This is a genomic window from Shewanella septentrionalis (genome assembly GCF_025370265.1).
GTDB lineage: Bacteria > Pseudomonadota > Gammaproteobacteria > Enterobacterales > Shewanellaceae > Shewanella > Shewanella hafniensis.
In genome coordinates this window covers 1-103,611 of the sequence record NZ_JAMTCC010000019.1, presented here as the reverse complement: position 1 = coordinate 103,611, position 103,611 = coordinate 1, and the positions used below count along the sequence as shown (strand labels likewise).

At 46.3% G+C, this 103,611-nt stretch carries 82 protein-coding genes, 2 tRNA genes and 1 pseudogene; 30 read left to right on the top strand and 55 right to left on the bottom strand.

What is annotated here, in order from left to right:
* The coding region (locus tag NE536_RS12640; RefSeq protein ID WP_261272901.1) for a hypothetical protein at window positions 1-181 on the top strand (181 nt) is incomplete at its 5' end.
* Window positions 182-306: 125 nt separating this feature from the next.
* Here NE536_RS12640 and NE536_RS12635 read toward each other — a convergent pair.
* The 8 genes from NE536_RS12635 to NE536_RS12600 all read right to left on the bottom strand — a co-directional run bounded on the left by NE536_RS12635 (window position 307) and on the right by NE536_RS12600 (window position 10,012).
* The gene (locus NE536_RS12635) at window positions 307-1,761 is read right to left on the bottom strand and encodes a methyl-accepting chemotaxis protein (RefSeq protein WP_261272900.1); all 1,455 of its coding nucleotides are present in this window, start codon (window positions 1,759-1,761) and stop codon (window positions 307-309) included.
* 104 nt (window positions 1,762-1,865) lie between these two features.
* Window positions 1,866-2,357, bottom strand: a complete 492-nt coding sequence (locus tag NE536_RS12630) for a DUF1097 domain-containing protein (RefSeq protein ID WP_261272899.1) — start codon at window positions 2,355-2,357, stop codon at window positions 1,866-1,868.
* 211 nt (window positions 2,358-2,568) lie between these two features.
* Window positions 2,569-4,815: a xanthine dehydrogenase family protein molybdopterin-binding subunit gene (locus NE536_RS12625; protein WP_261272898.1), complete on the bottom strand. Its 2,247-nt coding sequence runs from the start codon at window positions 4,813-4,815 to the stop codon at window positions 2,569-2,571.
* Between the two features lies 1 nt (window position 4,816).
* Window positions 4,817-5,335, bottom strand: a complete 519-nt coding sequence (locus NE536_RS12620; RefSeq protein ID WP_259574797.1) for a (2Fe-2S)-binding protein — start codon at window positions 5,333-5,335, stop codon at window positions 4,817-4,819.
* Between the two features lie 3 nt (window positions 5,336-5,338).
* Window positions 5,339-6,076 carry a nucleotidyltransferase family protein gene (locus tag NE536_RS12615; protein WP_261272897.1) on the bottom strand — a complete coding sequence of 246 codons (738 nt, stop codon included), beginning with the start codon at window positions 6,074-6,076 and terminating at the stop codon, window positions 5,339-5,341.
* Window positions 6,076-7,092 carry an XdhC family protein gene (locus tag NE536_RS12610; RefSeq protein WP_261272896.1) on the bottom strand — a complete coding sequence of 339 codons (1,017 nt, stop codon included), beginning with the start codon at window positions 7,090-7,092 and terminating at the stop codon, window positions 6,076-6,078. Before NE536_RS12610 ends, NE536_RS12615 begins: the two co-directional genes overlap by 1 nt.
* A gap of 389 nt (window positions 7,093-7,481) precedes the next feature.
* Window positions 7,482-9,221, bottom strand: a complete 1,740-nt coding sequence (locus NE536_RS12605) for a methyl-accepting chemotaxis protein (protein WP_261272895.1) — start codon at window positions 9,219-9,221, stop codon at window positions 7,482-7,484.
* A 146-nt stretch (window positions 9,222-9,367) separates the two neighbouring features.
* A complete protein-coding gene (locus tag NE536_RS12600) occupies window positions 9,368-10,012 on the bottom strand; it encodes an MBL fold metallo-hydrolase (RefSeq protein ID WP_261272894.1) in 645 nt (214 codons plus the stop codon).
* A gap of 255 nt (window positions 10,013-10,267) precedes the next feature.
* On the opposite strand from NE536_RS12600, the gene NE536_RS12595 reads away from it, so the two are divergent.
* Window positions 10,268-11,557, top strand: coding sequence for an alpha/beta hydrolase (locus tag NE536_RS12595; protein WP_261272893.1), 1,290 nt, complete (start codon window positions 10,268-10,270; stop codon window positions 11,555-11,557).
* Window positions 11,558-11,772: 215 nt separating this feature from the next.
* On the opposite strand, the gene NE536_RS12590 is transcribed toward NE536_RS12595, so the two are convergent.
* Genes NE536_RS12590 through NE536_RS12580 form a run of 3 tightly spaced genes read right to left on the bottom strand, consistent with a single transcriptional unit; the run spans window position 11,773 to window position 15,430 of the window.
* Entirely contained in the window at window positions 11,773-12,156 is a 384-nt protein-coding gene (locus NE536_RS12590; protein ID WP_261272892.1) for a cytochrome c3 family protein, read from the bottom strand.
* Between the two features lie 42 nt (window positions 12,157-12,198).
* Entirely contained in the window at window positions 12,199-13,836 is a 1,638-nt protein-coding gene (locus NE536_RS12585; RefSeq protein WP_261272891.1) for an HAL/PAL/TAL family ammonia-lyase, read from the bottom strand.
* Between the two features lie 40 nt (window positions 13,837-13,876).
* On the bottom strand, window positions 13,877-15,430 hold the full coding sequence (locus tag NE536_RS12580) for a flavocytochrome c (RefSeq protein ID WP_261272890.1): 1,554 nt from the start codon (window positions 15,428-15,430) through the stop codon (window positions 13,877-13,879).
* A gap of 165 nt (window positions 15,431-15,595) precedes the next feature.
* Between NE536_RS12580 and NE536_RS12575 the strand changes: the two genes are divergently transcribed.
* Window positions 15,596-17,122: a sigma-54 interaction domain-containing protein gene (locus NE536_RS12575; protein ID WP_261272889.1), complete on the top strand. Its 1,527-nt coding sequence runs from the start codon at window positions 15,596-15,598 to the stop codon at window positions 17,120-17,122.
* 113 nt (window positions 17,123-17,235) lie between these two features.
* Here NE536_RS12575 and NE536_RS12570 read toward each other — a convergent pair whose 3' ends face one another.
* Together NE536_RS12570 and NE536_RS12565 are read right to left on the bottom strand one after the other, a co-directional pair.
* Window positions 17,236-18,405 carry a porin gene (locus tag NE536_RS12570; RefSeq protein WP_261272888.1) on the bottom strand — a complete coding sequence of 390 codons (1,170 nt, stop codon included), beginning with the start codon at window positions 18,403-18,405 and terminating at the stop codon, window positions 17,236-17,238.
* 248 nt (window positions 18,406-18,653) lie between these two features.
* Complete coding sequence (locus tag NE536_RS12565) at window positions 18,654-20,780, bottom strand: DNA topoisomerase III (RefSeq protein WP_261272887.1); 2,127 nt, start codon at window positions 20,778-20,780, stop codon at window positions 18,654-18,656.
* A 166-nt stretch (window positions 20,781-20,946) separates the two neighbouring features.
* On the opposite strand from NE536_RS12565, the gene NE536_RS12560 reads away from it, so the two are divergent.
* The gene (locus tag NE536_RS12560; protein WP_220590613.1) at window positions 20,947-21,234 is read left to right on the top strand and encodes a hypothetical protein; all 288 of its coding nucleotides are present in this window, start codon (window positions 20,947-20,949) and stop codon (window positions 21,232-21,234) included.
* A gap of 216 nt (window positions 21,235-21,450) precedes the next feature.
* Here the strand turns inward: NE536_RS12560 and purF are convergent, their stop codons facing one another.
* The 9 genes from purF to fabB all read right to left on the bottom strand — a co-directional run bounded on the left by purF (window position 21,451) and on the right by fabB (window position 33,928).
* Entirely contained in the window at window positions 21,451-22,965 is a 1,515-nt protein-coding gene (gene purF / locus NE536_RS12555) for an amidophosphoribosyltransferase (protein WP_261272886.1), read from the bottom strand.
* A gap of 57 nt (window positions 22,966-23,022) precedes the next feature.
* Window positions 23,023-23,511, bottom strand: a complete 489-nt coding sequence (locus tag NE536_RS12550) for a CvpA family protein (RefSeq protein ID WP_261272885.1) — start codon at window positions 23,509-23,511, stop codon at window positions 23,023-23,025.
* 115 nt (window positions 23,512-23,626) lie between these two features.
* The gene (dedD, locus tag NE536_RS12545) at window positions 23,627-24,379 is read right to left on the bottom strand and encodes a cell division protein DedD (protein ID WP_126491655.1); all 753 of its coding nucleotides are present in this window, start codon (window positions 24,377-24,379) and stop codon (window positions 23,627-23,629) included.
* Complete coding sequence (gene folC, locus NE536_RS12540) at window positions 24,372-25,643, bottom strand: bifunctional tetrahydrofolate synthase/dihydrofolate synthase (RefSeq protein ID WP_261272884.1); 1,272 nt, start codon at window positions 25,641-25,643, stop codon at window positions 24,372-24,374. Before folC ends, dedD begins: the two co-directional genes overlap by 8 nt.
* 214 nt (window positions 25,644-25,857) lie before the next feature.
* On the bottom strand, window positions 25,858-26,643 hold the full coding sequence (gene truA, locus NE536_RS12535; protein WP_261272883.1) for a tRNA pseudouridine(38-40) synthase TruA: 786 nt from the start codon (window positions 26,641-26,643) through the stop codon (window positions 25,858-25,860).
* 102 nt (window positions 26,644-26,745) lie between these two features.
* Complete coding sequence (locus NE536_RS12530; protein WP_261272882.1) at window positions 26,746-30,228, bottom strand: FimV/HubP family polar landmark protein; 3,483 nt, start codon at window positions 30,226-30,228, stop codon at window positions 26,746-26,748.
* 178 nt (window positions 30,229-30,406) lie between these two features.
* Window positions 30,407-31,423 (bottom strand): aspartate-semialdehyde dehydrogenase, encoded by a 1,017-nt coding sequence (locus tag NE536_RS12525; protein ID WP_106650935.1) that lies wholly within the window; start codon window positions 31,421-31,423, stop codon window positions 30,407-30,409.
* A gap of 2 nt (window positions 31,424-31,425) precedes the next feature.
* Window positions 31,426-32,556 (bottom strand): 4-phosphoerythronate dehydrogenase, encoded by a 1,131-nt coding sequence (locus NE536_RS12520; RefSeq protein ID WP_261272881.1) that lies wholly within the window; start codon window positions 32,554-32,556, stop codon window positions 31,426-31,428.
* Between the two features lie 160 nt (window positions 32,557-32,716).
* A complete protein-coding gene (gene fabB, locus NE536_RS12515; protein ID WP_037391053.1) occupies window positions 32,717-33,928 on the bottom strand; it encodes a beta-ketoacyl-ACP synthase I in 1,212 nt (403 codons plus the stop codon).
* 138 nt (window positions 33,929-34,066) lie between these two features.
* Here fabB and mnmC1 point away from each other — a divergent pair, with 138 nt between their 5' ends.
* Window positions 34,067-36,193, top strand: a complete 2,127-nt coding sequence (gene mnmC1 / locus NE536_RS12510; protein WP_261272880.1) for an FAD-dependent 5-carboxymethylaminomethyl-2-thiouridine(34) oxidoreductase MnmC1 — start codon at window positions 34,067-34,069, stop codon at window positions 36,191-36,193.
* A gap of 95 nt (window positions 36,194-36,288) precedes the next feature.
* Here mnmC1 and NE536_RS12505 read toward each other — a convergent pair whose 3' ends face one another.
* The 6 genes from NE536_RS12505 to prmB form a co-directional block, all read right to left on the bottom strand.
* Window positions 36,289-37,065: an RNA methyltransferase gene (locus tag NE536_RS12505; protein ID WP_261272879.1), complete on the bottom strand. Its 777-nt coding sequence runs from the start codon at window positions 37,063-37,065 to the stop codon at window positions 36,289-36,291.
* Window positions 37,055-37,339 (bottom strand): YfcL family protein, encoded by a 285-nt coding sequence (locus NE536_RS12500; RefSeq protein ID WP_261272878.1) that lies wholly within the window; start codon window positions 37,337-37,339, stop codon window positions 37,055-37,057. The genes NE536_RS12505 and NE536_RS12500 overlap by 11 nt, the downstream gene beginning before the upstream one ends.
* Window positions 37,340-37,343: 4 nt before the next feature.
* Window positions 37,344-38,522, bottom strand: a complete 1,179-nt coding sequence (locus NE536_RS12495; RefSeq protein ID WP_261272877.1) for an ATP-NAD kinase family protein — start codon at window positions 38,520-38,522, stop codon at window positions 37,344-37,346.
* Window positions 38,523-38,621: 99 nt separating this feature from the next.
* Window positions 38,622-39,797: an MFS transporter gene (locus NE536_RS12490; RefSeq protein WP_006085470.1), complete on the bottom strand. Its 1,176-nt coding sequence runs from the start codon at window positions 39,795-39,797 to the stop codon at window positions 38,622-38,624.
* A 104-nt stretch (window positions 39,798-39,901) separates the two neighbouring features.
* Window positions 39,902-40,996 carry a chorismate synthase gene (gene aroC / locus NE536_RS12485; RefSeq protein WP_006082233.1) on the bottom strand — a complete coding sequence of 365 codons (1,095 nt, stop codon included), beginning with the start codon at window positions 40,994-40,996 and terminating at the stop codon, window positions 39,902-39,904.
* A 124-nt stretch (window positions 40,997-41,120) separates the two neighbouring features.
* The gene (gene prmB / locus NE536_RS12480; RefSeq protein WP_261272876.1) at window positions 41,121-42,065 is read right to left on the bottom strand and encodes a 50S ribosomal protein L3 N(5)-glutamine methyltransferase; all 945 of its coding nucleotides are present in this window, start codon (window positions 42,063-42,065) and stop codon (window positions 41,121-41,123) included.
* 80 nt (window positions 42,066-42,145) lie between these two features.
* On the opposite strand from prmB, the gene smrB reads away from it, so the two are divergent.
* On the top strand, window positions 42,146-42,676 hold the full coding sequence (gene smrB, locus NE536_RS12475) for an endonuclease SmrB (RefSeq protein ID WP_261272875.1): 531 nt from the start codon (window positions 42,146-42,148) through the stop codon (window positions 42,674-42,676).
* A gap of 114 nt (window positions 42,677-42,790) precedes the next feature.
* Here smrB and sixA read toward each other — a convergent pair whose 3' ends face one another.
* Complete coding sequence (sixA, locus tag NE536_RS12470) at window positions 42,791-43,261, bottom strand: phosphohistidine phosphatase SixA (RefSeq protein WP_006082236.1); 471 nt, start codon at window positions 43,259-43,261, stop codon at window positions 42,791-42,793.
* 169 nt (window positions 43,262-43,430) lie between these two features.
* Between sixA and NE536_RS12465 the strand changes: the two genes are divergently transcribed.
* The 3 genes from NE536_RS12465 to NE536_RS12455 all read left to right on the top strand — a co-directional run bounded on the left by NE536_RS12465 (window position 43,431) and on the right by NE536_RS12455 (window position 51,487).
* Entirely contained in the window at window positions 43,431-46,220 is a 2,790-nt protein-coding gene (locus NE536_RS12465) for an insulinase family protein (protein WP_261272874.1), read from the top strand.
* A gap of 283 nt (window positions 46,221-46,503) precedes the next feature.
* Window positions 46,504-50,736: an EAL domain-containing protein gene (locus tag NE536_RS12460; RefSeq protein WP_261272873.1), complete on the top strand. Its 4,233-nt coding sequence runs from the start codon at window positions 46,504-46,506 to the stop codon at window positions 50,734-50,736.
* Between the two features lie 109 nt (window positions 50,737-50,845).
* Window positions 50,846-51,487: a hypothetical protein gene (locus NE536_RS12455; RefSeq protein ID WP_261272872.1), complete on the top strand. Its 642-nt coding sequence runs from the start codon at window positions 50,846-50,848 to the stop codon at window positions 51,485-51,487.
* Window positions 51,488-51,778: 291 nt separating this feature from the next.
* On the opposite strand, the gene NE536_RS12450 is transcribed toward NE536_RS12455, so the two are convergent.
* The 3 genes from NE536_RS12450 to fadI form a co-directional block, all read right to left on the bottom strand.
* Window positions 51,779-51,979 (bottom strand): hypothetical protein, encoded by a 201-nt coding sequence (locus tag NE536_RS12450; RefSeq protein WP_261272871.1) that lies wholly within the window; start codon window positions 51,977-51,979, stop codon window positions 51,779-51,781.
* A gap of 427 nt (window positions 51,980-52,406) precedes the next feature.
* A complete protein-coding gene (gene fadJ, locus NE536_RS12445) occupies window positions 52,407-54,527 on the bottom strand; it encodes a fatty acid oxidation complex subunit alpha FadJ (protein WP_261272870.1) in 2,121 nt (706 codons plus the stop codon).
* Between the two features lie 5 nt (window positions 54,528-54,532).
* Window positions 54,533-55,843 (bottom strand): acetyl-CoA C-acyltransferase FadI, encoded by a 1,311-nt coding sequence (fadI, locus tag NE536_RS12440; RefSeq protein WP_006082247.1) that lies wholly within the window; start codon window positions 55,841-55,843, stop codon window positions 54,533-54,535.
* Between the two features lie 262 nt (window positions 55,844-56,105).
* On the opposite strand from fadI, the gene NE536_RS12435 reads away from it, so the two are divergent.
* The 16 genes from NE536_RS12435 to NE536_RS12360 all read left to right on the top strand — a co-directional run bounded on the left by NE536_RS12435 (window position 56,106) and on the right by NE536_RS12360 (window position 74,823).
* Window positions 56,106-57,062 carry an AAA family ATPase gene (locus NE536_RS12435; RefSeq protein ID WP_006082248.1) on the top strand — a complete coding sequence of 319 codons (957 nt, stop codon included), beginning with the start codon at window positions 56,106-56,108 and terminating at the stop codon, window positions 57,060-57,062.
* A 24-nt stretch (window positions 57,063-57,086) separates the two neighbouring features.
* Window positions 57,087-58,040, top strand: a complete 954-nt coding sequence (locus NE536_RS12430) for a DUF58 domain-containing protein (RefSeq protein ID WP_063884751.1) — start codon at window positions 57,087-57,089, stop codon at window positions 58,038-58,040.
* A gap of 2 nt (window positions 58,041-58,042) precedes the next feature.
* Complete coding sequence (locus NE536_RS12425; protein WP_261272869.1) at window positions 58,043-58,699, top strand: DUF4381 domain-containing protein; 657 nt, start codon at window positions 58,043-58,045, stop codon at window positions 58,697-58,699.
* Window positions 58,693-59,712: a vWA domain-containing protein gene (locus tag NE536_RS12420; RefSeq protein WP_261272868.1), complete on the top strand. Its 1,020-nt coding sequence runs from the start codon at window positions 58,693-58,695 to the stop codon at window positions 59,710-59,712. The genes NE536_RS12425 and NE536_RS12420 overlap by 7 nt, the downstream gene beginning before the upstream one ends.
* Window positions 59,712-61,850, top strand: a complete 2,139-nt coding sequence (locus tag NE536_RS12415; protein WP_261272867.1) for a vWA domain-containing protein — start codon at window positions 59,712-59,714, stop codon at window positions 61,848-61,850. Before NE536_RS12420 ends, NE536_RS12415 begins: the two co-directional genes overlap by 1 nt.
* The gene (locus NE536_RS12410; RefSeq protein WP_261272866.1) at window positions 61,844-63,586 is read left to right on the top strand and encodes a BatD family protein; all 1,743 of its coding nucleotides are present in this window, start codon (window positions 61,844-61,846) and stop codon (window positions 63,584-63,586) included. The genes NE536_RS12415 and NE536_RS12410 overlap by 7 nt, the downstream gene beginning before the upstream one ends.
* A 72-nt stretch (window positions 63,587-63,658) precedes the next feature.
* Entirely contained in the window at window positions 63,659-64,222 is a 564-nt protein-coding gene (locus NE536_RS12405) for a sigma-70 family RNA polymerase sigma factor (protein ID WP_106650953.1), read from the top strand.
* Window positions 64,215-64,919 (top strand): DUF3379 domain-containing protein, encoded by a 705-nt coding sequence (locus NE536_RS12400; protein ID WP_261272865.1) that lies wholly within the window; start codon window positions 64,215-64,217, stop codon window positions 64,917-64,919. The genes NE536_RS12405 and NE536_RS12400 overlap by 8 nt, the downstream gene beginning before the upstream one ends.
* 157 nt (window positions 64,920-65,076) lie before the next feature.
* Window positions 65,077-66,528, top strand: a complete 1,452-nt coding sequence (gene putP / locus NE536_RS12395; protein WP_261272864.1) for a sodium/proline symporter PutP — start codon at window positions 65,077-65,079, stop codon at window positions 66,526-66,528.
* Between the two features lie 353 nt (window positions 66,529-66,881).
* Entirely contained in the window at window positions 66,882-68,177 is a 1,296-nt protein-coding gene (locus tag NE536_RS12390) for an OmpP1/FadL family transporter (protein WP_261272863.1), read from the top strand.
* Window positions 68,178-68,279: 102 nt separating this feature from the next.
* Window positions 68,280-68,666: a VOC family protein gene (locus NE536_RS12385; protein ID WP_261272862.1), complete on the top strand. Its 387-nt coding sequence runs from the start codon at window positions 68,280-68,282 to the stop codon at window positions 68,664-68,666.
* Between the two features lie 172 nt (window positions 68,667-68,838).
* Complete coding sequence (locus NE536_RS12380) at window positions 68,839-69,555, top strand: SIMPL domain-containing protein (RefSeq protein WP_261272861.1); 717 nt, start codon at window positions 68,839-68,841, stop codon at window positions 69,553-69,555.
* 171 nt (window positions 69,556-69,726) lie between these two features.
* The gene (locus NE536_RS12375) at window positions 69,727-70,740 is read left to right on the top strand and encodes an efflux RND transporter periplasmic adaptor subunit (protein ID WP_261272860.1); all 1,014 of its coding nucleotides are present in this window, start codon (window positions 69,727-69,729) and stop codon (window positions 70,738-70,740) included.
* 36 nt (window positions 70,741-70,776) lie between these two features.
* A complete protein-coding gene (locus NE536_RS12370) occupies window positions 70,777-74,025 on the top strand; it encodes an efflux RND transporter permease subunit (protein WP_261272859.1) in 3,249 nt (1,082 codons plus the stop codon).
* Window positions 74,026-74,068: 43 nt separating this feature from the next.
* Window positions 74,069-74,281 (top strand): YgaP family membrane protein, encoded by a 213-nt coding sequence (locus NE536_RS12365; protein ID WP_006082265.1) that lies wholly within the window; start codon window positions 74,069-74,071, stop codon window positions 74,279-74,281.
* A gap of 125 nt (window positions 74,282-74,406) precedes the next feature.
* On the top strand, window positions 74,407-74,823 hold the full coding sequence (locus NE536_RS12360; protein WP_261272858.1) for a rhodanese-like domain-containing protein: 417 nt from the start codon (window positions 74,407-74,409) through the stop codon (window positions 74,821-74,823).
* Between the two features lie 338 nt (window positions 74,824-75,161).
* On the opposite strand, the gene NE536_RS12355 is transcribed toward NE536_RS12360, so the two are convergent.
* On the bottom strand, window positions 75,162-75,653 hold the full coding sequence (locus NE536_RS12355) for a GNAT family N-acetyltransferase (protein ID WP_107948222.1): 492 nt from the start codon (window positions 75,651-75,653) through the stop codon (window positions 75,162-75,164).
* Between the two features lie 1,015 nt (window positions 75,654-76,668).
* Between NE536_RS12355 and NE536_RS12350 the strand changes: the two genes are divergently transcribed.
* Window positions 76,669-79,128, top strand: coding sequence for a S8 family serine peptidase (locus NE536_RS12350; protein ID WP_261272857.1), 2,460 nt, complete (start codon window positions 76,669-76,671; stop codon window positions 79,126-79,128).
* A gap of 84 nt (window positions 79,129-79,212) precedes the next feature.
* Here NE536_RS12350 and NE536_RS12345 read toward each other — a convergent pair whose 3' ends face one another.
* The 10 genes from NE536_RS12345 to NE536_RS12300 all read right to left on the bottom strand — a co-directional run bounded on the left by NE536_RS12345 (window position 79,213) and on the right by NE536_RS12300 (window position 87,685).
* Window positions 79,213-79,755 (bottom strand): YaeQ family protein, encoded by a 543-nt coding sequence (locus tag NE536_RS12345; RefSeq protein WP_063884738.1) that lies wholly within the window; start codon window positions 79,753-79,755, stop codon window positions 79,213-79,215.
* 159 nt (window positions 79,756-79,914) lie between these two features.
* Complete coding sequence (locus NE536_RS12340; protein ID WP_107948226.1) at window positions 79,915-80,826, bottom strand: precorrin-2 dehydrogenase/sirohydrochlorin ferrochelatase family protein; 912 nt, start codon at window positions 80,824-80,826, stop codon at window positions 79,915-79,917.
* 19 nt (window positions 80,827-80,845) lie between these two features.
* Window positions 80,846-81,205: a rhodanese-like domain-containing protein gene (locus NE536_RS12335; protein ID WP_006082272.1), complete on the bottom strand. Its 360-nt coding sequence runs from the start codon at window positions 81,203-81,205 to the stop codon at window positions 80,846-80,848.
* Window positions 81,206-81,333: 128 nt separating this feature from the next.
* On the bottom strand, window positions 81,334-81,651 hold the full coding sequence (locus NE536_RS12330; protein WP_006082273.1) for a putative signal transducing protein: 318 nt from the start codon (window positions 81,649-81,651) through the stop codon (window positions 81,334-81,336).
* A gap of 234 nt (window positions 81,652-81,885) precedes the next feature.
* The gene (gene secF, locus NE536_RS12325; protein ID WP_006082274.1) at window positions 81,886-82,833 is read right to left on the bottom strand and encodes a protein translocase subunit SecF; all 948 of its coding nucleotides are present in this window, start codon (window positions 82,831-82,833) and stop codon (window positions 81,886-81,888) included.
* Window positions 82,834-82,845: 12 nt separating this feature from the next.
* On the bottom strand, window positions 82,846-84,696 hold the full coding sequence (gene secD, locus NE536_RS12320) for a protein translocase subunit SecD (protein ID WP_106650964.1): 1,851 nt from the start codon (window positions 84,694-84,696) through the stop codon (window positions 82,846-82,848).
* Between the two features lie 17 nt (window positions 84,697-84,713).
* A complete protein-coding gene (gene yajC, locus NE536_RS12315) occupies window positions 84,714-85,046 on the bottom strand; it encodes a preprotein translocase subunit YajC (protein ID WP_007649452.1) in 333 nt (110 codons plus the stop codon).
* 26 nt (window positions 85,047-85,072) lie between these two features.
* On the bottom strand, window positions 85,073-86,197 hold the full coding sequence (gene tgt, locus NE536_RS12310; RefSeq protein WP_006082277.1) for a tRNA guanosine(34) transglycosylase Tgt: 1,125 nt from the start codon (window positions 86,195-86,197) through the stop codon (window positions 85,073-85,075).
* 162 nt (window positions 86,198-86,359) lie between these two features.
* The gene (queA, locus tag NE536_RS12305; RefSeq protein WP_261272856.1) at window positions 86,360-87,397 is read right to left on the bottom strand and encodes a tRNA preQ1(34) S-adenosylmethionine ribosyltransferase-isomerase QueA; all 1,038 of its coding nucleotides are present in this window, start codon (window positions 87,395-87,397) and stop codon (window positions 86,360-86,362) included.
* A 63-nt stretch (window positions 87,398-87,460) separates the two neighbouring features.
* Window positions 87,461-87,685 (bottom strand): hypothetical protein, encoded by a 225-nt coding sequence (locus NE536_RS12300; protein ID WP_106650967.1) that lies wholly within the window; start codon window positions 87,683-87,685, stop codon window positions 87,461-87,463.
* Between the two features lie 106 nt (window positions 87,686-87,791).
* Here NE536_RS12300 and NE536_RS12295 point away from each other — a divergent pair, with 106 nt between their 5' ends.
* Both NE536_RS12295 and NE536_RS12290 read left to right on the top strand, forming a co-directional pair.
* On the top strand, window positions 87,792-88,415 hold the full coding sequence (locus NE536_RS12295) for an acyl carrier protein phosphodiesterase (RefSeq protein WP_261272855.1): 624 nt from the start codon (window positions 87,792-87,794) through the stop codon (window positions 88,413-88,415).
* 75 nt (window positions 88,416-88,490) lie between these two features.
* Entirely contained in the window at window positions 88,491-89,162 is a 672-nt protein-coding gene (locus NE536_RS12290; RefSeq protein WP_261272854.1) for an RluA family pseudouridine synthase, read from the top strand.
* A 97-nt stretch (window positions 89,163-89,259) separates the two neighbouring features.
* Here NE536_RS12290 and NE536_RS12285 read toward each other — a convergent pair whose 3' ends face one another.
* The 3 genes from NE536_RS12285 to NE536_RS12275 form a co-directional block, all read right to left on the bottom strand.
* Complete coding sequence (locus NE536_RS12285) at window positions 89,260-89,700, bottom strand: hypothetical protein (RefSeq protein ID WP_106650969.1); 441 nt, start codon at window positions 89,698-89,700, stop codon at window positions 89,260-89,262.
* A gap of 390 nt (window positions 89,701-90,090) precedes the next feature.
* The gene (locus NE536_RS12280) at window positions 90,091-90,558 is read right to left on the bottom strand and encodes a DUF3617 domain-containing protein (protein ID WP_261272853.1); all 468 of its coding nucleotides are present in this window, start codon (window positions 90,556-90,558) and stop codon (window positions 90,091-90,093) included.
* A 143-nt stretch (window positions 90,559-90,701) separates the two neighbouring features.
* Window positions 90,702-91,196 (bottom strand): DUF4279 domain-containing protein, encoded by a 495-nt coding sequence (locus NE536_RS12275; protein ID WP_261272852.1) that lies wholly within the window; start codon window positions 91,194-91,196, stop codon window positions 90,702-90,704.
* 593 nt (window positions 91,197-91,789) lie between these two features.
* Between NE536_RS12275 and NE536_RS12270 the strand changes: the two genes are divergently transcribed.
* Complete coding sequence (locus tag NE536_RS12270) at window positions 91,790-93,169, top strand: Gfo/Idh/MocA family oxidoreductase (RefSeq protein ID WP_261272851.1); 1,380 nt, start codon at window positions 91,790-91,792, stop codon at window positions 93,167-93,169.
* A 179-nt stretch (window positions 93,170-93,348) separates the two neighbouring features.
* Here the strand turns inward: NE536_RS12270 and NE536_RS12265 are convergent, their stop codons facing one another.
* The 7 genes and pseudogenes from NE536_RS12265 to NE536_RS12235 form a co-directional block, all read right to left on the bottom strand.
* Complete coding sequence (locus NE536_RS12265; RefSeq protein WP_261272850.1) at window positions 93,349-93,873, bottom strand: CIA30 family protein; 525 nt, start codon at window positions 93,871-93,873, stop codon at window positions 93,349-93,351.
* A gap of 75 nt (window positions 93,874-93,948) precedes the next feature.
* A complete protein-coding gene (sstT, locus tag NE536_RS12260; protein WP_006082286.1) occupies window positions 93,949-95,175 on the bottom strand; it encodes a serine/threonine transporter SstT in 1,227 nt (408 codons plus the stop codon).
* 174 nt (window positions 95,176-95,349) lie between these two features.
* Entirely contained in the window at window positions 95,350-96,246 is an 897-nt protein-coding gene (locus NE536_RS12255) for a chemotaxis protein CheV (protein WP_106650974.1), read from the bottom strand.
* A 139-nt stretch (window positions 96,247-96,385) separates the two neighbouring features.
* Window positions 96,386-96,856 carry a phosphatase domain-containing protein gene (locus NE536_RS12250; protein ID WP_261272849.1) on the bottom strand — a complete coding sequence of 157 codons (471 nt, stop codon included), beginning with the start codon at window positions 96,854-96,856 and terminating at the stop codon, window positions 96,386-96,388.
* 72 nt (window positions 96,857-96,928) lie between these two features.
* Window positions 96,929-98,212, bottom strand: coding sequence for a DEAD/DEAH box helicase (locus tag NE536_RS12245; protein WP_261272848.1), 1,284 nt, complete (start codon window positions 98,210-98,212; stop codon window positions 96,929-96,931).
* 47 nt (window positions 98,213-98,259) lie between these two features.
* On the bottom strand, window positions 98,260-98,817 hold the full coding sequence (locus NE536_RS12240; RefSeq protein ID WP_261272847.1) for a methylated-DNA--[protein]-cysteine S-methyltransferase: 558 nt from the start codon (window positions 98,815-98,817) through the stop codon (window positions 98,260-98,262).
* A gap of 128 nt (window positions 98,818-98,945) precedes the next feature.
* Window positions 98,946-100,643, bottom strand: a pseudogene (locus NE536_RS12235) (Ada metal-binding domain-containing protein).
* Between the two features lie 172 nt (window positions 100,644-100,815).
* Here NE536_RS12235 and NE536_RS12230 point away from each other — a divergent pair.
* On the top strand, window positions 100,816-102,645 hold the full coding sequence (locus NE536_RS12230) for an ABC transporter ATP-binding protein (protein WP_261272846.1): 1,830 nt from the start codon (window positions 100,816-100,818) through the stop codon (window positions 102,643-102,645).
* Window positions 102,646-103,239: 594 nt separating this feature from the next.
* On the opposite strand, the gene NE536_RS12225 is transcribed toward NE536_RS12230, so the two are convergent.
* Window positions 103,240-103,315, bottom strand: a tRNA-Glu gene (locus NE536_RS12225).
* A gap of 132 nt (window positions 103,316-103,447) precedes the next feature.
* Window positions 103,448-103,523, bottom strand: a tRNA-Ala gene (locus NE536_RS12220).
* Between the last annotated feature and the right edge of the window lie 88 nt (window positions 103,524-103,611).

The following is a 103,611-nucleotide window of genomic DNA, read 5'->3' as shown; positions in this document are numbered from 1 at the left end:
CTTGCGAGCTTCTCAACTCTATCCATATTCACTTCTAATATCTTACTCAAAACATTTGCCGGATGATTTCCAAGCAAAAATGTGCAATCACGAGGTTAGTACAACGCAGTTAAACATTAAGAAACATTCGCTTGGAAGCGATGAAGAAACTGAGAAAAGCGGTTTAATAAATGCTTTATAAACTCTTAGTAAAAATGGCAGGTACGTAAAAGATAGCCGCCATTCTTATTTAATAATTAAGCCTTGCAAGAAAAACCAATGCGTATAGCTGCAATTGCACTAAAGGTAACAACAAAGCGTAACATCTTAGTCAGTGCGGTACTGCTTTAAAATGCCATCTAACTCGACCGAAGCATGGTGCAGATCATTGGCTAAGGTCACACTGCGCTGGGCCGTTTGTTTGATAGTTTCCGACTGATGGCGGATTTCATTCAATTGTCCGGCAATATCGCGAGCGGCGACACTCTGCTCTTCCGCCGAGGCGGCAATTTGGCTGCTCATATCAAATACCGCATTGACCGATTGCGCCATGCCTTGGACATCATCACCGACGGCGATGATCGCGCTGCGGCCTTCATCGGCCTGATCGACTATCTCCATGGTAATGCTAGATAAACGACTCGTGCCAGATTGTAAGCCTTCAATCATAGACTGAATTTCTACCGTGGCCTGTTGAGTTCGGCCCGCTAAGGTGCGCACTTCATCGGCGACCACGGCAAAACCACGACCCTGCTCACCGGCACGCGCCGCTTCAATGGCCGCATTTAGGGCTAACAAGTTAGTTTGCTGCGAAATACTGTTAATCGTCGTGACCACGGCATCGATACTCGCCGCATCCTTGGACAATTGTTCCACCGATGAAAACGCCGCGCCAATCTTAGTTGAAAGTAAACCAATACTGTCCACTGTGTGGCTAATTCGCCCACGACTGGCCGACATTTGGGTTGAGTTTTCTTTAGTCTGCAGCGAAGTGTTGCTCGCGTTGATAGAGACTTCTTCAATCGCTGAAGTCATTTGCGCCATCGCCACAGCAACGGAATCGAGGAATTGATGTTGGAAACCAATCAGCTCATCACTGGTGGCCGCCTGTTGATTAAATTCATCGGATGCTAATGACAAGGTTTGTGCATTTTTACCAATGGCCGACACCATTTCACTCATGTTATCGGCGCAGCGGTCGATTTCACGGGCAATCAAACTGAAATCGTCAGTGCCAAAGAAGTTTAATCTAAAGCTCAAATCACCATCGGCTAAGCGTTTGATGGCTAAGTACATATCCCACAAGCCACCGCCGAGTGAGGTCGAAATCCAGTAACTCAGTTGGAATAAGGGCAACAAGCCCACTAATGCTAACCAGAACATAAAGTTAGCATCGCTACGCGCATCGGCTTCCCACTCATGAACATTCTGCGTCAGTTGTAAGGCTTGCATGCCTGACACGCTGGCGCTGGCCGTCACTTTATCCCCTTGACGCTGCGCTTCACTTTGCCTTGAGGTCACAGTTAACCCGTATTGATTGGCAAATTGTGACAGAGCATCAGCTTCTAGCTTTTGCGCCGTGGCAACTTGCGCTAAGGTATCGACGCTTGCTTGAACGCGGGCAATAGAAGCTTGCTCGACGTTTCGGTGCGCGTGTTGATAGTTGACGAGTGCCACGGCGGCCGTGATCAGCGCCACCATAGAACACACTACCCAAAACTTTCCGTTGAGACTGAACTTGATCAATATGGCATCAATGGTGCGAAACTGGATTTGTTTCATCTTGATAATTCCTAAGAACAAAATGCTATTTGGCACTAAATCAGCATTATAGCCCAGATCGCTTCGACAGCTATGTCAGTAATAAGATCTGAGCAGGTATTATGCTAATCCGCGCTAGCCACTTGACTACGCGTGGCGGCAGACCACTTTTGTGTCAAGGTAACCAACTGCCCCGTTAACAGGCTCATGCTAAAACCTAATAAGCCACCAATGATCAACGACGGCACGACATTGGCCACATCACCCGCCATGGAAAAGGTAGTGCAACAGCCAATAAATGCGCCGGGAATAAAGCTAAGCTTTTGATAACTTGCCTGTAAACACATGGCCGAAGTGGCTATGCCGGTAAAAATATACCCAAATACGGGCGAAATAAAAAAGCTGCTACCCGAGATAATGAGCCAAGCCCAAAACACACCGGACAGATTCGTGCACCACGCCATCATCACGCCTTGAAAACCAGCCTTGGGTTGAGCGAAAAAAGTGCTGCAACCTAAAAAGCCAATCCAAGTGACCAGATGAAAGGCATCTGCAACGCCACACCAAATAGCCGCCAATAGGCCGGCAGAAATAGCGACTTGCCAACGATTTTCCATGGATGACCCCTTTATAATTCTATTCACGGAAGTTTATCTGTTAGTTAAATTACCTCTATTCTGGTAACAAAAACCTGATCTATTGCTAATTTTCGGCATTAATGCCCGTAAAATCGCTAACAAGCAAATTTTTTGTGGTAAAAAAACGAAAAAAGCGCTTATTAGGCGCTTTTTTGTTCAAACGGCGTTCAGTTAACTCTCTTGCCGTCACTTACACTCGCAATAGTTTACTCACGGGAAGATCGCGGATCCTCTGCCCCGTCGCCGCAAAAATTGCATTGGTTAAACTTGGGGCAACGGGCGGAACACCTGGCTCACCTACGCCTGCAGGCGCAGCATCGGACTCAATAATGATGATCTCAATATCGGGTGTTTGGGGGATCCGCAGCAAAGGATAATCGTGGAAATTCGATTGCTGTACTTTGCCCTCTTTGTAAGTGATTTCCCCCATCAAGGCTAAACTCAGGCCAAATACAATCGCGCCTTCAGTCTGGGCTTTTACCCTATCTGGATTGACTATCGTGCCCGCATCGATAGCAGCGATGGCATTCAGCACTTTAAGCTGTTTATCCTCACTCACTTCCACCAGCATGGCCACGGCGACATAACTGACAAAACTGCGGTGTACGGCAAACCCCCAGCCCTGATTTTTACCCGCCTTAGGCGCCTTAGCTTGGGCTTTTTCGACCGCGTCGATTACCCCAAAATAGCGGCTCACGTCCACGGGATGACGATCAAGATCTTCGCCATAGTTGCCATATTTAAACTGTTGGTCGGTAAAGGTCTCACGCCTTGCTTCACCTAACAGGCTACGCCACATTGCAGGGCAAGAAACCTGAGAACGATGAGCCATTTCATCGACAAAACTGCCGACACTAAAACCGTGCTGAATGTTACACACAGAGCGCATCCAACCAATACGGCTATGCGCCTGCGCTTTTACCGCTTCGTATCTTAAATTCGGCAAACCAAAGGGTACATCCACAAAGCCTAAATCCAACTCACCGCCAGAGGGATATTCCACCCCTTCGGCAAAGGTTGAACTGATTGATGGGAATCCCGTACGGGCTAAAAGCGCGGTCGGTTTGTTATTGGCATCGAACAGCGCCTGATAGGACTGGGCGCTGATAGCATGGTAGTAACCGTTTTGGATCTCATCCTCGCGGCTCCAACTCACTTTAATTGGACGCTTGAATTGCTTCGATAACAGCGCGGCTTCAACGCTAAAATCAGGTTTAGATTTACGCCCAAAACCACCACCCAATAGGGTGACATTCACTTTAATCGCATCTTCTTCCATACCCAGCGCAGCGGCCACATTTTGCTGTGTACTTTGCGGCGTTTGGGTCGACGCCCAGATTTCACAGCCCTTTTCAGTGACATGGGCGGTGGCAACGGGCGGCTCGATAGAAGAATGAATTAAATAAGGCACGGTATAAACCGCCTTTAACGTATTCGCCTCGGGCCAGTTTTTGATTTCATCACCAGCTTGACGCACGACATTACCGCTTTGCTGTACCCGCTCGACCAGTGACTTCAAATAAAGACTTGAATCATGCTGACTGTTGTCGGCCTGAGTCCAAGTGACTTTTAAGGCTTTGCGGCCTTCGAGGGCACTCCAAGTGTTTGTGGCGATAACAGCAACGCCGCCCAAAGCCTGAAACGCGGGTGCGCCCTTAGCGGCGGGCAAACGATACACATCTAATACACCGGCCACCTTGCGCGCCGCAGTATCGTCCAAGCTTGCCACATCGCTGCCAAGCACGGGCGGACGCATGATGCTGGCGTAGAGCATGCCATCGAGTTTGATATCGTAACCATAAATCGCGCTGCCGCTTAACATGGCATCCATATCAACGATTTGGCGTGATGCGCCAATCTGCTTGAAATCTTTAACCTCTTTAAAGGTTAACGACTCAACGGCGGGGACTGGCTGCTTTGATGCGGCTAACGCTAACTCGCCGAACTTGGCCGAGCGACCCGATTTAGCATGCAAGACTTTATGGTCGGCGGTATGCACCTCGCTCACGGGGACTTTCCAGCGCGCAGCGGCGGCTTGCTCTAGCATGGTTCTTGCCATCGCCCCCATCTGACGCATGCGGTCGTAATTTTCGCGAATACTGCGGCTACCGTCAGTGTTTTGGCTGGCATAACGTTTATCGGCTAAGCCTTGAATGGGGACGATTTTATCCCAATCCGCTTCTAACTCTTCGGCTAAGACTTGCAGAATGCCGGTTCTGATCCCTTGTCCCATCTCGGAGCGATGGCAAGTGAGGTACACTTTATCGTCTTCACCAATGGCAATAAACAGATTCAGCCGCGCTTCTTTATCCTGCGCCAGCGCCATGGGGCTCCAAGTTAATCCACTCGCCCCTAATGCTAATCCGCCACCCACTGCGCCAAACAGTTTTAACACATCGCGGCGGCTGATATTTTCTACGGCAGTAAAAGTACTCATATTAGCCCTCCTGTTTGGCATAGTTTTGCAGTGCCGCTTTAATCCGCGGGTATGTGCCGCAGCGGCAGATATTACCCGACATGGCCGAGTTAATTTGTTCTTCAGAAGGTTTCGGATGCTGCGCCACTAACGCCGCAGCCGACATCAGTTGGCCCGCCTGACAATAGCCGCACTGGGGCACGTTATGTTCGGCCCAAGCATTTTTAAGCTTTTGATTATCCAGCCCTTCAATTGTTGTCAGTCGTTTTCCCTGTGCCTGCCCCAAACTGGTTAAGCAAGCGCGTACGGGTTGGCCGTCTAAATGCACAGTGCAAGCACCGCATAGCCCTGCACCGCAGCCATATTTAGTGCCCGTGAGCCCTAAAATATCCCGTAGTGCCCACAGGATGGGCATTTTAGGATCGGCATCTAAGGTAAATGATTTACCGTTGATGGTCAGTGTTTGATTAGAAAGTGTCTGAGAGGAAGCGGCGGTATTCGCTTCCTTGACGACTGCTTTGGTTGATAAAACTTCTGCCATAACTCACTCCTTAAGTGCCAACCACGACGCAAGATCGGCTTGGGTATCAATATCAATTGCGGCGCGGGGTAGTGTTATAGCGACTAACGCTCCCTGCTGTGCTTGTTGTTTTAAAATAGATTTCGCCCCGCGATCACCACTCAAGTGGGTGAACAAAGGCAATGTAGAGGCATTAAAAATAGCAGGTACACCTAAATCATCCAAATAATCGGCGGCAACGTCTTTACCCGTTTCATGCCATGTCAAAATCAGTTGGCGATAATCATCGGCGCTCAAGGCCACTTGGTCAGCGAGCGTTAGCAGCATGGCATCAAAGCCTTGCTCCTTAGCATAACTTGCCGCCAAACTCACTGAGGATGCCAAACCCGTGTGCCACTGTGGATTAATTAAAACATCAAAGAAGTGGCGGGAATGAAGTTCGGCTAATAATGGCTGTAATACGTGCTGATGAGCACCGAGTATGACTAACAAAGGCGCATATTGGGGCGAATGTGTGTCTTGGCGCTCCAAATCTAAATCTTGGCAATGAAGCTGTTGTAAACGCTCAATATGGGTGCAAATGATGGCTTGTTCGCGAGTTTCTGTAGCGCTAAGTGATGGTACAAGCTGCGCTAACTTAACCCCCTCAAAGCGCTTACTTTCACCCGCCGCAAGTACCACGATCAACAGCCGCTTGGATGAACGTGGCGTTTGCTCTGCCAACGTTAGCTCTGCCGACTTTGGCACTGGCGGCAATGTCATCAACGCATTATCTCATCGAGATGTTGTAAGGTCGCGCCATGGAGTACGCCGTGGCATTGGGCCAAAATACTTAACGCCACTGCGCTCGGTAACTCGCCGCCAAGGGCAAGCCCTGCGGGGGCAGAAAACACCCCAGAAAATGATTCAGTACTCAGCCCTGCCATCCCAAGCACTTTATCCCGTCGATGGGCAGGGCCAAGCAAGGCGACATAGGCGAGTGGATGGGCTTGAATGACCTTCAATGCCGCAGCATCTAAGCCCAAGTTATGATTCATCACCACAGCACAATCCAATTGAGCGATATGATTCGCAGTTAATTCCCCCGCGGTAAGTTTCACGATATGGGCATGGGGGAAATCCGCCGCTCTGGCATAGGCGGTACGACCATCAAAAACCGTCACTTGCCAGCCTAATGTATCGGCCATGGCGGCAATGGGCTTAGCGTCGATACCACCGCCAAAAATGCCAAGGTGGAATCTCGGTCTCAGCGGAATAATCAGCGATTCTCCCGCCTCTTGGGTGAAGACGCCTGTGCGGACAAAATCGCTGGCGGGGAACGGTTTCAACGCTTCGGGGTAGAAAGCGGCTTGATATTGGCGCGCATCCGTCCCCGCTTTGACTAATGGCAGTTGATAAAAACCCGACCGACCGTGGCGAAATGCCTGTACTAGCTCAACCAAACCAAGATCATGATTCTCTTTTAAGAGTGGGATCAACATGATATCCACTATGCCGCCACAGCCGAGTCGATAGCTGGCATCAGACTCATCGCTCGCGTCATAGGTCACGCACGTGACTTGCTTTGTCTGCATGGCCTTTTGGGCATGACGGCGGAGATCGGCTTCTAAACAGCCGCCACTTAACATACCCACGCCTTGACCGAACTCATGGAACAACATCATGGCGCCGGGTTTGCGATAGGCCGAGCCTTGAATTTGGGTGATCACCGCAAGCACCCAAGCGTCATCCGCCAGCGGTAACCAATGCTCTAGTAAATCTTCGATTTGGTGATCCATCCGCAAGGACTCCATTGGGTTAGGGATATTTGAAAAGACTTAATGCACTTTTTACTGTCGACACTATCGAAACAAATAACCGTCGAAACTAAAAACTGTCAAAACTAAAACGATCACTGGTTAAGATCGCTGATGAATATCACAGCTATCGACGTCTATTTTGTTATCAAGGTTTGATGCGAGTTTCATTTGTCGATAAAAACAGCTTCGCCAAACGCTCGGCATTAAACACATGGGCAACCACGTTAGCAAAGGCGTGTGCGTATTGAAAGGAGTAATAGATTTCAAAAAGTGTCGAAGCAGAAAATATGTTCAGGGGAGGTTTAGAAAGGGAAGGATTGACGTCCATGTCTTGAGTGGCGTTCGTTCAAATATCAACCACATCTCATCTAAAACTGATATTCCCCCGCCTTAGTGCGCAGTATCTGGGATTGATTGTCTAGGCTAATGGAGGTCGATTCTATCTGTTCGATAATCTGTGATACTTCACGGGAATTATCGCGGATCACCATCATACTCGAAGCGATTTCTTTAGAAACCAAGGACTGTTCCTCAGTTGAAGCGGCAACCTGAGTATTGATCCCATGAATCGCTTCCGTACTATGACGAATATCCTCAAATACAGCCACGATACGTTGCAGCTCTACCCCCGCCTTTTGCATAAGCGTCGCCGCTTGAGTCACAGATGTACCCACTTGATTTGTACGACTCTGAAGGCTTGCGACAATATCATCGATTTCCTTGGTGGAATCTTGGGTGCGCTGGGCTAGTGATCTAACCTCATCGGCCACCACAGCGAAACCTCGCCCTTGCTCACCGGCCCTTGCGGCTTCAATCGCGGCATTCAGTGCCAGCAAATTCGTCTGCTCTGCAATCGCCTTAATCACACTCAACACATTACTGACTTGGGTACTTTCGTTCACTAAATGCGACATAGAGTCTTGAGTATTGGTAAACTCAGTTTCCAATACCGACATGGCTTTCAACGCTTCCGATACCGTCTGTTTACCCACAGTAACATGCGCTTCATTTTCAGCGGCGCGACTTTCAGCGTTCGACGTGCTCTCACTCACATGCACTAAGGTCGTGGTCATTTCTTCCATCGCACTGGCGCTGGCATCCAGTTCTCTCGCCACCCGATTTGAGCTTTCACGCGAAACTTGAATGGATGCCTTGGTTTGCTTCGCTAAATCAGCGACCTCTTTTGCAATACCATCCGTTGTCGATAAGGAACTGGCAAGGGAAGAGATAAACAAGTTGATTTGATTAACGATTTCGCCAATCTCTCCCTGAGTGGTGACAGAGATCCGCCGCGCAAGATTTTTAGATCGCTGAATGTCGAGCAACTCACTACAGGTCTGCACTAAGGGAGTCACAATCCGGCTCTTAACGATAATGAATCCACCAACGGCCGCTAAAATCACGATAAATAACACGAACTGAGACCAGTTTAATGCCGCATGTAGGGAGTCGAGACGACCATTAACTTCACCATCGGTACGTTTATCCAACGCCGTAAAGAACTCATCAATCGGCTGCATGATCTTGGCTTTTTCTCTATGGTATTGGTCGCTATGTAATAACTCCCTCGCCATGGTTAAGTTCGGCTCGCCTTTTATCGTGTAGGTTTGGGTGTTGGGGTCCATAAAGATACCTTTGACGGCATTCATGGCTTTCACTTCGAGGGCGACTAACGCATCTGAGTTTTTTTGGGCTTGTTCGAGGAAACGGAATTCTTCATCGGAAAAACCAAGGGACTTCATTTGCTCTTTTATAGCAATTCTCGCGCCGTCTGGCTTTGGCTTATCGCCATAACTCAGTACCAAATCCCAATAAATCTGATGGTACTTTTCGGGTCTGGGTTTCTCACCATTACGGATAGCCAAAATATCCATATACATTTTTTCGTATTTTTCATCACCAGTGACGGCGTAGGTACGGGCGAGACGTGTTAAGTCATCGGAACCTTGCCTTAATTCATCGGCAAGTTGATAGGACTGATATCGGATGCTGGCGGCATCATTAAAGAGATCGATTTTAGACTTCACATTGAAGCTCAGTGCCGCAGAAATCACGGCACTCGCGACTATGGTCGAAAATACCACACTCATCATGGTTTTTGTTTTCATACTTACCCCAATAGACGGAAGAACTGCTTTAAGTCTAGAAGGAAAATCAGAAAACATCGGTAAAAGTGGGACAATCAATGGAAATAATCATTTGATTTGCGAGTGATTATCGCTCACAAATCAAACAGTTCTTAATGACGTGACACTTAGAGTAAAAGTTGGTCCGCGACAAAGGGATTATGCTCGCGCTCTTCACCAAAGGTCGATATAGGACCATGCCCCGGAATAAATTCGACGTCGACGCCTAAGGCCCACAGTTTTTCGGTGATCGAGTGAATTAAATCCTGATGATTTGATTGAGGAAAATCGGTGCGACCGATTGAACTTCTAAACAAAATATCCCCCACCCACGCTAACTTAGATTGGGCAGAGAAAAGGGCAATGTGTCCCGGCGTATGCCCAGGGCAATGCAGCACAGACAAGCTTTGCTCACCCACTTGCACGTTATCGCCGTCCTGCAGGTATTGATCCGGTTCAAAGGCATCGCAATGGGGAAAACCGAAGTTTTGGCTTTGCTTAGGTAAGTTTTCAATCCAGAATTTATCGGCGATATGCGGCCCAATAATCGGCACATTGGTGGCTTGCGCTAAGGCCTTTGCCCCACCAACATGATCGATATGCCCATGGGTAAGGATAATTTTGTCGAGGACGAGTCCAAGTTTCGTCACTTCGTTTTGGATCCTGTCAATATTGCCACCAGGATCCACGACTGCAGCTAGCTTGGTTTTTTCACACCAGATCAAGCTGCAATTTTGCTGAAAAGGTGTCACTGGAATAATCTGATACTTCATAGCTTCAATCTCGTGTTATCCATAAGCGATAGATTACGCTAAGAAACTCATCATGGCTCAAATTTATAATGGAAAAATTGATCTTCACCAAAAGCTAATCAAATAATCCTAGCTTGTAGCATAAACTATTTGGTCTATACCCAAGGTAGTTGAAGATACGAGTTTCAACTAGCCTAGGTTGCTGCATCTTCAGGTTATTTGGGTATACAATCTGCCAATCACAATAACATGATCCTCTGCCATTAAGGTTGTTTGATGAAACCCGATATTATTCTCGCCGGAGTGCTGGCAAAGAAACATACTTTTACCTTGCCCCTCAACTATCAAAATCCGATTGCAGAGCAAATCCAAGTGTTTGCCAGAGAACTCTGTAGTCCAGAAAACAAAGATAAAAAGCTACCTTATATCGTGTTTTTCCAAGGCGGCCCGGGATTTGCAGCCATGCGCCCCGCCAGCAACAGCGGCTGGATCCGCCGCGCATTAAAAGAATATCGGGTGTTATTACTCGATCAACGCGGCACAGGCTTATCAACACCGATTAATTACCAAAGCCTGCAACACTTAGAGCCCGCAGCTCAAGCTGAGTATCTGAGCCATTTCAGGGCTGACAATATTATTCGAGATGCCGAGACGATTCGTGCCCAGCTTTGCCCCGCCGATAAATGGGCGATTCTTGGCCAAAGTTTCGGGGGATTTTGCGTATTACATTATTTAAGCGCCGCCCCTCAAGGTGTCAGCGAAGCCTATATTACAGGTGGCATACCGTCATTAACCCGCAGCGCCGATGATGTCTATCTTGCGACTTATCAACGCGTACTGGCGAAGAATAAACAATTTTTCCAACGCTTCCACGATGCCCAACATTTAGTCACTCGCTTAGCAAAACACTTGCTTGAAAACGAAGTGTATTTAGCAACGGGAGAACGCCTCACTGTTGAAATGTTGCAGCTGCTGGGTATTAATATCGGAATGGAGCAAGGTCCTGAATCGGTTTATTATTTACTTGAGCAGACCTTAATCAACACAGCTTCTGGGACAGTCGTGAACCCGTTATTTTTAAATCATTTCGGTCAAATGCTCGATTACAACACTAACCCGATTTTTGCCCTGCTGCATGAGGCGATCTACTGCCAACACTCGGCTTCACAATGGGCGGCACACAGAGTGAGGCAACAATTCCCCGCCTTTAACTATCAGCAAGGTAAGCCGTTTTTATTCACCGGCGAGATGATTTACCCTTGGATGTTTGACCAATTCAGTCACTTAGTACCGCTTAAAGCCGCGGCAGAAATCCTTGCCCATAAATCAGATTGGCCTGCACTGTATAATCTTGAACAACTGGCGCAAAACCGCGTCCCCGTTGCCGCAGCTATTTACAGTGAAGATATGTTTGTCGAGATGCAATACAGCCTTGAAACCGCGCAACAGGTCGGCAGGCTAAAGTATTGGCTAACATCAGAATATGAACACAACGGCATTCGCATGGATGGTGAGCACATACTGGATAAGCTCATCAGCTTAAACCGAGGCGACACCTTAAGATAAAAGTTAATTTTAAGGGCTAATTAAGTTAACGCTGACATTATAAGCCCGCTCCTCATCTATTGAGTGATTTTGGCAAGTTTCAACGACCTATTTCCGTAAGAGTAAACCGTGTTGGTTTACTCTTTTTTTTTTGCAAAAAAATGCACTCAGCTTAGGCGAGTGCATTGACCAAAATAGTCAAATAGACAGGGAAGTAACGTGTAACAGTCTTAGAACTATCGCTTCATCTTCGGGTAAGTAAATTCATGGCATTGATTGCAATAAACTTTACTTTCTTTATGCTCCTGATGACAGTAAGTACATGGTAAATCAGTACCATAATGTAAACTATCATGCGGATTGGGCTCGACCGAATGTCCGGCGCCTTCAGGTCGCTTAGTCAGCTTAGCCACATCCTGAGGAGAGCCATGACAGTTAGCGCAGACTGCTGCATCAGGTATGCTCTTACGCTTTAAATCACCATGACAGGCAGTACAGTCAACCTTACCATTAGTGCCGGTCATCACATCCTTATGATAATCCTTAATATTCATAGAATTAGCTGTTATTGGCAGTATGAGCATGCAGCCAAGTAAAAGTATATATAAGGGTTTTAACATCAGACTCTTCCTATGGCGGGGCAAACTGCCCCGCATAACATATTAATAATTAGCGATAAATTCAGTTGAGGCTTGGATATCAGGCGTGAATGGACGATCTTTTACTACAAATGGCACTTTTTCACGATATGCCTTGTACATGGCTTCGGTAGCTTTACCTAAATGAAGATCTGGATTGGACAACTTGCGTAGATCAATCGCTTGACTTGAATGCAGCAGCTCTAAACCGTAAATCACACGGGTGTTATCGACAATCTGAATCAAATTGTCAGCGGCAAACTTAAGGTTAGTGAAAGTATCTTCAATGCCCCCCGCAATGGAAATCCCATCAAATGACACTGGGGTCGCCAACTGTTTATTACGAACCTGCATATCTACAAATGCTTTTTGAATCGCGCCAAAAGCATGCCCATTATTTCCTGGAGCACTCAAAAAGCGTGGCAGTTTAGTAAAGTGATCATCGGATAAATGGACAGTGCGCATGACACTGTTATGGGATACATGTGTTAGTGCCACACTCAAATTTTGTACTGCTAGTGCGACAGGTAGAGGTTCAAAGTTAGTGGTTGGGAACACGCCACCTTGACCTTCGACCATGTACTTAGCAACCTGTGGAAATTTCGCATATTCATTGGATGCACCAACAATAACGGCAGGATTATCATCCGAATGATTTATTTGAATATTGATCACATCATTCAGCTCAGCCAAAGCATGCTCAGCGCTCGCTAAAGTATAAGCTGTCGTTCTATAACTTAGAGGGTCCTGCAGCGGACGTTCATCATTAAGCTGCCATAAATAGCTACCATCTAACTGTTTTAGAATGTCACTAGTAGTGGCTTTGATATAAGGGAAAGGACGAATATCATTGGTTTGTGGTAAAAATGGAGCAACATTACCGTTTAATCCTTCAAGGCTTAATCCAAACAATGTCGGGGATACGGATAATAGCTGTTTTGCCGCTTGCTGCCCTTGCATTGCATAAGCTACGGCAAAAGCGTTGTTAGACAGAATAGATAGCGCATCTTTACCCATAGGCACAAGTGGTGTAATTCCGGCATCCGCCATAGCATCCTTACTGCTAACACGTTGTCCCTTATAGAATACTTCCCACTCACCAACCATAGCCAACCCGACATGGGATGAGAGCAAAATATCCGCTTCACCTACAGTGCCATTTACAGGAATGACAGGCGTTAATCCCTTATTGAGATAAGCCTCATAAAGTTCAGCAACAAGAGGTTGAACCCCAGTTTGCCCTGCGAGCATAGTATTTAAGCGCACCGCTAAGGCTAATCGTGTTAAACGGATAGGTGCTGCGTCACCGACTCCTGCACTATGGGCACGAAAGGTACTGTAGTTAAAGTTTCGAGATGCCTCTAGTACTGCATCACTCAGCTTGCCATTGGCATCAAATAACTTGTGGTCTTTGTTCAAACCAACGCCCACTGTTAGACCATAAACTGGCTTACCTAAACGAGCAGCTTCCATCAATAAGCCATTAGCCTTAACAAGTTGAGTTTTAGCTTGGGATGCTATTTTAACTTTAGCGCCATCGGCAATCGCCCATGCTTGTTCTTGCGTTAGATGTTTGCCATCAAGGACGACTTGCTCCATCGCTAAAGCACTCCCTGAGAGAAGGCTCAAAGTAAACGATGCCATCAAAACAGATTTATTCATTATCATTCTCCAATATATTGTTATTTATAATAAAATTTAATTATTCTTGCTTAAGCACTATCGCTTTTGCCGCTGCACAATTTCGGCCTGCGTTACGCCCTGTGACAACCCCCTCAGCAACAGCACAAGCACCTAAACGGCTAGCACCATGGATCCCACCCGTAGCTTCGCCTGCCGCATACAGCCCTGGAATGGCTTGGTTGGTGACTAAATGCAGTACTTCTGATCGGGTATTCACTTTAACGCCGCCCATGCAATAGTGAACTTTTGGCCACATACGGACGGCATACCAAGGTCCTTTATCGAGCACTATGGCCTCTTGCATTGGACGCGCGAACTCTTTGTCTGAGCCACTTTTTACCGCCTCATTCCAACGGGCGACTTGCGCCTTTAGTGCGTTCACTGGCATTCCATAGATAGTCGCAAGTTCCTCTAAGGTGTCTGCTTTACTAATCACCTTATATTTCAGTCCCCAATCTAAGGTTTGCGCCTTACTAGCCCCTTCTGCATTAGTGAAACCAATAGGATAAACAGGCTGACCATGTTCATCACGGCGAGTCATGATGGCGTCAGCTCTAGCTTTACGATCTGCAAGTTCATTGAAGAAACGTTCACCAGTACGCACATCCACCACAATACCGTGGGGATAGGTCGCAATCGTGTTGAACTGGGATGCGGTGCCAAAGCCTTTTTCATCGGGAGATGCCCATGGGCCGAGTTGAATTTGGTCTAAATGAATAGGGTTAGCGCCCAGGAGCATCATTTGCTTTAGCGCTTCTGACGTTGCGCCTGCATGATTGGTTGAATCTAAGTCATTATTTAACTCAGGTAACTGCATCATGCGATATTCAATATCGCGACCAAAGCCTCCCGTTGCCATGACAACACCACAACGCGCGCCTATGCGACGTATTTTACCGGTTCGCTCATTAGGAAAATAAAAACCTTCACGAACTTCAATCCCAATCACGCGACCATCGAGATCTTTCACAAAGCTTTCGAGCTTGGTCTGATTTCTCATCACCACGCCTTTATCTCTCGCGGCGTTAATCAGCGGTCTGATGATACCTGCCCCTGAACTTTCAACTGTTTGCAAGACTCGTTGTATTGAGTGACCACCAAAATGCTGCACGAAAGGTTTCCACTTAACCCCATGTTCAATCAACCACTGACAGGATTCAGCCGTGCCATTACACACCAGTTTTAACATCTCAACATCATTCATGCCCCGACCTGCTCGCATCATATCGGCGACCATTTCATCGACAGAATCATTAATTCCAGCCTGTTTTTGCAACTCAGAGCTCGCCACAGCCATGGCACCGCCATTGATTGTTGAGTTACCGCCAAAGACAGGCATCTTGTCCACAACCATAACGCTCACACCAGCCTCTCTAGCTTGTAATGCTGCTGACATCCCAGCAAAGCCGCTGCCGACGACCAGCACATCTACAATCTCGTCGAATGCTTCAGGAGCTGCATCGCAACTTGCTGTTGCAGGTAAGGCTATTGCAGCCCCAAAGCCCGCAGCCATCACAGCCCCACCTTTTAGCAACTGCCGACGGCCCGTATCAATATCTTGAGTTTTACTCATGCTTACTTCCTTCAATAATTGCTGGAACTTGTCAGCATGGAAGTGCATGCGCTGTGCCAAGCACCTAAAAAGAGGTAATTAAGTGGGGAACTTTGATTGGAGGCACGGAATCACGAAATATAAAGATCTACAATCACGATACTTAATGATTAACATGAAATATCAATGGAAAAACACTTTTATCACGAATCGACACTGAGATTATGCAGTAGCCTACAACTCGAAAAGTCCCTGCAAAGTTACTTCGAGTTTATTCGGGATGAACTGCCTATTGATGGGCTATATATTAATATTTTTCGCAAACAATTTAATGACATACAATTTATTGCTCATGTCAATGCTAATCAATCCTGTACCTTAGATAGGCAAATATCTATCCCTGAAGAACTGGCTCAGTGCTTAGATGATCCTCAACGCCCGCGCGTGAGAATTGTTAATGATATTGAGCACGACCCAATCACTGCTTTAGTTGCACCTAAGGTGATCAGTGGTATTCGTTCGCTGATCATTTTGAGAATGTCTATCGAAAATACCCACCTTGGGATAGTCGGATTTTATGCCAAAACGACAGGCGTTTTTCGCCCTCGTCATGCCGATTTAATTGCTCCGCATATGCATGCATTAGCCTTGATCACTGCACTCAATCTACGCGGACGTAATTTACTTAAAGAAAATGAAGCACTCTCAAAGCAGAATGTGAGTCTTCGCAGAACACTGGATGTCCAGAATGGCGTAGTGGGAGCCAATTCAGGCTTGAAACACGTCATGCAGCAAGTGCAATCTATTGCCAAGATTAATACGACCGTCCTAATGCTGGGTGAAACGGGGTGTGGAAAAGAAGTGATAGCCAATGCTATTCACGAACTTTCTGAACGTTCAGATAAGCCCTTTATCAAGGTCAACTGCGGCGCCATTCCAGATACTTTGATTGACTCCGAACTCTTTGGTTATGAAAAAGGGGCATTTACTGGGGCTGAGTCCCGTAAAATTGGCTACTTCGAACAAGCCAATGGCGGCACTATCTTCCTCGATGAAATTGGTGAGCTACCACTATCCGCACAGGTTCGATTACTCCGTGTACTTCAAAATAGCAGTATTACCCGTGTAGGTGGGCATGATGCTGTACAGCTTGATATTCGTATAGTGGCTGCCACCCATAGAAATTTACAAGCTATGATACACAGAGAAGTGTTTCGGGAGGATCTTTGGTACCGCTTAGCTATATTCCCTATTGAAATTCCGTCATTAAGGCAAAGACGTACAGATATTCCTTTACTAGTACAGCACTTTATTGAGCAACTAAGTTCAAAGTTCAACCTGCCTCAATTACCAAGAGTGACACCGGAACAATTGAATATTCTGAATCAATACGCTTGGCCAGGAAATGTCCGAGAACTCATTAACGTGCTCGAACGGGCGATAATACAACAACCTTCAGGACCGTTAGATTTTGGCTTCCTTGCTCCACATCAGGGTGAGGAAATTACGACCCAAGCAAATCAAACCGTTATCATAGATCCAAACTATGCGAGCGATAAACTTGTGCCCCTTGATGTTATGACCAGAAAATATATTAGTCATGCACTGCGGATTACAGGTGGAAAACTCTATGGTCCAGGAGGTGCGGCTGAGTTATTGGACATCAATGCTAATACGCTGCGTAGCAAAATGAAGAAACTGGGGATTGTGTAATCTTTCATCGGCAACGATGACTCTATAACAAAAAGAAGACGTCGGTTAACGCGGTACACGAATAACAAAGGTCACATAAGTGACCTTTGAAAAATTAATGATAACCATAGGATCTAGAAGAAATAACGGATTCCCACCGCATAGTTGTTATCTTGTAGATCTTCATAGGCTTTATCATCCATACTGCTGAAATCTATTTTGGCCTCAACGTACATAATTGTGTCGCGGCTATAGCGATAATGCAGACCTAACACTGCAAATTGGCGTGTCCATTTTCCTTGGATCGCAGTATCTACATCGGTATCAAGATCTTGATATGTCAGTAATACAGTTGGAACGAAACCATTATCATACTGATAAGCAACAATAAACTCTGCTCCAGTTGAATCATATAAATCTCCACCCACTAATTCGTTTTGCTCACTCTTATGGGCGTTAAAACCTACGTATAAACCGTCAGCATCACGACCTGGAGCATATTGATAGAAACTGCCGTATTGGGCGCCAATCCCAATAATTTGGTTAGTGTTATCAACCTCTTGGCCTGCAAGATTTCCGGTAAAATCACCACGATTAAATCCCGCTAGCACTTTAAATTTATCAGTAAAGTTGTAAGTTACACTTGCACCGTAGCTAGGTTCGAAACTCAATTCGGAACCATCTTTCAAGGGAGCACCACTGCCATCATACAAGGCAACATCGCTATTTTGTTTAGAGGCATACTGCACTGCGACATGTAGATTACCAAAAGTATTTCGATATTGCAGCGCAGCATCGGCACGTCCTGCCCCAGTTAAACCACCGTCACCGAAGGTATAAGCCCCCACAGACCAACCTGTAAAAGCATTGAGCACATCGGTTGTGTAAGCAACATCATAGTAAGCCCCCCATTGCTTACCAAAACTGATCTTTCCCCATTTCTCATGGGACATCCCAACATAACCCAATCGATTAAATAAAAAATCTGAATTTTTGGATGCCGATAACTGACCACCACCTTGGCCTTGCGTGTATATAAGGCCGTCATCACTGGTCACCATATTGATACCCCATTCCGTATGGGCAAAGGAGCTCCAGCCATTTTTCTCTTGACGGTCGAAACGAAAACCAACACGAGAAAAATTATCTATAACAGAAGTTTCATGACCATCATTTAACGCAGCAAACCCTAACCAACCTATCATGTTAACGCTGTTAGTTTGGTCATTATACAACTCAACGGCTTGAGCAGGTCCCATTAACAATAAGCTTGGGATCATCAAAGCGAGCAATGTCTTTTTCATTTCATCTACCTTTAAATTCAGCGAAACCATATATAATCACATGATTTATTTGATATATTATTTTCCCCAATCAATAGTAAGCAGGTTATATGCCACCGGGAGGAAAAGCTGAAAATCAAGGTGTTTTTTAGATACGGATCAGGCAATCTCGAAATATCGTGATTATCGGTTGTTAAATACCGTTAGATAAATTAAATGTCGTTATTACATCAAAAGACAATAACGACATATATGCAACAAGTGTGTCATTACACTGCTGTTGTAGATTTGCGGCAATTATAAGCTGAACGACTAGTTGATCGAGTTACCGAACTTTTGGAACTGGTCTTTTGGGAAGCATATTTGTTGGAACCATCGTTTTTTGTTGTACCTATACCTTTCGCTGAACTTGATTTTTTAGAATACGACTTACGATAACCGGATTTATTACTTGCCGTTTTACGATAACCTTGGCCTTGTAAACCATTAAGCGCGGTTGGCAGTTGTGCGCCTGCATTCTGGATAAGCGTGGATAAGGTGCCGAGCAGTGGCTGCATAAAGGCTTGATAAGAGGTTTCTTTATGGCAAATGCCGTTCAGGCTCGCTTCCCAAAGCGCTGTCATATCCGGCGTAGTCGCACTCGCGGGCAAGCTGTTAATCAATCCTTTCCCCACGTCTGTCGAGACAATAGATTTACCTAAGCGTTGTAAAAAACCGCGTTTGAACAGCAATTCGATAATACCTGCACGGGTAGCCTCTGTACCTAATCCGTCGGTTTCTTTAAGAATTTTACGGATCTCAGGATCGGTCACATAACGGCTAATACCCGTCATAGCACCGAGTAAAGTGGCATCGGTAAAGGCCTTTGGTGGTTGAGTATTTTTCTCCAACAATTCGCCTCGAGTACAATGCAAAGCCTGTCCCAATTTCAAAGGCGGTAATTGGCCGATAAAATCGTCATTCTCCTCATCGTCCTTACCTGTGCTTTCTTCCGTCGACTTGTTGCCACTCGCCTTACTGCCATTTGGCTCTTGGCGGGCAAAGAGTTGCTTCCAGCCGAGGGATTTATCCTGACGCGCCTTGGTATTAAATAAGCCACCCTCGATTGTCACTTGCACTGTGGTTTCACTGTAACAATAAGCCGGATAAAACTGTGCTAAGTACTGGCGAGCAACATGAAGATATAACTGCCTCTCACGCTGACTCAAGCTAGATAAGTTAGCCGTCTTCTCAGTGGGGACGATTGCGTGATGGGCGTCCACTTTTTTATCATCCCATGCTTTAGATTTAAGACGGGGATCGGGTACATCAGCACCTTGCAATAACTCAGTAGCACCGTCACTTATCGCCTTAAGTACCGAAGGCGCAAGATTATGTTGCTCAACGGGTAAATAACGACTGTCGGAGCGTGGGTAAGTAATGAGTTTATGACGTTCATACAAACTTTGGCAGGTATCGAGCACATCCTTAGCACTCATACCAAACCGTTTCGCCGCATCAATTTGCAACGCGGATAAGCTGTAGGGCAATGGTGGATTCTGTTTCTTGTCCTTAGCCACTAATTGAGTGACTAAGGCGGATTTATCACTGATGCGACTCACCACATTTTGCGCTAACCCTCTAGCTAACACTCGTCCTTCTTCATCCATATAGGGCTGACAAGCTTCGCTAGGTTGCCACTTGGCGCTGAAGGTTTCTTGCTTCTCGGTCGCCAAATGCGCTAGTACTTCATAAAAAGGTTTAGATTGAAAGTGAGCAATCTCTTCATCACGGCGCACCACTAGCCCAAGCAATGGCGTTTGTACTCGGCCGACGGATAACACGCCTTGATAACCGACCTTTTTACCTTGGATGGTGTACGCACGCGTCATATTCATGCCATAGAGCCAATCGGCTCGACTGCGGGCTAAGGCCGATGTGGATAAAGGAATAAACTCGCGATTACTGCGTAGCTGCGTTAGAGCCCGTTTTACAGCTTGTGGGTTTAAGTCACTGATCAGTAAACGCTGGGTTTGATGTAGCTTGTCCCCCGTCACGCCAAGATAGGCAATCACTTCATCCACGAGTAACTGCCCTTCACGGTCGGGATCGCCCGCATTAACCAAGGTGTTGGCTTGTTTGACTAATCGTTTAAGCACTGTAAGTTGGCTGCGGGTTGCGGCCTTAGGTTTTAGTTGCCACTTGTCCGGCACTATTGGCAAGTGCTCGAATTTCCAAGACTTAAATTCGGGATTATAGGCATCAGGTTCTGCTTGCTCGAGCAAGTGACCAACACACCAAGACACACAATCGCCATTGGCGGCTTCGATAAATCCATCGCCTTTTTTATGGGGTTTAGGCAATACATCGGCAATGGCCCGCCCTAGGCTAGGTTTTTCTGCGATATAGAGAATCATATAAACACCAAGCACTGGATATAATTACAGTATAATTTAGCCCAAACGCCAGCTGAGTGCAAATTTCTGTGACAAACCGAGCTTAAATACCAAAGCTCAAGTGTAAATTCAATTGCGAATAGTTCTCAACAACTACTAAGATACACTGAATTTTAAAGGAGTGGCTATGAGACAATTTGCAATAAATGCGCGGCAGACGATGACAATCAGTCCAGCATTGATATTAAGATTCAATCAGTTACTGTTATTTCATAGCCTGATGTTACTCGCGATAAGTATGCTCACCAGCACTTGGCTGGGACAAATGAAAATCATCGCCATGCCTTTAGCTTGGGGATTCCTGTTAATGATGCCGATTGCGGTGAGTGTATCGCTTGTGCTTAAACATCAAGTCACCCGCTATAGCTTAAGCAGTTTATTCGGGGTGTGGATGCTACTGTGGATCTGGGGATAAGCCAACTAACCTATGGCTGAAAAGATCAGTAGCCTCGCATCTCCAACAATGGATTGAGTACGCAGATGTCGTGAACAAATATCCACTGGCGTGTTCCCTCGCCCAATCGCGATACCTTTCCCTAATGACGGTTAACAATTTATAAAAGATCCATAAAAAAACCATAAAAAAGCCAGTGACGTTATCACTGGCTTTTTATCCGCCTAACGTTTCACCTTATGGATGACAGACGTTATGCAGCTCTAAATTAGTACCGATATCTTTGTTACGGTCGGCTTTAGCATCGTCATTACGCAATTGCGTCAAGTGATCTAAATACGCTTGATCCACATCGCTAGTGATGTAATGACCATCAAAAACAGAAGTTTCGAAACGTTTAATCGCTGGATTTTCCATTCTTACCGCTTCGATTAAATCAGGTAAGTCTTGGAAAATAATGCCATCGGCACCAATTAACTTGGCGATTTCATCGGCATCACGACCGTGGGCGATAAGCTCATTTGACGTTGGCATGTCGATACCATACACGTTCGGGAAACGAATTTCCGGCGCGGCAGAGGCAAAATACACTTTCTTGGCCCCCGCTTCACGGGCCATTTCGATGATTTGCTCAGACGTGGTACCGCGAACGATAGAGTCGTCCACCAGCAAGACATTTTTGCCTTTGAATTCAGTGTTAATCGCATTCAATTTACGACGCACTGACTTCTTGCGCTCCTGTTGACCCGGCATGATGAAGGTACGGCCAATATAACGGTTTTTCACAAAACCTTGGCGGTACGGTAAGTCCATGCAACGGGCAATTTCCAGCGCGATATCGCAAGAGGTTTCAGGAATAGGAATAACCACGTCGATATCGTGATCGTACCATTCCTTCTTAATCTTCTCGCCAAGCTTAGCGCCCATGTTGACGCGACTTGCATATACAGACACTTTGTCGATCGTCGAATCTGGACGGGCAAAATAGACGAATTCGAAGATACAAGGTGCATAGCTAGGCTCGGCTGCACATTGACGGGTATACAGCTGACCGTCAATTGACACATAAATCGCTTCACCCGGTGCTACATCACGCATCACTTCAAAGCCAACTGCATCGAGTGCCACACTTTCAGAAGCCACCATGTACTCAGTGCCAGTGGCAGTTTCGTGCTTACCTAATACCAAAGGACGAATACCAAATGGGTCACGGAACGCGACTAAGCCTTGACCAATAATCATGGCAACAACCGCGTAGGCGCCACGAGCTTGTTGGTGTACGTTAGCGACCGCATCGAACACTTCTTCCGACGTCAGGGTCAAACTCGTGGTTTTTTGCAGTTCGTCGGCCAACAGGTTTAACAAGACTTCAGAATCCGAAGTGGTGTTCACGTGGCGACGTTTTTTGATCAGCCCTTCGGCTAATTCGACTGTGTTGGTTAAGTTACCGTTATGGGCTAATGAGATCCCAAATGGCGAGTTAACATAGAAAGGCTGCGCTTCAGATGCGCTTGAACTGCCCGCAGTTGGATAACGCACATGGCCAATACCAGCATTACCTTGTAGGCGTTGCATATGTTTGACTTCAAAAACGTCTTTAACCAAACCATTGGCTTTACGTAGTCTGAAAGCACCACGATCAATGGTCACAATACCTGCCGCATCCTGACCTCTGTGCTGCAACACTGTCAGTGCATCATAAATGGTCTGATTAACCGATGATTGGCCAACTATTCCGACGATACCACACATGGGTAAGCTTCCTCATTGTAAGATGTTCTATCACTTAGGATTATTTTATTTTCTTTCTTATAGTTTGGGTACAAAGCTGGAGGTATTTTCCAAATAGTCAAAAAACCATTGAATAACAACGCCAAATTCGGGTACTAGCACAGAATCTTTCCACCATTGGGAGTTGGGAGAGCCTGTAAAAGCATCCATGAAAAACAACAAGGCGCTCACAATAAGCGCGCCTCGAATAGCACCAAAGCATAGGCCCAAGAGCCTATCAGTGCCAGATAATCCGGTTTTGACAACAAGTTGTCCGAGAATATAGTTAACTAAGGCACCGAGTACCAAAGTGGTAATAAAGAGGATGGCAATAGAAACACCATTACGCAGCATCTCATCGTTCATTTGTGTTAAGTGAACGGCAAGATCTTTGTAAAATTGGCTGGCAACAAAGAAAGCCGCAAACCATACCACTAAGGACATGGCTTCTTTGGCAAATCCACGGATCAGACTGATGAGAGTCGATAATCCGATGACGAATATGATAGCGTAATCAATCCAAACCATTGAGATGGCTTTCCGACATGGGCTTTAAGACGGCGCGATTCTACCAGAGACTGAAACGATTCTCACCCCTAGTGAGGTAAATAAATCATTTTCAGTCTCGAGTCTTGTATCACCATTAAGATTCTAAGGGATTAAAAGGAACAATCCAGCCCTTGAGACGTGTAAGGTTTTCCACCTCAACTTGTACTTTCTTCAGCTTTGCCTCAGACACATCGGGTCCGACAAACACTTTAGTTAATACGCCATCTTTAGGGTTTTCAGGAATAGTGTACGCTTTAAAACCACTCTTACGTAGCTGTGCAATTAAGGCTTTAACATTGGTTGCATTGTTAAAACTGCCAAGCTGCAAGGTAAAGCCACTTTTTAAGCTGTCACGGCTGGCAGCACTGGCTTTAGGCGTTTCTGCTTTGGGCTTTTCAGTCTTAGCGACGGTTGGCGCTTTAGTCTCAGCTTTTTTAGCGGGCTCCGTTTTTACCGTCGCCTTAGGTGGCTCTTTTTTAGGCTCTGGTTTCGCTTCCGGCTTTTTAACTTCTGCTTGCTTAACCTCTGGCTTTTTCACCTCGGGTTTAACATCCGCCTTAACGTCTTGCTTAGCGATGGCAGCTGACTTGTCACTGTCGGCATTATTGCCTGCCTCAGCTAAGGCGACATCTGCCCCACTCAGCGCAGCAGCATCTTCGGCCGACAAGACTTCAAACATATCATCGTCGGCTTTTTGCTGCTCAATCACAGTCGGACGCAAAGGAATTTCGGAAAACTGCTCTTCTTGGCGATCTTTTTTGCCATCCAAAATATCCGGCAAAAAAATCACTCCAAGCGCAACCAGCACCACAGTGCCGACTAAACGATTATGAAACTGGCTAGACAAAACGGACTTCCTGCATAAATTGAGACTTAAAACCTGCCACAGTGTAAAAGGAGCCAAACACAATTACCACATCATCTGGGTTAATTTGCGCTTTTAATGCCGACCATGCCTCAGCTATGCCCTCAAACTCAAATACGCTGGCCTCGGGTGCTAAGGTTTTGCGCAGCATGGCAGAACTCGCGCCACGCTCACCATGAAGGCTCACTAAATACCAAGTGTCGACCAGAGGATGGATCACAGGCAACACGCCCGCAATATCTTTATCCTTCAACATGCCACAAAGGGCAAACACCCGCTTACCTACAACCATTGGCGCTAATTGCTGCACCAAAAAACGCGCCGCATGGGGATTATGCGCCACATCGAGTAGCACTAACGGCTGCTCACTCACCCGCTCTAATCGACCGGTTAACCGAGCCGTGCTAATACCCTGGGCAATAATAGCGGGCGCGATATTCGGCCAACCCTGTTCAATTACGGCCAATACCGTGGCCGCATTAGGTAGCGGCAAGGTCGGTAACGCTAAATCATGTAGTTTGAGCACTTGGCCTTGAAAGTCCCACAGATTGCTATGGACTTGATAACTGAATTCGTTGCCGACGCGATACAAGATTGCGCCAACCTCATTGGCAACATCATTGACGGTATGCGGCAAGTTGGGCTCGCCGACAATCGCAGCTTTACCGTGACGGAAAATACCCGCCTTTTCTCGGCCGACGAGTTCGCGGGTATTCCCCAGATAACTTTCATGATCTAAATCGACCGAGGTCACCACGCTGATATCGGCATCGATAATATTGGTGGCATCTAACCGTCCACCTAAACCGACTTCTAAGATGACTACATCCAGCTTGGCGGCTTTAAACAGTATCAGGCCCGCAAGCGTGGCGTATTCAAAAAAGGTCAGGGAAATCTCAACGCGCGCCGCTTCAATTTGTTCAAAGGCGGCGACAAAGGCGCTATCACTGGCGTCGCAGCCATTAATACGCACTCGCTCGTTGTATTTCAGCATGTGCGGCGAGCTGTATACGCCCACAGTCAAACCCGATAAGCACAGAATATTTTCCAGCATGGCGCAAGTCGTGCCTTTACCATTCGTCCCTGCCACTGTGACTATCTTGCTTTGGCCTAAATCTAATAGGCCAAGGGTTTGCGCGACCTTAGAAACACGGGTTAATCCCATATCGATTTCGGTTGGATGTATGGATAACAAATAATCCAACCACTGTTCCAATGCTGCATTTGACGCTGGCGCTGTTAGCATGTCCGTACATCCTCGTATTCGATGCCATTTAATCGTTTAACTACACTATTGGCGTTTTGCGGACAGTCTTAGGCAGACTGCCGCGCCATACTAAACTCAATGATAAAGCGAAGTTCACGCGAGATAAATTAAGCTAGGCTCGTGTTTGATTCAGCAGCTTTTTTAATCCAACAATTCTGCTCATCCAACCGCTCTTGCTAATCCAACAACTTTTTTAATCCAACATGAATAATGGCCCAAGGGCGAGTTTAGGCAATTGATATTGTTCTGGATAAGTCACATCAACTAAATAAAGCCCATGAGGTTTAGCCGTCGCTGCGGCTTGGTTTCTGTCTTTTAACGCGAGCAAATCACCCATCCACGTCAGCGGCTGATTGCCTAAACCGATTTCTAATAATGAACCGACGATATTGCGCACCATGTGATGTAAAAAGGCGTTGGCGGCGATATCAACAATCACATACATGCCTTGGCGCGTGACATTAACGCAATGTACATTACGAAACGGCGTTTTTGACTGGCACTGGACTGCGCGAAAGCTGGTAAAATCCTGCTCGCCTAAGAGTGCCTGCGCCGCTTGGTGCATTCTATCGGCATCAATGTCGCCGTGATAATGGCTGACACCGTGGCGCAAAATGCCTGGACGGAAATTATGATTATAAATCACGTAACGGTAGCGTCTGGCGGTTGCTGAAAAGCGTGCGTGAAAACTGTCATCGACTTCTTTAACCCAACGCACGGCAATATTGTCAGGCAAATTAGCATTTACCCCTAAGGTCCATGCGCCTTCATTACGAATGGCATGGGTTTCAAAATGAACCACTTGGCCCGTGGCATGCACGCCCGCATCGGTACGGCCAGCGCAGAAGACGCCGATAGGCTCGTTGGCCACTATCGATAACGCCCGTTCTAATTGCGCTTGTACTGAATCGACTTCGGCCTGACGTTGCCAGCCAAAATAACCATTGCCGTCATATTCAATACCTAATGCAATCCGCATCCACTTTTCCTCACAATTGATTTAGCGGCGCATTTTATCACAGCAGCCCATAAAAAAAACGGCGCTTAAGGCGCCGTTAGGTTGAAACTCTCTCAATCGAGATTAACCAATCTCTTTGAGTAAACGTCCGGCTTCATCTTGCTGGCGCTCATTACCATCAATTTGCACTTCTTTGAGCAGGGCTTTGGCGCTGTCGCTGTCGTCAATTTCGATATAAGCGCGGGCTAAATCCAACTTAGCGTTGACTGAGTTTTCTTCATCATCGACATCAATCATAGCGGCATCGCCGATTAAGGCTCCGACATCACTCATTTCCACGTCGACTTCCGAATACAAATCGGTATCAGTGCCGTCTTCATCGGCATCATTCAACAACTTATCGATGTCGATAAAGCCGTTTTCATTTTGGAAATTCGTTAAATCATGCTCAGGAACAAACTTCTTCTGTGCTTTACGCGACTCTTGAGCATCGAGTGCAGCTAACGCTTCATCGACAGTGAGATCATCGACGAGTGAGAAGCTGTCTTCCGACGTCAGTACATCTTCATCGTCATCAAAATCGGTATTGGCCGTGAAAGCAGCGAGTACATTATCATCGCTTAAATCGAGGCCTTGCTCAGAATCGTCAGCATCCTCTTGGGTATCGAGTTTAAAATCTTCACTAAAATCAACATCGTTACGCGTCGCCTTAATCGGCTTCTCTTGAGTCGCATCATCCGGAGTCGGCGTATCAGCTAGCGAAGCATCAGCGTTAGGCTCGACATCATCGACATCCGTTTCAGCGGCGGCATCAGCTGGCGTCGCAGCAGGTTTGGCCTTAGGCGCAAAATCAAGCTCTGAGTCCCAATCGAGCACGTGGGGATCTTTGCTCTTATTGGCTTTTAAATCATTAAAGAAAGAAGACTCTTTTTCCTTAACACTCGCTGCGGCGGTAGCGGCAGCTAAAGTGGCTGCAGCCGTAGTCAGGGCATCAGAATCATCATCTTCACCCAACTCTTCAACTAACGAGAAAGTATCATCAGTGCCGTCAATCGAGTGAGACGCACCAATACCTTTGAGTAAATTGTCTTCATCTGAGGCGTTATCGTCCGCATCAAGCTGCGCCGTTTCCATATCGAAGTCGAATTCATCTTCATCGGCATCAAGTTGTTCTGGCACATCAAATTCAGCTAACAGCGCATCTAAATCTTCATCGCCTGACGCTTCGCCCTTTATATCTTCCGGTAACGAAGCTTCTAGCTCTGCGGCAATTTCTGCACTGATCGCATCATCTTCAGTATCGTTTTGTGCATCGTCTTCGGCATTGTCTTCTACATCGACTTTGACTTCAGGCTCAGCATCAAAACTTGCCAGCAGTGAATCGATATCATCTGATTCATCTACGTCTAATTCATCCAATTCATCGTCTAACTCGGCGGCGATTTCAGCGCCAAGATCAGGTTCGACTTCGGGTTCTGCTGGTTTATCGAAATCGGCTAACAGCGCATCGATATCGTCAGTTTCTTCGACGCCAAGTTCATTCAGCTCTGCATCTAACTCAGCGGCAATTTCAGCGCCCAGATCAGGCTCGACTTCGGGCTCTGCTGGTTTATCAAAATCCGCTAACAGCGCATCGATATCGTCAGTGTCTTCTACGCCAAGCTCATCAAGCTCTGCGTCTAACTCGGCGGCAATTTCAGCGCCAAGATCAGGCTCAACTTCAGGTTCTGCTGGTTTATCAAAATCTGCTAACAAGGCATCGATGTCGTCGGTATCTTCTACGCCAAGCTCATCAAGCTCTGCATCTAACTCGGCAGCTATTTCAGCGCCAAGATCAGGCTCGACTTCGGGCTCTGCGGGTTTATCAAAATCCGCTAACAGCGCATCGATATCATCAACCTCTTCGCTGCCCAGTTCATCATCTAACTCATTATTGAGTTCTGCGGCGATGGCAGCACTGAGATCTTCATCATCAGACGCAACAGCGTCTGGTGCTTGTGCAATCTCAGTATCTTCTGCAGGAACACTAAACTCGGCAAGTAATGCATCAAGATCATCGTCATCCGCGATGGCTTCATCGGCAGGTTTAGTGTCTGCGGCTTCAACATCATTCAGCTCAGAAGTAATATCATTACTGTCACCCTCTTGAGCTAAATCGCTCGCAAAGTTTCGCTCTAATTCGCTTAAATCCTCTTCAGCCTCCGCGCTGTCTTCAGAAGTACTGTCATCAGAGCCTAGGCCCGCTAAGAGTGCATCAAGATCGGCTTCCTCAAGAATATTGCCAGATTTAGGTTTTTCCTCAACAATATCCTCTTCCTGATCGCCCATGGCTTCTGCCCACAGATCATCAAGAGATTGCCCTTCGTCTTCAACCTCAGGTTCAGCTGAGAGCCCCGGATCGACAAACATTTCAGACGCCATATCCATCTGATCGTTTGAGTCAGTTAAATCTTGCTCTGGTTGTAAATCGACGCTGCCCATATCCAACAGGCTATCGATAGAGTCCGCATGGTCGGTATCTAAATGCACCGCCATATCATCTAAATCGTCATCATCCATGTCCATTATGGCTGCACCAGTAACGCCAGCAGCACCGGCGGCCATCACCGCTTCTTGCGCCTGCATTTCCCGACGTTCTTTATTACGCTTACGGCGTAGGAACCAGAACACTGCCAGTAACAAGAACAAGGCAGGGATCACAGCGGCAGCAATCATTAACACAGGACTGTTAAGGATATTACGCCATAAATCATCGGGTTCAGCGGCGACCTCAGCATCTGCTTCAGGAGTATCTGTTGCCATCTCTGGCGTTTGGGCAGCTTCGACTTCGGCTTTTAAAGCTTGGTTTTGCAATTTGCTGGCTTGCAGAGTTTCCTCTAGCACGGCAATGCGTTGATTCAATTCTTCAACTTTCACTTTTAGCGCTTCAACATCTGAAGTGCGGACTGTGAGTTGATCTTGGGTGCGAGCTAATTCATCGGTTAATGACAGATTTTTACTTTCGGCCGCTTCTAAACGCGACGTTACATCAGAACTCAGCATCTTAGGCTTGTCTGGCGTCGGCGTTTCTACCACTGGCGCTTTAGGCGGTGTCACTTTGGTTTCAGTGATTTTAGTTTCAGCAATCACGGCGGGAGCCGTCACAGGTGCTTGCGTAGTGACTTTCGCAGCAGGTTTCTGCACCGCTTTTGCTGGCGCACGGGATTGTCTGTCGCTTTGTTCTGCTCTTGCAATCGCCATGCTATTAGGAATCGACAGCATAACTTCTTTAGACGGGATCAGCAGGATCATGCCACGTTCTAAACTGTTGTAGCTGGCGGAGTTAAACGCATGGGGGTTAGCATCGTATAGCGCGGCCATCACTTGATAGACGCTGACGCTGGCATCGGGACGGACTTTTTGCGCTATGCTCCAAAACGTGTCTCTGGATGTCGTTGGGCCATATTGATGATTAACTTGACGGATCTGTCCGTCTGGACCCATGATTTTTAAGGGTTTTAATCTTGGCGTATCTGCTGCAACGGCGGGATCAATAAAATAAGCGGTAGAAGAAACAGCTAAAACAGTGGCCATTAGGCCCACAAGATACGAAGTGCGAAATTTCATCAATCCTTCCCTTTGAAGCGCTATAAAGTTATCTCGCTGATAACAGGCTTTAGGCAATTGTATTTATTGAGATTACTATAAACCAGAAATCCCTGCCCTGCTACTGTTCACAATTGTAAAACAAAAAAAGCCTGCTGACAGCAGGCTTTTTCAATGGGCATAAAATGCAATCTCGTGCTTAGTAATAATCTCTCACTAAGATCTCGGCAATTTGCACACTGTTCAAGGCTGCGCCCTTACGAATATTGTCTGACACCACCCACAGGTTAATCCCATGAGAATGAGAGATATCCTTACGAATGCGGCCAACATAAACCGGATCGGTACCAGCACCATCGGTTACAGCCGTTGGATAGTCATCATCTGACTCAAACAATACCACTCCTTCGGCATTACGCAGTAAAGCTTTAACGTCTTCTGCATCGACAGGCTGACGGGTTTCGATATTAATGGCTTCAGAGTGACCATAAAACACAGGTACACGCACCGCGGTCGCATTCACTAAAATCTCATCGTCACCGAAAATTTTCTGGGTTTCCCAGACCATTTTCATTTCTTCTTTGGTATAGCCGTTATCCATAAACTTATCGATTTGCGGCAATACGTTAAAAGCAATTTGCTTTGGATAAACTTCAGCGTCAGCAGGTAAACCTTGCAGTAATTTAGTGCACTGATGCGCTAACTCTTCAATGGCTTTTTTACCTGTACCCGAAACTGACTGGTACGTTGCCACGTTAATGCGGCTGATGCCATAGGCATCATAAATAGGCTTAAGCGCCACCAGCATTTGAATCGTTGAGCAATTTGGGTTAGCAATGATATTGCGATTGCGGAAATCAGCAATAGCATGCGGATTCACTTCGGGTACGACCAAGGGAATATCGATGTCGTATCTAAAGTGCGAGGTGTTATCAATCACAACACAACCTGCTTCAGCGGCAATCGGGGCCCATTTGGCGGAAACATCACCACCTGCGGAGAAGAAACCAATTTGAGCTTGGGTCCAATCGAAGGTTTCTACGTCGAGAATGGTAATTTGTTTGCCATGAAAGCTGACCGTTTCACCGGCGCTACGGCTACTGGCTAAAGGGTACAAATTGGCAACCGGGAAATTACGCTCTTCGAGGATCTCTATCATTGTTTGACCCACTGCGCCCGATGCACCTAAAACGACAACATTAAATTCCTGTGACATAGCTACTGACCGACTCCTGAAAAACCTAAATTGGACAACCAATCTACCTCAGATTGACCGTCATAAGCCAGCGCCAATGCACTAAATTCGCGTCTATGTTGGTGATTTTTTCTCATAGTGTCGAAGCCATTCTCATTTAAGAATGTATTTCTGAACATCTTGTCATCGTCGCGCAAATCATAGACAAAGCGCGCAAGCTGTAATAAGGCTTTTTCATTCGGCGCTGCCGCAAGTTCGACCGCCTTAATGTTAAAGCTTGGCAAGAGATCCAGCAGGCTTTTATCGGCTGCTACATTCAGCAACTGACACAGGTTTTGGTAAAGCATAAAAGTGCCGCGCGCCTTACCTTCTAAGCTGTAACCTGCAATATGCGGGGTGGCAAATTCAGCCAGTGGCACCAGTTCAGGCATCGGTGTAGGCTCGCCTTCCCACACGTCGAGCACTAATTTAAGATCGTCACGCTGACGCTTCACCTTAATCAGCGCCTGATTATCTATCACATCACCGCGGCAGCAATTCACTAACCATGTATTGGGTTTGAGTGCCTTTAAGCGCGCCTCATCGAACAAATGCTTGGTTTTATGCTCACCCGTGCGCGTGATGGGCACATGCAAACTGATGATATCGGCCTGCGCCATGATGGTATCTAAGCTCACAAAACTGCGCGGATCGCCCTCTGCAGCTTTGATGGGATCGTTAAGCAGCACCTTAATACCGTAGGCTTGCAAACACTTTGCCGTTGCTGTGCCAGTGTTACCCGCGCCCACTATGCCGACGACTTTTCCCTTAAGCGGCGAATTGAAGCGCTGCGCTAGCTCCAGCATAGCGATAAAAGCAAACTCCCCAACCGCAGTCGCATTGCAACCTGGCGCATTAGAAAAGGGAATATTTCGCTCAGCAAGATAGGTTAAATCCACATGATCTGTGCCTATGGTGGCACTGCCGACAAATTTCAGCTTGTTATTGCCTGAGAGCAACTCGGCATTCACTTTGGTGACCGAGCGCACTAATAGCACATCGGCCTCGCGCACTTGCGCTGCGGTTAACGTACGGCCATTAACAGGAATAATGTCTCCGAGATCGCCAAATAGCGGTTCAACATAGGGCATATTTTCATCGACTAAAATCTTCATGGGCACCTGATCGGATAAAAGTGGGAATGGAAGGCATCAAGATGTTCCGTATTCTAACAAGACTAATGGGATAAATCCTTGTCAATGCAACAGGTTTACAAAAATCGCCCATAAAAAAGGGAAGCCTAAGCTTCCCTTCTATCGCGTTTGATAAACAAACTTATTTGAATTTACGCATCACTAGCGTGGCGTTTGTACCGCCAAAACCAAAGCTGTTACTCATGACTGTATTCAGCTCAGCATCGCGATATTCACGAACGATAGGCATGTCTTTCGCCGCGTCGTCCAGATTTTCGATATTGATGCTTGGGGCAATAAAGCTGTTTTCCATCATGATTAAGCTGTAAATCGCTTCATGTACGCCTGCAGCGCCTAATGCATGACCTGTCATAGACTTAGTCGATGCAATCGGTGGGCACTTGTCTTTGAAGACTTCACGTAGCGCTTCTAATTCACGCACGTCGCCCACTGGCGTTGAAGTGCCATGAGTGTTGATGTAATCGATTGGGGTATCGACATCCATCATCGCCATTTGCATACAACGCACAGCGCCTTCGCCAGATGGCGCTACCATGTCATAACCGTCTGAAGACGCGCCATAACCAATCACTTCAGCGTAAATTTTTGCGCCGCGAGCTAGAGCATGCTCTAACTCTTCAACCACTAAAATACCGCCGCCGCCAGAGATCACAAAACCATCACGGTCTGCATCATAGGTACGGGAGGCTTTTTCGGGTGTGGCATTATACTTAGTTGACAGTGCACCCATAGCGTCGAAGCCCATGGTCAGTGTCCAATCCACTTCTTCAGCACCACCGGCAAACACCATGTCTTGCTTACCCATTTGGATAAGTTCAACGGCGTGACCAATACAGTGAGCGCTGGTTGCACAGGCTGAACTGATAGAATAATTCATGCCTTTAATTTTAAATGGCGTAGCCAAACAAGCACTGGCCGTGCTCGACATGATGCGAGGCACAATATACGGACCAACACGTTTGACGCCTTTTTCACGCAGTGTATCGGCAGATTGCACTTGGTTAGACGATGATGCGCCGCCTGTACCGACAATCAAACCGACGCGCGGATCTGAATACTGCTCTTCAGTTAAATTGGCATCGCTAACGGCTTCTTGCATCGCAATGTAAGCATAGGCAGCGGCATCGCCCATGAAGCGTAGCGCTTTACGATCGATATGCTCAGCTGGGTTTAACTTGATGTCACCCCATACGTGGCTACGTAACTGCATCTCTTCAAACTGAGCTGAATGCGTAATACCACTGCGGCCCGCTTTCAGTGACTCGGTCACTTCTTGCTTGTTATTACCGATACTTGAAACAACACCCATTCCGGTGATCACGACTCTTTTCATTTTATTGCTATCCATTGTGTACATGTCAGTACCTACTTTTCGCTGAGCCAATAGTATCTGTTTTGACTCAATTAAGTGGTCAGCTTTCCATAAAGGCGAGTAAAATAATGCCAATTATGAGACCGAGAGTAAATTTCTTTGACTGCAGAGCCCAATAAACCTTGCCAAATTAAGCGTGATTACCAGCAATTAATCAACCTTTATCCCGCAACCGCTGACACTGATGCACACTATCTCAGCAAGTTGAGCATTTATCAGCAGCGGGTATTTGAGGCTCATTCACAGCAAAAACTCTTAGTATTAGGCCAAATTGGTTTAGGTAACGGGCTTGAACTCTTATCTTGGTGGCGCACTCAGGCGAATCCTAGCCAACGTTTACTCCTTAAGGTGTTCGAACCCAATCCGATTAATGCGTACGAACTTAAATCACTTTGGGATCAATCACTCACTCTTGTGAAAGATACCCCATTCGAGCCACATCTTGAATCAAAGCAAGCGTCAGCGTTGGAGTGTAAATCTGAGCTCAGCCAACTTGCTCAAACCTTACTCGATGCTGAGCCGACGGCTATTATAGGTTGCCAGAGATTAATTTTTGATGACGGTCGTACCACTATCGACCTGCACTTTGGTGATATTCAAACCCAGCTCAGTTCACTCAGCCATTCGCCAATGCATCCGGTTCAACACTGGTTGATATTGCCCCATCTGCTACAGGCGCTACATCATCAAAGCCACTGGCAGATGGCAAAACTCAGTGACGATAGCGCGACCATTGCCACGATTGGATTAAGCGAATCAAGCGGATTAAGTGAAACAACAGTCAACCGTTTCCAAGCCTGTGGCTTTACTGTGAGCGATATCAATGAACTTGCTACCAAAGCTCTGGGTATCCATCAGCCAGTCACATTGATTAACCACCAGCCTGACGCCGTACTGCTACACGAGCGCCAAGTCTTACGTCAGCAAGATGCTAAAGCCTATGCTTTTAATACTATGGCTGCAATCTTATCCTCGCCGACGCAAAGCTCGATTGCCATTATAGGCGGCGGCTTAGCCTCGGCGCATTTGGCGCTTTCTTTGGCTGAGCGCGGCCAAGGTGCACAGATATTTTGTAAAGATGCTGAGCTAGGCCAAGGCGCATCGGGCAATCGCCAAGGAGCTATTTATCCGCTGCTGACCCCAGAAAATGACGAATTAAGCCGCTTTTTCCAACAGGCATTTTTATTTAGCCGACGTCGAGTACAGGCGCTGACATCTGTCCCCGCCCCAAATCAAACGCCGATTTCCCATGATTTTTGCGGCGTATTGCAAACCGCCCACGATGAACGCAGCCAATTACGACTCGATAAAATCATTCAAGGCCAACCTTGGCCAAGTGAAATCGCCTACGCCGTCGATGCTGAGCAAGCCAATGCCATTGCCAAGATCAATCTCGATAAGCCAGGCTTTTTTTATCCCTTAGGTGGCTGGGTTTGCCCATTTGAATATGCCGAAGCTGCGATACAAAAAGCGATGCAACTGGCCGATGTTAGCGTCTCGCTCAATACCGACATCCTTGCCATTGAACGCCAAAGCGATGGCTGGGTTTTGTTAACTGAAAAGGAACGTTTCGGGCCCTTCGCGCAACTTGTACTCGCCAATGGCGCAGAATTGACACAATTTGATGCCAGCAACAAATTACAAATTAGCCCCTTTCGCGGCCAAGTCAGCCATGTGCCCGCTCAATTTCAATTGAGTCAGCTCGCAACTGTGCTGTGCGCCAACGGTTATTTAACGCCAAGTCACCAAGGACTCCACTGCCTTGGCGCGAGCTACGTTAAAGAACCTAAGCATTTAGATTTTTGCCTGCAGGAACAACAAGAAAACCTCATGAAAATGCACGAGAGTTATCCGAACCGAAGCTGGCTTGAAGATATCGACATGAGTGGCAACAATGCCCGCATCGGCGTACGTATGGTGACGCGGGATCATTTCCCTATGATGGGCTGCACGCCCGATGTGTCGAAAATCCTTGAGGATTATGAGCAACATCAACTCACTAAAGAGAGTCGCCACTACTGGCAAACCACGCCAGCGCCGGTGCATCAAGGACTGTATATTCTTGGTGGATTAGGCTCACGGGGACTCAGTTCTGGGCCACTGGCCGCCGAATGTCTCGCGGCGCAGCTTTGCGGCGAGCCAATACCGCTCGATAAAGAAACCCTGTGTAAACTCAACCCCAATCGCATGTGGCTGCGAAAATTGCTCAAGGGTAAAGCGCTCTAGGCAATCAATCGCTAGAAAAATAACGTTTTTGAGCACTATAAAAAAGGGATTAAGCCAAGGCTTAATCCCTTTTTAAAATGTTATTTTTAAACCACTTAAGCGGCTGTGATGACGATAGAGCTATCACTGCTGCTAGGCTCCACTCTGCTAGACTCAAGACTGCTAGCTTCAACATGTCGAGGTTTTCGCGGCGCTCTGGGCACTTTTACCCGAGTACGATTGTTGTTATCGCGACTCTGGCGGATCAGCGCATCACCGCTAAGACTGGGTACTAGGCTCGATGTCAGGCTTGCAGCCTCACGGTGAGATTTCGCCAATCTGTCGTATAACAACACATTGACCGACGCAGCAAGATTCATACAACCGACCGTAGGCACATACACTACGGCATCGGCTTTATCGATAATCTCTTGGCCAATGGTGCCATCTTCAGGACCAAACACATAAAAGGCTTTCGCGGGATGGACAAAATCCGGCAGCGGCGTCGCGCCAACTACCAAATCCACGCAGATAAGCTTAGTGTCCGCCGGAATAGAGGCGAGTAATGAAGTCACACCCGTGAGCGGAATGCGCTCTCCAGCATCCTTAGTATCGACATGGTATTGCACTGCACCCGAACGCGCGGCTAACTCGTAGCGCCTGCCGGTATAAAATACGCCATTGACACCATAACAACCCGATGCGCGCATTATACCGCCGACATTAACGGGCGTTTTAGGATTCACTAAACCGATAAATACTGCGCTGGCATCGAGCGTTTGCTCACTGGCTAATTCAGCACTTGGCATTTCTGTACTCGTTACTTCGGTACTAGTCAGTGCAGTATTAGTCACTTGCTCGTTATCAGTCATAGGCATAACGCTAGGCAACATCAAATTCGCCTACAATCCTTGCATGCAGCTGTGCCCATGCCTGTTCAACCAAGGCATAATCGGCATCATTTAATTCTTGGCGCGCAAGCGCTAAACAGTCGGTCATTTTTAGCATTAACGCATCAAGATCCGTTTCACCCTGTGCTTCCAATTGGGATAACACTACGGCCACATGGCCCTGTAAGTAGCCACAGGCAAACAAAGCATCGTCATCACCATGGCTGACTACACTGGCGATCCACTGTTCTAATGCGTCTTCGTAATGCTCTAACATGGGTCTAACTCTCCATTAATACTGGATTGGCCGACACATCTGCTGCGACCAATAAATCTGGATTGGCCACCTGATACATGACGTAATCATGGTAGCCCGTCGTCACTTTATAATAGCCGACAAGCTCGCTATCTAATTTAGGGTCGCCACTATCCACAATTAGTGGTCGTCCATCAAGTGCTTTTAGCTTAGTTTTTGTGGCGAGGATAATAATATTGTCTTTTCCGATGCGCCGAATGAGCTCGGGCGACAACTGTTGATTGCCGCGTCCTAAGATATGGCCTTGACCGCCAATCAGAGTGATCACCAACTTAGTTGGCTTATCTTGGGTCAGTTCAAGCAATTCATTCGCGGTTAAGTCACTGCCGACAAGGTTTTTATCTTGAATGAGATCAACACCTAACAGGGTATTGTCCAGACCTAACTCTTCCATCACAAAGGCAACCGTACTGCCAGAGCCCATGATGTACAGTTCATCTTCCATTTGATTGATCACATCGGCGGCGATATCGGCCAGCACGAGTTCATCGACTTCCTTGCCGCCCATCTTCACGGCTTGCACATAACGCGGCTCGGCGGGCACTAAAAGCTCGCCAAATCGTTTTGCACGCACTGTGCCTTGGCGAAAGGCCACTTCGTCGATATCCATCACATCGGCGGACATCAAACTAACGAGTTCGCCATCGAGTAACATCTTGACCACCATGCCAGAGGCATGGGGCGTAATACCGTAAACGCCGGAATGAATTTTCACGCCAGCGGGCACGCCAAGCACGGGTAATTTGTCATCGATAGTGGCTTGTTCAAACACGGAATAAACGTCGCGGGCCGTGCCATCACCACCGGCAAAAAGCAGTAAATCCAGAGGTTCATCCAGCAGCGCACGCACAACGGCCTGCGTATCCAGTGCCTGTGTTTTATCCGGGGTTTGATACACCACTCGCGTGGTAAAACCCAGTGACTTAGCCGCATCTTCACCCATGATGCCCGATGCGGTAATAACCTCGATGTCATCGGCATAATCACGGATAACCTCAAGTGCCTGCATCATACGCAAAGCGGCTTTGGGTTCGGCGCCTAAGGCAAGCGCCTCTTCGGCAACGCCATCGCTGCCCTTAAGGCCAACACTGCCACCTAAGCCAGCCAATGGATTGATCACTAACCCTAAACGAAACCGAATCACCTTTTACCTCACTTAACGCAATCTTGGTATTTTTATCTTTATATTTTAGTATCTTAATAGATGCTTTTAATCGTGATTGATATTGCTAGATTGACATTGCTAGGCCGTATGGGAGGCAACGCCAGGTTTATCCCTAGGAATAAAGAATACCGCCAGCATAGCGGCAAAAGCGCATCCTGCCGCAAATACCCAAGACCAAACCGCCCCGCTACCATCGCCCCAAATATAGCCGCAAATCCAAGTACCGAGCGCGCCGCCAACCCCAAAACTTAAGCTGGCGTATAGGGCTTGACCTTGGCTTCTGTGACTCGCATCGAAATGCCTGTGCACAAATTGAATCGATGCCGCGTGGGTTAAGCCAAAGGTAAAGGCATGTAATAATTGACTAAAACCTAGCCACAACACGCTATCAACCCCAAAGGCGACCAACAACCAACGCAAGCAAGTCATGCCGATACTGACTATCAATAGAGTGTTAACGCCATAGCGACCCAGTAAACGCGGCGCGAACATAAACATTACGATTTCGGCCATGGCGCCAAGGGCCACAAATATCCCCGCTGAAGATTCTGAGTAACCCGCTTGTTTTAAATATAAGACGAAGAAGCCGTAGAAAGGCCCTGCGCTCATTTGCAGCAACATCGCCGAGAGTAAGAACCAAATAATTGCCCGATTCCATTGTAATGGCGGCCGCACTTGACTGGTGTCACGCACTAAGCGATTTGCTGGTAATGGCAACGCACTGGCTAACATACCAATAAATAATGAGAAACCAATATAAGGCAGCACTTCAGTGCCCCACTGACCAATGGCAAAGCCCGCACCGACAACAAGACAAATATAACCGACACTGCCCCAACTGCGAATTTGACCGTAGCGGCTGGCATTCTCGCCTAAGGTTTCTAAGGTGATCACTTCAAGCTGGGCAAGGATCGCGTTCCAAAAGAAGGTATAGAGGGCCAGACTCAGCGCCATATACACAAAACCGCCATGGTAGAAGAAACTCAAATACGCCAGCGCGGCGGCTCCCGCCCCCATTTTTATCAGCTCGGCACGCATCCCGGTTCGGTCAGCCACTTTGGCCCACACATTCGGGGCAACGATACGCGTCGCCATCAGGATGGCGAGTAAAAAGCCAATTTCTTGAGGATTAAAACCGCGATTTTCGAAGAAGACCCCAAGATAAGGGACCATAGTACCAAGAATAGAAAAGAAGAAAAAATAGCAGGCACAAAGCCAGCGTAATTGCCGGCTTGTGCTGGAAGAAGTTGACATTAACGCATTCCCTTTATCTCATGTCACTTGTTGGATTGTTATCGCACACCATCTACCTCATGCGCCTATCGCATACCCCGGTCTCATGCTCCTATCGCATACCCCTATCTCATTCCGAGAACGGGCGTGTGACTGCGTACATCCTGATTTTGCGCTCTGTGTCTTAGCAAGTGATCCATCAACACAATGGCAAGCATAGCTTCGGCAATCGGTACTGCGCGGATCCCAACACAGGGATCGTGACGACCTTTAGTGACAACTTCGGCCATTTCACCCTGCGCCGTCATACTTTGGCCCGGCACACTGATGCTTGATGTGGGTTTTAAGGCAATATGGGCAATGATCGGCTGACCCGACGAAATCCCACCGAGTACACCGCCCGCATGATTAGATTCAAAGCCTTGCGGCGACATTAAGTCACGCCCTTCGGAGCCCTTTTGAGTCACGACGCCAAAACCATCACCAATCTCAACACCTTTGACAGCATTGATGCCCATCAGCGCGTGGGCAATATCAGCATCCAATCGATCAAATACTGGCTCACCTAAACCCACTGGCACACCAGTGGCAATAACGGAGATTTTCGCGCCAATGGAGTCACCGGATTTTTTCAGCTCACGCATGTATTCATCAAGCGCTTCAAGCTTGCTGGCATCGGGGAAGAAAAAGGCATTTTGCTCAATTTGGTCAAGATCAATAGTCTGCGCACAAATAGGACCCAGCTGGGACATAAACCCATAGATCTCGATACCATGAACTTGCTTCAAATACTTTTTAGCCACCGCACCTGCCGCAACGCGCATCGCGGTTTCACGGGCAGACGAGCGGCCACCACCACGATAGTCACGCATACCGTACTTTTGCTGGTAGGTATAATCGGCGTGCCCCGGACGGAATAAATCTTTGATATTAGAGTAATCTTGACTGCGTTGATCGGTATTTTCGATCAAGAGTCCAATTGAAGTACCCGTGGTTTTACCCTCGAAAACGCCGGATAAAATCCGCACTTCGTCAGGCTCACGGCGGGCCGTGGTATATCGGGATGTCCCTGGGCGACGGCGGTCAAGATCATGCTGCATATCGGCTTCGGTTAATTCAAGCCCTGGTGGGCAACCATCAATAATGCAACCCAGTGCAACACCGTGACTCTCACCAAACGTCGTCACTACAAAATTTTGACCAATACTGTTTCCAGACATCCGCTTTGTACACCTTAGGTTATTTGTTCATCGCTCCGTGTCCAGCGACCACTGGACAATTTATTTTCCCGCTGCAAGCCTAACTGGCAGCGGGAAAAGTCTCAACCTAATTTGCTATCTTAGGTTATTCTGCGTCGCGATAAATGCCGAACACTGACTGATTTTCGACCAGTTGATCGCGGGTCAATACAAACACGCCATCGCCGCCATTTTCAAAGTTAATCCAAGTGAATGGCACTTCTGGGAATTGCTCAATCAAATGCACCATAGAATTGCCCACTTCGACTACGAGTAAACCCGTTGGTGTGAGGTATTGCGCGGCATTGGCCAGTATGCGTTTGGTTAAATCTAAGCCGTCGCGACCTGAGGCTAAACCAATGGCTGGCTCATGATGATATTCATCTGGCATGTCGCCAATGTCTTCGGCATCAACATAAGGTGGGTTTGAGACAATCAAATCATACTGTGGACCTTCTGGGATGGCCGAGAACAAATCCGATTGCATCGGGAATACTCGGTCCATCACGCCTAAGGTTTCGATATTGATTTGCGCCACATCTAAGGCATCTTCGCTGATATCCAGCGCGTCAACTTCGGCGTCTTCAAACTCAAAGGCACAGGCAATCGCGATACAAGCGCTGCCAGTACATAAATCTAAAATACGTGTGACTGGCTTGTTATATAACCATGGGCTAAAACGATTGGCGATCATTTCAGCAATCGGTGAACGTGGCACTAACACGCGCTCATCGACGTAAAATTCCAATCCAGCAAAACGTGCTTTGTTGGTCAGGTAAGGCACAGGTAGGCGCTCTCTGACACGGCGAATAATCAACTCGACAATTTTATGCTTTTCACTGCTGGTCAAGTTGCTTAAAATCACTTGCTGGCCGATTTCTTCGGGTAAGTGTAAAGCATGGAAAACTAAGGCGATGGCTTCATCCCACGCATTATCAGTACCATGACCATAATACACATTGGCATCGTTAAAACGGCTCACGGCCCAACGTAACATATCGCCAATAGTGCGTAATTCTGTCACAGCTTCATCTACAAAGATCTTATCCAAAACGTGCTCCCGCTAGTTTGTTCGCGAACATTGTAACTGAACTCTATTCAGAAACCATAGGATTCAATAGAATACCCGCCATGAATAAAGACGACGACAAAGAAGGCTTGGCGATGTTCTCAGCGCTTATCGATGGTATTAAACCCATCACGCAAAATAAGCGACACTTTCGCACGCCCTTAAAAACCAAACAGGAAATAGAACTGAAAGAGCAGCAACTGCATGCTAACAGTTATTTCTCAGATACTTATCAGCCGCTACTGCCAGTACAAGGGCCGATGCGTTGGTTGGCGGAAGGGGTTGATAGCATAGAACTCAAACGCCTGCGACGTGGAGATTACCAGCCAGATTTACTGCTGGATTTACACGGCTATCGCCAATCGGAAGCCAAACTTGAGTTAGCGGCACTGATCCAAGCCTGCGTCAAACAACAAAGCCTGTGCTGCTGCATTATGCACGGCTACGGCAGTGGCATATTGAAACAACAAGTTCCCATGTGGTTAGTGCAGCATCCTATGGTGAAGGCTTTCCATCAAGCGCCTAAAGAATGGGGTGGCGATGCGGCATTATTAGTGCTGATTGATATTGGAGAGCAGCCGCATAGACGTTAACTCGCTATCGGCTTCAGAGATTAACGTTTCAGATTTGGCAATTTAGAGATTTAGCAAAACAAACGGCCCACATAATGTGGGCCGTTTGTTCTGTAAATGGGATATAAATCTAAGCTAGCTAATGCTGTGTGGCGCATGCTGCCATACGATTGAAGCTTGCTCGGCATGTTTATCAATGAGCGTAATGCCCGAGGTGGCAAATAACGGCGGTTCAACACCTGCCACTAACTCACTGACCAAATAGCCCAATAACGGCATGTGAGCAATCACTAGCACTTTATCCGCCTTGTATAACTCAGCATAGGCTACAACTAACGCGGCTACATTGGCGGGATCGCCTGAAGGAACGAGATCATCAGCGACTAACCACTTACGCGGCTCAGGAAAATGCTGACTCAGCTCCTGCCACGTTTGCTGCGCACGTAAGTAAGGACTCACCAAAACGAGATCGAAATCAGTCACACTGCGAGCCAACCAGTTACTCATCAACACAGTATGGTGCCTTCCAACATCGGTCAGTGTTCTGTCTCTATCAGACTGAGCATTAAATCCGGCGTCACCATGTCTCATCAAAAATAGCTGCATACTTCTCTCGCGACTCAAACTTGTTTTTGTTTTATCCCAATTGTAGCCCTAAAATTCATTTCAACAAACCATGTAAGACTTAATCTTTAGTCGATAAACACAAGAGATATTTGCTAAAAACCATTAAGACTATCAATATATAACAAGCTATCGTTATCGGAGTGTCTCATTGCAAGCCTCTCAGTCCATTTATAAAAGTCCAAACGATCACCGCCAGTACCGTTATCTTGTATTAGATAACGCACTAAGAGTGTTATTGGTTGAAGATCAAGATGCGAGTCAAGCGGCTGCATCTATGGCTGTCGGTGTGGGTCATTTCGATGATCCCGTGGATAGACCTGGAATGGCACATTTTTTAGAGCATATGCTCTTCCTTGGTACCGAGAAATTCCCCGATTCTGGCGAGTATCACGCTTTTATTAACCAACATGGCGGCAGCAATAACGCTTGGACGGGCACTGAACACACTAACTTCTTTTTTACGATCAATTCGGACGTGTTTGCCGATTCTTTAGACAGGTTTAGTCAATTTTTTATCGCGCCTAAGTTTGACTTAGAGTTAGTCGATAGGGAGCGCCAAGCCATTGAATCTGAATTTAGTTTAAAACTGAAAGACGATATCCGCCGTACCTATCAAGTGCTCAAAGAGACAGTTAATCCACTGCATCCTTTCTCAAAATTTTCAGTCGGTAACTTAGTGACCTTAGGCGGAGAGCAAGCACAGGTACGTAGCGAATTACTCGATTTCTATCAATGCCACTACAGCGCCAACTTAATGACCCTGTGCTTAGTCGCGCCGCTTTCCCTCGACGAATTAGAAGAGTTCGCCAGCCATTATTTTAGCGGGATCCGAAACTTGAACTTAGTGAAAAACTATCCTCAAGTGCCGCTGTTTTCGGAAAATGAGCTGTTAACCCAAATCGATATCGTGCCGCTTAAGGAGCAAAAACGCTTAAGCATCAGCTTTAATTTCCCAGGCATTGACCACTACTACAAACGTAAACCGTTGACTTATATCAGCCATATTTTAGGCAATGAGAGCCATGGCAGCCTGTTGTCCTATCTTAAAGAGCAGGGACTGGTGAATAACTTGTCTGCGGGCGGCGGCGTAAATGGTTATAACTTCAAAGATTACAGTATCGGTTTACAGTTAACCGATAAGGGACTAGCGAATCTTGATGAGATTATCAGCTGCTGTTTTGAGTATATTGAGCTCATCAAAACCCAAGGCTTAGATGAATGGCGTTATTTAGAGCGCGCAAACCTACTCAAAATGGCGTTTCGTTACCAAGAGCAAGTTAAATCACTCGATTTGGCCAGCCACCTCAGTATCAATATGCATCATTATGAAGTCGAAGATTTGGTCTTTGGTGACTATCGAATGGATGGGTTGGATATTCCAGAAACCATAGCCCTACTCGGGCTAATGACGCCTCACAATATGCGTCTGCAGCTTATCGCGCAATCGGTTAAAACGGATCGTAAAGCCAACTGGTATCACACGCCCTATAAAGTGCGCCCTATTGCACCTCAATCACTTGCTCGTTGGCAAGTGAGCAGTATTCGCCCAGAATTACAATTACCTGCAGCAAACCCATTTATCGTCGCCGACTCCATTCCTCGACCAGATAAGAGCGATGTCGATGTACCTGTGATCGTTGCAGAATCGACGGGATACCGTATTTGGCACAAGAAAGACGATGAGTTTAATGTGCCCAAGGGCCACATGTATTTGTCGCTGGACTCAGAGCAGGCGAGTAAAACCCCAAAGCATGCCGCCCTCACCCGCCTATATGTTGAAATGCTGCTCGATTATCTGACAGAACCAACCTATCAAGCCGAAGTTGCAGGCTTAAGCTACAATATTTATCCGCATCAAGGTGGCATTACCCTGCATTTATCGGGCTTTACCGGCAATCAAGAAACGTTATTAGCGCTGTTAATCCACAAAGCCAGAGAGCGTAATTTTACCGAAGAGCGCTTTGCCCTAATTAAATCTCAACTACTGCGCAGTTGGCAAAATCTGGCGCAGGCGAAACCTATTTCACAATTATTCACTAGTCTCACTGTCACGCTACAAAAAAGCAGTTATGAGCCTGCCCGCATGGCTCAAATGCTCGAAGACATAAGCCTTGAAGATTTGCATAACCATGTACGCGCCTTTTACGAGAAAATCTATCTTGAAGGGTTAGTTTATGGGGATTGGTTAGTCTCTGAAGCGCAAGCTCTCGGTAAACGCTTAGAGCATATTTTGTCCTTGGTTTCGACGCCAAGCGCCGAGTCCACCAGAGAGTTAGTCAATTTAACGGGTCAAGGCACCTTACTTAGAGAACTTGCAATAGATCATCAAGATAGCGCGATCATTGTGTATTACCAATCTGCTGTGGCAACGCCTGAAAAAATGGCACTGTTTAGCTTACTAAATCATACTATGTCGTCCACCTTCTTCCATGAACTGCGAACTGAAAAACAGTTAGGCTACATGGTTGGCACAGGTTATCTGCCGCTCAATCGCCATCCAGGACTCATTTTTTATATCCAGTCACCTACGACTGGACCACTGCATTTATTAGAGGCGATAGATGAGTTTATTGCCGACTTTAATTACGCCGTGATGCAAATCACCAACGAAGAATGGGAAAGCACTAAGGTCGGTCTTATTAGTCAAATCATGGAGCACGATGCGAACCTCAAAACTCGCAGCCAACGATATTGGGTCAGTGTCGGCAACAGAGATTATCAATTTAACCAAAGGGAGCTCGTTGTAGACGAAATCACTAAGCTCACCCGCACTGATTTACTCAAATTCATGATGCGTAAAATGCGCACCAAACACAGTGACCGCTTAGTCTTATTTAGCACGGGTGAACAGCACAGAACCCAAGCGGCGTTGCTGTCAGAAAAGATGATCACAGATCTCAAAACGTTTAAGCAAACGGCAGAGAAGTTTAATTTCTAAACAAAAACACTTTTACACACACATTTGTTCACAATGTTGGACAAACAAACAAAACCGCTACAAATTGGCCCAACTATAGTTGTATCTATCACGGTTGGGCGTAATACTAATGTAAAACATGGCTAGTCCATGTTCTACCCCTCCTACTGCGGACAATTTTGCTGCATCTACATGCTGTTAAAAGGATTTTTAGCCGCCTCCGCTTTGACAAAGCCCTCACTTTCTGGAAAAGTGATGTAACACAATTGTTTCATGGCATCCTCGGATAATAAGAATAAACACTATGCCTAAAGCACTCTTTAAAATTATTTTTCTTCTAGCTATTTTCCTATCAACTGCAGAAGCGCAACAATTACCAATAGCTTTAAAAACTGAGTCCTATGGCGTTCCAGAAGGCCTATCCCAAAGTACAGTCACATCGGTCATTGAAGATGATGATGGTTACATCTGGATTGGTACTTTGAACGGATTAAATCGATTCGACGGTGAAGAATTTAAACATTTTTTTGCACATGATCACTCAGGTCTATCTAGTTCATTTATTCAAAGCCTATTATTTGACAATAAAACAATGTTAGTTGGAACTGACAATGGTTTAAATTTTTACGACTCAGAACTTGAATCCTTCAAAAAACAGGAAAAAATAAATGAAGCCATATGGTCTATAAATGACAATGGTGAAGTTTATACAATAGGTACTAAAAACAAGATAATTGATGTTAGAAAAGATAATTTAGACATAATAAAAACATATCAAGATGAAAGCTTTAGCTTCATAAAAAAAGCAATAAAGACCAACAACGGCTATATTATAAGAAATCATGATGGTAAGATCATTCATTATCGCGAAGATTCAACAACTACTATTTTATCCCTACAATCTGTAGACATAGTAAAAGGCAGAAGTGGAATTTACATATTAACATCAGATGGTATTTATAGAAAAATATCTGAAGACATACCGAAGTCTCTTGCTGGTGAGTATACAGCTCTTGCCGTGATTGATGGTCAAGTAATACAAACAAACCTTGAATCATCAGAGGTAACATCAGAAGGTTATGTATTAGAAAAGAAAGAAATTACGAATCAGGTTCAAGCCTACAGAACGAATAACTATACAATAATACCTTCATTGAATATGGGATTTATTCTAATCAGAGATAGTAGCAATGTTGTAAAGTCCCTAATAAATCCTATCGGAAATATCTGGTCAATAAGCTTGTTAGACAATGAACACATTGTGACTTCTGATGATAGTAGCGAAGTGGAAGTATATAATTCAAACTTTATCCTCGAAGATGAAATAAACACAGGAATATCAGGGCCTAAGTATATCATAAGAAACAATGACTCTTTAATTATTGGGGGGAACAATGGTCTTTATGAGTTTAATGGGGATTTAAAAAAGACAATATTAAGCGATAGCATTGTCACTCTATTTAAAAACCCAAAAAGAACCGAATTAATTGTTGGAACAAAAAATTCAGACATCTACATAATTGATCTACTAGATAGAAAAAAAATTCGAAAACTATCACTAAAAAATAAACACCCAATCTTCCAAATCCAACAGACCTTTGATGGCACACTTCTACTTGCTACTCAAGGTGGCTTGATAAGTATAGATGCTAACGGCAACGAAAAAACAATTTTTGATGATGACTTTGTTTATTGCGTAACTGAGACACCAAGTGAATATCTTTTTGGAACAAGAACTTCAATCTATTCGACTAAAAAAGAAACGTTAAAAACTAATATGGTTTATAACTCAAACAAACCAATCTACTCAATCGCAATTGATGATAGCAATGACTTTATGGCATCTTCTATAAATGAGTTGATTTTAAGCAGAAATGGAAAACTACTCACACTAACGACTGACTATGGTAGTCAAGAAGAATACAATAATCAGAGTGGAATATTCTGGAATGGCATTTTCTTTTTTGGTGGAATATCTGGCGTCAGTGCAATAAATAAAGTTAATGCAATATCATATATTGAAAACAATGTTATAAACACTAATATCAGTGAGCTTTTAGTATTTAACAAAACTGTTAATATAGGCGATAAGCCACTAGGAAAAAGTATATCAAAATCAAAAGCGATTGAGTTAAAATATTCAGACTATCCATTTACATTGAAGTTCAACTCTCCTAAGTCAAGCCATAAACATATTGAATATTTTTATAACCTAAATGGTCTATCTGATACATGGATTACTGCAAAAGGCACAAACTCTGCAACCTACACAAACCTCTCACCTGGTCATTATATTTTTAATGTATTTGGTGAGAACCCTGTCACCGGAGTAAAAGGTCCAGTAAATTCTCTTAATATTTATATATCCCCTCCGTGGTGGCTATCTTATTGGGCAAAATTAATTTATTTCATAACTGTGTTGCTCGTGGCTTTTTTTATTATAAAAGCTGTGTTACGAAAAAGAGAAGTGCAACGCCAAATAGCGCTCAGTGAAGAAAGATTAAAACTTTCCCTATGGGGAAGTGGTGATGAAATGTGGGACTGGGATATAGAAACCGGCAACATTTTCCGTTCCAATATCTGGGGTGCACTTGAGTTTCCGCGTGATGGACACCGTTCTGGTAAATCAGATGAAGAGAGTAATATACATCCAATGGATCAAGAGCGTGTTCGAGAAGCGCTCAATAAACATTTTTATGGTGAAACAGATCATTTTGAAGCCGCATACCGAGTAAAAGGTAAAGATGATAATTGGGTATGGATCTTAGACCGCGCCAAAATTGTAGAACGGGATGACAAAGATAATGCCCTGCGTATGACAGGTACGATTAAAAATATTAGTCAATTTAAACAAAAAGAAGAGCAACTAAAACTCTTCGAAAAAGCCATTGAAAATATTTCTGAAGGCATGTTTATCCTCGACAGCGAATACCGCTTTGTCGAAGTCAATGAAGCTTGCTGTAAGATTTCATTACGTAACCGAACTGATTTTATTGGTAACTTACTCACATTTGATTTATATCCTGAAACCTTCTCCACCCAAATCAGAACCATGCTGAAGCAACAAGGCCGCTGGGCAAATGAAGTGGAAGCCGCAAGAGGAGATAAAAGTCACTTCCATATGGAGCTCACTATCGATGCTATCTATGATGAATTAGGCGAATTGTCACACTATGTCGGTGTTTTTTCAGATATTTCTAGACGTAAGCAGCAAGAAGAAGAACTTAGAAAACTAACCAATAATGATCTCTTAACCGGACTCCCAAATCGCTCCAACTTACAAGTGACCTTAAGTAACCTCGTGAATCGAGAAATAGCCCATGCGTTAATGGTACTTGATCTTGATAATTTTAAACGTATAAATGATTCCTTGGGTCACCAGATTGGAGATACATTATTAAAGCTCGTTGCTGCTCGCATTAAGTCCTTACTTCCTAAAAGTACCAGTATTTACCGTCTAGGCGGAGATGAATTCGCCATTGTATTAGATAAAGGCTCAGATATAAGCGCCAGCGCTGCGATTGCTAACCGTATTATCGAAGGGTTAAAACCCGCTTTTGAAGTGAGTAATGAACAACTAGTCCTAGGATTAAGTATTGGTATAGTGCTATTCCCAGAAGACGAGCAAAGCGAGCAAGCATTACTGAGGAAAGCTGACATTGCTATGTACCATGCTAAGTCAGCGGGGGGGAATTGCTATCAGTTTTATTCAGAGTCATTAAATCAACATGCGATTAGGCAGTTAGAAATAGAGAATCTCATCCGTGAAGGCTTAAAAGATGATCTATTTGAAGTTTATTATCAGCCTAAGGTTGATCTTAAGCGCGGTAAAATTGCAGGCATGGAGGCTTTAGTCAGATTAAATCATCCAGTACATGGTTTGATACCCCCAAATGATTTTATTCCACTTGCTGAAGAAAACGGCTTAATTGTTGAAATTGGTGAAATCGTCTTACGCAAAGCCTGTTTCGCAGCGCAGAAATGGCGTGAACAAGGAATATTCAGCGGCAGAGTCGCCGTCAATTTATCGTCACGTCAATTTGCACTCCCCGATATTCAACAGCGAATAGAGTCAATTTTAAGGCTCACCAAACTCCCCGCTTGTCACCTTGAATTAGAAATAACCGAAGGTACTGTCATTAAGCAGCCGGAAACGGCGATTATTGTCATGCAGCAACTGGCTAAAATGGGCGTTAGTTTGGCACTCGATGATTTCGGCACTGGCTACTCGTCTCTTTCATACTTAAAACGTTTCCCGATTCATACTTTAAAAATTGATAAAGCTTTTGTTGACGATATTGATAAGTCTGATCGCGATCTCAAAATGGTCGATTCTATTATCACTATCGCCCATAACATGGGGCTTTCTGTTGTGGGAGAAGGGGTAGAACAAGCAGCACAATTGAACATTTTACGGGCACTTAACTGTGAAGAGATCCAAGGCTATATCTTTAGTAAAGCTATAAAAGAGACCGAATTTACCCTGCTACTCCAAGAAGACATGATAAAGCCAAATACCAAAAGCAACATTAATTAATCATTTAACTCTCAATTAGATTTCGATTTACAACATTGGCACAACAAGTGCAATAGCACTATCAGTGTCAATAATAAATCAATATCAACTACCCTGAGAGATAATTAGAATGATTAAAGGAATATTCACTGTTGTAGCATTAACATCATCGCTTGCTGCTGTAAGTAATCTTACTTCCTTAGATAGCATAGATACCTTCTCAGCAGTACCTAATGTACGTTTTAAACAATCTGAAATTGCTGCCGTTCCAAATGTTCGCTTCAAACAAACTGAAGTTGCAGCCGTTCCAAATGTTCGCTTCAAGCATATTGAAGTTACTGCCGTGCCAAACGTTCGCTTCAAGCATATTGAAGTTGCAGCCGTACCAAATGTTCGCTTCAAACAAACTGAAGTTGCAGCTGTTCCAAATGTTCGCTTCAAGCATATTGAAGTTACTGCCGTGCCAAACGTTCGCTTCAAGCATATTGAAGTTGCTGCCGTACCAAATGTTCGCTTCAAACAATCTGAAGTTGCAGCCGTTCCAAATGTTCGCTTCAAGGATATTGAAGTTGCTGCCGTACCAAACGTTCGCTTCAAACAAACTGAAGTTGCAGCCGTTCCAAATGTTCGCTTCAAGGATATTGAAGTTGCTGCCGTGCCAAATGTTCGCTTCAAGCATATTGAAGTTGCTGCCGTTCCAAATGTTCGCTTCAAGCATATTGAAGTTGCTGCCGTACCAAATGTTCGTTTTACCGAAACAACTTTTGCTTAATAGAAATTTTTTATTAAGGAGCTAACATGCTAAATTCAATCAAAAAAGCACTCGGTTTATCCAAGCCAGCGCGTAAAAAAGTTAAGTTGCCAGAAGGCTTAAACCACCTTGAAGTGATTTCTGCGAAAGGTTGGTGGAACTAATTTAAGTCCTGTAGCCATGAGTCTTACTCATGCTCTGTGATAATAAACTAGGCTAATGCAGCTTAGAAACAATAAAGGGAGCATTAGCTCCCTTTAGTTTTACATAAGTAAAAAAGTATGAAAATACATAGCATTACATATTGATAGATTAGCTATTTAATATCCCTTCCTCACTACAACGGATTTTCCTCAAAGCTAAATGGCTGTGTGTCGTAAAGAGCGGATAAGCCAAAGGCCCGAGCACAAAACCCAGTAATGCCCAATGCGTAACACAAAGGCCTGCGGTAAATGCAGCTAAGCCGAAGTACCAAGCAGAGATTAATGCGATAAAGATAACCAGCAAAACCACAAACCACCTCTTTGAAAACAACTAAAAATCATAAATGTAGAGAAACTAATTCCCCATCAAAATGCGGATACGACTCGCTTAATTTTGCTGATTGATGCACATGTTAAATACGCCGTTTTAACAGCAGGATAAATGTACTCCGCACAGTGCAGAAACGAGCAGCACTCATTCATCGCTACGCTCTCAGCAGTGAGCACTGAGCAATTAGCACTGAGCACTGAGCACTGAGCACTCACAGTACAGAAAACAGAGCACGGCTCTCTCGATCAAGGGCTCGGATTATACAAGATCCACATCTAAGTTATGAACATTTTTTAGGCAAAAACATGCCTTGTGGCAATAAAAAAAGCGGCAATAGCCTGCCGCTTTTTTGTTCAACCTTGATTGACTAAGACCTAGATTAACTATGACTTAGATTCACTGAAACTTAGAAAAAGTGCGCGTTTTCTTGAGCCATGGTTTTTAAGCGCTCACAAGGTTCGAATCTGTTACCGAATTGGCTTTGATAACCTTCAAGAATTCGCACTAAGTTCGCGGCGCCTAAAGTGTCAATATAATGGAATGGGCCACCGAGGAATGGCGGGAAGCCAATACCGAAAATGGCGCCAATATCACCATCTCTTGGCGATGCGATAATACCATCTTCTAAACAACGCACCGCTTCGTTGAGCATTTGTACGACACAACGCTCGGCAACCGCTTTTGCGTCTTTATTAGTGCCAGGCTTAATGCCTAACACGCCATAAACACTCTCATCGACAGCTTTAGCTTTCTTACTCGATGCGCCGTATTGATAGAAACCTTTACCATTTTTACGGCCTTTACGATCGTCACCCAAAAGCTTGTCAAAAGCCGCTGGCGCTTTAAAACGTTCACCCAATTCTTTTTCGAGGATTGGTGAAATCTTAGCGCCCACGTCGATACCCACTTCGTCGAGTAAAGTAATAGGGCCCACAGGGAAACCAAACTTAACCAGCGCTTTATCAAGATGTTCAACACTTTGGCCTTCAAGTAATAATTGCGCGGCCTCGTTCATGTAGAGCGCAAGAATACGGTTCACGTAGAAACCCGCGCCGTCTTGCACCACTATCGGTGTTTTACCTTGCTTACGGGCAAATGCGACCGTGGTCGCAATGGTTTCTGGTGACGTTTTAGCATGGGCAATCACTTCCACCAGCGGCATTTTCTCTACTGGCGAGAAATAATGCAGACCAATCACGTTCTCTGGACGTGTCGCCGCCTCGGCGATTTGGCTAATAGGCAAAGATGAGGTGTTTGACGCAAAAATAGTGTGTTCACCACACTCACGCTCAATGTCTTTCACCATTTGGTGCTTAAGCGCTAGGTCTTCAAATACCGCTTCCACAACGATGTCGGCATCTTTAACGCCTTTATATTCAGTCGTTGTGGTCATCAGTGCCATTAGGTTGTCACGAGCAGCAGGCGTCATATGACGGCGCTTAACCCCTTTATCCAACAGCTTGTAGGCGTAAGCTAATGCATTGCTTAAACCTTTTTCGCTGATGTCTTTGACACGAACAGGGATTTTAGCCTTGGTCGTTGTGACAGATGCGATACCGCCCCCCATTAAACCGCCACCTAAGATCACCGCTTTTTTCACTTTGCGCGGGCTCGCGCCTTCTGCGCCAGTTTCTTTCTTCATTTCTGTGGTTGCGAAGAAAATACTGCGCAGCGCTTCAGACTCTTTCGATACCACTAATTCGGCAAAATGGCCGGCTTCGACTTCTAGCCCTTTTTGCATGCCCTTAGCAATCCCTTGACGCACACAGTCAATGATCTTGGCAGGCGCAGGATAATTACCTTGGGTTTTCTTTTCGACCTGCTTAGTCGCTTGATCGAAAATAATGTTACGGCCGAAACTCGTGCCTTCAAGCACTTGATTAACGAGTGACTTTTTAACTGGTTTCGGTGCACGTTTACCCGCAAGCGCCATCTCAACTGCGGTTTGTAACAGAATCGTCTGCGGCACAACATCATTCACTAAGCCCATTTTCAAGGCTTGTTTAGGACGAATTTGTTTACCGGTTAGCATCATATCTAAGGCTGTCGTAATGCCGACTAAACGTGGCAAACGTTGAGTCCCGCCGCCGCCTGGCAATAAGCCAAGTTGGACTTCCGGAACGCCGAGCATAGTCTTGCCATCGTCGCTACATACCCTTTGATGACAAGCTAAGGCTAACTCTAAACCACCGCCTAAACAGGCACCATGGATTGCGGCAACCACAGGAATCGTTAAGGCTTCTAGCTCATTAAAAACCACATGCCCTTGCTGGGATAAGGCTTTGGCATCGCCCGCCGTTTTACAGGCATCGAGCATAGAAATATCTGCGCCCGCGACGAAAGAATCTTTTTTGCCTGAGATCAGCACTAAACCGCGAATGCTCGAATCACTTTTGATCTCGGCCAGAATTTCACTGATTTCAGGGCCAAACTGCGCTTTTAGGGTGTTCATGGTTTCGCCAGGAACATCCATAGTCAAAATAGCAATGCCGTCGTCGCGGCGGGTTAAATTAAAGGTCTTTTCCATGCCGATTACTCCACTTCCACTATCATTGCCACGCCCAAACCACCAGCCGCACAGGCCGTTGTTAGGCCAGTTCCACCACCACGGCGCTTAAGCTCACGACACACTTGCGTGATCAAACGGGTTCCCGTTGCAGCAAAAGGATGGCCGTAGGCAAGCGAGCCGCCGAGCACGTTAAACTTGCTCATGTCGATTTCACCAATGGCACGGTTACGGCCGAGTTTTTCTTCGGCAAATTTTTTCGAAGCAAACATCTGCATATTCGCTAATGTCTGCGCCGCAAAGGCTTCGTGCATTTCAATCAGAGTAAGATCTTCTAGCTCCATTCCAGCACGTTTCAGCGCCAGTGGCGTCGCGTAAGAGGGCCCCATCAGCATGTCTTGCCACACATCAATGGCGCTAAAAGCATAGCTCTTAATGTAACCAATTGGTTGATAACCTAAGGCTTTCGCTCGACCTTCGCTCATCAGGATAATCGCTGAGGCACCGTCAGTAAGCGGCGTGCTGTTGGCCGCCGTCACAGTACCATGCTGTTTATCGAATGCAGGACGCAGCTTAGCGTATGACTCCAGTACCGAGTTTTCGCGGATATTGTTATCGCGATCGATAAACTGTTTATACGGTGGCACATGGGCAACCATCACTTCGTCACGAAGATGGCCCGAAGCCCAAGTTTCACTCGCTAAGGTGTGCGAGCGGTGCGCTAAAGCATCTTGATCGGCGCGGCTAATATTGTAGGTTTTTGCCATTTGCTCAGCGGTTTGTCCCATAGACAAGCCCGTTGAGTACTCGGCAACCGCAGGCGGTACAGGTAATAAATCTTTAATGCCTAAACGACGGAAAATTTGTAGTTTTTGCCCAAAGCTACGGGCTTTATTCAGATCGACTAACGCATGGGCTAATTTTTTCGACACGCCGATAGGCAAGACAGATGAAGAGTCGGCGCCGCCCGCAATACCGATTTCGATATTGCCCGTCATGATAGATTCGGCCACGTTTACGGCAGATTGAAAGCTAGTCGCACAGGCGCGAGTGACACTATAGGCATCGGTCGACACATTCATGCCAGTACCGAGTACGATTTCACGGGCGATGTTAGGTGCAGCGGGCATTTGCACCACTTGTCCATACACTAATTGCTCAATCAGCTTAGGATCGAGTTCAGAGCGCGCCAATAATTCATTGACCACCATTTTGCCCATATCGAGCGCCGATACACCGTGAAATGCCGTGGCTTGTTTTGCAAATGGCGTTCTTAAACCCGCTACAATTGCGATACGCTCGCCCTTGGCGTTCGTAACCTGTTGTCTATCACTCATTTGTCACCCTCTTTATGTGCGCAATCGCTGAGAGATTTCAGGCGGCGCTAGCTATTTCCGTGTTTGACCCATTGTTTTACGGCGAAAAACGCCTAATAACAGGTCTGACCATTAAAGTGTGATCTGATTCTAACTTCTTGTCAGCAAGTTTTAAACACCTGTTTGTTTTTTTAACACTAGCCAAACCCTAAGGGAATTCTTTACCATATCCGTTGTCTATAGCCCACACACGCATTTTCAACATAATAAAACGAGTAGCATCATGCCTTTGAGTCGCTTCCATGCATTACGCACTTACCTAAATAAGGTTGTTTTAGGGCAGCCAGTATTGACCGAAAATCTGCTCATTGCCTTAATTGCCAATGGCCACTTATTAGTTGAAGGTCCACCGGGACTGGCCAAGACCCGTGCGGTGAAAGCCTTATGTGACGGGGTTGAGGGCGATTTCCACCGCATTCAATTTACCCCAGATCTGCTGCCTGCCGATTTAACCGGCACAGATATTTATCGCTCGCAAACTGGCACCTTCGAGTTTGAAGCCGGACCGATTTTCCACAATTTGATCTTGGCAGACGAAATTAACCGCGCCCCCGCCAAAGTACAATCGGCCTTATTAGAAGCTATGGCCGAAGGTCAAGTCACCGTCGGTAAGCACAGTTATAAGCTGCCACCGCTGTTTTTAGTGATGGCAACCCAAAATCCATTAGAAAACGAAGGCACTTATCCCCTGCCCGAAGCACAGCTTGACCGTTTTTTAATGCACTTGAATCTTGATTACCCGAGCGGCGAGACTGAAATCGAAATTCTGCGCCAATCCCGTAAAGAAGCACTCACCCACGAATTGCCGACGACTGAGCCGATTGCTCAGGCCGATGTGTTTGCCGCACGTGACGAAGCCATGGAAATCTATCTCGCCGAGCCACTCGAAAAATACATAGTCGAAATCGTTATGGCGACCCGCGAGCCTTTACGTTACAGCGAAGACTTAGCGAAATGGCTTGAGTACGGTGTCAGCCCACGCGCCACTATTTCGTTAGAACGCTGCGCCCGCGCCCGCGCTTGGCTGCACGAGCGAGACTTTGTTTCACCGGAAGACATTCAAGCCGTTGCACCGAATGTGTTAAGACACAGATTATTACTCAGCTATCAGGCACAAGCCGAAGGCGTCAGCCGCGATCAGGTGATCAATCACATCTTGAGTCAAGTAGCAGTACCTTAACGGTGAAGATAAAGGTGAAATAAGATGAGTGACACTGCGCGACTCTCAGCCTCGGCCGATGGCTTGCCGCTGTTTGCCGATGGCTTGCATTTAACCGAGCAAGAGCTGCTGGCGTGCCAAAATATCGCCCGTGCTATGCCTGAACGTTACAGCCGTGCCCGCGCTAATTTAGCGGGCCATCGCAGCAGCTTAATCAAAGGCCGCGGGATGGAGTTTGCCGAGGTGCGCCACTATCAACAGGGCGACGATGTGCGCACCATTGATTGGCGCGTGACCGCTCGCACGGGCAAAACCCACACTAAGTTATTTGTCGAAGAACGTGAGCGCCCTATTCTGTTGTTAATCGACTTAAGCCAAAGTCTCTATTTTGGCTCAAGTTTATTACTGCAATCGGTGCAAGCAGGGCACCTTGCGACCACCTTAGGTTGGAATGCGATTAACCATGGCGATAGACTCGGCGCCTTGATCGCGTGCGAGTCTGAGCATCTAGAGCTCAAACCCCGCAGCCGTCGTCAGGGCATATTGCAATTGATCTCAGGCCTGCGCCGTGTGCATGAGAATCAACTCAATCATGTTGGCAGTGACCAGCGCGATCCTGATCATATTCTGCGCGCTTGTCAGCGATTACAACGCATCGCCAAACCCGGCTCCTTAGTTTGGATAGTGACAGATGGCAGCCATTTTAGCCCCCAATGTATCGCGCCTCTCACTGAGCTTAAGCGTCATTGCGATGTGGGCGCCTATCTTATTACCGATCCCCTGCGCCAAGGGACACTGCCGTTACCGCACAACTTTAGTTTGCCAGTACGGGATGGGGAGGAGGACTTAGTGCTCACCCGCCACAGTTATCAGGCTTGGCTTGATATACAGCTGCGTCAGCAAAGGGACTTTATCGCCATGATGCAGCAACTGCGCGTGCGCACCCAGCTCATCGATGCGGGTGCTCCCCTAGCCCATCAATTGGAATTATTGCGTTAACTATGGATCCAGCAACAGTGAATTCAGAAATAGTGACACCAGTTATAGCAAATCCACAGGCTGCAGTCCCTATGGCTACAGCGCCAAACCCAGCGCTGGCGGATCTGCAGGATATCATTCATCCCGATCCAATCGGCGCTTGGCCTTGGGCAATCGGTTATTGGTTGGTCCTCGCGCTAGTGATTGCTCTCATCACACTCTTAGTTATCTGGCTAAGAAAACGCGCCCGAGACTTCGCGCCGAAAAAAGCCGCGAAACAGTTGCTTAGTCAGCTTGATAGACAAGCGCCGCCCTATGTCTCTGACGTCAATAGCCTATTAAAGCGTACCGCCATGAGTTATCTCAGCAGAGATGCAATAGCCTACTTTGATGGTGAAGCTTGGGCGACGTGGCTAGACAGCTATTTACCCGCGCCTAAACGCCAACGTATCGGCCACTTGTTGGCCAAACGTCACCAGCAAACGCCGTTGACCTTAGCTGAAGCCAATGAGTTACATGAACTCGCAAAAGCTTGGTTGGCATCGAAAGCAACACTGAGTGCGCCTGAGCAGAATCTTGTTCAAGCTAAGGGCTACGTTCAAGCTAGTGGCGACGCTCAAGCTAAAAGCCAAGCGCCAATCCAGCCAGCTGACACCAAACAACCGGAGGCACAATGTTAACCATTGCATGGCCTTGGCTATTGATATTACTGCCTTTACCTTTGATTTTTTGGCGCCAACAAACCGTACAAGTGGATGGTGGCCGGCTACAACTCCCCGGAATAAGCCAAACAGGCAAACAAAGCTTAGCGGCCAACACGCGCCAGAGTCGCAAACGCTACTGGCTGATGTGGTGCCTATTAGTGCTCGCTATCGCCCGTCCGCAATGGCTTGGCGAACCTATCGAACTGCCGAGCCAAGGCCGCGATCTGATGATGGCGGTGGATTTATCCGGCAGTATGCAGATTGAAGACATGGTGGTGAATGGCAAAACCGTCGACCGTTTCACCTTAATCCAACACGTCGTCAGTGACTTTATCGAGCGCCGCAAAGGCGATCGTATCGGTTTAATTCTCTTTGCCGATCACGCCTATTTGCAGGCGCCGCTCACCCAAGACAGACGTTCAGTGGCCCAATTTTTAAAAGAAGCACAAATCGGCTTAGTCGGTAAACAAACCGCCATAGGTGAAGCCATAGGGCTGGCGGTAAAACGTTTCGATAAAATGGACGAGAGTAACAGAGTGTTGATTTTATTGACCGACGGCTCTAACAACGCGGGCAATATTGAGCCGGAGCAAGCGGCGCAAATTGCCGCTAATCGTAAAGTTACCATTTACACTGTCGGTGTCGGTGCTGATGTGATGGAGCGCCGCACACTCTTTGGCCGCGAGCGGGTTAATCCTTCGATGGATCTGGATGAAAACCAGCTTAAGCATATCGCCGAAGTCACCCACGGCCGTTATTTTCGCGCCCGTAACAGCCAAGAGCTCGACCAGATTTACCAAGAAATCGATAAACTCGAACCTGTAAGTCGCGATCAGTTAAGCTATCGTCCGCAGGCAGATTTGTTCTATTGGCCGCTGGCACTGGCGTTACTGGCGAGCCTGTGGATTGCCTTAGGTCAATTGCCATTCTTTGCAGCGCGCCGCGTTAAACCCTCTGTCGCAACCACTTCACAGGGGAACATTAAATAATGAGCCTACATTTTATTCGCCCCGAATGGCTACTCGCCCTAGTGCCGCTGGCCTTAGTCTTATTGAGTTTATGGCGACAACACGAGAGCCACAGCGCGTGGAATCGGTATATTGCGCCGCACTTAGCCAAAATATTGGTCACCCAAGGCAGCAAGAAATCCCGTCGTCCTTTGCATCTACTAGCTTTCACTTGGCTGATTGCGACTTTTGCACTCGCCGGACCTGCCGTTAATAAACAGTCCTTGCCTGTGTTTGCCGCCGAGCAAGGCCGCGTACTGGTGATGGACATGTCCGTATCTATGTTCGCCACCGATCTTGCGCCGAACCGTTTAACCCAAGCTAAATTTAGGGCTACGGATCTGCTGCGAAATCTTAAAGAAGGTGAAACAGGTTTAGTCGCCTTTGCTGGCGATGCCTTTACTATCAGCCCGTTAACGCGCGATACCGGCACGCTACTCAATTTATTGCCGACCTTAAGCCCTGACATCATGCCCGTTCGTGGCTCAAACTTAGCGGCAGGTTTAACCCAAGCTAAAACGCTACTGACTCAGGGTGGGCATATTCGCGGTGATATTATCGTGATGACAGATGGCATAACCGCAGCCCAATTTGATGACGCTAACTCGGCATTAAGTGGCACGCAATATCGCCTTGCCGTCGTCGCTTTTGGTACCAGCCAAGGCGCGCCAATTCGTCTACCCGACGGACAATTGCAGCGCGACAGCAGCAACGAAGTCGTTGTGGCCAGCACTGACTTTGGCCTGCTGCAAAAACTGGCCGCGGATAACAAAGGCGTGTTAATCCAAAATCGCACCGACGGCAATGATCTGGCCCAATTACAACATTGGTTAAGTGATACGGGCGATGCCAAAGCCACAGATCTTGACGGTGAAACCTGGCAGGATCTCGGCCCTTATCTCGCCCTGCTATTACTGCTGCCCGCCCTTTTCAGCTTTAGGCAAGGAATCGTGGCAAGCGTTGGATTTGCCACTCTCATTGGCGGCTTACTGCTCGCGGCCGCGCCTCAGCCTGCCCATGCCAGTGTGTGGGACAATGCCTGGGACAATGTGTGGAAAACGACAGATCAGCAAGCGATGCAGGCCTATCAATCCCAAGATTATGCCAACGCCGCTAAGCAGTTTGAGTCACCCCAATGGCGTGGCAGCGCCCAATATAAGGCCGGTGATTATGAGCAAGCGCTGAAAACCTTCGAGCAAGATAGCTCAGCCCAAGGCCTCTACAATCAAGGCAATGCGTTGATGCAACTCGGTAAACCCGATAAGGCTAAGGAGCGCTATCAAGCCGCACTTGAAAAACAAGCCGATTTCCCTGCGGCAAAGGCCAACCTTGAACTGGCTGAAAAGCAATTGAAAGAGCAGCAAAAGCAGCAAGGTAAAAACGATCAACAGGATAAAAACCAAGATCAACAAGGCGATCAGCAGTCCGGTGATTCCAATTCAGGTGACCAACAATCTGGCGACCAACAATCCGGTAATCAGCAGTCGCAGGATAAACAACAATCTGACCAAGATAGCGCTCAGAAAGATACGCAAGATCAAGCGGGACAAGAGTCTCAGGATCAACAGGACAATGCCAATCCTGAGCAAAGCTCTGATCAAAGCCCTGAGCAGCAAAAAGCGGATGAGCAAGAGTCTGAGCAAGAGTCTGAGCAAGATAAGCAAAATGGCAATGCTCAGGACAAGCAAGATGAAGCTCTGCAAGATCAAGATAAAGCGCAACAGGATCAACAAGCCAAGCAACAAAATGCCGAGCAACAAAATGCCGAGCAGGATGCAAAGGAAAATGAGCCTGTAGACAATTCACCAGCAGATAATGAAGCTAAGATGCAAGCGCAGGCTAACACCGATGCCGAGGAGCAAAAATCAGCTGAGCAAGCAAAGCAAAGCGTTGGCGCCAAGGACGCTCCTGAGAAAGATGCGCAAGATAAACAAGAAGCCGCTATGAGTGAATCGGTCGAAGCGCCGCCAACTAATAGCGAACCGCTTCCCGCAGAAATGCAGCGAGCACTGAGGGGCGTGAGTGAAGACCCCCAAGTGTTACTTCGCAATAAAATGCAGTTGGAATATCAAAAACGCCGTCAAAATGGCCAAATATCAAAGGATAACGAACAGTGGTGATCAGACAATTTTTTATCCTGCTACTCCTTGCCATCGGAGTAGCCCATCCCGCCTTTGCACTCAGCAAAATTGAGGCATCGGTCGATCGTAATCCTGTGATGGAGGGTGAATACTTTGTGCTCAACATCAGCGTCGATGATGAAATCGATACTGGCAAGCTAGACACGTCCGCCCTGCTGAAAGACTTTATTGTTGGCCGCACCAGCGTGAGTCGCAGCACACAGATCATGAACTTCGATGCGGTCAAAGAGACTCGCTGGCAAGTGTTGCTCGCGCCAAAACAAAAAGGCCAGTTGACCATTCCAGCCTTTACTATTGATGGCATCAGCTCGGCGCCGATCCCACTCAAAGTGGTCGAAACGGGCAGCCAGCCCGCGCAAATGAACAACCTATTCATCGATGCCAAAGTGTCAACTGACGAGGCCTATGTCGGGCAGCTCATTACCTACAAGGTGAAACTCTATCTAGCAGTGGAATTACAAAGGGGCGTATTGAGCGCACCTGTCATCGAAGGCGCACAGATCAAACAAATTGGCGAAGATAAGGATGGCTCAGAGATAGTCGATGGCCGTCGTTACCGCGTGATTGAACGCACCTATGGCATCATTCCGGACTTACCCGGCCAAGTGAACATCAAAGGCGCGACCTTTGCGGGCGATGTGCTAGTTGAATCCCAACGCCGCGGCGGCATGTTTGGCTTTAATGAAAGCCGCCCAATGCAAGCGGGCGCGCCCTCACTCACAGTGCAAGTGAATCCTGCACCGACAAGTTTCCAAGGCCAATGGCTGGTTGCCGATTTAGTGGTGTTAAAAGAGAATTTCCCTGAGGATATTAAAGAGTTTACCGTCGGTAGCCCTATTACTCGCACTATTACTTTATTGGCTTCTAATGCCGATGAAAATAGCCTGCCAGATATAGCGCAAACCCTGCCTAATGAACTGAAGTCATACCCAGAGAAACCTCAGCGACAAACCTTTGTACGCGATGCACAAATTGTCTCCCAGTACAATATTACGTCGGCAATCGTTCCCAGCAAAGCGGGAACATTTACCCTGCCCGAAGTCAAAGTGCCTTGGTGGAATCCGCACCTTAAACGTCAAGAAACCGCGACGCTCCCCGCACGCACCATAGTGGTAACAGGCGGTGCAGTCACAGATGCGCCCGCCCAAGCCTCTTGGCAAGCAAATTCAGCGGCCGACAACAATGACTCCTGGATGGTTAAGGTGTTTGCTGCGCTATGGCTGGTCACTCTAGTCGCTTGGATTATCACCTTAGTCGCTTGGCGCCGCGTCTTAAAAAATCAAACGGCCGCCCCAATTTCAGTAAACTCTTCAATCAGTTCAGCACAATCAGTGACTGCCTCCGGCTTGAAAGGATTAGAGCAAGCCTGCGCCAGTGGCGATGTGAGCCGTATTATGTTGCAGTTACAGCGCTACTTCAGCGAGTTACAGCAAGCGCCTATGACACTCGATAAGATTGCCGAGCAGTCACCGCAACTCGCACAGGCGATACAACAATTGCAAATTGCCGCCTACAGTGCGAAGGCCGATGCCAGCAGCCATACTGACAGTGCGAAGGCCGATGCCAGCAGCCATACTGACAGTGCGAATACTAACAATGCTAATACTAACAAGCTGAGCGCCGAGTGCGCCGCATTGCTTAACGCAGTTAAGGCTTGTGAGCATAAACATTTAAACCCAAAATCGGCGCCATTAAGCCCACTGAATCCTAAGTAAATTATGGGGTTAATGACAGAGAAGCGAGCTCAACTATGCTAAACATTCAACCACCAAGCCGAAAAATTAAAAATGTTTGCTAACTGGCGTAAGAAATCCGTCGAGCCTGCGGTCTCTTCTGACATGCTAAGTAAACAACGACGATACAACAGCCTAGTCAAGGCGCTGCATGCAGACATCTTCCGCTACGCCTATTGGTTATGCGGCGATAAACATGTGGCTGAAGACATTACCCAAGAAACCTTCTTGCGGGCGTGGCGCTCTTTAGATTCCCTCAAGGATGATAAAGCGGCGAAAGCATGGCTTATCACGATTCTTAGGCGTGAGAATGCACGGCGTTTCGAGCGTAAACAGTTCGATTATTCCGACGTTGAGCAAGATACCTTAGAGGACAATATCTCCAATAGCAGTGAAGAGCAGACCGAGCAATACCTGATCCGTCGGCAAATAGGCAAACTGGATATCGAATACCGCGAGCCACTCTTACTGCAACTGATTGGTGGCTTTAGCGGCGATGAAATCGCCGAGCTGATGGAGCTTAATCGCAACACCGTAATGACACGTTTATTTCGGGCGAGAAGCCAATTGAAAGAATTACTTGAGAAAAATGAGGTAAGAGGTCAATCCAATGGATGAGCTTAAATTTAGACGTCAAGCTTATGAAGATCCTCATAATCAAGATGCTGATTTTCTGGCGCAAATTAATGCTAAACCAGAAAACCAAGCCTTAATCAATGAGCTTAAAAACCTTGATGCCAAACTGACAAATGCATTGAAAGTGGAAGTGGCGGACGATCTCGCCGATAAACTGATTTTGCGTCAGCAGTTACAACAACACCATAAACACCGCCGTCAAACCGGCTTTTTAGTGGCCATGGCGGCCTCGGTGGCATTTGTGGTGGGGATCAGTTTTAGTCTATTACGTTTAGGGCCAATCGATTTAGCCGAACATGCACTGGCCCATGTCTACCATGAAGGGGTTGCCTTACAGGTGGATCAAAACGTCAACTTTAATCAGGTCAATGCGCAGCTCGCGTCGATGAAAGACTTTGGCAATGCCAAGTTCACCCAACAACCAGGCAAAGTGTATTACACCTCCTATTGTGATTTTCAAGGGGTGAAAAGCCTGCACTTAGTGCTACAGGGCGAGCAAAGCAAGGTTACACTCTTTATCGTGCCACTCGAAAAACGTATGGTGCTAGACCAAACCTTCGCCGATGGCAAATACCAAGGAATGGGCTTTGAAACACCCGATGCGTTTATTTTGCTCATAGGTGAGGATCAAGCTGACCTTAGCTATGTGAAAGACGAAATCAAGAACACCTTTATCTAACCATATATTATATTTAATATTTTTAAATTAACCTCCGATATTTCAATGCAATCGGAGGTTAGATTTTAATCACACTTTTATCTGCTAATGGGCGATTGTTCAAACATCTGGTAGCATGCTTGCCACTTTTAATAATAAAAAGATGGGAAAAGGCAAGATGACGATTGAAACCCCGATTTTAATCACATTTGTTGGTTACTTAGTATTGATGATGGGCATAGGTTTTTGGGCTTACCGTGCTACCGATACTGTTGATGATTATATTTTAGGTGGCCGCAAAATGGGCCCCGCTGTGACCGCACTCAGTGTGGGTGCTTCTGATATGTCAGGTTGGCTGTTACTGGGTTTACCCGGCGCGGTCTACTTAGGCGGCTTAGGTGAAGCTTGGATTGGCATAGGATTAATTTTTGGCGCTTGGCTAAACTGGTTATTTGTCGCCAGACGACTGCGTATTTACACTCAACTCGCCGATAATGCCCTCACCTTACCGGATTTCTTCGAGAAACGTTTCCACGATACCCAAGGCTATCTCAAGCTCGTCTCCGCAATCACTATTTTAGTGTTTTTCACTTTCTATGCTTCCTCAGGCATGGTCGGTGGCGCGATTCTGTTTGAAAAAGTTTTTGGTCTCGATTACACAGTGGCACTAGTGATTGGCTCAGCCATCATAGTCGGTTATACCTTTATTGGTGGCTTCTTTGCCGTGTGTTGGACAGACTTTTTCCAAGGCTGTTTGATGCTTGTCGCCCTTTTAATTGTGCCTTTTGCCGTTTTCTCTCACCCTGAAAGCCACGCCGGTATTGAAACTATCGATCCTGCGATGTTGGCCTTAGTCAGTGACAAAACCACAGTGATAGGCATGTTGTCTTTACTCGCATGGGGCCTTGGCTATTTTGGTCAACCGCATATTTTGTCGCGCTTTATGGCGATTGGCAGTGCCGACGCCCTGCCCCTGTCGCGCCGTATTGCCATGAGCTGGATGGTATTCTCGCTGATTGGTGCGCTCGCGACAGGCCTTGCAGGTTCCTTATATTTCGCTAACGCCCCTCTAGCGAATTCAGAAACGGTATTTATTCATTTAGCACAAGCCGCGTTTAACCCTTGGATTGGCGGTCTACTCATTGCGGCCATCTTGTCGGCCATTATGAGCACTATCGATTCACAGTTACTGGTATGCTCAAGCGTTATCACCGAAGATTTCTACCGTAAATGGTTACGCCCACAAGCGGATGATCGTGAACTGATGATGGTAGGTCGCATGGGTGTGCTGGCGATTGCCGTGATCGCAGGCATCATTGCCCTTAATCCTGAAAGCAGTGTATTGAGCCTTGTGAGTTATGCTTGGGCAGGCTTTGGTGCGGCCTTTGGTCCTGTGGTCTTATTATCACTATTTTGGAAGCAATATAGTCGTAATGGCGCCATCGCCACTATCATTGTCGGCGCATTAACAGTCGTGATTTGGAAGCAACTCACTGGTGGTATTTTCGAACTATACGAAATCCTCCCAGGGTTTGTATTCGCCACATTTGCCGGTATTTTGGTGAGTAAATTGTCTGCACCGAGTGAAAATGTAACCACAGAGTTCGAGCAATTTAAATCTTCACTCTAGTTTCAACACGCTTGTATCACTTAAAAAGCGCACACTTGTGCGCTTTTTACATTTTGTATCCTTTTAAACACTCAACACAAAATTACAAACCGTTAACGTCAATTGAAACCTATCGATAAACCCAAAGCCCTTCATATCAAGCATCTGGCCAGACCATTCAAGCATGCTAAAGTTCAACCTCTGTTTTAAAGTTTTTTAATTAACTGAAAATTAACATTTTTCACATCTGGTCGGACTTGTTGAGGCTACATTCAGTCCATAAGATGCCGAAGACTAATAAATGGATTTAAATACTTTCGGCTGACTAGGACCGAATAAAAATCCAATACTTATAAAGAATAGAGAGAATAATAATGAAAACATTCAACAAGACACTCATTGCCGTTTCTGTCGCATTAGCAAGTACTCAAACCTTAGCTTCAGGTTTCCAACTCAACAGCCAATCAGCCACAGGTATGGGCCGTGCATTTGCGGGTGATGCGATTATTGCCGATAACGCTTCTGTGTTATCACGTAACCCTGCTGCAATGGCATTATTCGATAAAGATGCAGTGTCTTTTGGCTTAACTTATGCCGATATTACTGTTGATGTTAAAGACGTTAACTTTGCCGGTGGTGCCGTTGACTTAGGCAGCATCGATGACGCGGGTAGCTCTAAAATTATCCCTAATATTTTCTACATCCACCCAATCGACGATAAGTTCGCCGTGGGCTTTGCTGCGTTTTCTAACTTTGGTACCGGTACCGATGCCAGCTCACTTTCAAAGAGTTTACCTGCGAACTCACCAGCACCCTATGATCTGCTTGGCGAAACTGAAGTCACAACGGTTAACTTTAACGCCAGCCTTTCATACCGTATTAATGACATGTTCAGTATCGGTGCGGGTCTGGACGCAGTCTATGGCGAAGGCCGCTTAACCCGTAATATGGGCACTACGCCATTGGTTGACGTCGACGCTGACGGCTGGGCCTTCGGTGGTATAGTAGGTGCCACCATTGAGCTAGATAAAGATAACCGTTTCGGCATCAGCTACCGTTTCAGCCCGACAGTGAATGTTGAAGGTGATATCAATACCGTCTCGATGACAACCATTCCTGGTGTAGGTACTGTTCCGGTTGCGACCAATTTTGATAGCTTAGATGTTCCACTAGCGGATATCTTCCAAGTTGCAGGTTTCCATCAAATCACCCCTAAGTTTGCTTTGCACTATACTGCGCAGCACACACAGTGGGGCAACTTTGATCAAATCACGGCTAAAGATGGTACAGCCACGATTGCAGCTGTTGGAGTGACACAAGCCGTAGGTGATGTTGCACTGAAAGAATACCAATGGAAAGATTCATGGTTATTCAGCTTAGGTGGTACTTACACAATCAACGAGCAATTCACTGTGCGTGCTGGTTATATGCATGACCAAGGCGTTGTGGACGAAATCAGCTCAATTTCATTCCCAGACTCTGACCGTAACTGGTACACAGCGGGTATGAGTTACCACATCAACCCACAAAACACCGTTGACTTTGGTATCGCTTATATTAAAGGTGAAAAAGTTCACCTGATCGAAAACAGTGCTATCACAGGTCCTGTTAATGCAATTACTGAATCAAGTGGTATGTACTACTCAGTTCAATACAGCTACCAGTTCTAAGCTAAACGCTTAACCCAAAAGCCGCATTTTTTGCGGCTTTTTTGTATCTTAAGCATTTATTGCCTAAAGTTAATTCATACTCCTGTAAACGCAGCTACGGCTATGGCTAAAGTCATTGGACTCGGTGGAATTTTCTTTAAAAGTGCGGATCCTGTTACCTTGGCAACTTGGTATAAAACCCATCTTCAAGTCCCCATTGAAGACTGGGGCGGCGCCGCGTTTTATCACACAGATAAAGCGACACTCGGCTACCATGTTTGGACGCCCTTCGCCCATAGCACGGACTATTTTGCCCCCTCAGATAAGAGCTTTATGGTTAACTTTATCGTTGATGATCTAGCCCAAGCGCTCATACAGGTCGAACAAGGTGGTGGTCAGCTCGTGGGTGGCATTGAAGATTCAGAGTTTGGCCGCTTTGGCTGGTTTATCGATCCCGACGGTAATAAAGTCGAATTATGGCAGCCGAGTGTTATTCCTCCAGAAAAATAGCCTGTCTGAAAATCTGAAAATGAGCCATCGAGTTGAAAAAGCGACATCAAGCTGATATTGCCAACCTGCCGCCTGCAAATCTTAAGCGGCATCTATCCCGAATAAACCCAGTGCATGACTTAAGTTTATTGGGTATCGTAGGCTGAGTTCATCTAATCAAGAGATTCTTTTTATGGAAAAAAATAACATCCTTCCAGCCCTGCTGCTGGGCGGTTTCCTTTGTGCTGGGCTTGTGTATGTTGGTCAGACAGCAAGCACGGCCTTATTGCAGATGAAAGCCATGGAACGCACAGTGACAGTCAAGGGCTTAGCGGAAAAAGAAGTCAAAGCCAATGTGGCGATTTGGCCAATCAATTTCACTGAGGTCGATAATAATCTGCCTAAACTCTACGAGACGGTTCAGCAAAAAACCGACCGTGTAGTGGCATTTTTAAAGGAACAAGGCTTTAGCGATAGCGAAATTACGATTTCATTACCTTCAATTGAAGATCGCCAAGCCCAAGGTTATGTCGATCCCAACGTTAGATACCGTTACTCGGCAAAAGTGAATTTGTCGGTTTATACCCCGCAGATTGATTTAATGCTCAATACCCGTAAGCAGATGATTAGCTTAGTGAAGGAAGGCATAGCGATCGCCAGCCAAGATTATGATAATCGCACCGAGTTTCTGTTTACCGATCTCAACTCAGTCAAACCTATCATGGTACAAGAAGCGACTCAAAATGCCCGTGAAGTGGCGGAAAAATTTGCTAAGGACTCAGATTCTCGCCTCGGTAAAATTAAAAGTGCGAGTCAAGGCCAGTTTACTATTTCGGACCGCGACAGCAGCACGCCTTACATTAAACAAATTCGCATTGTGTCCACACTCACCTACTATTTAAATGACTAAATCTTAGGCTTAGTCGGAACTCACTGAAACGATGGGAATAAGGCGCTTATGGGCCTTATTCCTAAATTAGGGAAAAATACTACATTAAATTTTTCTAATAAATATTGATTGCCTATTGAAAATAACTCCATTAGAATTTACTCATGAATTACATCTGGGATGATATAAATTATGACGTCAATTTCTCGCGCTTTTTTCTTACTGTTGGCACTTGCCAGTACTCAAGTCCAAGCTGCCTCAGTCGAAACTATCGAAGTCTTAACTAAACCCTACGCCAATTGGGTCACCTTAGATGCCACCATAGAAGCAGTAAAAGCGGCGACGGTATCGGCGCAAACCTCTGGCCGTATTGTCAAACTCAACTACGATGTTAACGATCTTGTCCCAGAGGGAGCCGCGCTACTGGAGATCACCAGTAAAGAGCAAGGCGCTGAACTGGCGAGCTTTGAGGCCGATTTAGCTAAAGCCAAAGCCTTGAATGTCGAAGCACAGGCGCAATACAAACGTTATAAAGAGTTATTCCCCCAAGGCGCGATTTCTAAGGGCGCGATGGATGAAGCCACCGCCAATGCTAAGGCCACAGAACAAGCCGTAACCGCAGCGCAAGCACGCGTGATCAAAGCCAGCGAATCCTTAAAATACACTGTGGTATCAGCGCCTTTTAGTGGTGTAGTCACAGAGCGTTTTGTCGAACTGGGTGAAACGGTGAGCCCAGGACAAGCACTACTTTCAGGGTTTTCCGAGAGTCAAATGCGCGCCATTACCCAAGTGCCGCAGCGTTATATCAATCAGTTGAAAAACGCCCCCGAATTCATCGTCCGTTTAAGTGATGGCCGCGAGTTAACCTCAACCGACCTCACTATTTTTAGTTTTGCCGATCCCGTCAGCCACAGCTACCAAGTGCGCATTAATCTGCCTGAAAATGAAGCTAATCTTCAACCCGGCACGTGGGCAAAAGCTTCCTTTAAAAATGGCGAGCGAGAAAAAATCCAACTGCCCACTTCAGCGTTACTGACAATGAACGAACTGAGCAGCGTTTACCTTAAAAAGGGCGAAGAATTTGTACTCAGCCAAGTCCGTGTCGCTAGTCCCTTAGATGGCGAGGTCGAAGTGCTGGCGGGCCTTAAGTCGGGTGATAAGGTTGCTATTGATGCCTACCAAGTGTTGCTCAACAAAAAGCAATAAATTCCCTAGCAACTTAAGCTTTGTCGAGGTTGTTTTATGAAACATGCTCCAGTACCACAGGCCACACTTGGGATTTCCGGTCGAATTGCCGCCGCCTTCCAAAATAGCGCCATCACGCCGCTATTAGCGCTTCTCGGACTCTTGCTTGGCTTATTCGCTATTTTGGTGACGCCAAAGGAAGAAGAGCCACAAATTGATGTCACCTTTGCCGACGTATTTATCCCTTTTCCCGGCGCGACACCTACCGAAGTTGAAAACTTAGTCACCTTGCCTGCGGAACAAGTGATCTCCGAAATCAAAGGCATAGATACCCTGTACTCGTTCTCCCAACCCGATGGCGCGCTGATCATCGTCATCTTTAAGGTCGGTGTTGCGCGCAATGATGCCATCGTCAGCCTATACAACCAGATTTATTCCAACATGGATAAATTGCCAAGGGGCGCAGGCGTGGGCGATCCGCTAATTAAACCCCGCGGCATCGATGATGTGCCGATTGTCAGTTTGACCTTGTGGTCAAAGGACAAACAAGTCTCTGCCGAGCAACTGACCCATGTCGCCCTTGGGTTAGAAACCGAAATTAAGCGCATTCCCGGTACCCGCGAAATCTATACCGTTGGCCAGCACGATATGGTGGCCAACATACGTATCGATCCCGCTAAGATGAACAGCTTTAATCTGACCTACGACAAATTAAGACAGAGTCTAAATGACAATAATATGGTCTCTATGCCTGCATCCTTAGTGCAAGGTAATCAAGAGATTAAAGTTCAGGCTGGGCAATTTTTACAATCCATAGACGATCTCAAACAATTAGTTGTCAGTGTCTATCAGGATAAACAAGGCAAGCATATTCCGATTTATTTGGCGGATATTGCCGAAATCAGCTTGAAGAGTGATATCCCTAAGCAGAGTGTTTGGCACGCGGATAAAACCGACATTTATCCCGCCGTCACTATCGCAATTGGTAAACAAGCGGGACAAAATGCCGTCGATATCGCCGACAGTGTGATTGAGCGGATTGCTAAGGTCGACAATGTGTTGATCCCCGCGAATGTCGAAGTCACAGTGTCACGTAACTATGGCGAAACCGCGGCAGATAAATCTAACACCCTTATTTTAAAACTGATTTTCGCCACCAGCGCCGTAGTCGTATTGGTCTTTTTAACCATGGGTGCCCGCGAATCCTTAGTCGTAGGTGTGGCCATTATTATCACTCTGGCGATCACCCTTTTCGCCTCTTGGGCGTGGGGATTTACCTTAAACCGCGTGTCCTTGTTCGCCTTGATTTTCTCCATCGGCATCTTGGTCGACGATGCCATAGTCGTGGTAGAAAACATCCACCGGCATATGGCGCTCGGCAAAAAGTCCTTTAGTGAGCTTATCCCTGTGGCGGTCGATGAAGTCGGCGGCCCGACGATTCTGGCGACATTTACTGTTATCGCAGCCTTGCTGCCGATGGCTTTTGTATCGGGCTTAATGGGGCCTTACATGAGCCCAATCCCCATCAACGCCAGTATGGGCATGTTAATTTCCCTCGTAGTGGCATTTGTGGTCACTCCTTGGCTCAGTCGTAAACTGCTGAAACACAATGACAAGCACGATACTGCCCAAGCGTCGCACGAGGATGAAGCCGAAACTAAGATGGTGCGCCTCTTCACCCACTTAATTGGCCCTTTCCTGCTGGGTAAAAATGCCCGTAAGGCAAGAGTGGGACTGGCTGCCGGCGTATTTGTGTTAATTGGTATCGCCGTCGCGCTCCCCCTGGGTCAGCTCGTGGTGCTAAAAATGCTGCCCTTCGATAACAAGTCCGAGTTTCAAGTGATGGTAGACATGCCCGAAGGCACTCCCGTTGAGCAAACCCAGAGAGTGCTGCGGGATTTGAGTCGCTATCTGACGACGGTCCCCGAAGTCGAGCATCTGCAGTTGTATGCGGGCACTAACGCGCCAATGAACTTTAACGGCTTAGTCCGCCACTACTTCCTACGTCACAGCCAAGAGCTTGGAGACATTCAAGTAAACCTAGTGGATAAAAAACACCGCAAACGCGACAGCCACAGCATAGCGGTATCGGTGCGAGACGAACTGCAGCAAATTGGCGAGCAATATCAAGCCAATATCAAAGTCGTTGAAGTGCCACCTGGACCGCCAGTGTGGTCGCCGCTGGTTGCAGAAGTGTATGGCCCGAGCCCCGCAATCCGCGAGCAAGCCGCTTACGAGATGCAGGCGTTGTTCCATGAAACCAAAGACGTGGTCGATATCGATATTTTCTTGCCCGCCGCCCAGCAAAAATGGCAAGTCATTATCGACCGCAGTAAAGCCAGCCTGATGGCCGTACCCTACAGCAATATTGTCGACTTGATTGCCACCTCCGTTGGCGGCAAAGATGTGAGTTATTTACATCAAGCCCAGCAAAAACAACCGATACCGATCCGCCTGCAATTAAACGAAGGTGCGAAAGTCGATTTAGAGCAAGTGCTGAATATGAAGTTACTGAGCCAAACGGGGCAATCCGTGCCTGTGTCTGAGCTGGTAACCATCAAACGCGGCAAAATCGATGCACCGATTATCCATAAGAATATGATCCCTATGATCATGGTCGTCGCCGATATGTCGGGGCCACTGGACAGCCCACTCTACGGCATGTTCGACATGGCGGGCAAAATTGATGGCGTCGATGGCTTAGGGTTTGATCAGCATTATATTCACCAACCCACAGGGCTAGACTCAGTCGCCGTGCTCTGGGATGGCGAATGGAAAATCACCTACGAAACCTTTAGAGACATGGGTATCGCCTATGCGGTCGGCATGATCGCCATTTATCTCTTGGTAGTGGCGCAGTTTAGATCGTATCTAGTACCGCTCATCATCATGGCGCCCATTCCACTGACTGTGATTGGCGTAATGCCAGGCCATGCCCTGCTCGGAGCACAATTCACCGCAACCTCTATGATAGGCATGATAGCGCTGGCGGGGATTATTGTGCGTAACTCGATATTATTGGTCGATTTTATCAATCAAGAAACCGCATCCGGCGTGCCCTTTGAGCGGGCAGTGATCCACTCGGGTGCAGTGCGAGCTAAACCCATTATGCTCACCGCATTAGCGGCCATGATAGGGGCGCTGTTTATCCTTGATGATCCGATTTTCAATGGCTTAGCGATCAGTCTGATCTTTGGTATTTTTATCTCGACCATACTGACCTTAGTTGTCATCCCAGTGCTGTACTACACAGCAATGAAAAACCGCATGAATACTGTTCAAATACAGACACAAACACAAAACTAACCACAACAAAGGCCATCACCAAAATGGCCTCAAGGAGTAAGGTATGTCATTAGAACGCAGCATTATGGCTTTTGCCGGATTTATGGTGTTACTGTCACTGGTGTTAACCGCCTATGTGCACCACAACTTTCTGTGGCTAACCGCATTTGTTGGCGCTAACCTGTTTCAAAGTGCTTTTACCGGTTTTTGCCCTGCCGCCATGGTTTTACGCAAATTGGGTGTAAAATCAGAAGCTGAGATTGCTAAGCAAAGTTAAGCCACATAAAGTCACTACTTAATAGTTAAGACTTAAGACTTAAGACTTAAGAGTTAAGATTTAGGTGAGTAAGTACCCGCTTGGCTAAAACAAGCTTGCCCAAAAGATCGTCAAGGAGAGATAAAGTGACCCACAACCTAGTAATCCGTGGCCAAAGCCTAATGCGCTTAGCCCTATTAAGCCTGCAGTCGCTGGTACTCATGCCACTGCTACTAATGCCCATGATGGCCAGCGCCGCCGACCAAGATCCTGCAATCGCATGGGATAAGATTGCCGCAGGCGCTATGGTGCTCGATGTCAGAACGCCTGAGGAGTTTGCCGAAGGTCATCTAGCCAATGCGGTCAATATTCCCTTTGAGCAAGTGGCTGAGGAATTTGCCAAGCGTGGCATAGCCAAAGATACGCCTGTAGTCTTGTATTGCCGTAGTGGTCGCCGTAGCAGTATCGCGACCGAAGCCTTAGTCGCCGCGGGATATACGCAAACCTATAATGGTGGCGGTTATTCCACCTTAGTTGAAGCGCAAAAAAAGCCCGCTAAGTAATTCACAGCCATCGACTATGCTCTAGTGCGGGGAAGCAAGTACAAATCACTTAGGCACTGTCACTGCACTCTAGTCATTCAAGGTTTCCCCCTAAAAGCGCCCTTTGGCGCTTTTTTATTGTTAAAGTGAATAAGCTTACTTTAAGCAATAGCCTATCAATCAACATTGCTTTATATAAAAAGCTTTTTATCCAGCCCAACATTAGACTTCTAAGATAGCGGGTAAATGGTGAGATATTGAAGTATCTTATTAGCGTAAATCGATTCAGATAAAAATTAATAATCGTTTTCGCTACTACACAAGTAACATCAATGATCCGATGTATGGCAAAAAATTAACTATCTAACATGTTCAAAACGTAGATGACCTTCATTAACGCCAGTCTCACTAAAACCATTGGAAATCAAAACCCTTTTTGATGCTTCATTTTCCGCTGAAGTATGAGCAATAATGTTCTTTGTTTTCTCAAAAGAGTAAGCATGGGAAACGAGTGTATTAACAATTTCAGTAGCATAGCCACGACGCTGCCACTCAGGTAGCACTGAATAACCAATTTCAACCATCCCATGACTATCTGGAGGTCCAAAATAACCACCAGAGCCAACTAGCGTTCTTTCTTCTGAAACAGGATTAATATCAATTGCATACCAGCCATACCAACCTTTTGCTGCTTCACCGCCATTTTCATAGCAAGCAAGAAAAAACGCCATTGCATCACAATCATATTCGCCACAAGGCCAAGCATTTGAAACAATTGCATTTAATTTTTCAGCAAGTAACTGTGGTGTTTCAAGCTCTATATGAAGATGATCAGCTGAAGAAGATATCAATACGATCCGCTTAGATGTTATATTTTTTATAATTTTTATTGACTCCAATTTAGGATTTATAGTGCACAGCCTTAAACTCGTGCACTCACTCGCTTAAAAAATGCCACAAGAAAAAAACTTAACCTCATGAATTAATTTAACTTACCACCCATCAAATAGACACGCTATTAGGCAAAATGCTTATATGTCAAGTTTTGTGAAAATGCTAAAAATTCGAGCTTATATATGCAGATTCTTAGAAGTAAAACGCCACACTAATGGGCGTTATAATAATTTAAATGAATATATTTTTTAGACTGTTCTAACGATGAAAAATAAATAAGATTATTCAAAATTTTTAATTGAAAGTTATCGACATAATTAGCCTCACAAACATAATTGAAGCATGTACGAGTTTGCAGTGGTAGCTCATATCCTGTAACGCTATTTTGGATAATGTACACTCAGCATTTACCGTTATCAGCCATATCGCATGCTTTCACTTCTCGTTTTGCCGCTCACATTCTCCTCCAAAAAACACATCAACAAATTTACGAGTTTGGTTCAGCCGTCGTCAATGAATTGGCAACTGCCACTCCCTTGACAGAAATTTGCAACAATTTCGCATAATCAATCACTTGAAAAAAACTCATTATAATGACCAATTTTTACAGGGATATTTAGTTATTTATAATCACTAAAAAATATATGCATAAACTTCAATTACATAGAAACATGAAAGTCAATATAAAGTACTCATATTGACCGTAAATTCGTATTCACTTATTCATTTTTACCACATAAAAAAACAAGAAATTGAATAAAACTTAGTTACAACTCGTTACATGTTGAATTTATATTCAAATTAACTGCTTATAAAATATGAGGCTTTATAAGCAACCATACTGTTAACAATTGATTTACAAATACTTTGGTCGCAGATAAATTCACTAACCGAGTAGCATCTGAGTCGTAGTTATTCTTATGAAACATAAAATAATAATGATTAACACTAAATTGACCATGGAAGAAGAACATGACAATCAACAGAACCACTAAAATAGCGTTAAGTCTTTCAAGCTTAGCTATTGCGATCTCAGCCGGTGTACAAGCAGCACCACAAGCACCAGGTTTTGCCGCGGCATTACAAGCACAAACCTCTCCACTGCCAAAGCGTTACATAGTGAAATTTAAAAATGCCGATGCTGCTACCATAATGTCAGCCAGTAATGTGCAATCAATGAGTGATCAGCAATCGAGTGACGCGGCAACTGATACGCTGCCAACCACCATGAATTATCAGCCCAAAATGGCGGAAATCAGTGCTCAACACACTGCATTGAACAAAGTACAAGCGAAGGAAATGAAGCGTATCGGCCGCAGTAACAGTTACTCGGTGAAACTCGATGCCAAAGGGATCAATGCCTTAAAAACCCGTGCTGATGTGGAATATGTTGAAGAAGATATGCCACGCCGCTTTCTAAGTGAAAGCACGCCTTGGGGTCAAACCTTTGTGGGGGCGACTCAGTTAAGCGATAGCCAAGCAGGCAATCGTACTATTTGTATTATCGATTCTGGCTACGATCGTAGTCACAGCGATTTAAGTGGCAATAATGTCACGGGCACCAATAACTCAGGCACAGGCAACTGGTTCGAGCCAGGTAACAACAACGCCCACGGTACTCACGTTGCGGGCACGATTGCGGCAATTGCCAACAACGACGGCGTGATCGGCGTAATGCCAAATCAAAATGCCAATATTCATGTCGTAAAAGTGTTTAACGAATCTGGCTGGGGTTACTCTTCATCCTTAGTGGCCGCGGTAGATACTTGTGTTGCCAACGGCGCTAACGTTGTCACTATGAGTTTAGGTGGTGCGGGTTCGAGCACCACTGAGCGTAATGCTCTTGCTGCCCATTATAATAATGGTGTTCTCTTGATTGCCGCTGCAGGTAACGATGGCAATAGTGCTCACAGCTATCCAGCATCCTACGATGGCGTGATGTCAGTCGCCTCAGTGGATAATCATAAAGACCACTCTGCATTTTCCCAATACACCAACCAAGTTGAAATCTCTGGCCCAGGTGAAGCGATTCTGTCGACGGTTACCCGTGGCGAAGGCCGTTTAGCCGATATTACTATCGGTGGTCAGTCTTACTTTGATTCAGGTGTGGTGCCTCATAATCGCCTCATTTCATCGGGCGGCAACTATGTGCCAGCACCATACAATGGTACAGCGACAGCTACGCTTGCCGAATGTAGCGTCAGCGGAACTAGCTTCAACTGCGGCAACATGACCAATAAGATTTGTTTAGTGGAACGTGTTGGCAATCAAGGCACAAGTTACCCTGAAATCAATGCGGCTAAAGCCTGTAAAAATGCCGGTGCCAGTGCGGCGATTGTTTACAGTAACGCGGCATTACCTGGCTTACAAAACCCCTTCCTTGTCGATGCAAACAGTGAAATCAATATGGTTTCCGTATCAGTGGATCGCGCAACAGGTTTAGCACTGCGTAATCAACTGGGTGCGACAGCAACAGTCAGCAACCAAGGCAATAAAGATTACGAGTACTACAACGGTACTTCGATGGCGACGCCACATGTGTCAGGTGTTGCCACCTTAGTGTGGAGCTATCACCCTGAGTGTAGTGCGGCGCAGGTTCGTAACGCATTGAAAATGACCGCTGAAGATCTTGGTACTGCGGGCCGAGACAACTACTATGGCTATGGTTTAGTCAACGCTGTTGCCGCGAAAACCTTCTTAGATGCCTCTTGTACTGGCCCAACGGGTCCTGTTGATCCAACTCCAACCGATGGCGTGTTAGTTAACGGTGTGGCTAAAACGGGCTTAGGCGGCGCAGCGAGTGAAGAACTGCACTTCTCCTTTGACGTACCACAAGGCGCAACTAACTTAGGCTTTGTGATGAACGGTGGAACAGGTGATGCGGACTTGTATGTGCAATATGGTGCAGCGCCGACTACAGCTAACTATGATTGCCGTCCGTATAAAAGTGGAAATAGCGAGTCTTGCCCAATCACCAATGTCCAATCAGGCACTTACTACGCCATGCTGAAAGGCTACTCGGCCTTCACTGGTGTGTCATTAACAGCAAGCTACACAGCATCTAGCGGCGGAACTTCACCGACTACGCCTGCAAGCTATAGCAACACTGATAACTACAACATCCCAGATAACAAAGCTGCTGGGATCACTAGCCCAATCACAGTCACTCGCACCGGTGATTCAGGCACTGTGACTGCGGTAGTGAACATAGTCCACCCTTACATTGGTGACTTAAAAGTGCAGTTGATCAGCCCTTCTGGTAAAACCGTCACTCTGCATAGCAACACAGGTTCAGGCGCTGCCAATATCAACAAGAGCTATACCGCTGATATGACAGGTGCGAATTCGAACGGCGTATGGAAGTTGAAAGCCGTAGACAGTGGCCGTGGTGATGTGGGTTATATCGATAGCTGGGAACTGAGCTTCCAATAAATCCCAATCAATACTCATTACTGAAAAATGAAAGTAATAAATGAAAAGAGCCTGCAATCGCAGGCTCTTTTTTTACAAGATACGTTAAATATCTTTGAGAATTTCAGGTTCGATCAACACGCTGGTTTCATTATCCGATAGCCAAATTTGGCCTTCGCTGATAGAAACCTGCAATGCCATATTGCGCCCAACAAAGGCTTCCATCGCCGTGACCGACTCTTCGGCAATATTCCACACGGTTAAATTCTGGTAACGCTCTAACGCCTGCTGATTCTGTTTCCACCAAATGGGTACACTACGGCCACCATAGGTAAATAACTGCACAACTTTGGCACGGCCACTGGCCTTTCGCAGCCATTTCTCATCGGCCTGACCAAACTCAACCCACAGATCAATTTCGCCTGATAAGGTTTTGTCCCACAACTCGGGCTCGTCATCGACGCACAAACCTTTACTGAAACTTAAGGTTTCGCTGGCATTCACAATAAACGCCAGTAAACGCACCATCATGCGGCCATCGGTTTCGGAAGGATGCTGGGCAAGCGTCAATTGATGGTCTTGGTAATAATTCCGATCCATATCGGCTATCTGTAAATTGACCTTAAACACGGTCGCTTTGAGGGCCATAGTCATCCTAAATGCAGAGTGAAATCCTGAAACAGCGAAATCCTAAAATAAGGCTGCCGAGTCTACCTGAGACTCGGCATTAGCTCAAACGAACAATAGGATACGTCCATCAAATCGAACAGAAAGTGCAATCGGACAGAAGGCTGAATCGATAAGAGGTTAAATCGCACCGGGTCGTAAATGCTTAGCCATCGGGAAATGCGCCTTCAACAGACTGATTTTTTGCGCATCGGCCACCAGCAACATCCGAGTGCCCTGCTCGTACTGCTGGCTCAATTCACTGAGTGCGGGTAACTCACCACGATTAGCATCTCGACGCACTAATTCGGCCAATTCGTCGCTCAACTCCCCTTGGCTATAGATCCAATCGAGGCGCTGCAGTAACGGCATGGCAGCGAGCGGCAGTAAGTCCACAGAGGCTGAATCATCTAGCAAAAGGATTTCGCCGCGGCTAACTAAATGATTAAACGCATTATGGTAATGCTCGGCGGTACGACTATCGAAACGGTCGCCATTGGTATCGAAAAAACGCTCCCAAAATAAACGGCGTTTCGAGGTTGAATCGAGCTTGTCTTGCACTTCGACGCGTCTATCGGCGACAAAGTCGAATAAAGGCTTGAGTGATTGCGGTAGGCTGGATTCTAAGCGCGAGCGAATCGTGCGTGCAAATACCGGTGCTGCGCCCGCAGTGCTGATCGCGACCACTAAACGGCCTCTATCGACAATCGAAGGGGTGATAAAGCGGCAAAATGCCGGATTATCAACGGCATTAACCCAAATACCGCGCGCGGTGGCTAAGGTCGCCAACTCGGCATTAAGACTGTCGTTTGCCGTAGCTAAATACACCAGATCATAATTTTGAATATCGGCGTGGACCACTTCACGCTGGGATAGCAGAATACGACCCGTATCGGCATAACGCTGCACTTCAGGATTCACCTCAGGGGCTATCACATGGATACTGGCTTCGGTACGTGTTAGCAGCGCCAGCTTACGGCTCGCCACATCACCCGCTCCCACCAGCAAAACATTTAAGTTAACCGTATCGACAAACAAGGGGAAATATTGCATTAAATGAGATCCTGAACGCTTAATCCTGCACGACTGGCAGTTGACGCTGTACCCAGCCCTTATAGCCACCAATCAAAGAGGCAACGCGGGTGTAGCCCATAAGTTGAAGATTATGGGCCGCCAAGGCTGAGCGCGCACCACCTGCGCAATAGAGTAATATGGGGGTATGTTTATCGGGGAAACGTGCTTCGATATCACGCTCTAAAATACCCCGGCTTAGATGTTTCGCTTGGGGTAAATGATCCTGCAGCCACTCGCGATCCTCACGCACATCCACAAGGTGCCAGCTATCATCGGCCTGATAGGCTTCAATGGTCACTTCGGTGATGTTAGGCAGAATTGCGTCAACAAGGGCGGAAAAAGCACTGGGATGCGGCATCACTGATTCCTAGATAAGATATTGAATGACATGATGAATGTCAGCTTATCAGCAAAGTGTAATCTTCTCATCCAGTAGACGCAATCTTTCAGCCACAGCACAAAGCGAAGGTGATTGCCTATCCAAGGCTAATTGTGGCTTTCGCTGCGCTCAGAGCTGCATTGCCAGCACAACTCAAAACTGCCTTCATTGGTTTCATGGCATTGCACACATTGCCACTGTGGGCTTTCGACATCCAACGCATTCAGTTGCACTTGCGCCGACGCATGTTGGGACTCGCCCACCCATAACTCGACGTTTTGCATCCCTGTCGGAAGCTCACCAATCCCGCCCAATAGCGCTTCACCTCTGAGCTCAACATGAATACCACAGGCCTCTAATAAACCTTTCCATGTGTGGGCTTGCAATAAATTACCACCAGCAACTAACACTTTACGTTCTTCCATGCGACATCCTACGGCTACAACTCTCTGGAATATGGGTTGCCGACATCCTACTGCTAAATAGCCGAGCCTGTCGAGCGCTGATTTTTGCATCAGTTGTTAATTTAATTAACATTCCATTTTTACAGCATAACTGACTATAACTTTGTGAGTTTGCTAGCAGAATGTCAGATCTATCTCAAATTCGAGCTAAAAAAAAGCCACCTCGTCGGTGGCTTTTTAACTCGAATGTAACCTTTAAGGCATCATAGGAGGTTGGTCTGCGCCTTCTTTCTCAATCTCAACTGGCATCATGTGTTCACGATTAATACCCAGTTTGATGGCCAAGAAACTCGCCACATAGATAGAAGAATACGTACCCACAAAAATACCCATCAGCAATGCAGTCGCAAAGCCATGGATCATAGTGCCGCCCTTAAGGAACAAGGCTACGACCACCACTAAGGTTGTACCTGTGGTGATGATTGTACGGCTCATGGTTTGAGTAATTGAAGTATTCACCACTTCTTCAGGGTCGCTTTTACGCATCTTAAGGAAGTTTTCACGGATACGGTCAAATACCACGATAGTATCGTTGAGTGAGTAACCCACAACCGTCAATAGACCCGCCAGAACGGTCAAGTCGAATTCTAATTGGAATACCGAAAACACGCCTAAAGTCACGATCACGTCGTGCGCCAGTGCCGCAACGGAACCAAACGCTAAGCGCCATTCGAAACGGAATGACACATAGATCATGATACAGATAAGCGCGACTAATACTGCTAAAGCGCCTTGCTCAGCCAGTTCTTTACCCACTTGTGGGCCAACGAACTCAACACGCTTCTGCTGAACCTGTGGATCAACTTTCTGCGCAGCTTCCATGACAGACTTAACTTGCACGTCACTCTTAACGCCTTCTTTCACCTGTAAACGTACTAATACGTCACGGCTAGAACCGAAGTTTTGCACAATGGCACCTTCAGAATCAGGCGTCGTCAGTTGCACCCGCAGGGCGTTTAAATCGACCGGATTAGTGAACTCCATTTCAACGACGGTACCGCCAGTGAAATCAAGACCCCAGTTGATGCCATTGGTCGCGAGCGAAACCAGCGATCCCAGCACCAATACAGCCGACATAATACTGATAGGCAGTGCATGACGGAGGAAGTTTACCGTATGTTTTAAAGATAAAATTTCAAGCATTGTCACTTCCCCTTAGATAGACAGAGTCTTCACGCGCTTACCACCCCAAATCGCGTTAACGATTGAGCGAGTACCCACGATTGCGGTAAACATGGAAGTCGCAATACCTATCATCAAGGTCACCGCGAAGCCTTTAACAGCGCCTGTACCTACGGCAAACAGAATCAGCGCCGTTAGGAAAGTGGTGATGTTCGCATCGGCGATGGTGGAGAATGCGTTGCCATAACCTTCGTGGATGGCCTGCTGGACGCTACGGCCCGCACGTAATTCTTCACGGATACGCTCATAAATCAGCACGTTACCGTCAACTGCCATACCCACAGTCAACACCATACCGGCAATACCTGGCAGGGTTAACACTGCGCCTGGGATCATCGACATTACGCCCACGACCATGACTAAGTTCATGGTTAAGGCTATGTTGGCAATAAGACCAAAGCCACGGTAGTAAACCAGCATAAAGAGTAAGACAACCGCCATACCCCAAACCATAGCTTGAACACCGTTTTCAATGTTTTCAGCACCTAAGCTTGGACCTATGGTACGTTCTTCAACAATCGATACTGGCGCAATCAAGGCACCAGCACGCAGTAATAGTGCAAGATTTTGTGCTTCACCATGGCTTAAACCAGTGATCACAAAGTTGCGGCCTAAACGCGCTTGAATGGTCGCGACAGAAATCACTTCTTGGATTTTCTGCATCTTAACGCTGCCGTCGGCATTACGCTCACCACTGTCTTTGTATTCGATGAACAAGGTCGCCATAGGTTTACCTATGTTGTCTTTGGTCACGTCAGAGAAAATGGTGCCGCCTTTCGCATCAAGGTTGATGCTAACCTGTGGACGACTGTACTGGTCAAAGCTAGGTTGTGCGCCAGTGATATGATCACCGGTCAACATCACTTCTTTCTTCAATATTACAGTGCCGCCTTCACGGCGCTGGTAGACTTCAGAACCAGCAGACACACGGCCTGATTGCGCTGCATTAGGATCAGCTTTGTCATCGACCATGTGGAATTCAATCGATGCGGTAGCACCTAAGATTTCCTTAGCGCGAGCGGTATCTTGCACACCTGGCAATTCAACGATAATGCGCTCGGCGCCTTGACGTTGTACTACAGGCTCAGCCACACCTAACTCGTTTACACGGTTACGAATGGTCGTAATGTTTTGTTGCAGTGCTTCTTCTTTAATCTGCTTAAGATACACGTCACTCATCACAGCTTGCAGGGCAAAGTCTTCACCCTTGCTCACATCGGTGAACACCATATCGTTGCTGCGAGATTTTAAGAAACGTTCGGCACTGGCTAAACTTTCGCCATCACGGAATTTAATCTCGATTCCTTGAGCATTATTGCGAATGCCCGCGTAACGGATTTTTTCTTCACGTAACTGCGAACGGAAATCGGCAATTTTAGCCTCTTCCATTTTGCGAATCGCTTCGCCCATGTCCACTTCCATCAAGAAATGCACACCGCCGCGAAGGTCGAGACCGAGTTTCATTGGGCTACCGCCCATTGACTCAAGCCACTTAGGTGTCGCTGGGGCTAAGTTGAGCGCCACAGTAAACTTGTCGCCTAAGCTGTCAGCAATCACTTCTTTCGCCAGTAGCTGTTGATCCGCATTTTGCACACGGACCAACAACTGACCTTTTTCAAGCTCAGAGCGCTTTACCGCAATGCCCTTACTGGCTAACAGCTCGTTCACACTGGCTTGGGTTGATGCCGTGACTTCAGCACCTCGAGTCGCCACCACTTGCACCGCATGATCTTCACCAAATAGGTTCGGTACGGCATAGAAACAACCTATGGCAATGACGAGCATCACCATAATGTTTTTCCACATTGGGTATTTATTTAACACGCCTGAGCCCTCTTGGCTTACAACGACTGGATAGAGCCCTTAGGCAATACAGCTGCAATATAGTCTTTTTTGATCGTGATTTGTGTTGTGTCGTTTAAGCTCAGTAACACGTAATCGCTTTCGTCGCTGATTTTTGCAATTTTGCCTAAAATCCCACCACTGGTCAGCACTTCATCACCTTTGCCAAGTGAAGACATCAGATTTTTGTGCTCTTTAACGCGTTTTGATTGCGGACGGAAAATCATGAAATAGAAAATCAGGCCGAAAATCGCCAGCATGAAAATCAGTTCCATCGTGCCGCCACCTTGTGGTGCGCCGGCAGCGCTTGCATATGCATTTGAAATAAACATAGTTTTCTCTTCTTATTAGCAAAAAATCAATCGACTAACTCTGGTACTTCGCGACCTTGACTGGTATAGAAGTCCGCCACAAAGGCGTCTAATGTACCCGTCTCAATCGCACCGCGCAAACCTTCCATTAACATTTGATAGTATCTCAAGTTGTGAATGGTGTTTAAACGCGCACCCAGAATCTCATTACAACGATCTAAGTGGTAAAGGTACGCCCGTGAATAATTTTTACAGGTATAACAATCACACTTAGTATCAAGTGGTGACGTGTCATCTCTATGACGCGCATTGCGTATTTTGATCACACCTTCACTCGTAAACAGATGACCGTTGCGGGCATTACGGGTTGGCATCACACAGTCAAACATGTCAACACCACGACGTACACCTTCAACTAAATCTTCTGGTTTACCGACCCCCATCAGATAGCGAGGCTTGTCTGCAGGAATTTGCGGGCAAATATGCTCAAGAATGCGATGCATATCTGCTTTAGGCTCACCTACGGCCAAACCACCGACGGCATAACCGTCGAAACCTATATCGACTAAGCCTTTTAAGCTTTCGTCGCGTAAATCTTCATACACACCGCCCTGAATAATACCGAACAGAGAGTTAGGGTTCTCTAAACGGTCAAATTCATCACGCGAACGTCTCGCCCAACGCAGAGACATCTGCATTGATTTGCGCGCTTCGTCTTCAGTGGCGGGATATGGCGTACATTCGTCAAAAATCATCACCACATCACTGCCCAATGCATCTTGGATTTGCATTGATTTCTCAGGATCTAAGAAGATTTTCTCGCCATTGATTGGCGAACGGAAATGCACACCTTCTTCGGTGATCTTACGGATATCGCCAAGACTGAATACTTGGAAACCACCCGAGTCAGTTAAAATCGGACGCTGCCAGTTCATAAAATCATGCAAGTCACCGTGCTTACGCATGATTTCTTCGCCTGGACGCAACCATAAATGGAAAGTGTTACCGAGCAGAATGTCAGCGCCTGTGGCACGCACTTCTTCTGGCGTCATACCTTTAACTGTGCCGTAGGTTCCCACAGGCATAAATGCAGGGGTTTCTACTGTGCCACGGTCAAAAATCAACCGACCACGGCGCGCACGGCCGTCGGTAGTATCTAATTCAAATTTCATAATTCACCTCGCCAGATAAACAGTCTGACTACATTTTTAATGGCTACCGCCATTTTGATTAACAATAGAGATGGGGACAGCGTTAAAAGGTTCAACCTTTTGACGAAAAAAAGTTGCCGCCAATACTCACTTTGGGCGGCTATTTTAAAACAAAATCTTGGTCTAGTGGGCTTTTTTCGTCACAAACATGGCATCGCCATAGCTAAAGAAGCGATATTTTTGCGCGATAGCATGTTGATACGCCGCCATAACATGATCAAAACCCGCAAATGCACTGACTAACATGATGAGGGTCGATTCAGGGAGGTGGAAGTTCGTCACCATGGCATCGACCACTTGGAATTGATAGCCGGGATAAATAAAGATGTCGGTATCACCGCTAAAGGCTTTGAGTTCACCTTGGCTGGCGCGCGCCGCACTTTCTAAGGAACGTACAGATGTTGTACCAACAGCCACGACGCGTTTACCCGCCGCTTTGGTTTGCGCGATTAAATCGACCACATCCTGCGGCACATTGGCCCACTCAGAATGCATCTTGTGCTCAAGAATGGTATCAACACGCACCGGTTGAAACGTTCCCGCGCCCACATGCAAAGTCACAAAGGCGATATTCACACCCTTGGCTTTTAATGCATCGAGCATGGCATCGTCAAAATGTAACCCCGCCGTTGGCGCGGCAACGGCGCCTGGGTTTTGGTTATACACAGTTTGATAGCGCTCTTTGTCAGCATCTTCATCGGGTCTATCGATATAAGGCGGTAACGGCATGTGCCCTACGGCTTCGAGCACCTCTAGAATGGTCAACTCGGATAACAGTTCAAGTTCAAACAAAGTATCGTGACGGGCGACCATCTTCATTTGATAGCCACCGTCGAGCAGAATTAACGAATCGACTTTCGGCGATTTAGAGCTGCGAACGTGGGCGAGGATGCGCTTATCATCGAGCATACGCTCAACTAAAATTTCTAACTTACCGCCGCTGGCCTTTTGGCCAAACATACGCGCGGGGATCACTCGGGTATTGTTGAACACCATTAAATCGCCGGGATTAATCATCCCCAGCAGATCGGTAAATTGTTTGTCGCCTAACGCGCCAGAATTGCCGTCTAAGGTTAACAGACGTGATGCATTACGCTGCGCCATAGGATAACGAGCGATCAGCTCATCGGGGAGATCGAAAGAAAAGTCTGTAACGCGCATGTTAGGCCTCTAGATAGCTTAGAACGGCGGCTAGTCTATGGTTAGAGGCCAAGAATATCAAGATTACTTATTGCCAGCGTCCACTTCTTGCTCAGGAACCATAGGTTTGACGCTAATAGGTTTGACGCCATCTTGGGGCAAATTGTCATCGGCATCGAATTTAAGCCGCGAACGGCTGAAATCATCCATGCTAAAGCGGTGTTGTTCGAAGGGAATATCCACTAACACTTTTTTACGTTTGGGCTGCTCGTCTCGACCAAGCATTTTTATAAACCAGTTCCACATCATCCATGATCCTAAAAAGTGAAAAAATACTGCATTTTTAGCTTCCGTGCTTTCCTAAGCGCGCTTGCGCATGATACCGTGAACCGACGTGGTTAACCAAGTACAAAATATGAACTTTCTTACACACTTACATCTCGCCGACATCAGTAAAACGCATCTTGCCGCCAATGTGGCGGGTAACTATATTCAAGCGCCAATTGCACAAGCACCAATTGAGTTACGCCAAGCGCTATGGTTAAACCAAGAGATTAATAATCTCTGCAGCAGCCACGAACTCACAATTGAATTAATGGAAGCTTTCCCTGCGCCTTTAAGAAGCATAGCAGCAGAACTCATGGCCGTGAGTTTCGATCACTATTTAGCTTATTATTGGGAAGAATATCATCACCAACCCTTAGATGAATTCAGCCGCAAGGCCTATAATGCGTTAGATACTTTCGCCGTCCAAGGTGTAGACCCATACCATCCAGAAGCACTTGCTAAGCTCTTGCCCGCCATGCGCAGCGCCGATTGGCTCGGCAGCTACACCACAGAAAAAGGCTTACAACACGCCTTAGCACAAGTGGCAAAACAGCATCCGCAAGCCGCACTGTTTAAAGATGCTCATAAAGTCGTCAATAAAATGCAGATCGAAATCGAAACCGCATTCCGCACTTTTTATCCGCAGCTGATGGCTTATACCCGTATCTGGAGCCGTAAAACACCTGCAGAATATTTGCCTTCCTCCCTCTAGGAATAAGCGAGCATGAGATTATGCTGTGTGCCTGCGTAAATTTTGCTAGTATGGCCGCGCAAAAATGAGGACAAAATGCAAATATTTGATTACCAGCCCCCAGCAGTTCCTTGGCTAGACATCCGCTATAAAGATAGAGATCTGATTATCATCAATAAACCTTCGGGCCTATTGTCTAATCCGGGTATAGCGGCTCACACCTTCGATTGCGCGTTAACTCGCTTACAAACCCTTTATCCAGAAACAATTTTAGTACATCGGCTCGACTGCGCGACCTCGGGCATTATGGTGTTCGCCCGTAATAAAAAAGCCGAGTCGCATTTAAAAACGCAGTTTCAAGATAGGCAGAGTAAGAAAGTCTATATTGCCGAAGTGATGGGACATGTGCCGCAGGAACAGGGCATGATTGACCTCGCGATTGCACCAGACACTGAGCATCCACCCTATCAAAAGACACTGCAAGCAGGAGAAACTGGCGGTAAAAGCGCGCTCACCTACTACCGTGTACTAGAGCGCCGAGAAAATAGTACCTTAGTCGAGCTTTCGCCAGAAACCGGCCGCACCCATCAATTGCGTGTGCATATGCTTGCCCTAGGCCATGCGATTTTAGGCGATGAGTTTTACGGTGATGCCGAGGTTATCAAAGCCGCGCCGCGTTTATGCTTACATGCACAAAGTTTAAGTCTGACTCATCCCTATTCGGCTAAACCGCTGTTTTTTAGCAGCAAACATCCATTTACTGAGTAACTTAAGCACTCGCTACAATCCCATAAAAGCAAAAGGTCGCGATTTAGCACTGAGCTAAAATGCGACCTTAGTTACTTACGGACTCGATTGTTGCCTTTTAAGCGACGCGTATGCCTTGAGCAAAATCGGCATCGGCGGCTAATTTATCCGCTTGGAAATAACAGCCCTGCTCATTACAAAATTGTAATTGCTGCGACTGTGTCACGATAAAGAATTCACCAAAGAAATTACCGCCCACATCTTCCAGCTTATGGCCTTCAGCGGTTGGCGACATATAGACTTCATCTAAACTATGGCAGCCATCGCTAAACCAAGTTTCTAAAAAATATTTTCCGTCTTCTTTATAGAGGGTAATTTTGTCACCCAATAAAGGACGCCCATCTAACCAACGACCAATAATTTCACGATTTTGCATATCTGTCTCCCGCCAATGAAGGCGACGGCGTTTTTCAATCCCAGACATCCTGATATCCTTATGCAATACCCAATCACCTAAAGTGAATGTCAGTTGTGGTAGTACATTAAGCATAGAACCCATTTAACGCTTTACTCCCCACTACAGCAAATTACTTCAAACCGCCCGTCAAATGTAACTTTTAGGTTAATTTAAATTTGCTAAATGTTTAAAATATAAAAGATAAATACCTTTGATTAATTAATCGGCAGTGTAGCTCAATCTACAAATAAAAACGCGATCTTTATCACTATTTACTTATCGCTAAAGTAAAGACAGCTAAAAGACTTATCTAGCGAGCTGAATGAGAGCGCCACGCTGTTTAAACGTCGATACAATGGAACGGCAGCCATACACAATACAGACCAACTGGCAATGCCAGCGAAAGTTCAATAAATCCCTTTTATATTACTAACAGTCCTCATAACATCCTTATTAACCGTTATGCGTTAAGTTGAAGAGCTTGTATGGCACTTAGTCACAAGCGCCAATATATTTTCCATTGCCAACGAGTTTCGACTTGATTTTCATTGCCTCTTCAGAGATTGTCACTTCAAGCTTAGAAGTGGACGTTTTCCCATTGAAATGCATTTCACCCACTGTTTTAGATGCACCATCAGGACTAGTGCATGATGTTTCAAACATCATTTTGTTAGCACTGATCCAATTGCTGTTGGTTTGACATTCTTCGCCTTCATTTTCTTCAGGCTCCAAATCAAATGCAGAGGAGATGTCATTTATGCATTCAGTTTCCGTGTAATCAGGCCTTTTGGACATGCTCCGCATCATTTTCTCCATTTCAGGAGGTGCGTCTATTTCTACTATTTCGGATTTCCAAATGGTTTCCCATAAACCCGGTTTGAAGTCGTAGTTTTCAGCGTGAAGATGAGTTGATGCCACTATGAGTCCAGTTAACATCAATTTAGTAATTAGGTGGGTCATTTATTATTCCTTTAATTAATGAAAAACAAGTAAGGTTTTAGTGCCTAGCGCCCAAATTTAGCACGCAAAGCCGTGCAGCGGGTTGACGTCGCAGCCAGCACTTTTGCAGGCGTTAACATTTGTTTTTAGGGGCGACAACCATCTTAATCGTCCGACCCACTATAAACATCTAAACTTAAAACAATTCCACGTTGACCAAGTGCCAGCATGATTTCAGGTGACAAGCTAAAACCATCATTCCAGTTGCCCATAAACAAGCCGCAGAACATGTCAACTTTGTAGCTTTGGTAAAGCTTTTTCCATATCGCTAAGTCACTTGTTAGCTGGGATAAAATTGCTTCAATCTGCGCGTTTAGGTCTTCTGGCTCTCTCTTTTTAGCCTGAAAATGCCAGCTACCCGTTTTGGCAATCCGCACTTTTCCGCTGATTTTGCTGACATCTTCATCACCTTTCTTTTTACTTTTAGTTGCTGTACCACCAAGTAAATTTGATACGTCTTCAGGTATCAAATCATCCCCGAAGATCCGAAGAGTGGCTTGTGAATATTCAAATGCACCCATAAAAGGCCCTAATGCTGAGCTAAAAATCGCCAATGCAGCGTAGCGTTGGCGTCCATAGAAAAATAAAAACGCACACACTTAACTACCTGTATTAACTAGAAGTTATCAGCTTTATACCGCTTTTCATATACAAGAATCCATCAGAAAGACACGCATGCGCGTTTTCCAGACCTATTATCCTAAAACGGTAACCTCTAAGTGTTTAATTTTAAATATTTTTAGATTTAGATGTTTGAGATAACACGCACGTGCATTGACAGAAAGCACTCACTCACAAACAAGCAATTTAGATACGATTGTATCTCTTCCAGTTTCTACGACTCTTGATGAAGAGTTAAGCACAAGGGGGATGTAGCGTTATTTCTACAAATCTAAAACTCAATCCTTTGGTATGAATATGCTCCACATATTGTCCAATTTCGTTTTTTAGTTTGCTTTGATCATATTGATGAACTCGCAACAAAAATAACTCAAGCAATTGTTTTTTTTTAATTTTATATCAAGCCAACAATGTTACGCGTTTCATACTAAATGGACTTATAGGAGCTTGTTACATCTTTATTGCCAATTTGAATGGGGTTTCTGATATAACCCATAAGTGAATTACCGTACAAATAAGACCAAGTGATATTTCAATATCCCTACAAAACAAAAATAAAGCAGGAAGCGCTATGCATAACATTCATCGTCGTAATTTTCTTAAGGCCGCAGGTGCCGCTACTGCAGGACTCGTTACTGCCAATATTGCTCTCAATGCCTACGCCAGTAGCGTCGCCCCTAAACCGCAAGTGGGTAAGTCCGTTATCGGACTCATAGCACCTAAGATGGACGTGGTCCGAGTCGGCTTTATCGGTGTTGGCGAGCGAGGATTTAGCCATGTCGAGCAATTCTGCCATTTACAAGGCGTTGAACTCAAAGCCATTTGTGATACCCATCAAGCGGTAGTCGACAGAGCCGTGGATCATATCGTTAAACAGAATCGGCCCAAACCCACTGTCTATACAGGTAATGACCTGAGCTATCGCGATCTACTGAGCCGTGATGATATCGATATTGTGATTATTTCAACCCCATGGGAATGGCACGCGCCAATGGCGATAGAAACCATGGAGAGCGGCAAGCATGCATTTGTCGAAGTGCCAATGGCGCTCACGGTTGAGGAGTGCTGGCAAGTTGTCGATACTGCTGAGCGCACTCAGAAAAACTGCATGATGATGGAGAATGTCAACTACGGCCGCGAAGAGCTGATGGTGCTCAACATGGTGCGTCAAGGCGTGTTTGGTGAGCTACTCCATGGCGAAGCCGCCTACATCCATGAGCTACGTTGGCAGATGAAAGAGATCGATCATAAGACAGGCTCATGGCGCACTTACTGGCATACCAAACGTAACGGCAACTTGTACCCGACCCACGGTTTAGGGCCAGTTTCCCAGTATATGAACATCAACCGCGGTGACAGGTTCGATTATCTAACCTCGATGAGTTCGCCCGCCCTTGGCCGTGCGCTCTATGCTAAACGTGAATTTCCCGCCGATCATGAACGTAATCAGCTCAAGTATATCAATGGAGATATCAATACCAGTCTGATTAAGACCGTTAAGGGCCGAACCATCATGGTACAGCATGACACGACGACCCCAAGACCTTACAGTCGCCACAATTTGATCCAAGGGACAAATGGCGTGTTTGCTGGCTTCCCGAATCGGATCGCCGTCGAAAATGGTGGCTTTGGTCAAAGTTACCACGAGTGGGATATGGACATGCAAAAGTGGTACGACAAATACGATCACCCACTGTGGCAACGCATAGGCAAAGAGGCTGAAATTAACGGCGGCCACGGCGGCATGGACTTTGTGATGCTATGGCGCATGATTTATTGCCTACGCAATGGCGAGGCTTTAGATCAGGATGTGTACGATGGCGCGTCTTGGTCGGTGGTGAATATTTTAAGTGAACATTCACTCAATGATCGCAGTAACTCTGTCACCTTCCCTGATTTTACCCGCGGCGCGTGGCAAACCGCGAAACCATTAGGGATTGTTGGCGCTTAAACTGCGGCTTTCGCCAAACACATCATTTTAATGAGTTCACCATAAGGATAAGTGCTTCGGCCTTATCCTTTTTCTTACTGTTAAATTAAGTCCTGAGATGACCCGCGCCATCAGCCATAAGCACTTAGCGGTAAGAAACTCGCGACAATAAATTCACCATAAGAAACTCACTACAAGCGTTAGTAGTAGCCGATTTCTCTGATTTTCAAAGAAAAATCGCCACTCTGCTGGGCACCTATCACTAGCCCTAGACTACAGACTTGGTTTAAATCTATTGCCACTCTGGAAATGGGTTTACCCCGACATTGGGGCTTGAAATCACTGAATGGAATTTCTATCCGCTGCCAATTCAATACTCTGGCACTACTCACACCAAAGGTTTGGTGAGTTGGCGTGGGCATAGGCGCTTGATACACCGTACTTTGTGGTGTGTCGACATCCTTTAAATTCACTTTATAGTCTTTAGTTCGGTCGCCATCGAGTTCGAGGTAAATCCCAGTAAACTCACTGACATCTATAGGGCTAAACTCACAACGCACAGAGGCAAACCCGCCGCCATTTGCCAGCGACACATGACCACTAAACTCACCATAACCTAAAGGTGAAACCGTCATTTTACTGCGGGACAAACCGCCCATCACAGTGTCATTTATCCCATACCAGGGTTTTGCGGCATCTAGCACGCTAAAATCAAAAAAGATCATAATGACTCCCATAAAAAAAGCAGCCACCTAAGTGACTGCTTCCATAATACTTTTCGATACGAATAACAGCACTCGTTAACTCAGTTTAGCTTTATTCTCAGCGGCTTCACAAGCGGCAGCGGTAAAGATAACGTCGGTTGAACTATTTAATGCGGTTTCGGCTGCATCTTGAACCACACCAATAATAAAGCCAACAGCGACCACTTGCATGGCAACATCGTTAGAAATACCAAACAAGCTACAAGCCAGTGGGATCAATAATAATGAACCACCCGCCACACCCGATGCGCCGCAAGCTGAAACAGCAGCAACAACACTCAGTAGTAATGCGGTCAGTAAATCGACTTGAATGCCTAAGGTATGCGCCGCAGCTAAGGTCAATACGGTAATAGTGATCGCCGCGCCGCCCATGTTGATGGTGGCACCTAAGGGAATAGAAACGGAATAAGTGTCTTCATGCAGCTTTAACTTTTCACACAGCGCCATATTCACCGGAATGTTTGCCGCGCTCGAGCGAGTAAAAAACGCCGTCACACCACTTTCACGCAAGCATTGAAATACCAGCGGATACGGATTACGTTTAATCTTCACGTACACAATCAATGGATTAACGACTAAAGCAATAATAGCCATCGCACCTAATAGCACGGCCAATAACTGGGCATAGCCTGCAATCGCCGCAAAACCGGTTTCGGCAAATGTCGCCGCAACGAGACCAAAAATACCGATAGGCGCTAAACGGATAATAAAGCGCACCATTTGTGAAATACCGTGGCTCATATCGGCAAACACTTGTTTAGTCGAATCGGTAGCGTGATGTAGGGCTAAACCTAAGCCCACACCCCAAGCGAGAATACCAATATAGTTGCCCGTCATAAGCGCATTCACTGGATTATCAACCAGTTTGAATAACAAGGTATGGATGACTTCACCTATGCCCTGTGGTGGGCTGGTGCCTTCCACGCCGGCAACTAAGACTAAATTAGTCGGGAAAATTGAACTCAGGAGCACTGCGGTTAATGCGGCCGCAAAAGTGCCGAATAAGTACAGCACCACAATGGGACGCATATTGGTTTGGGTATTCTTCTTTTGGTTGGCAATCGATGACGCCACTAAGATAAATACTAAGATGGGAGCAATCGCTTTCAATGCCCCAACGAATAAACTGCCTAAGAAGGCGATATCTTTCGCGCTACTCGGTGAAAAACTGGCTAAGACCACACCAGCGATGATCCCCAAAAAGATTTGTATTACGAGACTGCCATTAGCCAACTTAGCTAACAATGATGATTCTTGTTTCATGGTTTAACCTATCGTTATTATATTTCGGTTGAGATCCCCAACGCGCACCTTCGGAAATGAGGCCAATAAGGTTTTTATAGGATGTGACTGGACTTGTCTAGTTTTGCGGGGAAATAAGCTAACTAAATTACCCTAGCCCCGCAAAAAGCATACAAAAAACTAACAAGCGCCAGATTAGCGCTTGTCTAAGGCAAGATCGGCGCCCCGTAACATGGCGTCGATTAACTCGTGGGCATCGAACTTAGTCAGTGCTTCATTTGCCCCTACTTGATGGGCCTGACTCACGCTAATTTCGCTGGATAAAGAAGTGTGCAAAATAATGTAGGCCTTGGCAGTCAGTGGATTATCACGCACTTCAAAAGCCAGTTCGTAACCATCCAGTCCCGGCATCTCAATATCACTCACCAGAATATCTATCGGGTGATGTTCCAGTGCCGCTTGCTCCATCATGACTAGCGCTTCTTTACCGTCGGCGGTGACTCGATAAGGAATGTTAATCATATCAAGGGCGTCGGATAACTGCTTACGCGCCACCTTAGAATCATCCACCAATAAGATATTCATAGGTTTAAGTTTTTCACGTTGTACATCAGTCAAAATAGCCCGATTCGTCTGTGGATCATCGGGGAAGATTTTCGACAATAACAGTTCAACGTCAAGTAACTGTACCAGTTGGTCCTCAAAACGTGTCACGCCCGTCAAATAGGCATTTTTCCCTAAACTAGACGAAGGAGCTTCAATATCACGCCAGTTACATTCAATAATCTTATCGATACCACGTACTAAGAAACCAATGATCATCCGCTGACAGTCAGTGATGATGATGTAGCACTTTTCCCGCTCTTCAGGGGCAATCGGCCGATAACCAATCGCTGCAGCCATATCTATAATAGGAATCGTATGGCCGCGGATAGTTGAAGCCCCCAGAATCGTCGGATGAGATTGAGGAATTTTACTGAGACGTGTGTACGGCACCAGCTCACGCACTTTCAACGTGCCTAAGGCAAACACTTGAGTCTGTGATAACCGAAACAGTAGTAATCCCTGTGACTGACTTGCCTTACTTTTCATAATTAGATAGATAACTCACTAAAACCAACCTGCGGATAGCTTAACCTTAACACAGTAAAAATTTGATGACTAAGGTCAAACGAATGAAACTATTATGCCTATTAATGAATAGGTTCGACTCTAAGTCGCCTGAAAAGGCTTAGTCTTGTAATGCGTACAAAACGTCAAAGGCGAATTGATCCCAGCCATCGGCTGTAAAGGCGATATCGCGAATACTGCGAACTTGGCTGACAGCGTGTAATGGCGCAGCACCATTGACCATTAAGTAATAGGCCATGATAAGACTGGTGCGATCCTTACCAGAACGGCAATGGATCACCACAGGTAAGCCATCGGCTTCACACTGTTGGATAAAAGCTAATGCCTTGGGCAATTGAGCGACACAAATCGCCACATCCCCATCTTGGGGCGGCACATTGCGCGAAAAGGGAATACATTCGTAACGTAAATCGAGCTTTTTAAAGGTGCTAGGCTCACAGCCTTCGCCCCCATTGACCGACAAAATAGCACCAATACCGGCCTCTTTAAGCACCTGCAAATCCCAAGGATCTTTATTGGGACCACTGCGCCCTGCGACTTTACCTTCAACTAACCAGAATAAGTGTTGCATAAACCTTACCTACGACAAGTGAGATGACAAGGAACGCCAGAGATAAGCTAAGAATAGCTTGTTTCCAACAACTTAAGATTTTTTGCCCCAAAATTCAGCATTGGCAGCCGGCAACTGTTTACGCTTTTTTTTACCCATACCTTCGGGCTTGGCGACAGGTTTAGCTTGTTCTAACAGTTCGACTGGCATTTCATCATCGGCTTCAAAACCGACAATTTGCTCACGCACTAACTTAAGCTTGTTCTTTTTCTCTATCACGCCAAAGTGGTGATAATCCTCATGGGAAATCAAGGTCACAGCTAAGCCTGCTTCACCGGCGCGGCCACTACGGCCAATACGATGCATATAATCCGCAGGGCTTCTTGGTAAATCAAAGTTGATCACCACAGGCAGTTTATCGATATCGATACCACGGGCGGCAATGTCAGTGGCGATTAACACACTGATCTCACCATTTTTAAACCCATCGAGCACTCGCGTACGTGCGCCTTGGGCTTTATCACCATGGAAGACTTCGGCACTGATCCCACGTTTAGATAACTTTTGCGCTAAGTGATTACAGGTATTTTTAGCACTCACAAAAATCAACGCCTGTGACCACTGATGTTCTTTAATCAGATGCGCCAATAATGCGGTTTTCATCGGACGATTAACGGTAATCACCCGCTGATGAATCGTGCTTTCTTGTTCACTTTGCAATTGGTATTCAAGCGGATCATTCAGCAGTTTTGCCGTTAATTCGCGGACTTCTTCAGGGAATGTCGCTGAGAATAATAAGGTTTGTTTCTTGGCGGGCAAAGCGTCGAGCACTTTGGCTAATTCTTCTGTAAAACCAAGGCTTAACATGCGGTCAGCTTCATCGAGGACTAAGGCGCTAACGCGGTTAAGTTTGATGGCATTACTCGACAACAGATCTAACAAACGGCCCGGCGTTGCCACTAATACGTCGGCACCAGCGCGTAGGCTCTGCATTTGCGCATTGACTGACACACCGCCAAACGCAGCGACAATTTTCAGTTTGCCATTCAAATGCGAGGCATAGGACAGAAAGCTGTCAGCGACTTGCTGGGCTAACTCACGGGTTGGCACTAAGACCAAACAACGAACATAAGCACCTGTCTTATCGTCTGTTTTTGCTTCAACAAGTTGCTGCAACAGCGGCACGGCAAAAGCTGCCGTTTTACCCGAGCCCGTATTGGCGCCAGCTAACACATCCCGCCCAGCGAGCACAGCGGGGATCGTAGCCGCCTGTACTGGTGTGGGCGAAACATACGCTAATTCGGTTAGTCGATTTAGCAAAGGTGCAATAATGCCGAGTTGGGCAAAGCTTGCCGCAGAGGAAGAAGCCTGAGTCATAGAAAGTTTAACTGCTCACCAATATCTTAATAGGCGGCTATTCTAGCTTAAATATCGAGGCAGTGCTTGTCAGTTTCCAGCGTTAACAACTGCTGTTTCATCGCAAGCCCGTAGGCGTAACCCGTTAACTTGCCATTTTTGCCTATCACTCTATGGCAAGGCACGATAATCGCGATGGGATTGGCACCATTGGCCGCGCCCACGGCGCGCACCGCCTTAGGCCGACCGATTTGCTCGGCAATCTGCCCATAACTGCAGCTCTGGCCGTAATCTAGATTGAGCAAAGCTTGCCATACGTCGCGCTGAAATTCAGTGCCCTTGGGCGCGAGCTTTAAATCAAATTCAACCCGCTCACCCGCAAAGTAATCCGCGAGCTGCGCCTGAGTTTCGCGAATATGCGCCTTAGCTTGATTGAGGGCATCCTCACTCGCCTTGGCAAGCACAACCTCAGTGCGATCCGAGCCGACAACGGTTAAATGGCTCAGCCCATAGGCATTGGCATTTAACTGTAATATTCCGGCAGGACTGATAAACGTATCTACAGCGCAGGGTTGATATTCTGCAATGCTTGGCGCTTGGCTCAATTGACGAATCGCATGTTTCATAATCTGTCTCTTTATTTGACCTTAATTTGATCTTAATTTGGTTCTTAATTGAGTAGTTAAATTGACTCTTAACATGACGGCTAACTCATCATTCTAAACTGGCCATTCAATGTGAGGCGGCTTAATGGTTATTGATGCCAGAGCTGAAAGGTTAAGTAACTGCCCCACGGGGCAATTTGTTGACTCAGCTGCTCGCACAATTTGGGATAGCTCACTGCCGCGGCTGCCGTTTCATCTAACTTATTGTTCTTGATATATAAGGCCAATCAATGCTTTTTAACAATCAAATCCGAATGTAAAAACACGTTTGGATCGCCCAAGCCACGAAGCTTGGCATACGCTATCGTCCAAGGACCTATGCCTTTAACGCTAAGCCAATCATCGACACTTGCATCAGGATGTTCGCAGATAAACGCCGCGAGCGCATTGAGGGCTAATTTACGGGCGCCCGGCATTTTAAGCTCAGTTAAACTCGCCTCACGAATCGCCTCGGGTGTTGGGAATAATCGATATTCGCGGCCATTGAGACTAAAACGCTCGCCATAGGCTTCAACCAATATATTCAGTAGCTTAGTCGCCTGCACGACCGTCACTTGCTGGCCTAAGATGGCGCGGCAAACCGCTTCAAATAAAGATCCAGCGCCAGGGATGCGCAATCCCGAAAACGGTGTTAAGCCTAAACTCGGTAGCGTACTTAAACCTTGTTCAATCTGCTGCATATCCGCATCGAGATCTAAAATGCGCCGCACCTCAGTGACCAGCAATTGCAACTCATCGACGGCGGAATCTTCGGTCAAAGCAATCGCAAGTTTGAAGCGATTTAGCTTAGGTTCATGGATAATTTGCACTGTGCCGCGCATCTTGCCTATGGCAAAACAGCGACCATATTCGAGCCCGTTATCGTCAGCCTTGGCTTCTGCTGAAACATAGGTTTCATCTGCAATCTGAACTGCATCGCTCGCTTGTGGATGACTCATTTGCGGCGTAAACCATTCCATCCCTGTCACCGCACGTAAGCGATAAAATGCCAGCTGCGATGCCCAATCCAATGGGGGTCGATAGTATTGATATAAGGTTAATCCATAGTGCGGCACAAATTCACCCAAAGTATCAATTTCACCGAATCCTGTTGATGAATCAATAACCTGCTCCTTTGCCGCCTTGGTTAAAGCGGTCTTTCTTAATTGAGTTGGTGTCAATTGTAAGGTTTGCTTAAATGCCTCATTGAAACGGCGAATACTATTGAAACCCGCCGCCAGCGCGACTTGGGTGATAGGTAATTGGGTTTGATGTAGCAGTTGTTTTGCAAACAGTAACTGCCTGTATAAGGCATATTGTTTAGGCGAAGTGCCAAAGCCTTCGGTAAAAAGTTTATTGAGATAACGACTGCTTATCCCTAATCTGTCAGCCAATTGTGTCACAGTCGACGCTGGCTCTCCCGATGATTTCCCCGCTAAGGCACCCGCTTCAATTAAACTAATGGCCCTCGCCAATGTCGTGCCTGTGCCCTTCCACGGATTTGAACCTGGCGCACTGTCGGGCCGACAACGCAAACACGGGCGTAATCCCGCCAGTGCGGCTTTCACGGCCGAATCAAAATAACGCACATTCTGCTCTTTTGGCGCGACGGCGGGACACACGGTACGGCAATAAATGCCCGTCGTTAATACGCCCACAAAAAACTTACCATCAAAACGCGGATCGCGGCTGATCCTAGCCTCACGGCAAATAGACTCAGAAAGTAGCCCCGCACTGGATTCCAGTGAATGCACTGAGTCTATTTCATCACGCTTAATCGCACTCTCAGACGCTCTATCTGTACTCATTTTTCACTACGCCCGACAATATTCGCTCACAATTAATTTCTTGTTCATTACTTTACGTAAAACTAGCATATAGCACTAGCGGAAAACGGAACTCAATCATTTCAATGCTTTTAGGGCATGAAATCCTATATGCTATACGCGACTATTTTTTATCTCACCATAGAGCTAATTCATGTTTAAACGATTTGAATCTTGGGTGGAAGCCCTCCCCGATGATGAACCGACTAAGCCCCCCACAGGGGTTTATGCTTTTTGCCGCCACTACACTAAAGGCTACGAACTGCCGCTGATCTTAATGTCAGTGCTGACCGCTATGCTGGCAATGCTTGAAGTGTCCCTGTTCGGATTTATGGGCCAATTAGTGGATTGGCTTGTGAAAAAAAATCCTGAAACCTTATTTCAAGACGAAGGCACGACATTGATGCTGATGGGAGGCATGGTGCTGATTGTGATGCCAATCTTGGTATTGCTGCATGCGCTTATCATGCATCAAACCTTGCTCGGCAATTATCCTATGTCGATCCGTTGGCTCGCCCACCGTTATTTGCTAAAGCAAAGTGTGTCATTTTATCAAGATGATTTTGCTGGCCGAATCGCCACCAAAGTCATGCAAACCTCCCTAGCCGTGCGTGAAACTGTGATGAAATTACTCGATGTATTGGTATACATTCTCGTGTATTTCACTTCTATGTTAGTGATGATCGCCAGCGCAGATCTGCGCTTAGTCATACCTATGCTCATCTGGCTTGCACTGTATGTTGGGCTGCAATGGTACTTTGTACCTAGGCTGAAAAGTGTCTCTACCGAACAAGCCGATGCGCGCTCGACCATGACAGGCCGTATTGTCGACAGTTATACCAACATCACCACAGTGAAACTATTTGCCCACACGCAAAAAGAAGCCGAATACGCCAAATCCAGCATGCGGATATTCTTAGACACGGTTTATCGCCAGATGCGCTTAGTAACGAGCATCAGTGTCAGCGTGCAAATTATCAACTATGTACTCGCATTCAGCATTGCCGCTGTATCGATAGCTCTGTGGACTGATAATGCAATCACGGTAGGCGCCATCGCCATTGCGGTCAGTTTAGCACTACGCTTAAACGGCATGTCACAGTGGATCATGTGGGAAATCAGTTCGTTATTTGAAAATATCGGCACTGTCACCGATGGGATGAACACCTTATCGAAAACAACGATCATCCAAGATGAGCCAAACGCCAAGCCGTTGGTCGTCAATCAGGGTAAGATTGATTTCAACCAAGTGTGTTTCCATTACGGTGAGCAAACAGGGGTGATTGAAGATCTGAATCTGAATATTAAGGCAGGTGAAAAAGTTGGCTTAGTGGGACGTTCTGGTGCGGGTAAGTCGACCTTAGTGAATCTATTAATGCGCTTCTACGATGTCGAGAAAGGTCAGATTAATATTGACGATCAAGACATTAAAACGGTTATGCAGGATTCGCTACGCTCGCAAATCGGTATGGTAACCCAAGATACATCACTGTTGCACCGTACTATCCGCGAGAACATTCTTTACGGCAATCCAACGGCCAGCGAAGAACAGCTCGACAGTGCGATTAAACAAGCTCAAGCCTATGACTTTATTAAGGATCTAAGTGACCCTCACGGTAATCATGGTTTAGATGCCCAAGTGGGTGAACGTGGCGTAAAACTTTCTGGGGGCCAAAGACAGCGTATCGCCATCGCGCGGGTTTTATTAAAAAATGCGCCGATTTTGCTACTTGATGAAGCCACTTCAGCGCTTGATTCCGAAGTCGAAGCCGCCATTCAAGAAAGTTTATATGAGTTAATGCAAGGTAAAACAGTCATTGCAATCGCCCATCGACTTTCGACCATCGCCGCGATGGACAGGCTAATCGTGTTAGATCAAGGCCGAGTTGTCGAACAAGGCACGCACCAAGAACTGATTGACGCTGGCGGTATTTATGCCCAGCTTTGGGCGCACCAAACTGGTGGGTTCTTAGGTGTAGATTAAATTAAAAGTTAAATGACAAAGGCGACACTCTGTAATGAGAGTCGCCTTTTTTATCTCAAACTCAAATAAGTGTCCGCCATATTTAACTCTCTTCCTGCAAATCTTCACTCTTATAATTGCCCTTATATTCATCGCAGCAATACGCTATGCATCAATCACAATAGATGCAGTAAGCACAAATCACTTCAAACTTCACTCGTTGAGCTGTTGAAAACATGAGATCAATCGCGTTTAAAGGTTCCAAGTATCACCATTAAGAGTGGCAGCATTCAAAGTGCTACTACATTGAACAATCCGAAAGGTGAGTTTTAGCCATGGGCTAGCGCAAGGTTAAGCAGGAAAACACTTCAATAATGCTTACCACACGATTGAACAGAATGACTTCGCCACACTAAGCATGCCTCTCGAAGCATTATTTATCTTAATGTGGATAGTTTGATTGGTGGGTAAATTCGGCTTCGGCAAATAACTCGAGGCGTATGACTCGCAAATGAACAGGGGGTCTCTATTAAATACTAAAATTCAGATACAAAAAAACCACCTTGAGGTGGTTTATTGTCTTTAACCAAAGTTTCGATAAACCTTGATTAAAATTGGTATCCCCTAGGGGATTCGAACCCCTGTTACCGCCGTGAAAGGGCGGTGTCCTAGGCCTCTAGACGAAGGGGACCCGGACATATTAATTTGAACTTAATGTTCCCGTTTAACATCTACGGTGTCCTAGACACTCTCTTCTAAAAAACGAAGGGGACCAGGACATATTAATTTGAACTCACGTTCCTGCTTAACATCTGCAGTAAATTGGTGGAGCTACACGGGATCGAACCGTGGACCTCTTGCATGCCATGCAAGCGCTCTCCCAGCTGAGCTATAGCCCCAAATCTTTGTCGATACAACTTACGTTATCAGTCGCACACTAACAGAAATTTAGATTTTGTTCATACCGAACAACTCGCTAGTTGTTCG

Bases quoted from the DNA above. Each gene is read 5' to 3' on its own strand.
- NE536_RS12635 (WP_261272900.1), bottom strand. From the start codon at position 1,761: ATGAAACAAATCCAGTTTCGCACCATTGATGCCATATTGATCAAGTTC.
- NE536_RS12630 (WP_261272899.1), bottom strand. From the start codon at position 2,357: ATGGAAAATCGTTGGCAAGTCGCTATTTCTGCCGGCCTATTGGCGGCT.
- NE536_RS12625 (WP_261272898.1), bottom strand. From the start codon at position 4,815: ATGAGTACTTTTACTGCCGTAGAAAATATCAGCCGCCGCGATGTGTTA.
- NE536_RS12620 (WP_259574797.1), bottom strand. From the start codon at position 5,335: ATGGCAGAAGTTTTATCAACCAAAGCAGTCGTCAAGGAAGCGAATACC.
- NE536_RS12615 (WP_261272897.1), bottom strand. From the start codon at position 6,076: ATGACATTGCCGCCAGTGCCAAAGTCGGCAGAGCTAACGTTGGCAGAG.
- NE536_RS12610 (WP_261272896.1), bottom strand. From the start codon at position 7,092: ATGGATCACCAAATCGAAGATTTACTAGAGCATTGGTTACCGCTGGCG.
- NE536_RS12605 (WP_261272895.1), bottom strand. From the start codon at position 9,221: ATGAAAACAAAAACCATGATGAGTGTGGTATTTTCGACCATAGTCGCG.
- NE536_RS12600 (WP_261272894.1), bottom strand. From the start codon at position 10,012: ATGAAGTATCAGATTATTCCAGTGACACCTTTTCAGCAAAATTGCAGC.
- NE536_RS12595 (WP_261272893.1), top strand. From the start codon at position 10,268: ATGAAACCCGATATTATTCTCGCCGGAGTGCTGGCAAAGAAACATACT.
- NE536_RS12590 (WP_261272892.1), bottom strand. From the start codon at position 12,156: ATGTTAAAACCCTTATATATACTTTTACTTGGCTGCATGCTCATACTG.
- NE536_RS12585 (WP_261272891.1), bottom strand. From the start codon at position 13,836: ATGAATAAATCTGTTTTGATGGCATCGTTTACTTTGAGCCTTCTCTCA.
- NE536_RS12580 (WP_261272890.1), bottom strand. From the start codon at position 15,430: ATGAGTAAAACTCAAGATATTGATACGGGCCGTCGGCAGTTGCTAAAA.
- NE536_RS12575 (WP_261272889.1), top strand. From the start codon at position 15,596: ATGGAAAAACACTTTTATCACGAATCGACACTGAGATTATGCAGTAGC.
- NE536_RS12570 (WP_261272888.1), bottom strand. From the start codon at position 18,405: ATGAAAAAGACATTGCTCGCTTTGATGATCCCAAGCTTATTGTTAATG.
- NE536_RS12565 (WP_261272887.1), bottom strand. From the start codon at position 20,780: ATGATTCTCTATATCGCAGAAAAACCTAGCCTAGGGCGGGCCATTGCC.
- NE536_RS12560 (WP_220590613.1), top strand. From the start codon at position 20,947: ATGAGACAATTTGCAATAAATGCGCGGCAGACGATGACAATCAGTCCA.
- purF (WP_261272886.1), bottom strand. From the start codon at position 22,965: ATGTGTGGTATCGTCGGAATAGTTGGCCAATCATCGGTTAATCAGACC.
- NE536_RS12550 (WP_261272885.1), bottom strand. From the start codon at position 23,511: ATGGTTTGGATTGATTACGCTATCATATTCGTCATCGGATTATCGACT.
- folC (WP_261272884.1), bottom strand. From the start codon at position 25,643: ATGCTAACAGCGCCAGCGTCAAATGCAGCATTGGAACAGTGGTTGGAT.
- truA (WP_261272883.1), bottom strand. From the start codon at position 26,643: ATGCGGATTGCATTAGGTATTGAATATGACGGCAATGGTTATTTTGGC.
- NE536_RS12530 (WP_261272882.1), bottom strand. From the start codon at position 30,228: ATGAAATTTCGCACTTCGTATCTTGTGGGCCTAATGGCCACTGTTTTA.
- NE536_RS12525 (WP_106650935.1), bottom strand. From the start codon at position 31,423: ATGTCACAGGAATTTAATGTTGTCGTTTTAGGTGCATCGGGCGCAGTG.
- NE536_RS12520 (WP_261272881.1), bottom strand. From the start codon at position 32,556: ATGAAGATTTTAGTCGATGAAAATATGCCCTATGTTGAACCGCTATTT.
- fabB (WP_037391053.1), bottom strand. From the start codon at position 33,928: ATGAAAAGAGTCGTGATCACCGGAATGGGTGTTGTTTCAAGTATCGGT.
- NE536_RS12505 (WP_261272879.1), bottom strand. From the start codon at position 37,065: ATGTTGCCTAGCGTTATGCCTATGACTGATAACGAGCAAGTGACTAAT.
- NE536_RS12500 (WP_261272878.1), bottom strand. From the start codon at position 37,339: ATGTTAGAGCATTACGAAGACGCATTAGAACAGTGGATCGCCAGTGTA.
- NE536_RS12490 (WP_006085470.1), bottom strand. From the start codon at position 39,797: ATGTCAACTTCTTCCAGCACAAGCCGGCAATTACGCTGGCTTTGTGCC.
- aroC (WP_006082233.1), bottom strand. From the start codon at position 40,996: ATGTCTGGAAACAGTATTGGTCAAAATTTTGTAGTGACGACGTTTGGT.
- smrB (WP_261272875.1), top strand. From the start codon at position 42,146: ATGAATAAAGACGACGACAAAGAAGGCTTGGCGATGTTCTCAGCGCTT.
- sixA (WP_006082236.1), bottom strand. From the start codon at position 43,261: ATGCAGCTATTTTTGATGAGACATGGTGACGCCGGATTTAATGCTCAG.
- NE536_RS12460 (WP_261272873.1), top strand. From the start codon at position 46,504: ATGCCTAAAGCACTCTTTAAAATTATTTTTCTTCTAGCTATTTTCCTA.
- NE536_RS12455 (WP_261272872.1), top strand. From the start codon at position 50,846: ATGATTAAAGGAATATTCACTGTTGTAGCATTAACATCATCGCTTGCT.
- fadJ (WP_261272870.1), bottom strand. From the start codon at position 54,527: ATGGAAAAGACCTTTAATTTAACCCGCCGCGACGACGGCATTGCTATT.
- fadI (WP_006082247.1), bottom strand. From the start codon at position 55,843: ATGAGTGATAGACAACAGGTTACGAACGCCAAGGGCGAGCGTATCGCA.
- NE536_RS12435 (WP_006082248.1), top strand. From the start codon at position 56,106: ATGCCTTTGAGTCGCTTCCATGCATTACGCACTTACCTAAATAAGGTT.
- NE536_RS12430 (WP_063884751.1), top strand. From the start codon at position 57,087: ATGAGTGACACTGCGCGACTCTCAGCCTCGGCCGATGGCTTGCCGCTG.
- NE536_RS12425 (WP_261272869.1), top strand. From the start codon at position 58,043: ATGGATCCAGCAACAGTGAATTCAGAAATAGTGACACCAGTTATAGCA.
- NE536_RS12420 (WP_261272868.1), top strand. From the start codon at position 58,693: ATGTTAACCATTGCATGGCCTTGGCTATTGATATTACTGCCTTTACCT.
- NE536_RS12415 (WP_261272867.1), top strand. From the start codon at position 59,712: ATGAGCCTACATTTTATTCGCCCCGAATGGCTACTCGCCCTAGTGCCG.
- NE536_RS12405 (WP_106650953.1), top strand. From the start codon at position 63,659: ATGTTTGCTAACTGGCGTAAGAAATCCGTCGAGCCTGCGGTCTCTTCT.
- NE536_RS12400 (WP_261272865.1), top strand. From the start codon at position 64,215: ATGGATGAGCTTAAATTTAGACGTCAAGCTTATGAAGATCCTCATAAT.
- putP (WP_261272864.1), top strand. From the start codon at position 65,077: ATGACGATTGAAACCCCGATTTTAATCACATTTGTTGGTTACTTAGTA.
- NE536_RS12390 (WP_261272863.1), top strand. From the start codon at position 66,882: ATGAAAACATTCAACAAGACACTCATTGCCGTTTCTGTCGCATTAGCA.
- NE536_RS12385 (WP_261272862.1), top strand. From the start codon at position 68,280: ATGGCTAAAGTCATTGGACTCGGTGGAATTTTCTTTAAAAGTGCGGAT.
- NE536_RS12380 (WP_261272861.1), top strand. From the start codon at position 68,839: ATGGAAAAAAATAACATCCTTCCAGCCCTGCTGCTGGGCGGTTTCCTT.
- NE536_RS12375 (WP_261272860.1), top strand. From the start codon at position 69,727: ATGACGTCAATTTCTCGCGCTTTTTTCTTACTGTTGGCACTTGCCAGT.
- NE536_RS12370 (WP_261272859.1), top strand. From the start codon at position 70,777: ATGAAACATGCTCCAGTACCACAGGCCACACTTGGGATTTCCGGTCGA.
- NE536_RS12365 (WP_006082265.1), top strand. From the start codon at position 74,069: ATGTCATTAGAACGCAGCATTATGGCTTTTGCCGGATTTATGGTGTTA.
- NE536_RS12350 (WP_261272857.1), top strand. From the start codon at position 76,669: ATGACAATCAACAGAACCACTAAAATAGCGTTAAGTCTTTCAAGCTTA.
- NE536_RS12345 (WP_063884738.1), bottom strand. From the start codon at position 79,755: ATGGCCCTCAAAGCGACCGTGTTTAAGGTCAATTTACAGATAGCCGAT.
- NE536_RS12340 (WP_107948226.1), bottom strand. From the start codon at position 80,826: ATGCAATATTTCCCCTTGTTTGTCGATACGGTTAACTTAAATGTTTTG.
- NE536_RS12335 (WP_006082272.1), bottom strand. From the start codon at position 81,205: ATGCCGCATCCCAGTGCTTTTTCCGCCCTTGTTGACGCAATTCTGCCT.
- NE536_RS12330 (WP_006082273.1), bottom strand. From the start codon at position 81,651: ATGGAAGAACGTAAAGTGTTAGTTGCTGGTGGTAATTTATTGCAAGCC.
- secF (WP_006082274.1), bottom strand. From the start codon at position 82,833: ATGCTTGAAATTTTATCTTTAAAACATACGGTAAACTTCCTCCGTCAT.
- yajC (WP_007649452.1), bottom strand. From the start codon at position 85,046: ATGTTTATTTCAAATGCATATGCAAGCGCTGCCGGCGCACCACAAGGT.
- tgt (WP_006082277.1), bottom strand. From the start codon at position 86,197: ATGAAATTTGAATTAGATACTACCGACGGCCGTGCGCGCCGTGGTCGG.
- queA (WP_261272856.1), bottom strand. From the start codon at position 87,397: ATGCGCGTTACAGACTTTTCTTTCGATCTCCCCGATGAGCTGATCGCT.
- NE536_RS12300 (WP_106650967.1), bottom strand. From the start codon at position 87,685: ATGATGTGGAACTGGTTTATAAAAATGCTTGGTCGAGACGAGCAGCCC.
- NE536_RS12295 (WP_261272855.1), top strand. From the start codon at position 87,792: ATGAACTTTCTTACACACTTACATCTCGCCGACATCAGTAAAACGCAT.
- NE536_RS12290 (WP_261272854.1), top strand. From the start codon at position 88,491: ATGCAAATATTTGATTACCAGCCCCCAGCAGTTCCTTGGCTAGACATC.
- NE536_RS12285 (WP_106650969.1), bottom strand. From the start codon at position 89,700: ATGGGTTCTATGCTTAATGTACTACCACAACTGACATTCACTTTAGGT.
- NE536_RS12280 (WP_261272853.1), bottom strand. From the start codon at position 90,558: ATGACCCACCTAATTACTAAATTGATGTTAACTGGACTCATAGTGGCA.
- NE536_RS12270 (WP_261272851.1), top strand. From the start codon at position 91,790: ATGCATAACATTCATCGTCGTAATTTTCTTAAGGCCGCAGGTGCCGCT.
- NE536_RS12265 (WP_261272850.1), bottom strand. From the start codon at position 93,873: ATGATCTTTTTTGATTTTAGCGTGCTAGATGCCGCAAAACCCTGGTAT.
- sstT (WP_006082286.1), bottom strand. From the start codon at position 95,175: ATGAAACAAGAATCATCATTGTTAGCTAAGTTGGCTAATGGCAGTCTC.
- NE536_RS12255 (WP_106650974.1), bottom strand. From the start codon at position 96,246: ATGAAAAGTAAGGCAAGTCAGTCACAGGGATTACTACTGTTTCGGTTA.
- NE536_RS12250 (WP_261272849.1), bottom strand. From the start codon at position 96,856: ATGCAACACTTATTCTGGTTAGTTGAAGGTAAAGTCGCAGGGCGCAGT.
- NE536_RS12245 (WP_261272848.1), bottom strand. From the start codon at position 98,212: ATGACTCAGGCTTCTTCCTCTGCGGCAAGCTTTGCCCAACTCGGCATT.
- NE536_RS12240 (WP_261272847.1), bottom strand. From the start codon at position 98,817: ATGAAACATGCGATTCGTCAATTGAGCCAAGCGCCAAGCATTGCAGAA.
- NE536_RS12230 (WP_261272846.1), top strand. From the start codon at position 100,816: ATGTTTAAACGATTTGAATCTTGGGTGGAAGCCCTCCCCGATGATGAA.